General features: G+C 36.0%; 104 protein-coding genes, 2 pseudogenes and 1 riboswitch (1 of these 107 cut by a window edge). Of the genes and pseudogenes, 11 read left to right on the top strand and 95 right to left on the bottom strand.

Annotated features, from left to right (window positions below; all coding sequences use genetic code 11):
* The 3 genes from GKE48_RS05320 to GKE48_RS05315 form a co-directional block, all read right to left on the bottom strand.
* On the bottom strand, positions 1–424 hold the start of the coding sequence (locus tag GKE48_RS05320) for an L-lactate dehydrogenase (protein ID WP_154300585.1). 533 nt of this gene lie to the left of the window's left edge; the window shows 424 of its 957 coding nt (coding positions 1–424); it begins with the start codon at positions 422–424; its stop codon lies beyond the left edge, outside the window.
* A gap of 25 nt (positions 425–449) precedes the next feature.
* Entirely contained in the window at positions 450–593 is a 144-nt protein-coding gene (locus tag GKE48_RS14520; RefSeq protein WP_173016889.1) for a hypothetical protein, read from the bottom strand.
* 107 nt (positions 594–700) lie between these two features.
* Entirely contained in the window at positions 701–1126 is a 426-nt protein-coding gene (locus GKE48_RS05315) for a bacteriohemerythrin (protein ID WP_022098130.1), read from the bottom strand.
* A 70-nt stretch (positions 1127–1196) separates the two neighbouring features.
* Between GKE48_RS05315 and GKE48_RS05310 the strand changes: the two genes are divergently transcribed.
* Positions 1197–1865, top strand: coding sequence for a Crp/Fnr family transcriptional regulator (locus tag GKE48_RS05310; protein ID WP_022098131.1), 669 nt, complete (start codon positions 1197–1199; stop codon positions 1863–1865).
* A 10-nt stretch (positions 1866–1875) separates the two neighbouring features.
* Here GKE48_RS05310 and rd read toward each other — a convergent pair whose 3' ends face one another.
* The 12 genes from rd to GKE48_RS05250 form a co-directional block, all read right to left on the bottom strand.
* Positions 1876–2040, bottom strand: a complete 165-nt coding sequence (gene rd / locus GKE48_RS05305) for a rubredoxin (RefSeq protein WP_154300584.1) — start codon at positions 2038–2040, stop codon at positions 1876–1878.
* Positions 2041–2561: 521 nt separating this feature from the next.
* The gene (locus GKE48_RS05300; protein ID WP_022098133.1) at positions 2562–2750 is read right to left on the bottom strand and encodes a DeoR family transcriptional regulator; all 189 of its coding nucleotides are present in this window, start codon (positions 2748–2750) and stop codon (positions 2562–2564) included.
* A 149-nt stretch (positions 2751–2899) separates the two neighbouring features.
* Positions 2900–3193, bottom strand: a complete 294-nt coding sequence (locus GKE48_RS05295) for a hypothetical protein (protein WP_022098134.1) — start codon at positions 3191–3193, stop codon at positions 2900–2902.
* A 95-nt stretch (positions 3194–3288) separates the two neighbouring features.
* Positions 3289–4641, bottom strand: coding sequence for a GGDEF domain-containing phosphodiesterase (locus GKE48_RS05290; RefSeq protein WP_022098135.1), 1353 nt, complete (start codon positions 4639–4641; stop codon positions 3289–3291).
* Positions 4638–5339, bottom strand: coding sequence for a GGDEF domain-containing protein (locus GKE48_RS05285; protein WP_154300583.1), 702 nt, complete (start codon positions 5337–5339; stop codon positions 4638–4640). Before GKE48_RS05285 ends, GKE48_RS05290 begins: the two co-directional genes overlap by 4 nt.
* A 16-nt stretch (positions 5340–5355) precedes the next feature.
* Positions 5356–5568, bottom strand: coding sequence for a FeoA family protein (locus tag GKE48_RS05280; RefSeq protein WP_055287616.1), 213 nt, complete (start codon positions 5566–5568; stop codon positions 5356–5358).
* Positions 5569–5874: 306 nt separating this feature from the next.
* On the bottom strand, positions 5875–9093 hold the full coding sequence (gene carB / locus GKE48_RS05275) for a carbamoyl-phosphate synthase large subunit (protein ID WP_055287618.1): 3219 nt from the start codon (positions 9091–9093) through the stop codon (positions 5875–5877).
* Between the two features lie 4 nt (positions 9094–9097).
* Positions 9098–10171, bottom strand: coding sequence for a carbamoyl phosphate synthase small subunit (locus GKE48_RS05270; protein WP_154300582.1), 1074 nt, complete (start codon positions 10169–10171; stop codon positions 9098–9100).
* Between the two features lie 236 nt (positions 10172–10407).
* Entirely contained in the window at positions 10408–12129 is a 1722-nt protein-coding gene (locus tag GKE48_RS05265) for an InlB B-repeat-containing protein (RefSeq protein WP_022098140.1), read from the bottom strand.
* Positions 12130–12287: 158 nt separating this feature from the next.
* Positions 12288–13760, bottom strand: coding sequence for a WD40/YVTN/BNR-like repeat-containing protein (locus GKE48_RS05260; protein WP_022098141.1), 1473 nt, complete (start codon positions 13758–13760; stop codon positions 12288–12290).
* A gap of 19 nt (positions 13761–13779) precedes the next feature.
* Positions 13780–14595, bottom strand: coding sequence for a hypothetical protein (locus GKE48_RS05255; RefSeq protein WP_022098142.1), 816 nt, complete (start codon positions 14593–14595; stop codon positions 13780–13782).
* Complete coding sequence (locus tag GKE48_RS05250; RefSeq protein WP_055287620.1) at positions 14582–15256, bottom strand: ATP-binding cassette domain-containing protein; 675 nt, start codon at positions 15254–15256, stop codon at positions 14582–14584. Before GKE48_RS05250 ends, GKE48_RS05255 begins: the two co-directional genes overlap by 14 nt.
* A gap of 158 nt (positions 15257–15414) precedes the next feature.
* On the opposite strand from GKE48_RS05250, the gene GKE48_RS05245 reads away from it, so the two are divergent.
* Positions 15415–16062: a phosphatase PAP2 family protein gene (locus GKE48_RS05245; RefSeq protein WP_055287622.1), complete on the top strand. Its 648-nt coding sequence runs from the start codon at positions 15415–15417 to the stop codon at positions 16060–16062.
* Here the strand turns inward: GKE48_RS05245 and GKE48_RS05240 are convergent.
* The 9 genes from GKE48_RS05240 to GKE48_RS05200 form a co-directional block, all read right to left on the bottom strand.
* Entirely contained in the window at positions 16059–17600 is a 1542-nt protein-coding gene (locus GKE48_RS05240; protein ID WP_055287624.1) for a PhnE/PtxC family ABC transporter permease, read from the bottom strand. The two genes, GKE48_RS05245 and GKE48_RS05240, sit on opposite strands and share 4 nt — an antisense overlap.
* Entirely contained in the window at positions 17584–18336 is a 753-nt protein-coding gene (gene phnC, locus GKE48_RS05235; protein ID WP_022098146.1) for a phosphonate ABC transporter ATP-binding protein, read from the bottom strand. The genes GKE48_RS05240 and phnC overlap by 17 nt, the downstream gene beginning before the upstream one ends.
* A 33-nt stretch (positions 18337–18369) precedes the next feature.
* Positions 18370–19419 (bottom strand): phosphate/phosphite/phosphonate ABC transporter substrate-binding protein, encoded by a 1050-nt coding sequence (locus GKE48_RS05230; protein WP_022098147.1) that lies wholly within the window; start codon positions 19417–19419, stop codon positions 18370–18372.
* The gene (gene bioB / locus GKE48_RS05225) at positions 19419–20381 is read right to left on the bottom strand and encodes a biotin synthase BioB (RefSeq protein ID WP_055214251.1); all 963 of its coding nucleotides are present in this window, start codon (positions 20379–20381) and stop codon (positions 19419–19421) included. The genes GKE48_RS05230 and bioB overlap by 1 nt, the downstream gene beginning before the upstream one ends.
* A 116-nt stretch (positions 20382–20497) precedes the next feature.
* Entirely contained in the window at positions 20498–21283 is a 786-nt protein-coding gene (locus GKE48_RS14925; RefSeq protein WP_022098149.1) for a PocR ligand-binding domain-containing protein, read from the bottom strand.
* A gap of 118 nt (positions 21284–21401) precedes the next feature.
* On the bottom strand, positions 21402–22577 hold the full coding sequence (locus GKE48_RS05215) for a phosphoribosylaminoimidazolecarboxamide formyltransferase (protein ID WP_055287626.1): 1176 nt from the start codon (positions 22575–22577) through the stop codon (positions 21402–21404).
* A 15-nt stretch (positions 22578–22592) separates the two neighbouring features.
* Entirely contained in the window at positions 22593–23312 is a 720-nt protein-coding gene (locus tag GKE48_RS05210; protein WP_022098151.1) for an IMP cyclohydrolase, read from the bottom strand.
* Between the two features lie 221 nt (positions 23313–23533).
* Positions 23534–23635: riboswitch (ZMP/ZTP riboswitch) on the bottom strand.
* A 23-nt stretch (positions 23636–23658) separates the two neighbouring features.
* Positions 23659–24885, bottom strand: a complete 1227-nt coding sequence (locus GKE48_RS05205) for a UTP--glucose-1-phosphate uridylyltransferase (protein WP_330583093.1) — start codon at positions 24883–24885, stop codon at positions 23659–23661.
* 61 nt (positions 24886–24946) lie between these two features.
* Positions 24947–26089 (bottom strand): bifunctional chorismate mutase/prephenate dehydratase, encoded by a 1143-nt coding sequence (locus GKE48_RS05200; protein ID WP_154300581.1) that lies wholly within the window; start codon positions 26087–26089, stop codon positions 24947–24949.
* A 131-nt stretch (positions 26090–26220) separates the two neighbouring features.
* On the opposite strand from GKE48_RS05200, the gene GKE48_RS05195 reads away from it, so the two are divergent.
* Positions 26221–27243 (top strand): DUF5050 domain-containing protein, encoded by a 1023-nt coding sequence (locus GKE48_RS05195; protein ID WP_154300580.1) that lies wholly within the window; start codon positions 26221–26223, stop codon positions 27241–27243.
* A 68-nt stretch (positions 27244–27311) separates the two neighbouring features.
* Here the strand turns inward: GKE48_RS05195 and aspS are convergent, their stop codons facing one another.
* From aspS to GKE48_RS05140, 11 genes are all read right to left on the bottom strand, one after another.
* On the bottom strand, positions 27312–29108 hold the full coding sequence (gene aspS / locus GKE48_RS05190; protein WP_055214259.1) for an aspartate--tRNA ligase: 1797 nt from the start codon (positions 29106–29108) through the stop codon (positions 27312–27314).
* 30 nt (positions 29109–29138) lie between these two features.
* Entirely contained in the window at positions 29139–29780 is a 642-nt protein-coding gene (locus GKE48_RS05185; RefSeq protein ID WP_154300579.1) for an HD-GYP domain-containing protein, read from the bottom strand.
* Complete coding sequence (locus tag GKE48_RS05180) at positions 29770–31065, bottom strand: EAL domain-containing protein (protein ID WP_243138444.1); 1296 nt, start codon at positions 31063–31065, stop codon at positions 29770–29772. Before GKE48_RS05180 ends, GKE48_RS05185 begins: the two co-directional genes overlap by 11 nt.
* Before the next feature lie 111 nt (positions 31066–31176).
* Positions 31177–32634, bottom strand: a complete 1458-nt coding sequence (locus tag GKE48_RS05175; RefSeq protein ID WP_154300577.1) for a polysaccharide deacetylase family protein — start codon at positions 32632–32634, stop codon at positions 31177–31179.
* Positions 32635–32724: 90 nt separating this feature from the next.
* The gene (locus GKE48_RS05170) at positions 32725–34371 is read right to left on the bottom strand and encodes an ABC transporter ATP-binding protein (protein ID WP_154300576.1); all 1647 of its coding nucleotides are present in this window, start codon (positions 34369–34371) and stop codon (positions 32725–32727) included.
* On the bottom strand, positions 34361–36106 hold the full coding sequence (locus GKE48_RS05165; RefSeq protein WP_243138443.1) for an ABC transporter ATP-binding protein: 1746 nt from the start codon (positions 36104–36106) through the stop codon (positions 34361–34363). Before GKE48_RS05165 ends, GKE48_RS05170 begins: the two co-directional genes overlap by 11 nt.
* A gap of 59 nt (positions 36107–36165) precedes the next feature.
* Positions 36166–36597, bottom strand: a complete 432-nt coding sequence (locus GKE48_RS05160; RefSeq protein ID WP_022098161.1) for a hypothetical protein — start codon at positions 36595–36597, stop codon at positions 36166–36168.
* Positions 36594–37343, bottom strand: a complete 750-nt coding sequence (locus GKE48_RS05155) for a zinc ribbon domain-containing protein (RefSeq protein WP_022098162.1) — start codon at positions 37341–37343, stop codon at positions 36594–36596. Before GKE48_RS05155 ends, GKE48_RS05160 begins: the two co-directional genes overlap by 4 nt.
* Positions 37343–38146, bottom strand: a complete 804-nt coding sequence (locus GKE48_RS05150; RefSeq protein WP_022098163.1) for a zinc ribbon domain-containing protein — start codon at positions 38144–38146, stop codon at positions 37343–37345. Before GKE48_RS05150 ends, GKE48_RS05155 begins: the two co-directional genes overlap by 1 nt.
* A gap of 56 nt (positions 38147–38202) precedes the next feature.
* Positions 38203–40407 carry a hybrid sensor histidine kinase/response regulator gene (locus GKE48_RS05145; RefSeq protein WP_022098164.1) on the bottom strand — a complete coding sequence of 735 codons (2205 nt, stop codon included), beginning with the start codon at positions 40405–40407 and terminating at the stop codon, positions 38203–38205.
* A complete protein-coding gene (locus tag GKE48_RS05140) occupies positions 40397–41188 on the bottom strand; it encodes a substrate-binding periplasmic protein (RefSeq protein WP_154300614.1) in 792 nt (263 codons plus the stop codon). The genes GKE48_RS05145 and GKE48_RS05140 overlap by 11 nt, the downstream gene beginning before the upstream one ends.
* A 299-nt stretch (positions 41189–41487) precedes the next feature.
* On the opposite strand from GKE48_RS05140, the gene pdxS reads away from it, so the two are divergent.
* The 3 genes from pdxS to GKE48_RS05125 all read left to right on the top strand — a co-directional run bounded on the left by pdxS (position 41488) and on the right by GKE48_RS05125 (position 44069).
* A complete protein-coding gene (gene pdxS, locus GKE48_RS05135; protein WP_012740712.1) occupies positions 41488–42366 on the top strand; it encodes a pyridoxal 5'-phosphate synthase lyase subunit PdxS in 879 nt (292 codons plus the stop codon).
* Between the two features lies 1 nt (position 42367).
* Positions 42368–42931: a pyridoxal 5'-phosphate synthase glutaminase subunit PdxT gene (gene pdxT / locus GKE48_RS05130; RefSeq protein WP_154300575.1), complete on the top strand. Its 564-nt coding sequence runs from the start codon at positions 42368–42370 to the stop codon at positions 42929–42931.
* A gap of 220 nt (positions 42932–43151) precedes the next feature.
* Entirely contained in the window at positions 43152–44069 is a 918-nt protein-coding gene (locus tag GKE48_RS05125; protein ID WP_055214278.1) for a calcium/sodium antiporter, read from the top strand.
* A 74-nt stretch (positions 44070–44143) separates the two neighbouring features.
* On the opposite strand, the gene GKE48_RS14515 is transcribed toward GKE48_RS05125, so the two are convergent.
* From GKE48_RS14515 to GKE48_RS05060, 14 genes are all read right to left on the bottom strand, one after another.
* On the bottom strand, positions 44144–44305 hold the full coding sequence (locus GKE48_RS14515) for a hypothetical protein (protein WP_173016888.1): 162 nt from the start codon (positions 44303–44305) through the stop codon (positions 44144–44146).
* Positions 44302–44625 carry a type II toxin-antitoxin system Phd/YefM family antitoxin gene (locus GKE48_RS05120; RefSeq protein WP_041688947.1) on the bottom strand — a complete coding sequence of 108 codons (324 nt, stop codon included), beginning with the start codon at positions 44623–44625 and terminating at the stop codon, positions 44302–44304. The genes GKE48_RS14515 and GKE48_RS05120 overlap by 4 nt, the downstream gene beginning before the upstream one ends.
* Before the next feature lie 73 nt (positions 44626–44698).
* A complete protein-coding gene (locus GKE48_RS05115; RefSeq protein ID WP_243138442.1) occupies positions 44699–47134 on the bottom strand; it encodes a 6-pyruvoyl-tetrahydropterin synthase-related protein in 2436 nt (811 codons plus the stop codon).
* A gap of 27 nt (positions 47135–47161) precedes the next feature.
* Positions 47162–47626: a 6-carboxytetrahydropterin synthase gene (locus GKE48_RS05110; protein ID WP_055287661.1), complete on the bottom strand. Its 465-nt coding sequence runs from the start codon at positions 47624–47626 to the stop codon at positions 47162–47164.
* A gap of 31 nt (positions 47627–47657) precedes the next feature.
* Positions 47658–48740 carry a hypothetical protein gene (locus tag GKE48_RS05105; protein ID WP_154300573.1) on the bottom strand — a complete coding sequence of 361 codons (1083 nt, stop codon included), beginning with the start codon at positions 48738–48740 and terminating at the stop codon, positions 47658–47660.
* Positions 48724–50139, bottom strand: coding sequence for a TIGR03111 family XrtG-associated glycosyltransferase (locus tag GKE48_RS05100; RefSeq protein WP_154300572.1), 1416 nt, complete (start codon positions 50137–50139; stop codon positions 48724–48726). Before GKE48_RS05100 ends, GKE48_RS05105 begins: the two co-directional genes overlap by 17 nt.
* Positions 50120–50719 carry an exosortase family protein XrtG gene (gene xrtG, locus GKE48_RS05095; RefSeq protein ID WP_118390566.1) on the bottom strand — a complete coding sequence of 200 codons (600 nt, stop codon included), beginning with the start codon at positions 50717–50719 and terminating at the stop codon, positions 50120–50122. Before xrtG ends, GKE48_RS05100 begins: the two co-directional genes overlap by 20 nt.
* 5 nt (positions 50720–50724) lie before the next feature.
* Positions 50725–52470: a Firmicu-CTERM sorting domain-containing protein gene (locus GKE48_RS05090; protein ID WP_154300571.1), complete on the bottom strand. Its 1746-nt coding sequence runs from the start codon at positions 52468–52470 to the stop codon at positions 50725–50727.
* Positions 52471–52970: 500 nt separating this feature from the next.
* Positions 52971–53264 (bottom strand): hypothetical protein, encoded by a 294-nt coding sequence (locus GKE48_RS05085; RefSeq protein ID WP_022098168.1) that lies wholly within the window; start codon positions 53262–53264, stop codon positions 52971–52973.
* Positions 53265–53363: 99 nt separating this feature from the next.
* Positions 53364–54275, bottom strand: a complete 912-nt coding sequence (locus GKE48_RS05080; RefSeq protein WP_055287671.1) for an alpha/beta hydrolase — start codon at positions 54273–54275, stop codon at positions 53364–53366.
* Positions 54272–54850, bottom strand: coding sequence for an NUDIX hydrolase (locus GKE48_RS05075; RefSeq protein ID WP_330375543.1), 579 nt, complete (start codon positions 54848–54850; stop codon positions 54272–54274). Before GKE48_RS05075 ends, GKE48_RS05080 begins: the two co-directional genes overlap by 4 nt.
* Positions 54851–55009: 159 nt before the next feature.
* Complete coding sequence (locus GKE48_RS05070) at positions 55010–55687, bottom strand: zinc ribbon domain-containing protein (protein WP_194173941.1); 678 nt, start codon at positions 55685–55687, stop codon at positions 55010–55012.
* 82 nt (positions 55688–55769) lie between these two features.
* Positions 55770–56348, bottom strand: coding sequence for a helix-turn-helix transcriptional regulator (locus tag GKE48_RS05065; protein ID WP_055214294.1), 579 nt, complete (start codon positions 56346–56348; stop codon positions 55770–55772).
* Positions 56349–56512: 164 nt separating this feature from the next.
* Entirely contained in the window at positions 56513–56806 is a 294-nt protein-coding gene (locus tag GKE48_RS05060) for a hypothetical protein (protein WP_055214296.1), read from the bottom strand.
* A gap of 213 nt (positions 56807–57019) precedes the next feature.
* On the opposite strand from GKE48_RS05060, the gene GKE48_RS05055 reads away from it, so the two are divergent.
* Complete coding sequence (locus GKE48_RS05055) at positions 57020–57340, top strand: helix-turn-helix domain-containing protein (RefSeq protein WP_055287675.1); 321 nt, start codon at positions 57020–57022, stop codon at positions 57338–57340.
* Here the strand turns inward: GKE48_RS05055 and GKE48_RS05050 are convergent.
* The 4 genes from GKE48_RS05050 to GKE48_RS05035 all read right to left on the bottom strand — a co-directional run bounded on the left by GKE48_RS05050 (position 57314) and on the right by GKE48_RS05035 (position 61448).
* On the bottom strand, positions 57314–57562 hold the full coding sequence (locus GKE48_RS05050; protein WP_154300570.1) for a hypothetical protein: 249 nt from the start codon (positions 57560–57562) through the stop codon (positions 57314–57316). The genes GKE48_RS05055 and GKE48_RS05050 overlap by 27 nt on opposite strands.
* A 167-nt stretch (positions 57563–57729) precedes the next feature.
* Positions 57730–58176 carry a hypothetical protein gene (locus GKE48_RS05045; protein ID WP_055287680.1) on the bottom strand — a complete coding sequence of 149 codons (447 nt, stop codon included), beginning with the start codon at positions 58174–58176 and terminating at the stop codon, positions 57730–57732.
* A 683-nt stretch (positions 58177–58859) separates the two neighbouring features.
* On the bottom strand, positions 58860–60035 hold the full coding sequence (locus GKE48_RS05040; protein ID WP_082413978.1) for a M20 family metallopeptidase: 1176 nt from the start codon (positions 60033–60035) through the stop codon (positions 58860–58862).
* 21 nt (positions 60036–60056) lie between these two features.
* Entirely contained in the window at positions 60057–61448 is a 1392-nt protein-coding gene (locus GKE48_RS05035; protein WP_173016887.1) for a YfcC family protein, read from the bottom strand.
* A gap of 186 nt (positions 61449–61634) precedes the next feature.
* Between GKE48_RS05035 and GKE48_RS05030 the strand changes: the two genes are divergently transcribed.
* The gene (locus GKE48_RS05030) at positions 61635–62555 is read left to right on the top strand and encodes a LysR family transcriptional regulator (RefSeq protein ID WP_243138441.1); all 921 of its coding nucleotides are present in this window, start codon (positions 61635–61637) and stop codon (positions 62553–62555) included.
* 56 nt (positions 62556–62611) lie between these two features.
* On the opposite strand, the gene GKE48_RS05025 is transcribed toward GKE48_RS05030, so the two are convergent.
* The 15 genes from GKE48_RS05025 to GKE48_RS04955 all read right to left on the bottom strand — a co-directional run bounded on the left by GKE48_RS05025 (position 62612) and on the right by GKE48_RS04955 (position 81485).
* A complete protein-coding gene (locus GKE48_RS05025) occupies positions 62612–63526 on the bottom strand; it encodes an FKBP-type peptidyl-prolyl cis-trans isomerase (protein WP_154300567.1) in 915 nt (304 codons plus the stop codon).
* Between the two features lie 68 nt (positions 63527–63594).
* Positions 63595–63798, bottom strand: a complete 204-nt coding sequence (locus GKE48_RS05020) for a hypothetical protein (protein ID WP_022098176.1) — start codon at positions 63796–63798, stop codon at positions 63595–63597.
* A gap of 23 nt (positions 63799–63821) precedes the next feature.
* A complete protein-coding gene (locus GKE48_RS05015; protein ID WP_022098177.1) occupies positions 63822–64043 on the bottom strand; it encodes a Lar family restriction alleviation protein in 222 nt (73 codons plus the stop codon).
* Between the two features lie 106 nt (positions 64044–64149).
* Positions 64150–66027 carry a fructose-1,6-bisphosphatase gene (locus GKE48_RS05010; protein ID WP_055287684.1) on the bottom strand — a complete coding sequence of 626 codons (1878 nt, stop codon included), beginning with the start codon at positions 66025–66027 and terminating at the stop codon, positions 64150–64152.
* Positions 66028–66053: 26 nt separating this feature from the next.
* Positions 66054–66572, bottom strand: coding sequence for a hypothetical protein (locus GKE48_RS05005; RefSeq protein ID WP_118264843.1), 519 nt, complete (start codon positions 66570–66572; stop codon positions 66054–66056).
* A gap of 9 nt (positions 66573–66581) precedes the next feature.
* Positions 66582–67736, bottom strand: coding sequence for an AAA family ATPase (locus GKE48_RS05000; RefSeq protein ID WP_055287687.1), 1155 nt, complete (start codon positions 67734–67736; stop codon positions 66582–66584).
* 262 nt (positions 67737–67998) lie between these two features.
* Positions 67999–68340: a hypothetical protein gene (locus GKE48_RS04995; RefSeq protein WP_147359795.1), complete on the bottom strand. Its 342-nt coding sequence runs from the start codon at positions 68338–68340 to the stop codon at positions 67999–68001.
* A 964-nt stretch (positions 68341–69304) separates the two neighbouring features.
* Positions 69305–71899, bottom strand: a complete 2595-nt coding sequence (locus tag GKE48_RS04990) for a DEAD/DEAH box helicase family protein (protein ID WP_055287690.1) — start codon at positions 71897–71899, stop codon at positions 69305–69307.
* Positions 71900–72368: 469 nt separating this feature from the next.
* Entirely contained in the window at positions 72369–72779 is a 411-nt protein-coding gene (locus GKE48_RS04985; RefSeq protein WP_055214335.1) for a hypothetical protein, read from the bottom strand.
* Positions 72780–73216: 437 nt separating this feature from the next.
* The gene (locus tag GKE48_RS04980) at positions 73217–74782 is read right to left on the bottom strand and encodes a BCCT family transporter (protein WP_154300566.1); all 1566 of its coding nucleotides are present in this window, start codon (positions 74780–74782) and stop codon (positions 73217–73219) included.
* Positions 74783–75502, bottom strand: coding sequence for an NTP transferase domain-containing protein (locus tag GKE48_RS04975; RefSeq protein ID WP_055214339.1), 720 nt, complete (start codon positions 75500–75502; stop codon positions 74783–74785).
* Entirely contained in the window at positions 75503–77272 is a 1770-nt protein-coding gene (locus tag GKE48_RS04970; protein WP_154300565.1) for an NTP transferase domain-containing protein, read from the bottom strand. It abuts the gene before it with no gap.
* A 439-nt stretch (positions 77273–77711) separates the two neighbouring features.
* The gene (locus GKE48_RS04965) at positions 77712–79193 is read right to left on the bottom strand and encodes a UDP-glucose--hexose-1-phosphate uridylyltransferase (protein WP_154300564.1); all 1482 of its coding nucleotides are present in this window, start codon (positions 79191–79193) and stop codon (positions 77712–77714) included.
* 10 nt (positions 79194–79203) lie between these two features.
* On the bottom strand, positions 79204–80187 hold the full coding sequence (galE, locus tag GKE48_RS04960) for a UDP-glucose 4-epimerase GalE (protein ID WP_118264850.1): 984 nt from the start codon (positions 80185–80187) through the stop codon (positions 79204–79206).
* A gap of 20 nt (positions 80188–80207) precedes the next feature.
* A complete protein-coding gene (locus GKE48_RS04955; protein WP_154300563.1) occupies positions 80208–81485 on the bottom strand; it encodes a galactokinase in 1278 nt (425 codons plus the stop codon).
* A 465-nt stretch (positions 81486–81950) separates the two neighbouring features.
* Between GKE48_RS04955 and GKE48_RS04950 the strand changes: the two genes are divergently transcribed.
* Positions 81951–82805, top strand: a complete 855-nt coding sequence (locus GKE48_RS04950; RefSeq protein WP_118264852.1) for an AraC family transcriptional regulator — start codon at positions 81951–81953, stop codon at positions 82803–82805.
* 85 nt (positions 82806–82890) lie between these two features.
* Here the strand turns inward: GKE48_RS04950 and GKE48_RS04945 are convergent, their stop codons facing one another.
* From GKE48_RS04945 to GKE48_RS04835, 23 genes and pseudogenes are all read right to left on the bottom strand, one after another.
* Positions 82891–83685, bottom strand: coding sequence for an AraC family transcriptional regulator (locus GKE48_RS04945; protein ID WP_330583090.1), 795 nt, complete (start codon positions 83683–83685; stop codon positions 82891–82893).
* 176 nt (positions 83686–83861) lie between these two features.
* Positions 83862–84809, bottom strand: a complete 948-nt coding sequence (locus tag GKE48_RS04940) for a beta-galactosidase small subunit (protein WP_055175255.1) — start codon at positions 84807–84809, stop codon at positions 83862–83864.
* Positions 84793–86694, bottom strand: coding sequence for a glycoside hydrolase family 2 TIM barrel-domain containing protein (locus GKE48_RS04935; protein ID WP_154300562.1), 1902 nt, complete (start codon positions 86692–86694; stop codon positions 84793–84795). The genes GKE48_RS04940 and GKE48_RS04935 overlap by 17 nt, the downstream gene beginning before the upstream one ends.
* Before the next feature lie 11 nt (positions 86695–86705).
* Positions 86706–86915: pseudogene (locus tag GKE48_RS15070) on the bottom strand (alpha-L-fucosidase); the annotation flags it as partial.
* 13 nt (positions 86916–86928) lie between these two features.
* Positions 86929–88290, bottom strand: a complete 1362-nt coding sequence (locus tag GKE48_RS04925; protein ID WP_154300561.1) for an MFS transporter — start codon at positions 88288–88290, stop codon at positions 86929–86931.
* A 1095-nt stretch (positions 88291–89385) separates the two neighbouring features.
* Positions 89386–89757, bottom strand: coding sequence for a hypothetical protein (locus tag GKE48_RS04920; protein ID WP_055214355.1), 372 nt, complete (start codon positions 89755–89757; stop codon positions 89386–89388).
* 711 nt (positions 89758–90468) lie between these two features.
* Complete coding sequence (locus GKE48_RS04915) at positions 90469–91266, bottom strand: tyrosine-type recombinase/integrase (protein ID WP_055214357.1); 798 nt, start codon at positions 91264–91266, stop codon at positions 90469–90471.
* Complete coding sequence (locus GKE48_RS04910) at positions 91253–92335, bottom strand: hypothetical protein (RefSeq protein ID WP_154300560.1); 1083 nt, start codon at positions 92333–92335, stop codon at positions 91253–91255. The genes GKE48_RS04915 and GKE48_RS04910 overlap by 14 nt, the downstream gene beginning before the upstream one ends.
* A 23-nt stretch (positions 92336–92358) precedes the next feature.
* The gene (locus GKE48_RS04905; RefSeq protein ID WP_055214361.1) at positions 92359–93501 is read right to left on the bottom strand and encodes an abortive infection system toxin AbiGii family protein; all 1143 of its coding nucleotides are present in this window, start codon (positions 93499–93501) and stop codon (positions 92359–92361) included.
* Positions 93498–94307 (bottom strand): abortive infection system antitoxin AbiGi family protein, encoded by an 810-nt coding sequence (locus GKE48_RS04900; protein ID WP_055214363.1) that lies wholly within the window; start codon positions 94305–94307, stop codon positions 93498–93500. The genes GKE48_RS04905 and GKE48_RS04900 overlap by 4 nt, the downstream gene beginning before the upstream one ends.
* A gap of 42 nt (positions 94308–94349) precedes the next feature.
* The gene (locus tag GKE48_RS04895) at positions 94350–96266 is read right to left on the bottom strand and encodes a P-loop NTPase fold protein (protein ID WP_055214365.1); all 1917 of its coding nucleotides are present in this window, start codon (positions 96264–96266) and stop codon (positions 94350–94352) included.
* 28 nt (positions 96267–96294) lie between these two features.
* Positions 96295–96960 carry a hypothetical protein gene (locus GKE48_RS04890; RefSeq protein WP_055214367.1) on the bottom strand — a complete coding sequence of 222 codons (666 nt, stop codon included), beginning with the start codon at positions 96958–96960 and terminating at the stop codon, positions 96295–96297.
* Between the two features lie 78 nt (positions 96961–97038).
* The gene (locus tag GKE48_RS04885) at positions 97039–97206 is read right to left on the bottom strand and encodes a hypothetical protein (RefSeq protein WP_154300559.1); all 168 of its coding nucleotides are present in this window, start codon (positions 97204–97206) and stop codon (positions 97039–97041) included.
* Positions 97207–97679: 473 nt separating this feature from the next.
* Positions 97680–99932 (bottom strand): type I phosphomannose isomerase catalytic subunit, encoded by a 2253-nt coding sequence (locus GKE48_RS04880; protein ID WP_022097941.1) that lies wholly within the window; start codon positions 99930–99932, stop codon positions 97680–97682.
* Positions 99862–100203: a Rossmann-fold NAD(P)-binding domain-containing protein gene (locus tag GKE48_RS04875; protein ID WP_330419175.1), complete on the bottom strand. Its 342-nt coding sequence runs from the start codon at positions 100201–100203 to the stop codon at positions 99862–99864. Before GKE48_RS04875 ends, GKE48_RS04880 begins: the two co-directional genes overlap by 71 nt.
* Before the next feature lie 36 nt (positions 100204–100239).
* Positions 100240–100764: pseudogene (loaP, locus tag GKE48_RS04870) on the bottom strand (antiterminator LoaP); the annotation flags it as partial.
* Positions 100765–101249: 485 nt separating this feature from the next.
* On the bottom strand, positions 101250–101990 hold the full coding sequence (locus GKE48_RS04865) for a hypothetical protein (protein WP_022097939.1): 741 nt from the start codon (positions 101988–101990) through the stop codon (positions 101250–101252).
* A 30-nt stretch (positions 101991–102020) separates the two neighbouring features.
* Positions 102021–103196, bottom strand: coding sequence for an AAA family ATPase (locus GKE48_RS04860; RefSeq protein WP_022097938.1), 1176 nt, complete (start codon positions 103194–103196; stop codon positions 102021–102023).
* Positions 103197–103225: 29 nt separating this feature from the next.
* On the bottom strand, positions 103226–104641 hold the full coding sequence (gene hemZ / locus GKE48_RS04855; protein WP_154300558.1) for a coproporphyrinogen dehydrogenase HemZ: 1416 nt from the start codon (positions 104639–104641) through the stop codon (positions 103226–103228).
* A 158-nt stretch (positions 104642–104799) separates the two neighbouring features.
* Positions 104800–105423, bottom strand: a complete 624-nt coding sequence (locus GKE48_RS04850; RefSeq protein WP_022097936.1) for an MBL fold metallo-hydrolase — start codon at positions 105421–105423, stop codon at positions 104800–104802.
* A gap of 16 nt (positions 105424–105439) precedes the next feature.
* Complete coding sequence (locus GKE48_RS04845) at positions 105440–107740, bottom strand: RelA/SpoT family protein (protein ID WP_243138440.1); 2301 nt, start codon at positions 107738–107740, stop codon at positions 105440–105442.
* Positions 107741–107796: 56 nt separating this feature from the next.
* Complete coding sequence (locus GKE48_RS04840; RefSeq protein WP_012740761.1) at positions 107797–108657, bottom strand: sugar phosphate isomerase/epimerase family protein; 861 nt, start codon at positions 108655–108657, stop codon at positions 107797–107799.
* 210 nt (positions 108658–108867) lie between these two features.
* Positions 108868–111237, bottom strand: a complete 2370-nt coding sequence (locus GKE48_RS04835; protein ID WP_022097934.1) for a beta-L-arabinofuranosidase domain-containing protein — start codon at positions 111235–111237, stop codon at positions 108868–108870.
* A 174-nt stretch (positions 111238–111411) separates the two neighbouring features.
* Between GKE48_RS04835 and nrdG the strand changes: the two genes are divergently transcribed.
* Both nrdG and dut read left to right on the top strand, forming a co-directional pair.
* Entirely contained in the window at positions 111412–111933 is a 522-nt protein-coding gene (nrdG, locus tag GKE48_RS04830) for an anaerobic ribonucleoside-triphosphate reductase activating protein (protein WP_012740765.1), read from the top strand.
* A gap of 21 nt (positions 111934–111954) precedes the next feature.
* Complete coding sequence (gene dut / locus GKE48_RS04825) at positions 111955–112398, top strand: dUTP diphosphatase (RefSeq protein ID WP_022097933.1); 444 nt, start codon at positions 111955–111957, stop codon at positions 112396–112398.
* A gap of 467 nt (positions 112399–112865) precedes the next feature.
* Here the strand turns inward: dut and GKE48_RS04820 are convergent, their stop codons facing one another.
* From GKE48_RS04820 to infC, 4 genes are all read right to left on the bottom strand, one after another.
* Complete coding sequence (locus GKE48_RS04820; protein WP_022097932.1) at positions 112866–113918, bottom strand: FKBP-type peptidyl-prolyl cis-trans isomerase; 1053 nt, start codon at positions 113916–113918, stop codon at positions 112866–112868.
* A gap of 182 nt (positions 113919–114100) precedes the next feature.
* Positions 114101–114457 carry a 50S ribosomal protein L20 gene (gene rplT / locus GKE48_RS04815; RefSeq protein ID WP_012740768.1) on the bottom strand — a complete coding sequence of 119 codons (357 nt, stop codon included), beginning with the start codon at positions 114455–114457 and terminating at the stop codon, positions 114101–114103.
* Positions 114458–114513: 56 nt separating this feature from the next.
* The gene (gene rpmI / locus GKE48_RS04810) at positions 114514–114711 is read right to left on the bottom strand and encodes a 50S ribosomal protein L35 (RefSeq protein WP_022097931.1); all 198 of its coding nucleotides are present in this window, start codon (positions 114709–114711) and stop codon (positions 114514–114516) included.
* A gap of 39 nt (positions 114712–114750) precedes the next feature.
* Positions 114751–115245 (bottom strand): translation initiation factor IF-3, encoded by a 495-nt coding sequence (gene infC / locus GKE48_RS04805; protein WP_022097930.1) that lies wholly within the window; start codon positions 115243–115245, stop codon positions 114751–114753.
* Positions 115246–115343 lie beyond the last annotated feature (98 nt).

Raw genomic sequence — 115343 nt, 5'->3', positions numbered from 1 at the left:
CCGGAAGTCCTGACAGTTTGATTGCAACCTGTGTCAGAATATCCACAGGATTTGCTACAACCAGAAGGATTCCTCCAAATTCTCTTTTGGTAATTTCCGGAATAATGGACTTAAATATTGCCACATTCTTATTTACCAAATCAAGTCTTGTTTCTCCTGGCTTTTGCCCTGCACCTGCTGATATAATTACAATTGCAGCATCTGCCACATCATCATAATCACCAGCATATATTTTCATAGGGCTGGCAAATGGTATTCCATGACTGATATCCATAGCCTCTCCCTCTGCCTTATTCTTATCCGCATCTATCAAGGCAATTTCAGTGAATAATCCACTCTGCATAAGCGCAAATACAGATGCTGAGCCTACGAATCCGCAGCCTATCATAACTGCCTTTTTTGAATTTGATTTTTTCTTATTCATTCAATCATCCCTTCCTTTTGTTATTCTACAATTCTTTCAAATATGTATTCATTACCTGACGAAATTTCGTCTCTGAATACATAACCAAAACAGTAGGTGTAAGTAGTTTATACAGATTCATAGAATTAATTCTCGCTATGTTCTGTGCTGGTGATACTATAATCTTCATCAATAATGAAATATCTTTTTTAAGTTAAAGATTATTGATTGCCCCAGCCAGTTATTTTGTCTGACTGGGGCATACTTTATTAAAATATAATTGCGTAACAAACAGTTCTATAATCTTTCAGGATTATCATATATATTTATATATTCAGCTACAGATCTGTCAAATGTCTTGATATGACCAAACAGCCAGTCAATAACATTGATTTTTACCTGCTCCATAAACTTTTCATCTGGTCCCTCATTTTCATCCAGATAATCATAGAGTTCCTTAACAGTATGCCTGAACTCCTCATGCTTCTTTATATGTTCCTCCAAGCCTGGGTAATCAACGTCTTTCTGCAGTTTTTCTTCTTCTTTGAAATGAAATTCTGTATATTCATCAAGATAATCAAGCATTTTAATTGCCTTTACTCTTGCATCTTCTGATTCACATGCACTCACAAACTGCTGAATACGATCAATAAGCTCCTTATGCTGCTCGTCTATTGTCTTATTGCCTGTTATTAAATTATCATCAAATGTAATTACTGTCATAAAAACCTCCTTACAATCCACCTCATATATGTTAAAATAAATGTTACTATAATAGAAAGCTGGTACTTATATGCAAATCAAAGACCTGTCTATTTTCCATAATCTGGATGACGCTGAATTTAAGAAAAGTCTCGTTTGTACTCAGTCCGTCATTCATGAATATAAGAAAAACGATTATATATTCTTTCAGGGTGATGTTCCCAATAAGCTCTACCTCATTCTCAATGGTGAAGTAGAACTTGGCTCCATCAATGTTAATGGTAAAGTTCTTCGTATTACCAACATTTCCGAAGGGGAAGATTTTGGCGAAGTTGAACTTTTTCTTAATAAAGACCGCTATAGCGGATATGCAAAAGCAAAAACTGATGTAAAGCTTCTTGAGATTGCAAAGGACTTCTTTGGTGGCAGGTGTGAAAAAAACTGCTCTCATCACAGCAAAGTAGTTTTTAATATGCTGGAACTCTTTGCCAAAAGAACTGATGAAAATAACCAACAGCTTGAAGTCCTTACCAGCGGTAATCTCAAACAGCGTATTGCCACATACCTATTAGAGCATGCAGATAACAACAATCTTGTATCATTATCCATGAATAGAGAAGAACTGGCTCTGTATCTGAATACAACCAGACCTTCCCTTTCAAGGACGCTTTTATCACTTCAGGAGGACGGATTTATTCATCTGTCTTCAAGGAAATCAATCAAAATTCTTGATGCTGAGGCTTTACTCTATATCGAATAAACTAGTCTTCTTATTCGCTTAGTTCTTCAAAAACATCTTTACCCAATCCACAGATTGGACATACCCAATCATCTGGAATATCTTCAAATGGTGTTCCAGGTGCAATTCCTCCATCTGGATTTCCTACCTCTGGATCGTACACATAACCACATGGTCCACATACATATTTCTTCATAATAAAAATCTCCTTTCAGATTCTGTTTTATTTATCTTATGTATGTATTATAGTATTTAGGCAAACCATATTCCGTAACATATGTTACCAAATTGCATAAATATTCTAATTTTTTTCTACTTCTTCACTTTTCTTAACTGCACCTTTGACCGAAATATACATGCTAATGCACCCACTGCCCAATATTTATGAGTTTTCACGATTTCACCTTCAAATTCATTCTTATCTCTTATATCTGTGACGCATGATATACTTCGTGCTGTCCTTGGCAAACTCAGTATTTAATTGGTCTTGTATGTTTTGTAAATCCATATATATGCTCCTAATCCAATTTGTGCAGACGGTCTGCATAAATTCATTTTATTTAATCTAGTGATTACGAATGTCCGATAGGTGGTCACTAATCGGACACTTATCGGATACTATTGGTCATTTACTGGTCACTACTGGTCACTTATCATATATTAGTGACCACCTACTGGTCACTTTTAAATAAAAATGACCAGCACTGACCACTATCTCTATTCCAATATTGTATAAATGGTATTTGTATTCTCTCCAACTTTTTCAATCTTGCCGGATTTTATTAATTTCTCTAATAAATTTCTTGCACCTGTTCTAGACTTGTAATTGCACAAATCCATAACCTTCTGCGTTGAAATATTTCCATTCTGTCTGATATACTCTAATATTCTTTCTTCTTTCGACATTGACTTTAGTTCCGCTTGGTCTGTATTTTCATTTCTAATATCTGCCGCACCCGGAATATAAACAACCTATCCAACTTCCAGTTTTAATGTCACTCTATCTGAACGCTCTGAAAAATCAAACTCCGGTTCTTTCCAGTTACCTGCCATACTTACCAGTCCTCATCAAGCTCTTCCATCGCATCATCTACACCATCAGCATAGTCCTTATCTTTCTGATATCTGTCCCAGTCATAATCTCCATCATCATAGATAGAATCATATCCGCTATCATAAGAAGCATATGGATTGCTCTTATTGCTAGAAGAATGACTCTTTGTCGAATAACTGCTGCCAGATGCTTGTTTGTTGTCACATTCTGCTTTAATACACTTTGGTTCACTTGCTTCACCGATTGCACCAATGATGTAAAGCGACAAAAAAGGACGCAGGATTTTCTCCCACATCCTCACATCTATCTGGCTTTATCTGTCTTTCTCTTTATGTTATGACTTTACTTTATCTGTGTAATTCCAGAATAATATATGTTTTATAATTATATTCACCCAGCTTTTTTCCTATATAGATATCTCTTTTCAAACTCGTTAACATCAATAGCTTTAGAAAAATAATACCCCTGAAATACATCACATCCCAGCTTTGTCAGATTATCAACCTGCTCTTCTGTTTCAACCCCCTCTGTAATAATCAAAAGATTAAGCTCCTTTGCCATTTTTATCACAGAAGCAAGTATTATGCGGCTTTTCTTAACATTCTTAGTCTCTTTTATAAAGCCCATATCAACCTTTAATACATCAACATTAATATCCTTTAATGTATTAAGCGATGAATAACCGCTTCCAAAATCATCCATTTCAAGTGTGAATCCTGCTTTTCTTAGTTCTTCCAGCTCTCCCATCAGATTAGGTACATCTGACATAATCGTAGTTTCTGTGATTTCAATTTTTAGATTAGATGGTTCTATATCATATTTCTTTATAAGACCTGCAAATGTGTTAAATATATCAATATAATAAAAATCCTTAGGAGATATATTTACCGATATGCTCATATTGATACCAGCTTTCTTCCACTCTCCTAACTTAGCCGCTGCCTGCTCCCAGATATATCTGTCAAGTCTGCTTATGAGCCCAGACTTCTCATATACAGGTATAAAGTCTATTGGTGAAATAATCGTTCCATCTGGCTTTATTCTTCTTACTAAAGCTTCTGCACCTGTAAGCCTCCTTGTTTTTGCAGAAATCTGTGGCTGAAGATACATCTTGAACTCACCGGCTTTTATAGCATCATCAAATTCATCAACTATTGTCTTATATTTAATAGCAGCTTCAAGCATTGTGTCATCATAATAAGCAATAAAGCTATGTGTATCATCCTTAATCGAGGCTACTGCAAATGAAGCCTTGTCACACATAAATGATAATGATTCATTCATATTATCAGTCCTGTATATCCCAAAACAGACTCTGACATTATATACTGAATCAGAAAGCACATTCTGTAATGTCTCCCTGCATTCATAAAGATATTCTTCATTAAATGTAGCTTCATCTGCAATCACTACGAAATGATCTTCACCAACTCTTCCGTATAAATATCCATCTACCGCATGTTTTTTTATTATATCTGCCTGCTTAAGCAATATTTCATTACCTTTTTCTATTCCAAATATTTCATTAATAAGCTTGAATTCTGCTATATCTGAATAAATGATAAGTCTGTTCTTTTTCTTATCTGGCAGTTCTTTCATTTTCTGCATAAGATGCTCGGGATTGCATAATCCAGTAAGCTTATCATGTCCGGCCTCATGTCTTTTATCCTTGTCTATTTTTATAATCATATACTGAAACACTATTACTGCTAATAATAATGCTACTACAATTCCTGTTATCATACGTTTAACCTTCTGCCATCCAATCTTTTTCCCTTCATTAACCGCTTGTTTTCGTACATGCGGCTGTCTGCACGCTTAGTAAGCTCTTCCATAAGATAATAATGCTCTCTTGTGCTTATTTCACATCCCTTGGCATATGAAATCTTAATATTGTTTTTTTCATTGTAAACATTTATTTTTCTTTCAAGACTATCCAGAATCTGGTGTATCTCTACTGCATTTGTCTTCTCCAGAATAACGCAGAATTCATCACCACCTATACGGTACGCACTAATACGTTCATTCTGCATGCCTGCAAGTATAGCTGAAAAGCTCTCAATATATCTGTCCCCCATCTCGTGTCCAAGAGTATCATTAACTCTTTTCAGATTATTAAGATCAAGCATTATAACTCCCACTAAAAAAGTATCATCTGCATTATTAAGTCTGTTTATATGATTCTGGTATGCCAGCTTGTTATTAATCCCTGTTACATCTGTATAAGCCATACTGTCAACATCTGCGTTTATCCTTGAACTGACAAAGAATACAGCAAGTATGATTATATCAAGAATCAGTGCTGTACACGAAAGAATCCTCGGAAGCATTTCGTTATGTTTTAGCACATAAACAGTAATATATATCTGTATAGCTATCAATATAGTCATCATGACACTCATTCCAAGGAGTAAGCTTTTAATATATTTCCTATTAGACATAATTCTCTCCTTTACATCAGGCAACTATAATACGCTTAACATACTCCTTAGCAAGCCCTATTTTAATATCCTTAATAACTACTACATAATTTCCATTGATTTCAGATAGTACACTTATCTTACTACCCACAACAAATCCAAGACTTTGAAGCCTGTGTACCATATCTTTATTTCCAACAATTCTCTGAATTATATATATTTTGTTTTTATCTGCAAGATTTAGTGGCATAATCAAAAATCTCCTGTTTAATGTGTCAATAGGTTAGCATCTGCTAACTTAGCAGATAGAATTATATCATCCTCTTTTTATCTGTCAATAAAAACACCATACCTTTTTCCTATGTTTTTATTAAAATACACCCGTTTGATTCACTTATCCTGTTGATGAAATATCTTTGTAAAGTAAGAGCGTGATAACAGATAACTCTGCAACTAATGCAAATAACATGCTATATTATTAGTTTAAAAAAAGAGATATCATATCAAAATGATATGATACCCCTTATTTTCATTACATTATTTAATTATTATCAGATTAGTTATTACCACGATTATCAATCTTGGCAATATCAACTATAGATAATTCCTGATTATTGAATGCATGCTCAAGGCTTGATATAAGTGCATGGGCTGTATCAAGACTTGTAAGGCAGTGAACTCCTGTCTCGATAGCATATCTTCTGATAAGGAATCCATCCTTGGCTCTCTCAATTCCATTCTCTGGTGTATCAATTACAAGGTCAATCTTATGCTCTAAGATAAGGTCAAGAAGTGTAGGTGCTTCCTGTCCAATCTTATTAACCTGAATTGCATGTACTCCATTTTCCTTGAGAACCTTTGCAGTTCCTCTTGAAGCATATATCTTATAACCTAATGCTTCGAATCTTTGTGCAATATCAATACCATCCTGCTTATCCTTATCTGCAAGAGTCATGATAATCTGCTTATGCTTTGGAAGTCTGATTCCAGCTCCCTCGAACGCCTTATAAAGTGCCTCATCAAAGCTCTTAGATATACCAAGACACTCACCTGTAGACTTCATCTCTGGTCCGAGGCTGATGTCAGCTCCTCTGATCTTCTCAAATGAGAATACAGGCATCTTAATTGCATAGTAATCTGCTGCCTTCTGAAGTCCCGGCTCATATCCTAATTCCTTAATTGTCTTACCGATAATAACCTGTGTTGCAAGCTTAACAATAGGAATACCTGTAACCTTACTGATATATGGTACTGTACGGCTTGAACGAGGGTTAACCTCAATTACATATACCTGGTCATTATATACGATAAACTGAATGTTAATCATACCCTTTACATGAAGTGCTCTTGCAAGTCTTCCTGTATAATCTTCAATCATATCTACAATCTTAGGTGATATAGACTTAGCTGGATATACTGAAATACTGTCTCCTGAATGGATACCGGCTCTCTCAATATGCTCCATGATACCAGGAATAAGAATATCCTGACCATCGCATACAGCATCAACTTCGATTTCCTTACCCATAAGGTACTTATCAACAAGGATTGGGTGATCCTGCTTAATTCTGTTGATGATATTCATGAATTCAACTACATCTTCATCAGATACAGCAATCTGCATACCCTGTCCACCAAGTACATATGAAGGTCTTACAAGTACAGGATATCCAAGCTCATTGGCTGCCTTAAGAGCTTCATCAACTGTGAATACAGTCTGTCCCTTAGCTCTTGGAATCTGTGTCTGCTCAAGAATCTCATCGAAAAGTTCTCTATCCTCAGCAGCATCAACATCTTCTGCCTTAGTTCCAAGAATAGGAACCCCCATCTTCATAAGTGCTTCTGTAAGCTTGATAGCTGTCTGTCCACCAAACTGTACAACTGCACCATCCGGTTTCTCAAAATCTACGATTGATTCAACATCTTCTGCTGTAAGTGGCTCAAAGTAAAGCTTATCAGCAATATCAAAGTCAGTAGAAACTGTCTCTGGGTTATTATTTATAATAACTGTCTCGAAACCTTCTTTTTTGAATGCCCATGTACAATGAACTGAACAGAAGTCGAACTCGATACCCTGTCCGATTCTGATTGGACCAGAACCAAGTACAAGAACCTTCTTCTTATCCTTAGTCTCTACAGCTTCGTTCTCACTGCCATATACTGAATAATAGTATGGTGTTGTAGCTGCGAACTCTGCAGCACATGTATCAACCATCTTAAATGCTGCATGTATATTATACTTGTCTCTTAATTCCTTGATTTCTCTTTCTGTGTGACCTGTTAAATCGCCGATAACATTGTCAGGGAATTCAATTCTCTTAGCTTCTCTTAAAAGGCTCTCTGTAAGAGGTCCTCTCTTAAGAGCATTCTCCATATCAACAATAATCTGGAGCTTATCAATAAACCATAAGTCTATCTTAGTAATATCATGCATCTTGGCTGCAGAAATGTGTCTTCTTAAACCTTCAGCTATCTTCCAGATTCTTCTATCATCTACAATTGCAAGCTCTTCAAGAAGCTCTTCATCTGTAAGTCCTGTAAAGTCATATGACATAAGGCTGTCAACATGCTGTTCAAGAGAACGTATAGCCTTCATAAGACCACCCTCGAAGTTATCAGAAATACTCATAACCTCACCTGTAGCCTTCATCTGTGTTGTAAGTGTTCTCTTAGCTGAGATAAACTTATCAAATGGAAGTCTAGGAATCTTAACTACGCAGTAATCTAGTGCTGGCTCGAAACTTGCATATGTCTTTCCTGTAACTGCATTCTTAATCTCATCAAGTGTATAACCAAGTGCAATCTTAGCTGCAACCTTAGCAATAGGATAACCTGTAGCCTTAGAAGCTAATGCTGATGAACGGCTTACACGAGGGTTAACCTCAATTACGCAGTACTCAAAGCTGTCTGGATGAAGTGCATACTGTACATTACATCCACCTGTAATGCCTAATTCATCAATAATTCTTAATGCAGATGTTCTTAACATCTGGTATTCCTTATCAGAAAGTGTCTGTGAAGGAGCTACTACAATACTGTCACCTGTATGAACACCAACTGGGTCGATATTCTCCATGTTACAGATAGTAATACATGTTCCGTTGCTGTCACGCATTACTTCGTATTCAATTTCTTTCCAACCGGCGATACAACGCTCAACTAAAACTTCGCCAACTCTTGAAAGTCTTAATCCATTCTCAAGAATTTCTCTTAATTCCTGCACATTGTTAGCGATACCACCGCCGCTTCCACCAAGTGTGTAAGCTGGACGCAGAACTACCGGATAACCAATCTTAGCGGCAAATGCTTCGCCATCCTCAACGTTGTTAACAACAAGTGATGGTGCACATGGCTCACCAATCTTTTCCATAGTTTCCTTGAACATAAGGCGGTCTTCTGCCTTCTTGATTGTAAGTGCAGTTGTACCGATAAGCTTTACATTATGCTCCTCAAGGAAGCCTGTCTCTGCGATTTCCATTGCAAGGTTAAGTCCAGCCTGTCCACCAAGTGTAGGTAAGATGCTGTCTGGCTTTTCCTTTAAGATAATCTGCTTTAATGCTTCAACTGTAAGAGGCTCAATATATACCTCATCAGCAATATCTTTATCTGTCATGATAGTAGCAGGGTTCGAGTTAACCAGTACTACCTCAATTCCTTCCTCTTTAAGAGAACGGCATGCCTGTGTTCCGGCATAGTCAAATTCTGCTGCCTGACCAATAACGATTGGACCAGAACCTATAACTAATACTTTCTTAATACTCTCAATCTTTGGCATGTTCTTAGTCCTCCTTCTTCATCATATCCATAAATCTGTCAAACAGGTACGCTGTATCCTGTGGACCTGCGCAGGCTTCTGGATGGAACTGTACTGTGAATATATTCTTACCAACATATTCAAGTCCCTCATTAGTCTTATCATTAACATTCTCAAATGCAGGTACTGCAACCTTACTGTCTAATGTGCTTTCATCTACAACATAACCATGGTTCTGTGATGATATATAACATTTGCCAGTCTTTAAATCCTTAACAGGATGGTTAGCACCCCTGTGTCCGTACTTAAGTCTGTGAGTATCAGCTCCTGTAGCAAGTGCCATAAGCTGATGTCCAAGACAGATTGCAAATATTGGTACATTGCTGTTATACAGCTTCTTAATCTCTTCAATTATCTCTACACATTCCTTAGGATCTCCAGGACCGTTAGATAACATAATTCCATCAGGATTAGATTCAAGAATCTCTTCTGCCTTAGTATATGCAGGATATACTGTAACTTCACAGCCTCTGTTATTAAGTGATCTTGCAATATTCTTCTTTGCACCAAAGTCCATAAGAGCAACCTTAGGTCCTTTTCCTGAAAGAACATACTTTTCTGAACATGTAACCTTTCTTACAACGCCCTTAACACTGTACTCCTTAATCTTAGGAAGTACCTCATCAAGATTATAATTCTCATTAGTTGTAATCATACCGTTCATAGTACCCTTTTCTCTTAATATCTTAGTAAGGGCTCTTGTGTCAATCCCACAAATACCTGGGATATCATTATCAAGAAGGAATTTCTGGATAGGATCTTCATTTCTGAAGTTGCTTGCCATTCTGGAAAGCTCACGTACAATATATCCATCTGGCCATGCTTTCTGGGATTCCATATCCTTATAGCACACTCCGTAATTACCGATAAGAGGATATGTCATTGTTACTGCCTGTCCTGCGTATGAAGGATCAGTCAGCACCTCCAGATATCCTGTCATAGATGTGTTAAAGACAATCTCACTAATAACTTCACGGGTCGAACCTATGCTGGTTCCTTCAAAGACCGTTCCATCTTCAAGTATCAAAAATGCTTTCATGAATGCCACCTTAATTCCTTTCGTTTATTTAATTTAATCATATGCCAAGAGGCGCTAAAATGACTTTTGCGCAAAAAAAAAGACACAAAAATGCCTTTTTTCTCTCAAACTTTACAATATGTTACCATAATTAAATGTAATTTTCAAGCAAATATTTATCTATATATTGCATAAAAATACATACCTTAAAAACAGCCCCCAAAACAGGAGGCTGTCATCTATAATCTTCTGTTATATCATCTCGTTCTTGAGATTCCTTCTCTGCTTACTGACCACACCTGAATACACTCTTTATCAGACTTATTCATCATATTTTCCACCAATGTATTATTATTCTTTCCAAACCAGTTCTTTGCAAGAGCTTCTGCTGCGGGATTAATCAATGATTTAAGATATGAATTAGAAGAAACTTTAAGACACAACTTTTTCTTCTTCTTCCATTGAGCATATATTGTCATATTACCGCCATCATCTTCAACAAGCTTCGAAACTACATCCTTATTTTCGTACTTTGTACCTTTTCCATCTTCTTCAGTGTTCCATGAATCAAAATCATATCCAGGTCTTAGTGGCGGATCCGGAAGTTCATTCTCTTTCTCATATCCTGTGATAATTGTAGAACCGGCATCATATCCACCATTAGAATCAATATTAATATTGTATATATTCTCTTTCCACACAGCTGACATATCAACAACTGCCCCAAGCTTATCAGCCAGATTAAGCTTTCCAGGCACGCCGCCTTCAACATATGTGCCGTCTTCTGTTTCCCAGCCTAAACCTGTCCAACCGGTAAGACTATATAGCTGCGATACACACGGAAGCTCATCTTCTTCATCATATGTATAGAATCTGCTGTAATAACCTTCATCCTCATACCAGTCCCAGTCTGAATTATCAATAATCTTCATCATCTCACTTGATTCTTCCGGCTTATTGCAATACAGATGTACTTCATAAAAAATCGGCTGCCATATCGCATACAGAACAGCCTTTCCGCTATCATCAGGCGTCAGGTCAACAACAGACATAGTTGAATAAAACTTTCCTGTATCATCACTTTTCGTATTCCAGCCAGACAAATAATACCCTTTTCTTGACAGACTGCTTCCTTTAAGTCTGATTCTGCTGCCAAGCTTTGATGTAATATTCTCCATATAACCGGTAACCTCTGCGTCTGTGTTATTATCAAATGTAATTATATAATCCCATATAGCATAGACAGTCACATCTTTGTTATAATCACTCAGATCTTCCGGTTCTAATATGCCAGAGTCACCATATCTGTCAAAGGACCATCCGGTAAATATAAGTCCATTATCAGCAGATGCACCCTCAGTAAAACCTGTCAGTTCATCCCCTCTTCCATAATAAGCATCCTCATCATCCGGAAGATAAGCTTTAATGCCTCTGTCAGCTGCAACTCCTGCGCTATAATGAACTGTAAATGTCTGTCTTTCCCATATTGCTTTGATAACAATATCTTCTTCCGTATAAGCCCCTATTTCAACCCGAATGCCATTCTTTCCATAATCAGTATGCCATCCTTTGTCTCCTGAAACTTCCCAGCCTTTCAGAATATATCCATCCCTGCTTACCGCACCAATTCTTACATATGGTGTAACTCCTACACAGTCATAATAATTAGATGTTACCGCATCTGCTTTGGGCACAGATGCCTTATAATCAATAATAGTATGGTATTCTCCATAACGGTCAGCAAGATATTCCCCAATTCTCAGATCATCATTCCATTGTCCCGCATTATCTCCATTATCAATCTGTGACTGATAATATATCTTATCACATGTTCCTCCACCAAGATCAATAGTAATATTATGATGAACCTTATACTCGTCTTCCGCTGCATATGATATCACCGCCCAGCCAATAACCAGTATACCTAATAGTACAGCTGCTGCTGTCAGGCGCTTTTTCTTTCCATGTCTGCTTTTCATATTACAATCTCCTTATGAATAATCCTCATTCACGTCCAGCGTCCATAAGAAAATGCATATATCAAAAAAACATGCGTGGTATTATAATTCCTTTTGCTATAATTATAATACCATGCATGTTTATATTATTCAAATACTTTTTACACTTTAATAAGCATTTAATCTTTTATCTCAACCTGACCAATATATTTCCACGTACTTCCTTTATCAGATGACTGATATTTTGCCGCTGTTTTTCCATCATTGTAAACAGCATTTTTGCCCTGAGTAAGATATATTGTTATAATTCCGGTAGAATCAACAACCGGTGTAAGAGCTTCCTTATATACATCGCCCCATCTTAACTGTTCTGAAGAATCTGCACCGTTTTTTCCGGAATCAGTTTTAGTTTCAGTCTCCTGCCCCTGTGGATTTGCAGCTGAACTGTCAAGTTCCTGCTCCTCAAGCATTACCTTTGCAAATGTTTTACCACCATCATCTGTCTTATAAAGATTACTATCCATACCTTCAACATAATCATAACAGAAAAAGCCGACATCAGATGACACATAAACAACACCCTTAATTATATTAGTAGCAGGTCCGCTTCCAACTATGTCCCAGCTTTCCCCACCATTACTTGTGCTGTATATCCTTGATGATTCATTAGTATCATTACTCTTTGCATATCCGCAAACAATCACCCCATTGTCAGAATCAAAGAATTTTACATAATAATAATCAGCCGTATATATCTTATCAAGTTCACATGTTGTCCAGTTTTCGCCTTTATCATCCGAATAAACAACAGTAACCGGAATTTTAGTGTTATTAGCTGTCTTTCCTCCATACACAAAAGCAGTTTTTTCAGTAGTTATCATATAACTGCCTTCTTTAAGTGTTGTTGAACTGTTAGGCTCATACAACAGATAAGAATAAGATACAGGAACCGAAATATATTTTTCTCTATCATAAGTGACAAGAAGTGAATTATCCTTTATTGAATAATTAGCAAGCTGATCCTTGTTAGAATTACTTGTAATCTCTGTATCTCCGCCTGAATCAATTCCCTGCTGTGCATAATACTGTTTCAGTCCATAGTCTTCTGAACTCATGACTGAAGTAACATAAAGCTTCGCAGTATTATCATAGTTGTTATCAAGATAAAATGAAACCACCCACTCACATTTTATTCTTCCGTCATCCTGAATACCTTCCCATGAAGAAAAATAATCCGAATTAAGATTCTGCGGAATAACCCAGAAGGACAGCAGAACAGTATTGCTTGAAAGGTCAAGCACGCTTACTGAATCAATACCTGATTTTACAATATACTTTGAATATGGAACATATTTCTGTCTGTACTGTGAGATATATTTTTCGAGCCATTTAGTTCCAAGCCCCACCATATCCGGATTAGTAAAATTAGACACATTATCATTATCATAATCAGATACATAATCATCAGATACAACATTCCACTGATCATCAATTCTTATTGAAAATGTATAACGTGATTTAATATCCAGCTTATTTTCCTGATATTTAGATACATAGCTGTATACAAACACCCCTATGACAAGAAGACTGAATATAACCAGAACTGCATATGTAATTATTTTTGTCTGAAATCTTCTGCTTTTCTGATACATAATCGTCCTCCTGCTTTAATTAAAATTCTCTTTTATTATGCATTGCCTCTCTTATTATCACACGATAATACTTATACCACCACAGAAAATACATTGCGCCTGCTCCAACAAGAAACATAACACAGACAACAAACGGATGTATTGCATATATCCAGCTTGCTGCAATTCTGCCATTAAGCACAGGCAGTCCATATGCAAGTATTACACATATAGCCATTATTGTGCCATTAAGGACACTTCTGTTTTCGTACACACCTCTGAAATGGTCAAATGTTATAATTGCCATCATCTCACCCACAGGTCTTGCACATGCTGTAACAATGCACAACATAAGTGCATTAAATACCGGTTCTCCAAGTATTATAAGTATAATAAAATAGAATACAAATTCTGTTACTATCTTATATATAAATTTCCCCAGAAAATTCATATACGGACTAACAAGCATTACACGAATCATAAGATAATCCCTGTCACCCATTGCAAATATTGTTGTATTAGCAAGACTTCCACATATAGTTGAAAGCATTATAAACAGATATATTATAGAAATATCCTGATGAATCCTTATTAGTGGGAAGAAATATGCAAGTATTGTATAGGGAACATATATAAGAAGAATTACATACATGAACTTTCTTATAAATTCCCATGCAAGCATAAATATCTGTGCCATAGTTCCAACGATAGCCCTGCTTTTTGATTTTTCACCAAAAGCATCATCCTTCACCAGTTTCCTTATTACAGGAAAACTCTTTATCATCTTAATTCCTGCCTCTGTTCCCTCATAATATCGTAATATTTTCTCAGCAAACAGCTTTCTAAATAATTTCATTGTCTGCCTCCCCAAGTATGTCTAATACAGCTTCTTTTATCTCTGGAATCTGCATAGTTTCATGTGATATAGGATTGAGTTCACCATTGTTAAGAACCAGCACATCCTTTGATATTCTATGTGCAATATCCAACAAACCTGTTGATATAAGAATTATATGGTCATTCTTATATTCATTAAGAACTGAAAGCATATCATCAATATATTCATCAGTACAATAATCAAGTGCCTCATCAAACATCATTACATATGGTTTCTGAATAAGAAAAGCTGCTAACTGAAGCCTCTTCTTCTCCTCAAAACTGTAATCTGCAATATGTCTGTCTCTTATCAGCCCTGTAAGCTTCACTTTATCAAGATAATATTCAGGCTTTTCGCTGTTCTTATTCATATCACAGAGCATACTGATAAACTGATATCCTGTAATAAGCATAGGCAGAACACTCTGCTTTGCAGCAAAGAAAAGCGTGCACCTCTCCTTAGTCTCAACAGTGCCTGAGTCTACAGGAATATCTCCTGCGATACACTCAAACAGAGTTGTTCTTCCTGCTCCTGCACCGCCAAGAACCGGATATATATTTCCTTCTTCAAATGTATATTCAATATCAGTAAGAATTTCGTTCTTACCAAAACTTTTCTTCAAATGATTCAAATGTAACATTTATAAATCTCCTGCATCCAATGTGTCATATCATTATATTACATATTTATTTGGTTTGTAAACCTTCAAAACCTTATTATATTGCATTTATTCAGCAACAATGATATAATCTTGAAATATTTTGCTAATAATATAAAAAAATGTAGAGGTGTACAGTATTGAAAGATTTTTTTAAAAGAAAAGGCTGGAGAATATGCTTTGCAGTATATATATTTATATACCTTCCATGGTTTTCAACTCTTGAAAAAGTAATTAACAGTGATTATCCCGGGCTTCATATCATCAATATTCCTTTTGATAATATGATACCTTTCTGTGAATACTTTATAATTCCATATGTATTATGGTTTTTATATGTGGTTGCAGCTTGCATATATATGTATTTTAAGGCAGATAATAAAGAATTCATACAGTTTGCGTTATCACTCATAATCGGTATGTCACTCTCTCTTACTATATGCATGATATATCCTAATGGTCTTACATTAAGACCTGATTATATCCCTGATAACTTCTGTGGAAAGATAATCAATGCACTATATACAATAGATACTTCAACAAATGTATTCCCAAGTATACATGTATACAACTCACTGGCAGTTAATTTTGCATTACTGCGTTGCAAAGCTTTAAAAGGACATATAATAACAAAGACATTATCTTCCATTCTTTGCATCCTTATATGCCTTGCAACCGTATTTTTAAAGCAGCATTCTGTAGTCGATGTAATCGGAGCAATAATTCTTTATATCGTTCTTTACATTTTCATATATGTTATTGACTACAGCTGTTTAAAGAAAGCTTAGTGGATTCTCTTTAAACATTTTGAAAGAAGTTCTATAAGAAGAACTACAACAAACAATACAATAAGAATTGAGCCAACGGCGTCCCATCTGTAATTGTTCATGTAGACAATCAGTGGGGCGCCGATTCCGCCTGCTCCAACAAGTCCTAATGTACTTGCCGACCGCACATTCACATCCAGCCTGTACATCACAGCATCCTTAAACTGAATCTTAAGCTCAGGTACTGCCACATACCGTAATCTTGCTATAAATCCCGTTCCTGCACATTTGCACGCATTCCACGCCGCCATGTTCCAGTTGTCAACTGCAACTGTGAATCTCTTTGTCAGAAGTCCAATACTGCACATCATCATTGTAAGCACTCCGGCAAAGCTGCCAGGTCCCGTAACCCTTATGAATATAAGTCCATACACATACACAGGTACAGTTCTTATTGCCATAACAACAAGCCTGCCAATAAAAGCCATAGGTGCTGGAACGAATTTTCTCGAATTAATCAATGTAAGTATTACTGCAAACACTGCTCCGGCACATGTTCCCGCAACTGCGATTGCAATAGTTTCAAGCATAAGATACATAACGCCACTCTTTCCGGTCATAAACATGTATTCCCAGTCCGGATGTGTAATTCCGTGCATAATCGCACCAACAACCTTAATACCAAGCTTTGATGTTGATACATCTTTAACTGCACTGAGACTGTATACAAAAAATACCATGATACATACACTTATAATCACATTTGCAGTTGTATTTCTCTTAATACGTCCATCAAGATATGCTTTCAGGAATGTACTTATTCCCTCAATCACAAGCACTGCGACAAAAAGCATAACAAGAATCATTCCAACCCTGCTGTATTCACGCCAGCTTATCTTTTCATTAAGCAGTAGTCCTATTCCACCTGCACCTACATAGCCAAGTATTGCCGCATGTCTTATATTAGCTTCCAGTACATAAAGCGAATTACTAAGATATCCCGGCAGCAGTTCAATAATAACTGTCCGTGAAAATGCTTTAAATTTTCCTGCTCCTATAGCTGTAACTGCTTCGTATGGCTTCAGTGTCAGACCTTCAATATCCTCACCACCAATTCTTGCCATTACAGCCCATGTCGATACAGCTATTGCAATAGTTCCTGCTGCCGCACCAAGCCCCCATATAAATGTTGCTACAAGTGCAAGTATAAGCACAGGTATTGTTCTTACACACTGTACAATAACTCTCACCACAATCCTTACATATGATTTCTTAATAAGATTGCCTGCATATAAAAATGCAGTAAAAAGTCCAAACACAGCACCTATAAATGTACCCGCAATTGACATCTGCACAGTCTTAATAAGTGGTTCAATAATCTTACCACAATATCCTGTATCCGGTGGGAACATTCTTTTTATGAATAATACAGCCTGACTGCCTCTCTTTATAATTACATTCATATCAAAGCCTGTTACAGCAAAACAGAATATTATTATAAAAAGCATTACCAGTGCCGTAATTCTTCTGATAACCTTCATTCTATTCATGCTTTTCATACGCACCACCATATATGAATTCAATATTCTCATCTGTTACCTCTGACGACTTTTTATCAAGTACAAGTCTGCCGTCAGCAATTCCTATAATTCTGTCCGATTTCTTCAATGCGAGCTCTACCGAATGACTGTTCATAATAACCGTTATATTGTACTGCCTGTTAAGCTGTACAAGAATATCCGTAATCTGTTCTGCACTATATGGGTCTAGAGAAGCAACCGGTTCATCCGCAAGAATAATATCAGGCTTCTGCATTAGTGCCCTTGCAATTGCAACTCTCTGTTTCTGTCCTCCCGAAAGTTTTCCCGCATATGAATACATTTTTTCAGATAATCCCACTGCTTCAAGCTGCTTTCTTGCATATTCCTTCTGTTCCTTAGTGAATATACCAAAAAGTGCCTGAAAAGCATTTCTATCTGCCAATGCCCCATTAAGCACATTGTCTAAGCAGGTAATTGTATCAACAAGGCAGAAATCCTGATATATAGTGCCTATTGTTTTCTGAATATCTCTTTTCTTTCTTCCCTTAAGCTTTGTAAAATCCTGGTTATTAATAATAATACGGCCTGCAGTTGGCTTAATCATTCCATTAAGCAAGCGAAAAAGAGTGGTCTTTCCAGCACCACTCTTTCCAATTACTGATATGAATTCGCCCTGTTCTACTGAAAAACTAATGTTATCAAGGGCTTTATCTCCACCTTTATATAATTTACTCACACTGTCTATCTGTAACATGTATATTGTCCTCCCAGACAGCTTAAAGGTGAATTATTTCTTTAACATATTCTGCGCCGCACGCTCTGCATCATAATCAGAGCTTTGGGCATACTGATATCCAATATGGCTTAATACATTCAAAACTTTAAGTCCGTCTTCACTTTTTCCTATATTAATACAAGCATCTGCAAATGCTTTCTTAAAGCCTTCTGACATAATATCTGAATTCTTACTAACACATATTGTATCATCCATTATCTGATCTGTCACTGCCAAAACTGCAGTCTGTTTATAACAATCATCTGTACCACCGAATTTGCTCATCCAGTTAGCTGCATATTTTGCTCTCATATGTGCAAATCCGACAATAACATCAACCTGTCCTGCTGCAAGTCTTGACATAGATGTTGTATATGAATCAGACTGTACGACATTGGCAAGGTCACTTATCTGCTTCCCATAATTATTGTAAAGCCACAAACTTGGGTATATATAACCTGATGCTGATGAAGCACCCATTACAGCCCATGTTGCACCATTCAAATCATCCCATGTAAGCTTCTGTCCTGCATTAACCTTGGCAGCAAGCTCCTGTCCCTTAGTACTTGGTCCTGCAAGAATTATTGAACGGTAATATGTTGTAAGATTATCTGTAAACGCTTCCTCCGTTCCGTCATTCCAGTCCTTGGCATTAAGAGAATCCTTGTTAATAGCTTTTCTCTGTGCAGTAAGCAGAACATCACAGTCATCATCATATGTAACATAAGTTCCGCCAGAAATAAATCCTGCATCTGCTGTTCCGGCACTTAAAGCTTCTCCTACTGCACTGTAAGAAGTTCCTACTGTAATCTCAACATTGCCTACATTATACCCCTGTGTAGCAAGTTCATCTTTAATCATGCCGCCAAGAGGCTCAAGTCCTGTAAGCAGCGTATCAGCATCCTGATACGGTGCAATCATTATTCTGAATGTATCAATATCCTTAGAATCTTCTTTAGTTGTATCTTTTCCACAGCCTGTCAGCCCTGCTGATAATCCCATGCAAAATGTCGCTGTAAGTAACACAGCCATTCCTTTTTTCAAATATTTTGTTAATTTCATTATTTTGTCTCTCTTCCAATTTCCTTTAACATATTCTTATCGCTTCTAATTGTAGCACATGCAACAGTAGTAAGCATATTACCTGTAATAGTAGCAGACGCACCAGACTGAAATGCCTTGATTCCGTCTCCTGTAAGAAGTGCTCTTCCTGCACCAAGTCTTATATCAGCCTCCGGGTTAATATATCTAAAGAATGCTATTGTTCTTAATATCTCAGGCTCAGTAAGTCTTCTCTCATTCTCAAGAGGTGTACCCTTAATTGGCATAAGTGCATTAAGAGGAATAGAGTCAACTCCGACTTCCGCAAGACTTATTGCCATATCAAGTCTGTCTTCCCAGTCTTCGCCCATTCCTATTATACCACCTGAACATGCCCACATACCTTCTGCTTTTACAAGCTTTAAAGTTTCAATCTTCATATCGTATGTATGTGTAGTGCATATATTAGGGAAATTTCTTCTTGAAGTCTCAATATTATGGTGATAACTTGTAACACCTGCTTCATGAAGTCTGTGAAGCTGCTCAGCATTAAGAAATCCCATAGATGCACACAGCTCAATATCACATTCTTTATTCATAGTCTCATAAGCATGAACAGCCTTTTCAAATTCCTCACCGGTAAGAGCTTTTCCAGCTGTAACAATCGAAAAACGGTCAACACCTTCTGACTCATTCAGCTTACACGCCTTTACAATATCCTCTTCTGGAAGAAAATCATATACCTCACAGTCAGTGTGATTGTGTGCAGACTGTGCACAGTACTTACAATCCTCTGGACATTTGCCGCTTCTTCCATTAATTATAGAACATAAGTCAACCTTATCTCCAACAAAATGTTTTCTTATCCTGTCTGCCCCTTCACAAAGTTCATCCAAATCGCAATTCAGAAAAAATGTCAAATCATCCTGTCTTTTAATTCTTCTTCCGTTAATAATCTCTTCTGCCAGTTCTAATGGTGTCATATATACATACCTCTTTTGAAAAATATTTATTAGATTATAGAACTGAAAAAGGCGAATGTCAACAAATTGTGCCTTGCAGTTGACATTCGCCATATGTAATTACCCGCTGGTATTCTTTATCTCTTACCTATATCTGCCATATCATGTATAACATCAGATATATTCTCTACAGTTGAGGTTATTCTGTTATTAAGATCTGTACAGCTCTTAGCAAGCTTTCCTACCTCTAATGCTACAACTGAAAAGCCTTTTCCCGCCTCACCGGCTCTTGCAGCCTCAATAGATGCATTAAGTGCAAGAATATTCTGCTTTCTCTGTATGCCATCAAGCTGCTTGGTATTCTCCTTGATATCTCTCACATACTCTTCACAGCTCTTAACACCACCTGTAAGCTTTGTAATCAATTGTCCATTGTACTTAGAATTATATTCTGAATTAATAAAATTATTAAGTACTGCTCCTAGCAGGTTAGCTGCCGCATTAATCTCTGCCTCTGTTCTTACTGTAACTTTTCCTAACGCCTCAATATACTCATCCTCATTAATACCCAGTTCTCTTGCAACACCTCTGAATTTCTCTTCATCCGGATGCTCAGGTAAAACCTGACCTCCGATTACAGAGCCAAGCACTGTACCATCGCTTAACTTAAGCGGAATACCAAAATCCACAAGTCCAGCATGACAATGATATACACCTTGTCCCTCAGCGTCACATTTCTCACATCTTCTGCATCCTTCCTTACTTCCTCTGGTAAGCTTTATACAGAAATCTGTAAAGTTGTAACATTCGGAAATATACTTTCCATCAGCTCCAACTGCAACCGTGGCTAATCCTGTTGCCACAGCCCAGTCAGACATAATTGATTCAAATTTCTCCATATCAGCAAAATCTTGAATCTTCATGCTTAAACCACCTCTTTTTCAATTGTCACATGTATTGATTGAGTAAATTTTAACAAATAAGACCTCTAAAGTCAATGAATATGAGTAATTATCAACATTTTTATGTACTGGCTCTGTATTAATGATGGAACAATCTCATTCCTGTAAAGCACATAGCCATTCCTCGCTTATTGGCTGTTTCTATAACCTGATTATCTCTTACAGAACCACCAGGCTGTGCTACATACTTAACACCAGACTTATAAGCTCTTTCTATATTATCTCCGAATGGGAAGAATGCATCTGAACCGATTGTTACATCAGTATTGCCTGCAAGCCATTCCTTCTTTTCCTCTGTTGTAAATACAGATGGTTTCTCTGTGAATACTCTCTCCCAGTCATTGAGAATATCTTCATACTCATCACCAATATAAAGGTCAATTGCATTGTCTCTGTCAGCACGGCCTACGCCTTCCTTAAATGGAAGATTAAGGACCTTTGGATTCTGGCGGAGATACCAGTTATCAGCCTTCTGACCTGCAAGTCTTGTACAATGGATTCTTGACTGCTGTCCTGCTCCGATACCGATTGCCTGTCCATTCTTTACATAGCATACAGAATTAGACTGTGTATACTTAAGTGTTATAAGTGCAATAATCATATCAATCTTAGCAGACTCTGGAATATCCTTATTCTCTGTTACAACATTTGATAAAAGTTCCTTATCAATAACAAACTCATTTCTTCCCTGTTCAAATGTTACACCAAACACCTGCTTTCTCTCGATTGGTTCAGGCTTATACTCAGGGTCAATCTTAATGATATTGTAGTTACCCTTCTTCTTAGCCTTTAATATCTCAAATGCCTCCGGCTCATAGCCAGGTGCAACAATACCATCTGAAACCTCATGCTGGATAAGCTTTGCTGTAGCAACATCACATACATCTGATAATGATATGAAATCACCGAAAGATGACATTCTGTCTGCACCTCTTGCTCTTGCATATGCACATGCGATTGGGCTTAATTCTCCGATTGCTTCGTCAACCCAGTAAATCTTCTTCTCAACATCTGTAAGAGGAAGTCCTACTGCAGCACCTGCTGGAGATACATGCTTGAAAGATGTAGCTGCTGGAAGTCCTGTAGCTTTCTTTAACTCCTTAACAAGCTGGTATCCGTTAAATGCATCAAGAAAATTAATATATCCTGGTCTGCCGTTAAGAATCTCTACAGGAAGGTCACTTCCGTCTTCCATAAATATTCTTGAAGGCTTCTGATTAGGGTTGCATCCGTATTTTAACTGAAATTCGTTCATATTCTTTCTCCTTAATTATTTTACATTCTTGTTAATAATTCTTGTTTCGTATTCACCTGTAGCAATATCAATATATCTTACAAAAAGTGAAACCTTATTATCTGCATTAAGATTATCCCAGATCATCTGTGTGAATTCTTCAATATCGCCAGATATCTTAACCCAAGTAGGTTCTCCCTCATAGCTTGGAAGTGGATTGCCATCACCCATATATGTATGGATATAATGCCCCTCTCCTGCAAATGCTGCATCATATGTATATGTGTGTCTTTCACATATGTCAGGATTACCATTATGGCTCTTTAATATAGACATTGCATATGAATATTCATTATTCTCAATATGAAGCACACTTGAAATTCTTGGTGTATAGTTAGGTGCATCATGCTCATATTTTCTTACTCTTAAAGATTCTTCAAATGTTTTTCCTTCTGAAAGACCATCATAAACCGTATCAGTCTGATCTCCATTAGTAACTATAGTATTATTGCCAAGTACTCTTACAGGGGCATAGATAATAAGCTCTGGTGCAACTAAAAGTGTTGATGGGTCAAAAGCTTCTGTTCTGATACCCTCTCCGTCCTGTACAAATACACGGTTACGGCTGCTCTCGCTTCTTCCCATAATAAAGTAAGCTGAAACTGCCTTCTTACCATCCTCTGACATACCGGCAACAATTCCTCTGCCCGGATAAGCACATCCTGATAATTCCTCTGAAAGGTTCTTAATTGTCATAACTGACCTCCTGTTAAATGTGATGACTGCGTTCGCTATTCTTTTTCATGAGCAGTGCTCGTAACTCAAATGCCAGAATTTCATTCTGGCATTGTCGCGGTGCTCCTCGAGAATCCATATAAGTTTCGCATTATGTGCAAGCACAACTGTGAAACTTCCATGTCTTCTCTCATCGTTACTCGCACAAAAAAGCCGACCATCTGGGAACGCAGCTTATAGCTTAACGTTGCCCAGGCGGTCGGCTTTTCTTAATATAAACTGTACTCCCTGTGGGTTATCCCACAATGCCTATAAGGCATCTTCCGCCAGTTGTACAGCGCTTATTAATAACATACAACAAAATATGTTAAATTGCAACACCATTCTTCTTAAGAAGTTCTCTTGCTGATTCAACCGAATCAATACCTGTTGCATTCTTAATTGGTGCAAATTCCTTTTCTCTTACTACCTCGAATGGCAGACAGCTGTCAAGCTCATGAATCATATCAAGAACAAGACCCTCAAATTTATATCCGTTAGGCTTTTCAGGCTTAACAAGATTACCATTCGCATCAATATATGGAATCTTCTTCTCAACAATATGCAATGGAAGATTCTTTCCAACAATTCTTTCAAGATCAGAAACCCTGAACAGATAGTTAAGAATAACACCGAAATTATATGCTGGATCGTCCTTTGCATTCTTAGCATCCATCATCTCTTTAGTAAGTTCATAATACTCAACAATGGAAGGCTTTCCATCTTCAAGACACATAACGCCAACCTTCTCATCAGGAGCTGCCTTTCTTACAACCTTAGAACCAACTGCACAGTGCTTTTCAATTGTAGCACCGATAAATACAGGGTCTGCAATTCTCTGAAGAACATTGTCAACAGCAAATACATTAAGCCACTCAATTCCGTTATTCTCAAGAACCTCTGTTAATCCAGCCTTCTTTAAAGAGATATACCAGCCACCATTACCATTAGGTGATGTAGCCATTCTTCCCTTATCTTCAAGATATATCTTACCATCATAATCAGTGGCTGCTGCCATCTCCTGCTTGAAGAAATGTACATATTCACTCTTATATCCGAAGAAGTCCTTCTCTTCAAAGAAAGAAACTGTAGCATCATTATTCTTCTCACTAGTCATAACGAATAAATGTATATATGTTCCTGTCTCTTTAACAACATCCATAAGATTATTAATAAGGCACTCGAATATATAAAGTTCCCTGTTAACTCCCACGTTATACATTCCCTTAGGATTATCAGAACCAAGTCTTGTTCCCATTCCGCCTGCAAGAAGAATTGCTCCAACCTTGCCAGCCTTAATTGCCTCTACACCTGTATTCTTAAATGTATCATAGTCAGCTTCTATCTCATCAAGTTCCATTGCACCAAGAGGTGTAATTTCACCTTTCTTAACAAGCTCAGACTTATGTTCAATTGCCGATAAAACTTCCATATCAGTCTTATCAATCTGCTTAAGAAGTGCTGCCTTCTCATCATCTGATAATTCATCATAATATCTTAATATCTGTTCCTGACCGTACTTTGAAAGCTTAAGCTTTGCTTCTTCTAAATTCACTCTAATTCCCTCACTTATATAATAGCTTATTGTCTGACGACATCTTTATAATTCTAACACATTAATAGTTTCCAAGCAACTTAATAGATTCAGCTTCTTCTTCAATACCTCTTAATGCGTTCATAACTTTTGGATCATCAATGTTACCAGCAAAATCAACAAAGAACCGGAAATTCCATCTCTTTCCTTCAACATTCCCTTCAATAGGTCTTGATTCAATCTTATTCATATTAAGTCCATTATATATAATATGACTTAAAAGATTATATAGAGTGCCTGCTTCATTAGCTGTTTCAAACACAATACTCATCTTCTGTGCATTCTTAACAAACTTTCTTGTATTAGTAACAATAACAAATCTTGTTGTATTGCCTTCCTGGTCTGTAATTCCAGACTTTAAGATATCAAGGCCATAAAGCTCTGCTGCTTCCTTACTTGCAATAGCAACATGAGTCTTATTATGCTCCTGAAAAATCATCTTTGCCGCAAGTGCTGTATTAGCCTGACTGATTCTCTGCCAGTCCTTATGAGTATCTAAGAATCTGTCACACTGCATAAGTCCCTGTGGATGTGAATATACAGCAGTTACGTTTTCAAGTTCAGTTCCTGGAAGTCCTAGTAACAAATGTTCAATCTTAACATAAGTTTCTGCTATTATGTAATTATTATATTCCTGTAACAGATCATACACATCAGCAACAATTCCAGCATTGGAATTTTCTATAGGAAGTACAGCATAATCAGCCTTCCCCTGCTTAACTGCCTCCATGCACTCTCTCCATGTAGGAACATTGAAATTATCAACATCCTTGCCAAAGAAATTAATCATGGCAGCATATGAATATGCACCCGGTACACCCTGATATACAACCTTACAGTTCTTTTTATTAATCTCATCAATAGCCTCATATGGTTCTCTCAAAGTCTGCCCCATCTTTTCAAGCAACATATACTGATTCTTTCTCGAGTTAGCCATAATCTGTGCAAACAGGTCATCAATAGCATGCACATTATCAGGATTCTTGACAAGCTTCTTTACAGATTCTAACTTAGCTTTCTCTCTTGCTGGATCAAGAACTTTCTTTCCTGTCTCAATCTTATATTCTGCAACCTCAGTTGTCAGTTTCATTCTCTCTTCAAACAGTTCTACAAGCTGACTGTCGATTTTATCAATATTATTTCGTATTTCATTAAGATCTAACATATACTTCTCCTCTTTAAAGCGATGTATTGTTCTTATTGTATCACATTTTTAATGATATGCAATAAAGGTACTTTATGTTATACTTAAGAAAATGTTCTTAAATAATGTTCATAAGGGAGTAGTGATAACATATGAAAAAAGCCATCACAATAAGTGTAATAACTATAATAGGATTATTACTCGCAGTATTAATATTTTTATCTATACGAAGCAGCCGAATCGTATACAACAACGATAATGCTATTGGCAATTCGGCAGGCAACCTCAATAACGGAGGTTTGTTCTGCGAATACAATAACAAAATATATTTTGCCAATCCATACGATTATAACAAATTATATGTAATGAATTCAGACTGCACTAATGCCATGAAATTAAATGATGACAGTGTTGCATCCATCAATGTCTGTGGCAGTTACATATATTATGTCAAGAATAATTTCAAGCAGGAAACAATTGGAACAATATTCAGGGGACAGCTATTCGGTGTTTACCGCTGTAACTTAAACGGCGAGTCATTGAAAGCATTATACGACAGTCTTTCCGGAACAATAGCCTTATCTGGTAACTCGTTATATTACCAGCATTATAGTGATACAACGCCTCTGGCTTTCCATAAAGTAGACATTGCAGGAAAGAAGGATACCAAAATTTCCGACACACCTTACTCACCTGCGTGCGTCCATAACGGAACAATATATTTTTCTGATCCTGTCGGAAAACACAACATATTAAGTTACGATACCAAAACTGATAAAACCTCTGTATTATATGATTGCAATTCATATCTTGCAGATGTTGAGAACGGCTATGCATATTATATTGACTTAAGTAAGAACTATTCACTTGTAAGACTTAATACATCTAACAAAACTCTTGAATTATTGTATGGAGAAAAAGGAAACAAAGTCGTTAATTATAATGTGTATGGAAACAAAATATTTTTCCAGGTGGAAAGCACAGATGGAATGACAGGCCTTTACAGGATGAATATTGATGGAACGCAGATTGAAACTATTGCTATAGGCAATATTACCAACATTCACTGCACATCAAAATACACATTTTTCCAGTATTATGAAGATCAGGGAGTCCTTTACAGAGTAAGCACAAGTGGTGCTGATACATCTGTTGAACAGATTACTATCAAATAACATTTTTATAAATATCATATAAAATAATGCCCCGCACTTTCAAATCAGTGCAGGGCATTTATTATATCTTACTCTTCAGTTTTCTCTTCTTCAATCTTAATTGAAAGCTCATCAAGCTGCTTAGCATCTACAACATCAGGTGCATTAGTAAGGAGACAAGATGCATCCTTTACCTTAGGGAAGGCAATAACATCTCTGATTGAATCTCTCTTAGCCATAAGCATTACAAGTCTGTCAAGACCATAAGCAAGTCCTGCATGTGGAGGAACACCATACTTGAATGCATCAAGCAGGAATCCGAACTTTTCATTAGCAACTTCATCTGTAAGTCCAAGTGCCTTGAACATTCTGCTCTGAACATCAGCCTGATGGATTCTTACTGAACCGCCACCGATTTCTGTTCCGTTAAGAACAATATCATAAGCCTTTGCACGAACTGCACCAGGATTAGTCTCAAGCATATCAAGATCCTCATCCATAGGCATTGTGAATGGGTGATGCATTGCAACATATCTTTCTTCTTCATCTGACCATTCAAACTGTGGAAACTCTGTTACCCATAAAAACTTATAATCAGACTTATCAAGAAGTCCCATCTGATCAGCAAGTTCTACTCTTAAAGCACCTAGTACATTCCATACAATCTTATTTCTGTCAGCAGCGAATAAAAGAAGATCCCCTGCTTCACCATCCATAGCCTTAACAAGGGCATTCATCTGATCCTCTGTCATAAACTTTGCAAATGATGACTTATATGAACCATCTTCGTGAATTGCAATATAAGCAAGACCTTTTGCACCATATCCCTTAGCAAAATCAACAAGTGCATCAATCTTCTTACGAGGCATGCTTCCCTGTCCCTTTGCGTTGATTCCTCTTACAGAACCGCCATTCTCAAGTGCTCCCGTAAATACTCCAAATCCACAATCCTTAACAATATCTGATACATTCTGTAATTCCATACCAAATCTTAAATCAGGCTTATCAGAACCAAATCTGTCCATAGCTTCCTGCCATGTCATTCTCTGGATTGGAAGCTTTACATCAACATCAAGAACTTCCTTAAAAAGGTATGCAAGAAGTCTTTCATTAACATCGATTACATCATCAACATCAACGAATGATAATTCCATATCAATCTGTGTAAATTCAGGCTGTCTGTCTGCTCTTAAATCCTCATCTCTGAAGCATCTTGCAATCTGCATATATCTGTCATAGCCAGAACACATAAGCATCTGCTTAAAGAGCTGTGGTGACTGTGGAAGCGCATAAAACTTACCTGGATGAATACGGCTTGGTACAAGATAATCTCTTGCTCCCTCTGGTGTAGACTTGGTAAGCATAGGTGTTTCAATCTCTAAAAAGCCTTCATTTGCAAGAAATGCTCTTGTAAGAGTTGCAACCTTGCTTCTCATAATAATATTAGACTGTATATCAGGTCTTCTAAGATCAAGACATCTGTACTTAAGTCTGATATCTTCCTTAGTCTGGATATTTTCCTCTATTGGGAATGGAGGTGTCTCTGACTCTGAAAGAATTCTTAAAGTCTTTGCAGCAATCTCAATGTCACCTGTCTTTAAATTCTCATTAACAGCACCACTTCTCTTAATAACTTCACCCTCAACAGCGATTACAAATTCATTACGAAGTGTATATGCCTTGTCGAAGCCTTCCTTACCAATTATATTTTCATCAAAAAGAATCTGAAGAATTCCACTTCTGTCTCTTAAATCAACAAAAATAAGTGAACCAAGATTTCTTCTCTTGGCAACCCAACCCATTACAGTAACCTTCTTACCAATATCAGCCGATGAAACCTCTGTACATCTGTGCGATCTCTTTAAGCCAACCATTGACTCTGCCATCTTACTTTACCTCTTTCCTGTAATTAAATACTAATCTGCGAAGGATAGAATATCTTTAAGACTAAGATTTTCTAAGTCTACCTTACTATTTCTTATTATCTCAAATGTTTCTTCCTCGTGAATCATTCGCTGAAACTCAATAAATACTCTCATATCAAGATTCTTAATCTCTTCAATAAGAATATTCACAGCCGTATCAATGTCAAATGCTTTCCTATACGGCCGGTCAGATATCAGCGCAGCAAATTCATCTGTCACCTTAAGAATTCTTGCACCCAATGGAATATCTGTTCCCTTAAGATTATCGGGATAACCACTTCCATCGTAACACTCATGGTGATAGAGAACAACTTTCATTATATTATCTGAATAATCATAATTTTTCAATACATCAAAGCTGATTTTAGAGTGCATTCTCATATATTTCATCTCTTCGACTGATAATTCACCCGAATTTCTGCCATATAAGTATTCTGATAATTTAAGTTTTCCAATATCATGCATCATTCCAGCAATCTTGAGTTCATAACATTCCCGTTCATCAAGCTTAAGTCTCTTAGCAAGCTCATATGTAAGGTTAGCAACAAGAATCCCATGTTCTATACCACTCTTATAATCATTAAAAATATATTGCAAATGTTCATTCTCATTAATGTCCATATTATGTCCCATCAGTAATCTCCCTGCTGCCAGTATAATATTTATTAACAAATTCATTAGCAGGAAGTGGTCTGTCAAAATAAAATCCCTGTATAACATCACAACCATAAGAAACAACTGTATCGAGATCCTCTTTAGTCTCAACTCCCTCAAATACAAGTTCATATTCTACCATCTTAAGCATCTCAATCAGGGACTTTATAACCAGCCTTCCTTTATCGCTCTTTAATGACCTGCTTGCAAATACTCTGTCAAACTTAATAATATCAGCAGGAATATTGGCAATCTGGTTAAGTGATGAATATCCTGAACCAAAATCATCAACATTAATCTTAAATCCCTTTGCCCTTAATGCATTAATAACATCAATCATAGCATCCAGTGCATCAATAAATGTTGTTTCAAGTATCTCAAGTTCAATAAGCGATGAATCAATCTGATACTTATCCTGTAACTGAAGCATATATTTTAACAAATCTTCACTTGTAAATCTCTGCCTTGATATATTAACCGAGACAGGAACAGGCTTAATTCCCTTATCAATGCATTGTCTCTGGAAAGCAAAGGTTTTATCAAGCATAATATCATCAAGCTTTCCAATCATTCCTGTATGTTCAAGCACCGGAACAAATCTGGCTGGTGAAACAAGCTCACCTGCTCTTGTCTTCATTCTTACAAGTGCCTCTGCACCTGCAACACAATTATGCGATACTGATATCTTAGGCTGAAGGAAAATTTCTATTCTTTCTTCCTCACACGCTCTCACAAATTCATTAGACATATCCATATGTTCAAGATATTCATTGCAATTATCCGCTGAATATACACAACATGGAATATCAAATCTTCCTTTTGTTGATTTCTTTGCAAGATTAGCACGGTCAACTGCCATACGTACATCAAGTGACGAATCGTCATAAAAATACAATCCAACATAAACATGCTGATACACAAGCGGATATCTTTCTGACAATTCTTTCTCAAAGATGCGATTCTTTCTTGCAATATATCCCACCACATCTTCATTCGTCATATTATCAACTTTATAAGCACCCCTGAACTGGTCAAACCCGATTCCGTGTGAAGCAAGGCACAATGGTTCATTAACAAAATAAAAGTCTGCAATATCCTGCATAACCTTATCACCTTCATCCATGCCGTAAAAATCATTAATATACTTAAAATTACTTATATCCAGAGCTAATAGAACAACTCTGTGTTCATTAGTGTTCACAATCTCACGCACTTTATTGTTAAACACATCATGCCCTGCCATTCCAAGATAACAGCCTCCCATAACGATTCCACTCCTCATATACATCCGTACTTTCAATATAATAGAATTATATCACAATACCAATAGCAAATCCACCTGTTATTAATATATATAATTCAAGTCACTTTAAAATCAATTATTAACGCCATGATGTGACATTGGTGTGGTTGATGTCATAGGTAAAAATGTATACCCTTCCGATAACCCCCACTGTATTATCTGCTCAACTGCATCAACACTAAAATTCTTTATATCATGCTGTAAAACTACTGATACATTATTACTTTTAATTCCTTCTATAACATTAGCCACAACCTGTGATGTGCTTGTTGTTCCACCTGCATCTCCACTAGAAACATTCCAGTCACAATATCTAAATCCACGTTCTTCAACAGCACATACAAGCTGGCTCATTATGCCATAGCAGTACGTTTTACTTATTGTGTTACTAGAACCACCTGGAAATCTTACAAGATCTGCTGCTTTTCCAGTCTGTGCAGTTATAATACTGTTCATCTCATCAAAATCTGCAAAATATGCGTCTACACTCTGATATATCTTTGCATAATCATGTGATGCTGAATGTATTGCAACAGTATGCCCCCGCTGTGCTTCCTGGGCAATAAGATTCTGATAGTCCGGTTTTCCATTAGTAACAAAAAATGTTGCCTTAACATTATATCTGTCAAGAATATCAAGCAGCTTTTCTGTATATGGTCCGGGGCCATCATCAAAAGTCAGATAAACAACTTTATCACCCGGATTAACTGCATCATCTGACATTGGTGCAACTACCTTCACAGTTCTTTGCACTTCAGATTCGTTACCACAATTATCAGATACATTGTATGTTACTGTATATTTTCCTGCATTAGCTGTATCAACATTCCCAGATACTGATACCTTGTCAGTTACATCTCCATCACACATATCCACAGCTATATACCCTGGTTCACTATATGTATCTCCCATCCTGATATAATACACCTCACCACCAGTAAGTGATATCTGTGGTGCTGTAGTATCTTCTACATGTATAACACGTTCTGTAAATGCTTCATTACCAGAAGAATCTTTAACTGAATATACAATTGTAGTATCCCCTGTTGTATATGTGTCAACCTCCGCAGAAGTCTCCACTTTATCTGTAATATCACCATCATAATTATCAACTGCAGAAAATCCTGCTTCTTCATAATTACTTCCAGCTTCTAAGGTAATCTCTGTATCTCCTGAAAGACTGATAACAGGTGCCTGGGTATCCACAACTTTTACTGCTACTTTTCTAGAAATATGTTTCTTCTTTCTTGACGCAACAATCTTAATGTCATACTTTCCAAGCTTTGTGACATCAACATTTCCCTCAATCTCTATATTTGTCTTATTATCTTTCTTTCTAAGTACATTCTTCTTAATAGTTTCATTAATATCCGCTTCATCATCGGTACTTCCATACTCAACAACTAAAGTATCAGGGCATGACACCGCCAGACTGTTCTCCTTAACAGATCTGATGATAAATATTATCACCAGCACCATAAGAACTGTAACAGAACCTGCCATTAAATATTTAACCCATCTATTATTCATAAAACATACCAACTTTCTCATTTGAACATAATATTGTATGGGTATTATACTTCTTTAATGCATAATAAGCCAGTAGAAACATTAATAAAATTAAACTATTTCTATAATTCTTCCCGTTTTTGCATTAGTTCTGTGAGATATTGATATAACAGTCCTGTTCTTGCTTACCCTGTTTAATGCATCAAGCACATTTTTCTCAGTATCAGCATCAAGATTAGCTGTTATCTCATCTAGCAGAAGCAGTTCAGGCTTTGCTGCTGCAGCCCTTGCAATTGACAATAACTGCCACTGTCCCTGTGAGAAATCTTCTGGCTTGCATATAGTATCATATCCATTGTCAAGTTCCATAATTGCATCATGAATACCTGCTGCCTTAGCTGCTTCAATTACATCTTCATCAGTAATTGATACATCATACAGTGTTATCTGGTCTTTGACAGTTCCTGAAACCATATGAAAAGTCTGCTCAACATATCCATATATTCTCCTCTTTTCACTATCCGGAATAGCCGTAGCCTTCTGACCTGCAATTGATACGCTTCCTTTATCCGGCTCGTAAAGCCCAAGAAGGAGCTTGAATATTGTACTCTTTCCTGTACCTGTTCTTCCCGACAGAGTAACCTGCTCGCCCTCCTTAACAGAAAAACTTAAGTTCTCCACAACATTTTTATCATCATATGCAAATGTTACATTATTGAAATCGACAATCACATCACTGTCAGCTTCCATGGCTGTATTGTCTGCAATGTATGAATCCTTCTTAACTGATAATTCATCCATCTCGAAAAATTCATTTATTCTATGTACTCCGGCTATTGCTGACTGTATAGTCTGAATCTCCATACCAAGGCTCTCAACAGGAGCAAATATCTGTGAAATATAATTAATTACCGCAACTGCTGTACCTGCTGACATACCAAAAAATGCAAGCACTGTCTGGTTACCTGATGCTGAAAAAAGCATTACCACAGCAACAACAATTGCATTGAGAGTAAGAATTACAGGTGAATATACTGCATCATAGAAATTAGTTTTCTCAACTGCTGCGTAACTTTCACATATATATTCATCGTATCTTTCTGCCATATAATTTTCCTTGCCAAGTGTATGTATTGTTCTTATGTTGTGAAGAGTTTCCGGCACATGTCCTGATGCTCTTCCTACAGCTCTTCTGTTCTCAATCTGTGCTGCCAGCATATTCTTCTGAATAATTCTTGTGAATACGAACAGGAATGGAAGAATAACAAGAAGCACAATGGCAAGTCCCTTATTCTTAAACCATATAACAGCAACTATACTTATTATCTTACAGGCATCAGCAAACATACTGATAATTCCTGATGTAAACAAATTCTCAACTGTATCAGCATCACCAACGAATCTTGAAACAACAGTTCCCGGCTCCTGACTTGTAAGACCGCTTGTTGTAAGACAGCTGTACTTATACATCAACGCACTCCTTAATGAATGTGTAATCTTCTGTCCGAATACTGTAAGAAAAGTTTCTCTTGCACTCTCCATAAAACCGGTTACAAGAAGAAATCCGAAATACATAAGAACCATATAAAATGTGGGCATTGTACCTGATGCAACTGTATCAATAATCTTTGCAAGAATAAGTGGTGGAAACAGTGCCATTACAATTGCGCCAACAACAGTAATTGCAATTCCTGCTGTAAGCATCCACTTTTCTTTTATTGTGTTCAATATAACTCTGCCAACACTTTTATTCTTCATCAGATGCGCCTCCCTTCTGTTCATTATAAAGAACCGCATACTGTGGGCATTTATTCATAATCTCATCATGTGTACCGGCTATGGTTTTTCCGTTCTCCATCCATATAACCTTATCCATCTGTGGGAACAGATATAATCTGTGTGAAATAAGAATCACAATACAATCCTTGGTGTATTCTTTAATATTAGCAAATACCTCTCTTTCAGTGTCCTTATCAAGTGCTGAAAATGGATCATCTAATATAATTAACGGCTTCTTATGGCAGAGTGTTCTGGCAAGTGCAAGTCTCTGTGCCTGTCCTCCTGACAGTCTCACACCTGTATTCCCAACATAAGTGTCCTGTCCGTTTTCCATATCATTTACTTCTTTGTCAAAGCACACTGCCTTAAGAAGCTTAGCCACATCCTCATCATCACCCATAAGAATATTGTTTCTAATTGTATCATTAAACAATTCCGGATCATGTCCCAGATATGCTGCAAGTCCTGCCTTTTTCGCATCATCAAGTTCTGAAAGTTCATTGCCTGCAATCTTAATGCTCCCCTTATATGGATATTCACATAAAAACACCTTTCCAAGAGTTGACTTGCCACATGCAACAGAACCCGTTACTCCGATTATGTCACCTTTTTCTGCTTCAAATGTTACATTTTCGAATATATCATGGCCTCCCGGATAAGCAAATGTAAGTCCTTTTACTTCAAGTGAGTCACACTTTACACTGTTATCCGCATCTTCATAATTTTCATGCTTCATAAGCGGTTTAATTCTCTTCCATGACACCTGTGCCTTATGTACTGCATTAAACAGCTTTGCTGCATGTGAGGACTTCTTAGAAAGCTTTGCAAAGCATGATACATATGTAGCCAAAATAGCAATATCCCATTCTTTCCAGCCTGTTCCCAGAACATTTCTGCTTCCAAAATATAATATAAATATAACTCCGGCAAGTGCTATAACCTTGTATATCGGAGGAAATGCTGTTCCCCATATATTAGCCCTTACTGCCGACTTTTCATAGGCTGTAAGATTATCTTCATACGCCTGTTTTCTTTCCTGCTCACAGCCATATACACGATATGTAACCGCATTTTCTGCTCTTTCAAGCGTTGCCGCACTAAGTCTTCCTGACTGTACCTTATATTCTGCACCTGTCTTTTGTACAACAGCCTTCATCTTCTCTGCAATGATATAAGATATTGGCGGGAATATCATACATATAAGCCCAAGTCTCCAGTCATAGAAAAGAAGCATTCCTGCATATGCTGCAAGTGCAACACCCGTATCAAATATCTCAGTCGTGAACTTTCTCATCCCTTCAGCACAATCATCAACATCCAGGATAGCCTTGGTAAGAATATCTCCCGCTCCTTCTTCCTGTAACTGTGGTCTGCTCTTATGTACAAGGCTGTTATACAAAACCTCTTTCATGTTCTTATTAACATTATTAGCGAATCTTCTTACATAGAATCTTTTTATATACCTTGATATCTGCACTACTGCAATTGCAATCACATAACATATTACAAGAATAAGCATATCTGTAAATGTTGATTTTCCACCAAGTATATTAACAAGACAGCCTGTCATTCTTCCTTCAAACCACGGACCTGCAAGAAGTCCGAGATTGTATATAAGACCAGATATCGTTATTATCAGAAGTATATTCCACTGGGATTTAAAATAATATGACACCCTGTCGGTCATGATATTATTCCTTCCTGTGTTACTCATCTTCATCATCCTCTGTTTATCTTCGTTATCTTTCTTTTAAAGTCAATTACATTAACACATTATTGTGACAGTCCGTTACTAATATATATATTTTTTACATTTTCAAGTGCTTCCTTAAACAGCACATTATTAAACTGTGCATTATCTATATCTTTAACCACCTGTTCTGCTTTCTCATTTTCTCCATTATTCACATACACCCTGTAATCAACAGCTTTTTTATATGCAATGGCAAATGTATAGTAGTCCTGCGTATCTTTATCAATATCTTTGCCTATGCCTGTGTTATATTCTGTCTTTTCAAGAAGCCCTTCATAATTATTCTCTATAAAATCATTATAAAGACTGTCTTCTTCATAGCCCGACATTCTTCCTTTACTCCTGAATACATCACCTGATATATCTGAAACACATGGGATTATAATAATAATCATAATTGCACACAGTACATAAGCCAGAAGTGATATATTAAATTTCATCTTTTTTCTCATTCAAAGCTCCTCCTTGTAATGAGTGTAAGTATATCTGCCTGTGACATATCAGGAAGTCCGGCTATGTCCTCATCTGTCAGATTGCAGTATGCCTTTAACAGTTCATGTGATTTTTCATATATATCATTTATATACTTAATACTTTCTTTCGATACACTATGATATGATAAATTTAAACGTCTGCTGACAATATCTTCCATGTCCGCAACAGCCCTTGAAATCGTATTCATATATTCGTCGCCATAATATGATGAATTATTCCTTTCCATCATACTTATTATACCTTTTCTTATATACACATAATCACCTGCGACATTGTAAAAATCATTCCATGCGTATTTATCATCATTATCCTTTATTGAACAATCTCCCACATAATCCATACTGTACAGAGTTGCATAGTCTCCTGCTTCTAACAGAAGCTTTAGTTTTGTCTGGATTTCATCACTATGGGATGAATAATATTTCTGCTGATTTTTTCTTGCTATATCGTATCCAATCATTGAATTTTTACCAATAATAGCCAGTGTAAGTGCAGTCATTGTTATAACAAGAGCTGTTATTGGTGCAATATAATTCACAAACCATTTGCTGTTACCAATTACTTTGGAACGCGTGCTGTTAAACTTTTTATTATATTGTTCCATATCATCAATATGCTTCTTAAATTCCACATTTGGCGAGCCGCAATTAGGACAGAACTTCTGATTCATCTGTATAGGTGCGCCGCAATTATTACATTTCATCAGTTGTTCCCTCCCTCATTATATTTTTTATAAAATGACTCTTCGTAGCTCTTTCCAAGCTTGTAATCATAATAGCCATTCTGATACAATTCATTAAGCATATCATTAATTTCTTTGTCCGTCGCCTTTGCAACATTCTTAAGATAATTCTGTGCTTCTGCAACCCAGCCGTCCACAGTTTCTTTTTCTTCTGCCGTACAGCCCTCATACCTACGGTAATTATATCCGTTTTTATTATTAATGAAATATATCATGTCAAGTGACTCTTCAAAGCCTGTTCCAAACTGATAATCACTCAGTTTTTCGCCTTTATGAACCATAATGTAGATATCTGCCACCCTTTTATAATAATAATCATAAATATTAATAAAATTGTAATGACTCCACTTTTCCAAAACACTTGAACTGCCCTTATAACTATCTGTCAGTTCTGAAATGCCTGCATAGTCCCGCTTTTCATATAATGAATTAAGTTCACCTATATTATTATTGTACCAATCTAATGACTGGTGTATCTCTTTCCTGTTGTGTGAAGAATTATACATGCTCTTATATGAACCATATCCAAACATACTTCCGGCAAGAACTGCTGCCGCTATTGCCGCACATACTATACCTACACTTTTCATTGTACTTTTTATGATGTATTTTCTGGTATTCTTATCCAGCTTCTCCATTCCTTCATTCAGATTGTACAGGTCTTTCATGTACTTCTGTTCAGAATTCTCATACTGCATAGCACCACAATATGGGCATGCAGTCTCGTTATCTCCTATATCTGCTCCACAATTACTACATATCATAGCTATCCCCTTTTATCAGTTATTGTATTATGCAGAGACTCCTTTATCCTGCATAATCATCTTTTATAATACTGTGCAATTGTACCAACTACAACATCCATCTGTAAAGGTTTTGACAGATGAGCATTCATTCCGGCTTCAACACATTTTCTGGCATCCTCCTCAAATGCATTGGCTGTCATTGCAATTATCGGAATCTCCACAGCATCAGGTCTTTCCATATCTCTTATAGCTTTTGTTGCGGCAATTCCGTCAAGCTTTGGCATCATAATATCCATAAGAATCACATCATATGTATGTGGTGCACACCTTGTAAATTCCCTGACAGCCTGCTCACCATCACTGACAACAGTAACATTAGCGCCTTCATCCACCAGAAGAGTCTGTGCAATCTCAGCATTAAGTTCATTATCCTCTGCTAGCAGAATCTTAATTCCCGAAATATCATTACTGCTCTTTTCCTTATCGACCTTCGTTTCTTCAACTTTGCTTGCAATCTCGAAAGGAATTCTGATTACAAATGTTGAGCCTTCCCCTTCCTTGCTTGTGACACTAATTGTTCCATTCATTTTGTCAACCAGACTCTTAACAATAGCCATACCAAGTCCTGTTCCCTGATAAACACTTCTGGCATCTGTCTTTTCCTGTACAAATGGTTCAAATATATGTTCAAGAAATTCTTCACTCATGCCAATTCCCGTATCAGTAACAGTCCATTCATATGTAACAATTCCATCCTGTGTTCCAATACATTTAAAATATGTTGAAACCATTCCTCCTGCTTTATTATATTTGATGCAGTTAGCGTATATATTTAGAAATAACTGGCGTAAATGCAGAGGACTTCCGTATACATATGGATACATAACTTTTCCTGCCACCTTGTCATACTTAAGATTGACACCTGAATCTGAGGCACGCTGTTCAACTATAGTAATAATATCCTTTGCAAGCTTGTTAAGATCCACAATCTCTCTTGAAAGCTCAATCTGGCCATCCTCTAACTTACTCATCTGGAGAATGTCATTAATAAGTGATAAAAGATGATTAGCAGCTATTGACATTTTCTTTCTGTTAGTATTAATCATATCTGTATCTTCTTTATGGCTCTCATCAATTCTTAACAATCCGATTATGCCATTAAGCGGCGTCCTTATATCATGTGTCATTCTTGATAAGAAATCAGTCTTGGCAGCATTAGCCTTTTCCTCTCGGCGTACTGCCTCCTGTAGCTGTTCATTTTTTTCCTGCAGTGTCTTTGCATACTGCTGCTGCATTTCATACTGTTCACGCTCATATCCCTGAACCGTTTTCCAGCGCATCATATTAAGTACAAGTACAGCAAACATATAGGCAACAAATGTATACTGCATATTTCTTGGTGTTGTCTTAAAAACATTTCTTTCCGGCATATAAACATACACATAATAATCTCTCCCACGTTCCATAAGACCATAATTATGTGAACCCCACCTTCTGTTACTATCAGCATGTACTATTTTGCCACTTGCACCAGTCTCCTTTATCTTCTTAATAACATTATATTTATCAATATCTTCACCAACCATACTGTCATCATTAGACGCTATTATCTGATTTCCCTTTGTAACAACAATCTTTCCATCTTCCCTGTCATCATAACCTGATAATATATGTGTAAATGAAAGATTGTAATTATTAACATACTCTGCCGGTGTGTGGTAATAAACAACAACTATCCCACTTGAATCCGCCATACCACATGCTGCAAGGTCAACATATGAACCATCTTCACAGTCAATTCTTATTGCGTATGTTTTTTCAGTATTATCAACAACATCAATAAGTGAAGTACTGTCAAGATATTCGTTAAGCTCATCTGCACCATATTCATCTGTATATTCCTGTGCTATAAGATTACCTTTTGAATCCATGATTATAACTGCCGTCAGATAACATTCCTGCATATTCTTTTTGATAAATTCTTCTGTAAATATATCTTTATCTGAAAGGCTGCGCTCATATGTGATATTATGTTTTATCTGCTGCGCACTTTCAATTACCCTGAGCAGGCTCTTGGTTTCTGACGCAAGATTAAGTCTTGTAAAGCTGTTGCACTGTTCATTAATATAATGCGCAGTATCTGAAAGTGTTTCCTGTGTAGTTTTTATATCAACATTTACAGCAATAAAAAACACAATCATCATTATAAACAGGCCTGCTATAATCTCAATCGGCCATATTCTTTTTCTTTTCTTTCTGGTAATGGTATTATTTTCCATAACTGTCCACCTCCAGATATTTATCAGCATCAGGAATATATCTGCTGATTATCTTCTTCTCTGTACCATCATTTCTCATCTGGTTAAGAATTTCTGTAAGCTGCTTCTCTATCCCACGGTCATCATTTTTGTCAAATGCTACTCCCAGTCCTACTGTCTCTAATGGTTCGTCAAGAATCCTGAACTTAATATTATAATCTTCCATGTACTGGCGTATTGCAGTTTCATGAGCTGCCAGAGCATCTGCATAGCCTTTGCTTAAAAAAGGATATATAAGTTCTCTCTTCTGCAAAGCTATTAATGACCTTATAGCCGGGATACGCTCATCAGTCTTGCTAAGAAATATCTTCTCAGGTCTTGTTGTAGTCTGTACTGCAATCGTCTTTCCTTCCAGATCCTCAAGAGAATATATATCACTTTCCATATTCACAGCAACAACCTGACGGCTGGTCATATAAGGTCCTGCCCATCTGTATTCATTCTCCCTGCCGTTCATGCTAAAGCTTCCCCATGCACAATCAATTGTTCTGTCAGCAAGAAGATTCTTCTTATCTTCCCAGTCAATATATATGAATCTGGCCTTGTAACCCATTCTTTTAAATGCTTCCGTAGCAAGCTCAACATCAATTCCAGTAGCATTGCCATCTGTATCAACATAATTATATGGCGGATAGTTGTCACTTCCTATGACTATTTCCGGCAATCCAGCCTCATTATTGTGACTGTCTGACCATTCTTTTTTCCCACAGCCATAAAAAGAAGCTGCATATATGCTTAGCATACATATTATAATCAAAAAGCTTTTAATCCTACGCACTTACTTTCCATCTCCTACATATTTATAAAATATGTTCTATTATAATACAAAAAGCTGCTGATTACTAATCAGACTGACAGTTTTCGTTCGACATAATTCGACAATTTTTTTATAGTCAGTTTTCATCTGACCATATTCCTGATTTATTCTGACCTTATTCTGGCATGTGACATTTTTATTAAATTGGATATTTCTTTATGACCAGTTGTGCAATATTATATGTAAAAATCAATTCATAAAATTCATTTTCAAGGAGGTCAGTTATGACAACAAATTCACAATATGAATTAAACAAAGGACTTGCACAGATGTTAAAGGGTGGCGTAATCATGGATGTTACTACTCCTGAGCAGGCTAAGATTGCAGAGGCTGCTGGTGCATGTGCTGTTATGGCACTTGAGAGAATCCCTGCCGATATCAGGGCTGCAGGTGGTGTTTCGCGTATGAGCGACCCTAAGATGATTAAAGGTATTCAGGATGCTGTAAGTATTCCTGTTATGGCAAAATGCCGTATTGGTCATTTCGTTGAAGCACAGATTTTACAGGCAGTTGAGATCGACTATATTGATGAATCTGAAGTATTATCTCCTGCTGATGATATATATCATATTGATAAAACCCAGTTCAAAGTACCTTTCGTATGTGGTGCAAGAGATTTAGGAGAAGCATTAAGAAGAATCAATGAGGGTGCATCCATGATAAGAACAAAGGGTGAACCTGGTACGGGAGATGTTGTTCAGGCTGTACGACACATGAGAAAGATGAATTCTGAAATCAGAAAAATAACATCTATGCAAAAGGACGAGCTTTTCGAGGAAGCTAAACAGTTACAGGTTCCATATGACCTTGTCCTCTATGTACATGATAACGGAAAGCTTCCTGTAGTAAACTTTGCTGCCGGAGGTGTTGCTACTCCTGCAGATGCCGCACTTATGATGCAGTTAGGTGCTGAGGGTGTATTTGTAGGTTCCGGTATATTCAAGTCTGGAAATCCTGCTAAGAGAGCTTCCGCTATCGTTCAGGCTGTTACTAACTACACAGATGCTGCACTTATTGCTAAATTATCAGAAGATTTAGGTGAAGCCATGGTTGGTATTAATCCTAGTGAAATCCAGATAATCATGGAAGAAAGAGGCAGATAATATGAAAATAGGCGTACTTGCTGTGCAGGGTGCATTCATTGAGCATGAACATATCATTGAAAAAATCGGACATGAAGTAGTTGAAATACGTCAAAGAAAAGACCTTGATGGCATTGACGGAATTATCCTTCCGGGCGGTGAAAGCACTGTTCAGGGACAGCTTATAAGAAAGCTGGATATGCTTGCTACAATTAAGTCTTTAATAACAGATGGTCTTCCAACACTTGCAACCTGTGCCGGTCTGATTCTTTTAGCCGGACACATTGACAATGACGACAGTATACATATTGGGACTCTGCCTGTCACTGTAAAAAGAAATGCATATGGAAGACAGTTAGGCAGCTTTGTAAGAACTGCTCCTATGAAAGGCTTTGATAAATTTCCAATGACATTTATCCGTGCGCCATACATTTCATCAATCAAGGATAATGTTGATGTTCTTGCAGCTGTTGATGACAGAACCGTTGCTGTTCAATATAATAACCAGATTGGTCTTGCATTTCACCCTGAGCTTTCAGGTGACACAAGAATTCATGAGTATTTTATATCACTCTGTGAAAAATAATCTGAATTATAATATTTAATTGACACATTTACACATATATATTAGTATAATGTTAATAAGAGGGAGTAGTTAGCATCGTATCCGGTGCAATAGTAATCGTCATCACGCTGAACAGCCGGTTATTATTACAATTAACGAGACTTTTATCAATTCATTTTTGATGCGATAAAGGTCTCTTTTTATATTATTCCATTCCTTTATCGCAAGAAAGGAGCTTATTATGGAATATTTGTTACTACTCATCGGTTTCGTGCTATTAATAAAAGGCGCGGATTTCTTCGTGGAGGGAAGTTCTTCCCTTGCCAAAATCCTTAAAGTACCAAGCGTTATCATAGGACTTACCATTGTTGCAATGGGAACCAGTGCCCCTGAGGCATCTGTTAGTATTAACGCTGCCCTTTCTGGCAGTAATGACATTGCAATCAGCAATGTTGTTGGTTCTAACATATTTAATGGTCTTGTCGTTGTAGGTATCTGTGCATTTATCGCAGGATTTTCTACTAACCGTGACATTCTCAAGCGTGATATGCCTGTTAATATCATAATAACTGCTATTCTTTGCTTTATGTTTATTGATGGCAGACTTTCAAGAATTGAAGGCATTATTCTCCTTGCCGGAATGGCAGCTTACATCACATGCATGATAATATCAGCACTTAAAAACAGGGAAGAAGCTGAGGATTGTAAAATAATGCCTCTGCCTAAGAGTCTTCTTTATATTGCCGGTGGTCTTATAGCAGTAATATTCGGTGGTAATCTTGTTGTAGATAAAGCCTGTATCATAGCTGCCAACTTTGGTGTAAGCCAGAATTTCATAGGTCTTACAATAGTCGCAATCGGAACATCCCTGCCTGAGCTTGTAACTTCTATAGTTGCCACAAGGAAAGGTGACAGCGGACTCGCACTTGGCAATGCAATCGGCTCTAACATATTTAATATATTATTTATCTTAGGAATGTCTGCTGCGATACAGCCTCTTCACGTTCTTTCTGAATCACTTATTGACTGTATCATACTTCTTGCCAGTGGAATTGTATTATTTCTCTTCGCATTTACCAAGAAGACAATGAGCAGATGGGAAGGTGCTGCATGTATTCTTATGTATGTGGGATATACGGCATATCTTTTTGTACGCTAAAGGTATTTTAAATTAATTATGCATAAATAAATGCACCGTAAGTATATCTCTAACATACTTACGGTGCATTTGTGTTAAATATTATGTTCTTTTCTTCTTTTTGACTCTTCTTTATAAACCTGCTCATCAGTACGCGCTGAAATAACAATTATTTTCATAACCTGAATCTGAACGGAATGGTCGAGCCTTTTCATATCCTTCTCTGCTTCCTGTAAAAACTCAATCCCCCATATCATTCGATATCAATATCCTCCGCATTTTCAAGCTCTTTTTCATCTATCCCAAGATTTCTCATAACATAATCCATAGAAACCGTTTCTTTATTGCCATTATCTTCAATACGCTTAGTAGCTTCAATCAGAAGATAATAATCCTCTTCAATCTCCGTTAGTCTTGTATATTCCTCTGGTGACAGAATAACTGCTGATGGCTGATTATTCTTCAAAACAATCAGCTCCTTTTCATCATGAAGTCTGTCAAATATCTTTGAAGCCTGACCTTTATTAAATTGAGAAATTGGAATCAGACATTGTAAAATATTAGTTGCTATTGCCACATTTACCACCTCCATATATTTTCTATATATAGAGTATTCTTTTTGTAAATATGTCAACAAATTTGTTGTAAAATTAATTGTTATTTCTTCTTTTAACAATCAGCCACACAACCATTAACACAACTCCTGCAGCACTAACTAAAGCCCCCTGCCACAGATACGGGTATCTCATCTTAATAACAGTTGTTCCCTTATTCACATACATAAGATTATTCCTATGTGTTATATCCGATGAAGAGCTGAATATATCGTGATATGCAAGTGTTATATTAACATTATCATTATTAGATGTAATTGTAATCTCATTGTTTCCGTATTCCACCTTTAAAGGAACTATCTTTCTGTCTGGAAGTTCCTCTGATGATATACCACTCATATTACTAAGCAACTGTCCAACAGATACGTCATCAGTCAGACTATAGAAATATGTAAGATTAAGGCCAGTCATTATAATATTATCGTTATTAACAGTCCCATAAAAATCGAGATTCAATCCATTATCATAAAAAGTTCCCCACACAGTATCAAGTCCATCAATATACACTGTATTCCATGTAGTATGTCCCTGAGGAAACATATCTGGATATATCGTTCCAATTCTTGTATCCATATCCGGATATCCATTGTGAAATGTTATCAAACTGCATGTTACGCCAAGGAAATTCTGACTATGTGTACGCTTATCCTTTGGTATGCCATCGGCATATATAATCACCTTAACTCCTGCTCTGCTTAGACGCAGTACAAGGTCTTCTGCTGTTTCTTTATCATCATATGTAAAACCATTCAGGAACACCTCTTTATATCCCGACAGTTCTTCATATGTGTAATCATTAAGATTAGCAGAATCTGCTGTTTCAACCGCAGGGAACTGCATTGATATTGCTACTGCCCCAGAGCCTATCGCAACTGCCCTGTAACTGCTGATAACTCCCCAGTTGTCAGGTGTTTCAATATGATAAAGAATATAATCATTGTTTTGTTCCACTTTCTTATATCCAACAGTATTCGCAGCTGCTTCAAGATCATCTAAAGAATTATTATATTGTTCAAGCAATGATTTTTTCACAAGTACAGAATCATCCCCCAGTTCTAAGCATCTGTCGAAGACATACAGGAAATCTCCCTGTGCAAATGCTTTGTTAAGATTAACTATATTAGCAGATGTATTAGCAGCTTCTCTTCCTGCACCAAATGTAGCATCAACCGGATTGCCATAATCAGAAACCAGCCATGAACCGGTTGCCCCCAGTATGCTCTCGTCCATCAGGGCAAGTCTCTGCTTTGTGACTGCCTGAGCACTTGAAATAAGAGTACTGTCCTGTCTTGCTACCATTCTTTCCTGAACAGATATATCATTATGTTCACCAACAATAAGGCTTAAAGATGGTATAGTATCTACCACCAGTAAAACACAAAGCATCAAGACCAGAGTCTTCTTTAGCCTATCCCACATAAGAAAGCTCATAAGAATCATACATAATGCAATGGATATGAATCTTAACATCCATAAATACTGGCTTCCTGGCAAGTGCTTCAAAACGGCATATGCTGATTTAGTTGTCATAAGCAGTATAATGAATCCTGTTACAAAGCCTGTTCTCGATTTCTTATATCCAAATAAAATGCCAAATACAATAACAACCAAAGTTGCAAATCCGAAATAAAAATATTCAAAACCTCTTGTTAATCTTTCAAAAGGATTAATTGTTATCCATAAATTCTGGAAGAAATTAGCCATATTTTCAGAATTATCAAGTGAAGTTATTCCACCTCTTAAGGACGCAACCAGCCATATTCCAAGCAGCATAAATCCAAAAATCATTGATATTACAACATCAAGTACTGCCTTCTTTCTGCCCTTCTGTATAATATAAACAATTCCATATATAATCACAGCTATAGCCACCATTCCAGCATATCCAAGATGACACAATTCCATAAGTAAAAATGTAAATACCATAAGCGGTATGTATCTTAATTTATGATTGTATAAATATTTATATACAGAATATATGAATACCGGCAAAAATATCATACTGAGACTTCTGGCAAGATTTCCTTCTATAAATATTGCACACAGATTATTAGGCATAAAGAACCAGAGGAGTCCGATAAATGCTCCCAGATAAGGTCTGTTAAAGCCTCTTCCGATAAATGGCCATACACATGCGCCTAAAAAACACACTCCTCCTATATAAAAAAGATATGCACCAAACTGGCTTCCACCCGCAAGATACTGACAAAACGCCATAACATAAGCAGGAAATGGAGACCAATACCTTAAAATCTCCACGCCGTTATACCATGCAGGATCATATAAAGGATACCAGTTGCCCGATTTAATCGCATTATATACATAATCTCCTCTGTAGACATGATACATAGTATCTGAACCTGAAGGATATATTCCACTTGTCTTTACCAGCCAGACAACAAAACATGCTGTTGCAAAATACACGAATGGCATAAGAAACAGCAGGTAAATTGCTTTATTTTTCTTTTTCAACTTCTTCTCCAATCCGTCTTAACAACATCACTGCTTAACAATATCGTCCAGCACTGCGTCCATAACCTCTGATATTATCTTTTCATCAGCTTTCTTATTCAATATTGAATTACGTTCCTGCTCCGCTATATTTACAATGTAGCTTCTTGTAGGAGTTTCACTAGCCTCAACTCTTGTGAGCATGCCACCTGTCTTATATATAATCTTAAAAAATTCTTCTGCAAAATAATCAGTAACATTCTCAAGTGTAGGCATCATTGAATCAAACGGCTCTGCTTCATTAAGAATCTTATTCTGATACTGTTCAAGGAACTGCGAAATTCCATGTTCAAATATATTGAATTCAACAAATAAATTTCTTGAAAACTTAATATCCAGTGCAAACTCCCATGTATGTGGGTGAGTTTCACCTTTAACCTCATTAATGATAATATAATGTCTCATATTAAGGTAAAATTTCAGTCTGTATTCCCTGTACATATTAACTGCCATAATTCCGCCTCCCTTATATTACCTGTCTATTCTATCTGACTTCATACTTAACTCTCAACTTATCTACATCCGCTTTGCTCTTAATAGTAATTGCATACATTATCTGCATTGAATTTTCCATTAAAAGCTGAAGGCTCTGCTTAGAATGCTTTCTGTTCATTCCAACAAATATAAGAACAATATCATTATCTTCATATGTAAATCTCAAAACATTTTTATCAAGAATATAATTAGCTCTTGCTATAAACTTTGCCCGTTCTTTATTATCAGCACATGCAATATGCATAAATGTTACGGGATAAATGTCTCTTGCCACTAATTTATCAAGAAAAGGCATGATTGCCGTATTATCCCAGACATTATTGCGCGTATCATGCAAATCCTTCTCTAAAAGTTTCTTATTCATCTTAGAAACCATACTGTTAAGCTCCGCAACCGTCTTGTCAGATTCACTAATCGACTTCTGCATCCGTCTTAGCTTATGTGCAAGCAGCATAGCTGTTATTATAAGCACAAAAAGCAGAATCACCACATAAGTCTCCATCTGAATCTTAATCTGCATATAACTGTTATTATCCATAATTGCATTCCTGCCTGTAAGCAGGCACAGCTTATATGACTGGTTCTTATATTCAAATGTAACACCTGATGCTACATAATTATTCCCATCAATTTCTATGAAATCATGAGTAACTCTGTTATTCTGAAGATTATTAAGAAATTTCGTGGCACTCTCTGACTCATAATATGTAGCTGTGGTAACACCTTTATACCTGTTAGTTTCAAGAACATCTTTTACAAAAAGAATTGACTGATTCTTAGAAAATGTCCAGTATTTATTAGAAGATGAATTCATCGTACCAAGAATATCATTAATAATCTGTTCATCATCACGATTGCTTTTAAGATTAATCTGGTCTAAAACAAGCTGCACATAAGCGTCCTGCTGTGTTGCACACACCTCAAGGACTCCTTCTTCGTACTTATTAATCCTTGTATATGCAAATACTCCGGCAATAACCGAGAAACATATTACATAAATAGTTGTGATAACAAGCACATTTTTTGGCTTTTTATTCTTCTTAACACGCTTCTTATTAAGCTTCTTTTCCATGTTCTTCCCTCTGATTATTGTTATTATTATCTTCTACAACATCATAATTAAGTGCATTTCTTACTTTCTTTATTGCATTAACAGGCTTACTGAAATCACTTTTAACCACATCTGCAAATGCCCTGCATTCCTCTGACAGATTCATTGTTTTCCATGAACTGTCAGTTTCAATACTGTTAATAATTCCTGCAAGTCTTATAAAGAAGACAGCAAAATTAAAAAATGGCAGAAACAGTATGCACCACCAGTGCCTCATGTAATATCTTCTTATATCCCTATTAATTCTTAGGAAATATGCTACAACAATAAAATACAGATATCCGATAAGCGTATATAAACCAAATATTATTGCTGTAGATAGAATAACCGTTTTCCCAGAATAACCCACAACAATCAGGCATATAAGTGCCAGATACCATATAAGTCTTGGAAATGCAAATGTATGGTCATACAAAAGAGTTTTGACACTTATATTAGTAAAAAGGTTCTTTACCTTGAAAGACTTGTCCATAAACATCTTGGATACTTCAAGGCTTCCTCTCTGCCATCTCTGTCTCTGTGTATATAGTTTATTAACATTTTCAATCGGATCAACAAAAAACAGTGCATCCTCACACACTTCAACCCGTTCTTTCTGAAGATACCTCATCTGAAATGTAATATGTGTATCCTCACAGATAGTATCTGTGTTATACATCCATGACTTCAGAACTGCTGATTTTCTGAAAGCTGAAAATGCACCTGACAATGTATACACGGAGTTAAGCTCTGATGCATAACTTCTTCCCGCAAGGAAAGCCTGTGCATATTCCATAAACTCAAGTTCACGGAGCAGTCTTGATGGTCCTGCTTTGTATTTTTTAATCTGTTCAGGCACTGTAAGAATAGAGCCTGTCATACAGTTAATAGCCGTATCATTCTCAAATCTTGTAATCATATTGACAAGTGCATTCTTCTCAAGCATTCCATCACTATCCAGATTGATAATGTACTTTCCATCACTGTTATAAAGTGCCAGATTAAGTGCTCTTGACTTTCCCTGTTCAGAATTCATCCACTGCATCAGAAGTTCTGGAAATTCCTGCTGACACTGTGCATATATATCAAAACTGTTATCTTTTCCTTTATTATTAACCAGAAAAATTCTTATCCTGTCATTCGGATAAGTACTGTCATTAATCGATCTGATACATCCATATAGTGTATCTGCCGAATTATATACTGGTATTATAAGCGTAATCTCTGGATAAACCTCAAGTTCCTTTTTATGGATTTTATGTCTCAGATTCCTTCTTATAAGAAGAAAAACGCTTCCTATCGCAGGAACAATTTCCATAATGAAAGGAATAATTATCCATCCGCCCCAGAAAAGAAATGAATTAAGAATTATTTTTGCCATATGAGAAATTTCCTACTTTCATCTTAACAATCTGTGGTTTCGTAAATACATAAAAATACAGATACACACTGAGTACATAGAAGAATATTCTTCCTATAAATGTATGAAATACATAATATGCATTCATGCCTAAAAAATGTACTGCAAGACATATCATTACTATTCTTAAAACATTACATAACATAATGTAACAGAAGCCACCAATTCCTATCATCAGCTTCTCACTCCAGTTATACACATTAAAGAATATTAGTAATGACAGAAATGCCATGATTTCAATGATTCCCGAACACTCAAAATCAATAAGCAGTGTCATTGACGATGCACCCGTATGTATAAATATAATTCCGTATTTAAAGTATGCTGTAAATGCACCTGTTACATCCCCCACAATACCTGCCATTGCTGCAACACATCTTGCAAGAGGCATTGTAAGCAACGGCTGTACCGTCATCATCATAATTACAAACAGTCCAAGACTTCCCCACATGAAGCTCCATGCATGAAGCTTTGCTCTCTTCGTTACAGAAAGTATATAAAGCCATATTATTATAATTGCAATTACTATAATAGGATTCATTCTGCTTATACCTGTATGCTGCCTTTCTTTTTCTTATATACAACTACTCCACATGTTCCAGCTATACATATGAAAAGTCCAAGCCATGCTCCAGATGATGCACCTGCTGTATTAATCCATTCCTGTCCCAGTCTACCAAACTGTGCACTAATCTGCTTGAAATCACTTACATCACAGCCAAGTTTCTGAGCAACCTTGTCAAGATCAAAATAAAACTCACATTCATCCCTGTTGCTTCCAACTGTAACTATCATCTTTCCATAACATATATCCGCATCATTAAGTTCATTAATATTCTTAGATGTTCCCCATGCACTTGTGTCAAACATATAGAATTCATATGTACCATCACTAAGTCCGTCACGTTTAGGGTTCCAGTTAATATTCCCCTGTTCGTCAACTGTTACAAATCTTGGATATAGTACCTGATTATAGCTGTCATTAAACTTAAATGTTACTGCCTGTGTAAACTCTCCTCCAGCTTCATTAAGATGCTCCGGCATAGTTGTATACACATGTCCAAGAACAGTACTTCCATTACTGAATAATGCTCCCGCAGAATCCACCATATTATGATGTGTTCCGGCTGTAGAATACTGAATAGTTGTGTGTGGATAATATTCCCAGTCACCATACAATCCATCATACTTGATATCGTATATTATCTTATCATCCGAAGATCCATCATCTTTAATATTAGCAGTTCCTGATATAAAAGGCTCGGACCTGTATAATCCAAATGATATTGTCTTGTTATAAGCCGGCAGGGCACTCTTAGGAACTGCTATCTCCCACTGATTACCAACATGCCTGCAGTCAACACCGTCCACACCATTAACATATCCTTTGCTGTCAAGCTGAAAAACAAGTTCGTAACCCAGATCAGTAGTTATCGAATACCTGCCATTACTATGAGTTCCGGCTCCTGAAGCATCACCGCCAGTTCCATCCTTCACATACACATATACATAATCACCGTCAAACATCATAGCTGTCTTAGATATACATTCATTATGTGCATCATTAGGACATACTGCATCATACTTCTTAACAGCATCCCAGTCAGCAAACTCACCATCTATAACAATGCCATTATACACAGCTTCTGTATCATCTTTTTCAACCTTCTGTCCGTCTAATACTTCAATATCCTTAATATCTACAGTTGTTCCTGCAAATGTAATCTTAAAATCCGAATTGGCAAAAAAATCAAAAGGAATAGCTGTCTCAACCACATAAGGTCCGGCTGTATTACCATGTGCATTATTAACAGTTACAGTCTCCGAATTCTCTATATCCCCATACCATGAATTCTTTGCCTGTGCACTGTCTTTCCATCCAGTAAACTGAATCTTATCTGATATTCCCGTTGTTCCGTCAGCATAAGTAATACTCACAGGATTACTTCCCATATAGCTGTAGTCCCATTCGGTCTGAACAGTTCCTTCATACATAAAATAAAGCTTTGAATAATCTGATGAAACCGCTGCTTTCCACAGCTTAACACCAGCAGCATCTGCTGTTCTTGATGTAATATCATCCCAGTCATCTGTATCAGAATCGACCACAATATTACTTCCCTTAACAACTGGATTTCCCTTCAAAGCAGATACATCAACACTCCCCAAAACATTTGATAGATTAGCAGTATATGTGTTCCTTATCTGTCCTGCATATACTGATACCGGCATTGAAACAAGCAACGCTGTCATACCAGCTAATGCAGTAATTCTCTTATAATTGTGTTTCATGGCAACTTCCTCCCGTCTTTAGCAATTATAATAAATAGCCGCATCCATTTAATCATTATCGTTCAAATGTATTCAAAATTATCCATATCATTAGTATATTAAATCTTCTTATGTACATTTTAATTCATCGGCATATCTGTGTCAATTATTTAACAGATTTTTCACAAATGTATTGAATGTCTGGGGTCGGCTGGCTCAATGGCCTGTCGTTCCTATAAATTTTATTTTTTGCTTCTTTTATAGGCATATTTCCTAAAAAAATCACCTAAACTAATAAAAGCAACTCAAAAATACCCATAAAACAACATTTACATGCTATCTTATGGGTATTTCATAATAAAATCCACTTATAATATCAAAAATCGCTGAAATTCAACCTATAAATCTATCATCAATTCGACTACCTATAGGTATCACGTCAAATCCTGCCTTATACAAACAGTTTATTGATGACCATCGGTTTATCTCCGGCAGGCAGTTTATCGATGACAGGCGGCTTATCAGCCATGAAGTCCAGCTGACTGACGAATCATATCCTCAACAACAATATCGTATATCTCCCCGATAGTACTGCAATACTCAAGTACCTTCCAAGGCTCATTAGTATGGAAATGAATCTTGATAAGATCCTCATCACCTGCTGCAATCAGGCAGTTTCCTTCAAAATGCTCTGTAATATAATCTGCAATAACGTCCTCATCTAAATCTTCATCTCTTCTGTCAATAAGAAGCTGTGTATCATAACGATATGCAAACTGATCATCTTCAACATCTACACTATGTATATCTGACATAAAACATTCCTCCATAATCTGTCTTTATGTGTGGCAGCCAATTTGTTTCACCTGACTAACCCGGCACATTATCTCACATATCAGCAATAACTTCAAGTATCAGAATATTCTTCTGATAAAATTGTATAATCCATTATTCCATACACTGACCTCATGCGCTCCCGGTCTTATATAGAAAATGTGGTTAATTCCATGACTTGACATATAATCTGAATAGTTAATAGCAGATTCCTTGCAGTAAGGATCACTGTCGCCAGTTACAATAAGAGTAACCAAAGGCTGCTGCCCTCCATCCTTAACAAGTTCAGGCAGAAGAAATCCTCTGTTTCCATAAACTCTTTCTCCACTTCCTGTATCAACCACTCCTCCTACCGGGGCAAATGCACCTACATATCCAAACACATCAGGATGTGCAAAACACAGGAAAAGCGATTCTCTTCCGCCAAGTGAATATCCTGCTATTGCAGTATTCTCTCTTCCCGTTCTGGTAGAATAATGCTCGTTAATATATGGAATCAATGCATTAATAACATCATACTCACACGCATCATATTTTGCTGTAAGTTCAGAGAAATCATAGTCTGACTCCTGACCACCATCAGCATCTGTGAATACAGTAAAGCTCACCATAATCACAGGATTCCTGTTATAATCATCAACTGCATTCTGTGCAACATACAAAGCCCCAATTCTGTTATATTCAGAATAACTTCCGCTCATTCCATGCAAAAGATACACAACCGGATAACGCTGTGACTCATCATAATCTCTCGGAAGATATACACAAGCCTTGCGTTCACTTCCGGTTGTCGGTGAATAATAGCTTATCTCATCAACATTTCCATATGTTACCCCTGGTCGTTCATCATTATAATCATCTGGTGTGTCATAATCTGCCGTCACTTCATTAGGCACCGTTCTGCTCTTACAGCCCGACAATCCTGTCACTGTAAATGCTGCTACCAGTGCCATTAACACAGAAACCGCCTTGTATATATTTCTTGAAATCATAATCCGGTACCTCTTACAAACCTTCTTACAATCTCTAATCCACCAACCGGTGCACAGAATTTCTGATTATGCTTTCTGCACTCTTCATAGACATATTCTAGGTTGAACCACTCAACGCCGTCCAATTCTTCCTTCTGCAATGTAAGTTCATCTATATTGACTGGCTTTGTGTATACATAGACAAATGCAATCTCACTGTCCTTAAACATCTTGCCATAAAATTCTTTTTCATATTGGATTACAAATGTATCAACAAACTGTAAATCATCAACAGAAGCCTTAATTCCAAGTTCCTCATGCAGTTCTCTTATAGCAGATTCCTCCGGTTCGTCACCGGCCTGAATATGTCCCGCCGAAGAAGTATCATATCTTCCAGGAAATGAGTCCTTATTCATAGCCCTTTTCTGCAGCAGTACCTCTGCTCCCTCATCAGACTTTCTTACAATCCACACATGCGCCGTTCTATGCCTGATTCCCTCACTATGTGCAGTCTTACGCTCAACAGTCTCGCCTGTTGGTTTTCCATTCTCATCAACGATATCAAGTAATTCCATGTCAAATCCGTACTCCATCATAATAAAAAAGCCACCAGCTATCGCGAGTTCTACGGGAAAAATAAAGTGATTGGACCTAGACTCCGATAGTACCGCTTTCGCAGCACCCCTCCCAGGACTGGTGGCTTACATATTATATTACTATGTGATGGAAAATTCCATAGGGTATAATATCACATTTTAAAAAACCGCACTAAGCAGGAAGAACAATACATATATTGCAAATGTTTCTCCAACTGTATATAATGCGGTCTTTACCCATACATTAGGCTTCTCCACATGCTGTACAGTTCCAGCATTTGCAGTAATCTTTTTCTGATATTCCTTAATAATCATGATTCCCACAACCGCACCTATAACGCAAGCAATTATGTACAAATAATATGAAAACATCGGTTTTGCCTGAACATAGCCACCATATTCGTCGTTCATTGTATTAGTAATAACAAAATATAGACTTATCAACGCAAGTGCAGATGAGCCAAATGCAGCAACTGCCTCCTTACCCCAGCCTTTTCCTTCATTCTTGACCATACATATGCAAAATGCTGAAATAGGCGCAAGCAGGAATACAATCATTCCTACAGTGCCATTTTCTTCTTCATCTGAGTCATAATAATCATAATAGCTGTCCTGAGTTGTATCTTCCGTTTCAAATGTTAAATCAGCCATACTTACACTTCCAACATTAACCCCTGCACATGACACTGTAAACATAGGAAAAAAGAAGCATGCTGCAGCCACTATTGCAGCAATCTTCATTATAAGTCTGCCCTTAATCTTATGTCCTGCAATATTAATTGATACATCTTCTTCTACAGGCTGTCCGGCTGCTGCCTGAACCGGCTGCTGTGGCATAACGTATTCATAATTATATTTCTGTCCACCTGCATTAACATAACTGTTATCTGGTTTATTATTGCCAACCGCCTCATTAAAATCAACAATACTCTGAAAACATTATTGCGACTGGTTTTACTTTTCTTTTTACAATCTCACCGTCTTTGGTACGTTTGTAATCCATCTCAAGATAACGGCTCTCATGTATTGCCTGTCCGATGTCCCACATTTTATCAAGAAATTCTGACTTATGCGTAAGTTCAACATAATGGAATTCTTCATTACTTATCAGGTCTTCTACAAGTTCCTGACTGTCCTTTGGTACACAACAATCAATCATCCGGTCAAGTATGCTTGTCATCTCTTTCTTGGTAAACGCCCTGCTGTCCAGTAATATCTTGCATATAGCAAGTATCTCGCTGTTTGTCAGCTTCGTTTTATGTATCTGACTTAGATAATGTCCGCCTTTCTTCTTATCGTATTCAATTGTGTTGATTACTCCGCTTTTCTCCGCTTCTTTTTCAAAGAAATTATTAATTGCACTTATATCTCTCTGGATTGACCTCGCAGACACGCTATATTTTGCAGCCTCAGCTTCTTTATCTATTACTTCCCCCTCCATAAGACGCTGATAAAGGCTTAGTACTCGGCTTACTTTATCATTGTAGTCATTTTCCATATGTAGTTCTCCTCGTTTCTTCTAATAAGATAATACATTGCAATATTTCACGATTTAATCTATTAACATTTTAGCACTTTATTGTAATAAATGCTAATACAAAATAAAATTTTTGTGTATTTTTATGCAATATTTTTACGAATTAATATTTTAATTATTGTGCATTATACAAATAATGAAAATATATTAAATCCCGAAAACACATAAATAATATAAAGCACCATTACAAGCATGCAAAACATATATATACCTGCCAGTATCGGATATCCTATGCTTCTCAACTTTATAAGCCGGCATTCCTCATAATATTCTTCATAATTAACATACGGAGCTTTTTCCTCATCTGGCAGCTTGTTCCACACCTGTCTTGAATTGTACCTGATATTAAATAAATATGGTCTTTTCAGATATACATAATCACTCTCGTTATCATTTTCAACATTATTATTGTCGCTCATCTTATGCCTCCTCATTTTGCTTCTCTTTTATGTATTAATGATAACAAACAGGTTGGACATTATATGTCTTAGTGTCATATTTTGTCTTTTTATTTTTAAAAACTTTTAATTGTCTGTGGCTAATTTTATTTTAGTTGTAGATAATTATATCATCAGCCAATCAATATTACAATTATATGTATTGTATTTATCATCTTTATAGTGAGGGATTTCATGAAGGATATTGATTTTGAAAGTATTGGAAAGAAGTTAAAAGAAATACGCTTATCTAAAGGGTTGCCACAAGACGCTGTTGCCAGTGCCGCTGAGGTCAACACTTCTCATATAAGCAATATTGAAAATAACCGCGTGAAAGTCTCCCTGCCTACACTTATCTATATATGTAATGCACTAGGTGTAACTGTAGATTATGTGTTATCTGGTGAATATACTGGCGATTATTCTTCAATCGACAGGGAAATCATGAAAGAGATTCAATCTCTTTCTGATGAAGAAAAGGAACGTGTTTTAAGGGTTGTGCGTGCCCTCAAGTAATCTCACAGCATAGTTAAATCCTGCCATGAAGCTTTCTTTTTTCGCAACTTCAGCAACTGCCATATATTTATCACGCTCACATTCATAATCGATCCATGTTGCCAGTTCTTTGAACTGCATCAGCTCATGTTCAATCTGTTTTTCTACTAATTCATCCACATTTTTCATTATATCTGTCTGACTTACAAGCATGTTATATAATCCTTCTAATTCATTCTGCATAATTATTCCATCCTGTATATAATTTATGGTGTTCAAGCTGCCTACATAATTACTCCCAGCCTATTTCCTTTAAATAATACCAGTTATGTCAGACACTTATTGTCATATTATTTTATTTTATAAAAAATCAGGCTTTGGATTTCTCCTCCGCCTGATGCATCATCCATTTATTTAATCTTCACTACATATTGAGCATCCATATATTCAGCAATTGCATTTGATAATAACTCTGCAAATCTTTTCTGTACATATTTTACATTCGTATTATGCTCTTGTTCGTTATCATCAGGATTTCTAAAAGATAAATTCAAAATATTATCTTCCACATTTTCTACCCTGAGTGGTTTAATCCATGTACTCATCTGTATATCCTGAATATTATATTCTGTCTGAAGAACTAATAATATTGATTTCCAGTTATTTTGGATATTAGCAACAGGACTATCTTCTATGCTGTCCGTATCATATTCCTCCTGCACCTCATTATAATCTTCTTCCTCGTCTTCATCTTCATCATAGTCGTCGCTCCTCAGCTTTTCCTCATAGTAATGCATTTTTGCATTTGCAACTGCTCCTTCAATATTAGCTTTCACATTAGCCCAGAAAAATCCCATAATAAATGTCTCCTTTCATCTGTACATAAATCGACTGTAAATACAGGTTGTTTGTATATTAAGAATAGCATTCAAGTCAGACATATTGTGTCTATACAATTTTTTATGCTTGCAAATTATAAAAAATCAGGCTTTGGATTTCTCCGCAGCCTGATTTCGATTCTATTAATTCAATTCAATATTATCGCTAGACCCACTAATCAGCCTTATTATCTGATTTTCGTAGGTTTATTTTATTTCCCAAATCACATTTAATTGTGCGAAAACCCACTAATCAGCAAATCCGTATTGCTTGAGTAGGTCTTTTTCAGCTCTTAAATTGATAAGTATTATGTTTTGCATCTATTTTGCTGCTAATTCACCTACTATTCTTAGTATTATAGCAAAATTAGTGGGTTTATTATGAATTTTCATCTTTAAGGCGACTGCAATTCACCTACTATTCTACCCATATCTAACTATTTCGTAGGTCTTGACAAATTTATCATGCATTCCTGATGACATATCTTTCTTTCGTAGTTCATTTATCATGCATTCCTGATTACTTATCTTGCAATCATATCTCACTTATCATTCTTTCCCAACCAGCTTTTCCTGCTAATGCTTTCCGGTCGCAGCATTTCTAACTCAAAACAGTTTTTTAACACAGCCAGCTCTATACAATCAATTCTTACGCTTACTAATCAGCCTTTTTCTCTTGCCACCTCAAACTCCTGCTTTATCTGTGCAAGAAGCTCAGGATTAACAAGAACATCGCATATTGAATCAGCCATTATCTTTGCTGCGTATACTATAGCATTATGCGCGGCATCACTCTTTCCAGCTTTAAGGTAGGCTTCTGAATGTGGCTGTGCATCCTTGTCTGTGAATGCAATTCTTATACATGAGCCTGGAACTTCATATAACACATTGCCGAAATCTGTTGAACCAGTCCTTTCGCGTGGTGGCGCAATCGATGGGGCATTCTCATATGCTGCATTTGCCATAAGCAGATCATTGACCTTATGGCACACAACCTTGCTTTTGAATGGAAGGTCTCTCTGAACCTCATATGTTGTTCCAGTCATAAGCGCAGCACCTTTTAAAATGTTGTAGAATCTCTCTACAACTTCATCAAGGTATTTCGTGCTGTATGAACGGAGTGTATATTCTGCAACAGTAAGGTCCGGAACTACATTTGGAGGACCACCTGCATTACGGATTGTGTAATGCATTCTTGTGTCATCTTTAACATGCTCTCTTAACATCTCAATTGCATGGAATGATAATAACGCTGCATCAAGTGCACTTCGTCCTTCTTCAGGACTTATTGCAGCATGGCTTTTTACTCCGTGGAATGTTACCACGAAATTCTCGAGTGCCATACATTTTTCATCTACTGATGTATTAGGCGAGCCATGCGACATAAATGCAAGGTCAAGCTCTTTCATATAACCTTTATCAAGCATAATTATCTTGCCGCCAAGAGTTTCTTCTGCCGGAGTTCCATACACAACAAGTCTGCATGGATAATCCTGAAGGCAGTTCTTAACTGCAATAGCTGCACCTATTCCGGCAGGTCCCTGAAGATGATGTCCACACGCATGTCCGATTTTTTCAAGAGCGTCATATTCAACAAGAATTCCAATCACCGGGCCGTCACTTCCATTATCCCATGTTGCCCTGAATGCTGTTTCAAGTCCTGTTCCACGCTCTACCACAAATCCTTCTTTTTCAAGATAACTGCACAATATATCAGATGTCTTGTACTCTTCCCCGCTTATCTCCGCAAGGTCGAATATCTCATCTGCCATCTGGCATAAATCTTCTTTATAGCTGTCAATAACCGCTCCAAGCTGCTTCTTAATATCGTCTGACATAATATCTGCTCCTAATCAATTCTAATATCCAATCATTAATGCGCCCAGCATAAACAGGCATCCAAGTGCTGTCCATATAAGGAACAGTGGCATCATGAACTTAAGCCATTTGCTATAAGGAATCTTTGATACAGCAAGATATCCCATAAGTGATGATGACATTGGAAGTACTGAGTTAGAGAATCCGTCTCCTAACTGGAACGCAAGTACTGATGTCTGTCTTGATATTCCTACAAGGTCTGAAACCGGTACCATAAGTGGCATTGTTACTGCTGCCTGACCTGTTCCTGACACGATTACGCAGTTAATAAGTGACTGACATAAGAACATGCCGACAGCCTTAATTGAATCTGGCATAACATTTACAATATTAACAATTCCGTACACGATAGTATCAAGAATATTGGCATCACTTAAGATTACCTCAACTGTACGGGCAATTCCTATTATAAGACATCCTACGATAATGCCCTTTGCACCTTCTCCGAATTCCCTTGCAATTCTGCTAGGACCGTAACCGCTGATAAATCCGCATATTACACCCATAAATATGAACAGACCTGACATTTCTTCAAAGTACCAGCCCTTCTTTGAAAGGCCATATATAAGTATTCCAAAGCCAAGTGCCATAACAATAAGAACTGCAATCTGTCTTACCGTAATTGTGTCTGTTGCATTGTCAAATGTGTACTCCTGGTCTTCAGGAATTCCATATATTACGCTTTTTTCAGGATGTGCTGCAACCTTTCTTGCATAGCAGATTATGTATGCACTTGTAGCAGCAAGAAGCACAACAAGAATGAATACTCTGTAAGCCATTCCTGAGAACAACTGCAATTCTGCTATATCCTGCGCAACTCCTACATTGAACGGATTAAGTAATCCGGCTGTAAATCCAACCGCTGCACCGAGTGCAATCATCGCTGTTCCTGTAACCTTATCAAGGCCTAAGAATAACGCAAGTGTTATTCCGATAGGAACGAATATCATAACCTCTGATGACATTCCCATTGTGAATCCGAATATAGAAAATAATATCAAAAATACAGGAATTACAACATATTTGTGCTTAGAAAATGTCTTAGATAACTTCTTGCATAACGCTGTAAGTGCACCTGTTGATGTAATTACCTGAAAAGCTCCACCGATTATCAGCATAAATGTAATTGTTGACGCTGATTTCACAATTCCGGTATAGATTGCTGAAGGAATCTTTAACGGATTAAGCGGACTTGATGCTATTCTGTGATAACTTCCAGCTTCAACTAAAGTCTTGCCTGTTGCTGCATCTTTAAATCTTGTAAACTCGCCTGCCGGCACAATATATGTTGCCGCTGCAGCAATAAGAATAATTACCACAAGTATTACAAATGTATGTGGCGTTTTCCATTTTTTCTTTGCTTTTGTTTCCATGAAATTTTCTCCCATAACAAATTTATATTTTTATACATTTTAATATAAATCATACTAAAAATAAAATTGTATGTTTTTATCGAAAGTATAAATCTAATTTATAGTTTCGATTGATTGATACATTTTAATTATGTATAATTATTACATTATTATTGAAACATGCACTATTTTAGAAAGGGAATTCATATGATTACTGAAAAAGACATGCAATATGTTCTTACAATTGCTAATTACGGAAATCTTACCAAGGCCGCCAATGCTCTGTTCTTGTCGCAGCCGGCTTTGAGCATACATCTTAAGCAGCTTGAAACTTCACTTGGCATACAGCTTTTTGAAAGAAAAGGCCGCCGCATGATTCTTACATATGCAGGCGAAGAATTCGTGAAATCTGCCAGAGATATTACTATGAAATGCTTTGAACTTGAGGACCGCATGATTGATATTGGCAAAAATGTGGCTGTTAAACTCCGCATTGGTTACATGGTACGTCAGGTTGAGTCTCTCTTTCCTTCTGTTATGACTGCATTTAACAGACTGTATCCACAGTCAGTTGTATATGCCATTGACGGACATCTCTCAGACCATGAAGAGCAGCTTCTTGCCGGTGACCTTGATATGTTCTTTGGATATAACAGCGTGAGCAACACCAGACTTTCCTATGAAACCATATATGAAGACTGTCTTGTTGCCATTCTTCCCAAAAGCCACCCTGCTGTATCTTTCGCAGAGTCTAAAGAATCATGCATCTATCCATGGCTTGATCTTGCGCATGTAAGAAAAGAAAGATTCATCCTGCAGCACAGCAACCAGAGTATAAGACAGCTTGAAGAAGACGCCCTTTTCTATGCTGATGTCCTGCCAGAGCTTACCTATAAGATAAGCAGTATTGACGCAGGAATCCGACTTGCTGAACAGGGATATGGAATTGCATTTACACTAAACAGTTATCTTACTTCAATGAAGCTTTCACCTGATTCAGTTGTATTACAGGTTGGCGACCCAGACATGCGTATACCATTCTCCGCCGCCTTCCGCAAGGAAGATGAAAACCGGAAAGAACTGAAAGAATGGATACGGCTGACTAAAGAGCTTGTTTCCGGACAATAAAATAACCGGCTGATACTGCATTTAGCTGTACCAGCCGGTATCTTAATATTATTCAATTATAATACTTCTACAAGCTCAATCCTGAAATTCAGTTCTTTTCCTGCCATCTCATGATTAGCATCAAATGTAATCTCAGTATCAGTTAAAGCAGCAACCCTAGCTGGGAATGGCTGTCCATACATATTCTGAAGATATACTTTATCATCAACTTTAAGTTCTTCTGCACCAGGAAGCTCACTTATAGGCAGTGTTATGAAAGCTCTTGGATCGGCTTCTCCATACGCCTCCTCTGGCATAAGATGAACATCAATAACGTCTCCGACATTCATTGTTGCAACAGCCTTGTCAAAGCCCTGAATCATCATTCCTGCTCCACAAGTAAATTCAAGCGGTTCACCTCTGTCGTAAGAAGAATCAAACTGTGTTCCATCATTAAGAGTTCCTTTATAATGAACCTTTACCTTCTTTCCCACATTAGGTCCTTCAAATGATGGTGTAAATGTACCACAGCCACCGCCGCAGCCGCCACAACCACTACCACAGTCTGATTCACCTTCATCACTTCCACAATGTCCGCAGCCTGACTCTTCATCTTCATGGCTTCCACAGTGTCCGCAGCCATGACCTTCTTCATGATCGTGATGATGGTCGCAATTAACACCTACTGATGTTAAATCGCCATTAAGATATGCCTCAACTGCTGCATCTGCTTCTCCATCTGCTCCTGAATATACATCAATTCCAGCTTCTGAAAGTGCTGTGACTGCACCGTTACCAATTCCACCACATATAAGAACATCTACACCTTTATCCTTAAGAACAGCTGCCAATGCGCTATGACCAGCTCCATCAGTGCCAATTACCTCTGCACGGACAATATTCTTTCCTTCTGCCTCATAAATCTTAAAGCTCTCAGAATGTCCGAAATGCTGAAAAATCTGACCATTCTCGTATGTTACTGCTATTTTCATTAATAATCCTCCTGATTAATATTTATTCTCATACAACGTATGAAAAATCATTTCAAAATCTTAAACAACTAAAACTCAATATTCACCGAACCATTTGCATATTTCATATAATCAAAAAGCTTAGACGCCGTAAGAAGTTCAAGCGGATCTCTTTCTATATCATCTTCCTCAAATATCTTTGCCACTTCCTGTATTTCCGGATTAGAAAGAGAATTCATATATTCTCTCAGTTCAACTATCGGCATATTAAAAAGTTCTTCTTTGCTCTTCATAAATTAAAATCTCCCTCCAATATCTATTCCGAACGGCCTGTGAATATTACCTTGCCGCTATTCCACAATTCTGCTGTTCTTTTAGCTGCATCAAGCCTGTCTTCATCATTTTCGAAACTAAATGATGCTGACTGGCAGCCGCAATCCATACACATCACATAATAAGAGTGATTTTCCTCTTCTAATATAGAAGGTCCAAAACATCTTGGACAATCCTGCAGATCAATCATTTCATAAATTTCCATGCTGCAACTCCTTGTAATAATAATCTGATTATCATTTAATTTTACATTCTATTAGGGATAGAAATCAAGTGGAAATCATTATATATCTTACATATTTACACATATTTTATGAATTATACACCTTCAGCAGATTCATTAAATCATTAATCTCCTCCGCAATCTGCTTTCCGTTATCAGTATCCTTTACAAACACCCGCTGCTTTTCCACATAAACAACCTGTGATTCAGACTCAATGTCCCTATTACTATTAATTGCCATATTAATACTCATAAACGGATGATGTTCTTTAATCTTCATTCCATGCGAATTATAAATAAGTGTATAACCAGCTATTCCTGTGGCAGCATGATATCCTTCGCAGAAACCGCCATCTATAACAATAAGTTTTCCACCAGCCCTTACAGGGTGCTGCCCCTCTTTTGTCCTGACAGGAGTATGTCCATTAATAATGTGTGCATTCTCATTATAAAGATTAAACTCCCTTAAAATCATTTTACAGATTCTTTCATTTTCATACTGAACATAGTATGGATTCTTATCCTCTTCGATTGCCTTCTTATAGTCAGCATTTCTATCCTTGTCGAGGAACGTTCGTTCAAATGTTTTGATACACCTTCCAGTCACTGGTGATAATATATTACTCCACAGAAACCACATAAAATCAACTGCATCTGAATCACCGGTTCTTGCCTGCCTTACCATTGACTCGCAATAATCAAGATACTCACGACCTGAATACGACTTGCAATCCACAACAATTCCATCAAACACCCCTTGTTCATCAAGTGGCACACAACCATGAAATAGAAGATTTCCATTATGAATCTTATAAATGCTGCCTTTGTCATATAGAAAATTGATATGCCTCTCAAGCGCCATACTGTTAATGAAATCTGCCCTGAATCTCCCCATCAGAAACATTTCTTCCATAGTAAGCTCATATGGATTATTCATGTCAACAGTTGGAAATTCATTAGTATTAAGAAAATAATCCTTATCCCCTATTCTTACTGTTCCTTTATCCAGATTCATCTTATCCAACAGAAGTCTTCCTTCCATTCTGTATTCCGGGTGTCTCTTAATAAGCTGCCCTTCAAGCTTGAATAAAATCACAGAAATAGCTTTATAGACTGCGTCATCAACATTTTTATCTGAATATGTATTAACTGCGAACTGTAGAAGAAATCTTAGGCTTATTCCATAACCATTCTCAAGAATTGACATAGTTTTGTACTTAATATTATTCCTGACCACAAGTGCCATACACACCGGATTGCCACAAAAAGCTCCCATCCACAATATGTCATGATTTCCCCACTGGATATCAACGCTGTGATGTTCCATCAGAAGATCTAATATCTTATCTGCATGTGCTCCTCTGTCATATATGTCCCCAAGTATATGAAGATGGTCCACAGCCAGTCTTTTAATCAGATCAGTAAGAGCAACAAGAAATTCATCGCCATTATGAAGGCTCAGAATTGTTTCCATAATCTGTCTGTGGTACACACTCCTGTTGTCATCTTCATCCTTCTGCGCATGAATAAGTTCATCAATGATATATGCAAAATCCACAGGCATTGCTTTTCGCACCTTGGATCTTGTGTACTTAGAAGACAGAAGCTTTGCAATCTGAATCAGCTGGTTAAGTACATTTCTGTACCATTCATCATTCACCTTATTCTCATCCATAAGTATAGAAAGCTTCTCTCTCGGATAATATATCAGAGTGCACAGCTCCTGCTGCTCATATACAGTAAGTTCATCTCCATACAGCATCGCTACCTTCTCCCTAATTACTCCCGAACAATTATTAATTATATGGTAAAATGCATCATATTCCCCATGAAGGTCACTCATAAAATGTTCTGTTCCCTTTGGCAGATTCATAATTGCATTCAGGTTAATAAGTTCGCGGTAAACTGACTGTTTTGTGGGATATTTCTCCTTTAATAACTTTAGATATTTATCGTATTCCTTCATGGGTTCTCCTTTTTATCCACATACACCTATCTTAACAAGTCCAATAATGTGTATTCTCCCCTAGGTACTCTCGACATTTCATGATACTTTCTTATAGCAGTTACAAGAACCATTGGATCTCTGAAGTAATTCTTCACAAAATCATATGACTTTACTTCTGCCATCTTTAAATCTTCTTTGCAAAAACTGCTGGGTTTTTTCGCAGATTTCTTGAATTCTTTATATTTGTCCTCATTAAAAATAATCAACATCTCTATTTCTGGAGCAGTTACTACATTAATAACATCCACTTTGTCAGCATATGCCTTGCTAAGTTTAAAATTTTCGTGTCTTGAATCAAGAATTCTAATTACAGAAATTTTATCCTTGAAACCTTTTCTCAAATATTTTTGTTCAAACTTCTTGCCCTCGCGACAACGAAGTACTTCTTCTTCAATCATCTCTTCTCTTTTGAAAATCATAAGATCATAATCCAGAAGTATATCAATAATAGCATTTTCGGCTGAACCCTCACAAATACATGCCTTATAATTTGCTAATTCCATCAGCACCTCCTACCCAAGTGTTGAGGCAATACTCTTCTTTAACTGCATATAAGCCTCATATGTCGGAGTTGTTCCCTCAAGAAATCCACTCTGGTATGCATCACTCTTCTTGATATCATTTCTTTTCAGTATGTTTGAAAGATTCTCTACTGTAATGCCATTTCTATTTCTGGTAATAAATATACCATCATTGCGCTCGTATTCATCCAATAATTCAGGATAATGTGTAGAGAAAATAAGAGTTCCACCATTTCTATTCAGCTTGCTATCCATAAAAAAACGCAGCAATGTTGTTACAATTTCTTTATTAAAATGATTTTCTACTTCATCCACTACAATATAACCACCGCTCTGTAGTACTTCTTTTGCCAATGTAAAAATAATCATTCCTTTCACAGTGCCTGATGAAAGATAATCGTTAAGCTCTGCCGGATTATTTAAAAGAATTTCCTCTTTGCCTCTGAATTGCAAATGAATTAATATCTTATTGTCATTTTCATCAAAGTGTAATTTTTCAATTGTCGGATCCAAAAAAGTGATAACTTCAACTGGAATATCTTCAGAAATCCGCAAAACGTTTTCATTTGTGTATTTCAGAAGATTAACAATACGCATATTATCCTTAGTCTTTTTATTCCTCGCAATCATAATACTTACATCATCTGATAAAAAATCCTCCTGGCTGCTTCTAACCATTATAGGCTCTCTTCCTTCAAAATTAAGCATTGCCTTACGGGTAATAACCTCATCCGCAGATTTTGTCCACAATGACTCTGAACCGATGCTATACCTTATTCCTTCTGATTTATTCTTCTGAGCAATAATTATTGTTTCCAATCGGCATACTTCTTTTGTATTACTTGAATAAAAAAACATATTTAATTTAATCTGGCTTGAGTTTCCCAATATATCTCGAGATTCAATATGATTAATTGGCTCATTATTGAGTATTTCCAATGCAAGTAAAATAACCTTTAAGACAGAGGTCTTTCCAGACGCATTAATGCCAATAAAGCCTGTTGCAGAATTTACATAAATATTTGAAAATAATGGATATAGAATATTCTTTTGCTCTTCAGACACTCTCTGCTGTGCGTAAAATGATAAGTCCAGTTTTTCTTTAAATAACGGCAATCCTTCCGCTGTAATACGAAGAAGTTTCATGTCTACCTCCAAATTTATAAACACATTACTCGTTTTTATTTCTCATACAAATATAATATATCATTGTTTTTTTTATTTATCAACGTATTTTGTGTTTTTATTTTCAATATAAAAATTCATCATTTTCCTAATTACATGTACTCAAAATAATAATTTATTTAAAATAGAACCTCTCTAACAAAACAATATCATCAGTATTTATATATTCAGCATCTTCATAATAAATTCTTGACAAATTGTAAATACAGATTAACTTGTTTATCTATACTAATTCCTTTACAAGTTGTAAAATCACAACTATTAATGAAATGAATTCAGTTACAGCTACAACAATCTTCATAATTTCTATTTTAACATTATTACTCTTTCTTCTTTGAAGCTTTAATGAATAGAGAATTTCTAATATTCCTCTAATCATTCCATACGAACCTAGTAACAGTACTATAAATAAACCAATATTTAATGCTACATTTCGAAACTTTAAAATAACAACAACAGAAACAACTGTTAATAATAACCCTACAATTAAATCATCCAGCCCTTTCATATCTGCCTTCTTTATCCGCCCTATTTCAGTTAAAGTTCCAGCTATTCCCAATCCCAAAAGAATAACTGCTATAAATTTTTCTGCTATATTGTAGTATTAAATATCTTAAAATAAACAACAAATATAGATAGCATAACAAATGCTGTTCCCAATGCAATACCATTAATGCTGCTATCTATTTCTTCCGAAAAAACTATCTTTTTATCTTTTTGTTTAGACGTATATGACTCCTTTGTGTTTACTTTGCAATATATATTTCATCAAAATATTTTCAAGTTCATTATCTTGTATTTTAAATATTTTTGATGTCTCCTGTTTTTCTTTTTGATTCATAACTTTATAAAAATTGCTGATTGTTCCTAATGTTAATATAATATTAAGCCCCATAATGGAATATATTCATGTGCCTTTAAATAATGAGATATGCATGAATCTGAAACCCGACTTCTTATCTGACATTGAATATCAAATATTAAATTAGTTATTAATTTATTAGAGTTTCATAGATTTTTAATATTAGTTTCAATTCAAAAGTGCTATTTGTTCATCATAAATCTTCAATACCTTAGCCATAAAATCTCCCAAAGAACAATCAGAACCAACGGCTTAACCGGTGGTTTGTTCTAGCCCTATAAGGACTCATTACCGGCTCTGGAATCTAAAGACTCATCGAAATGGTTCGCCAGCCACAAGATCATACACTAGTCGACAAAAAGTCCGGGATATGTCTCGGACTTTTTATAATAATCTATTGGTGGGGTTCAGAGGTTAAAACTCTAGGTGTATTTTCGTTTATTTACGTTTTATTATTCTCTCGTCTGTTTGATTTCATATAAGCATCTGGCTACGAACCCCACATACACCCGTAGGACATTCCATCTGAACCCACATATAAGTTACAATCAGACTGTTCATCACAGCGCCTCCATCAAGCTCAATGTTTTTAACAAATCCTTTGGTTTCAAATTTTAACTTTATGCAACTCAGCCAAGTTCCAAATAAAACAATAAGCGACAAATATTTATATGTCTTTAAGCTTCTTATTACATACAAAATTCAAATAATCTTTAGGAGTTATTCCTGCTATTATAAATTCTTTGTGAACCGCTTCTCTCCATTCGCTCTCCCCTTCACCTGAAAACGTGTTCCATACGCTTCGAATGACTGTAAGTGCTTTAACTGCCCAGTCAACATATTCTTTTCTATTCACATAATATATATCATCAGCATATATACGAGCCTCATCATCAATCCCATCCGAGTTAGTAATTAGAATTGTATATACATTAGCGCCTTTCGTTATTCTTTTCTCGTGTTCAACAATCCATGCTTTATGTCTTCCAGCCTCGCTAACATCAGATATCGGTACTTTTTTTACCTGTTCTTTTTCCTCATAAATTTTATCTTCTGAAACGACTAAATTATTTTCATTAATTATCCAATATGGATCAGGGGCACCTGTACTATTAGGATTTTCTGAGATAAATCCCAACAATTCTCCTAATCCTTTATGACCTCTTTCAAATTCATTTCCATTGGACGAATTTAAATCCCTTAAAATACTTTCAATTTTTTTCTCTGTTTTTTGCAATGTTGGCAATAATGTAAAAATACTTTCTATCTTTTCAATGCAATCAACGAAAAAATCTGTATCTTTAACATCTTCACTTTTAGCAAAAAACAATTTTTCCGATAAGCCAGGCAACCATCTTATTCCCATATTTTCTTTTACTGCATCCGATAAACACTGTATGCCTGATGTCTTATACTCTGCTTGTCCATCTTTAAATAAGTAATACGCCATACATCCCGTCATATAATTCCAAAAACATTTATATCCATTTAGCGCAGGTGCATTTAAATTTTGAACAATATTATTAGCATATTCATATGCTGATTTATAATCTTTTTTCCATAACGAATATTGAAATTTCAATTCAAGAATTGCCGATTGATGTAGCTTTTGATTTATCTGCTCTTCTGCATTATTTTCTTCGTTCCAATATTCATTTCTTAATTGTACTATATCCTCTTCCGCTCTTTGCCACACTGCAGTTCTATTCAAAAAATCTTCAGCTTGTTCCAACACATCATTCACATTTGAATAATCCATAGAATTTTCCAAACCAAATTGAATTTCTGCTCTCAGTTCTGGCGCAAATTGCTTAATTTTTTCCTTTTTAGTTAAATCATTCTGAATTGTATCCCCTATTACACAAACAATAGAATAATCACTAGGATTTCTTGAGCATCTACCCACAGCCTGAATTATCCTCGTTCGTATTCTTTCTGCATATAGTTTTGAAGCTCCCATTCTAGTAATTAAAAACTTTTCCTGTAAATTAGTCGTTTTAGGTAAATTCCAAATAAATAGCAATCTACTCTCATCATCAGAAAAATCTATACCATCAAAACGATTTGCTAAAATAACTGTTGCAGCAGGGCTATCTACAAATGATTGTTTAGATTCTTCTATATCCTTTGCATCAAAAACTTTTGTGTCGTTTAAATTATCTTCATAAAATTGTTTAATAGCATCTACCGATTGAGAATCGGGAACCAGAAAGACACTTTTTTTACACAAATTTTGAAGTGCTGCAATTATATTCCACTGTTCATCTTTTCCCAATGATAAATCCGGAAAAACAAAAAATTTTCTTCCCAATCCTTTTTTGTCCCAATCATTTACTATTGGCAAACGAAAGATTTTTTCAATACCTGTAATTCTTTCTAATTCACCACTTCTTCCTAGTGTTGCAGACATCAATATTCTTTGTTTTGCATCTACAAATGGTTTAAAGGACATAGTTGGTGCTATCCAAGGACGTATAAGAATTTTTCTATTTGCAATATATATATTACACTCTTTCAAGTTTTCAGACATTCTCAAATATGCATAATAATTTGAAGAACCACCTTCTATGCCTTGTTGCAAAATTGATTGAAGTTCATCTAGTTTATTTAATATTAAAGGCATAGGCAACATATTACACCATGATGCAACTTCTGGAATATATTCATCCTCTAATAAATACTTATAATCTGTTTCGCTAATAAATGGTTTTAATAATTCAGCTATTTCAATAAAAGTTGTACCTTGACCATCAATCTGAATAGTCCAATTTGACATAATATAATCTTCACAAGAATGCACATCATCCATTATTATGACATCTACATCCTCAAAAAAAGAATGTAATGCAAAAAACGAACTATATGTTGTAACCCCAATAGCTTCTGCCATTAGAAAACTACTCTTATCTTTTGGCGAATATTCCTTTTGTTTTCCACAGAAAGCAATTGCTTTTAATCCATATTTTAAATTTGATTGTTCAACCACTTGATTAACTAATTGATTGGTAGGACATAAAAACACCACCTTTTCTTTATTTTTACGTCTTCTGTATTCGCCTATTAATAATCCCACTAAAGTTTTACCACTTCCCGTCGGTAATTCTAATGCCAACGTCTTTTCATCATAATTTTCTATATACTTATCCAGCATTACTGCTTGATAATCTAATGGTCCCATTATTTTTTTTAGTTTATTATCTTGATACATCTCTTGAGGTGATGAATATGAAAACTCTTCTTTTTTTCGTGTCTTAAAAGCCATAAATTCTCCTTTTTATATAATCATATTTAATATATAATTTTTTTACTCTTTCAATAATTTTATATTTAATAATAGCAACACTTCAAGAGAGGCCTCATCAACCTCTCTCCATCATATATCCCAGTCCCCAAGGGGACTTCGTTTTACAACCTGAATTAACCCAACCTTACCCATAGTACCTTACTCCTTACCCTATGTATCCTTGAATTAATCCAAACAATTATTTTCACAATCCGACTTGTCTAAATATTAACATATTATAATCAGTTTATCAATCAATATTGCAATTCTCTACCTGAATTTTCTGCTCCAATCACAAACCACATTCCAGAATAACAAAAAAACTCCGCCAGCAAAGCAAATGCTTCACCAACGGAGGTCAATTTCACATATATTAAATTAAAAATTTATGCATTATTTTGTGTCCATAACAAAACTAGAACTAGACAAATACATACCTGCATCTCAATCAGACCTTTGTAACAATAGCAACCCCGTTTCCCTCTATTTCCACGGTTTTATTACCTGCAGTTATATAGAAACTATCACCCGCTTTATATGCCTTAACATCTTCTCCTACTCTGATAGTTCCACATCCTTCCGTGAATATCACAGAACGGAAAGAAGCTGTATCAACATTAATTGATACTGAATCGGATATATCATATTTATAACATTCAAAATACTTGCAGCTTACTAATAACTGACCTCCTGATGAGTCCTCTTCAATAGTTGCTGCGGCTTCATTCGTAGCTTCATCATATGCATTAATGCTGCTTTCATATGGCACATATCTTTTAGTATCCACAACATCAAGAGCCTTATCTACATGCAGCTCGCGCTTATTTCCGAACTTGTCCCTGCGGTCATAATCATACATTCTGTAAGTACAATTTGAATTCTGCTGGATTTAGCATATTAGGATGCCAGCTCCGATAGCATGAATCGTACCGGCTTTTACCATGACGCAATTGCCTTTGCTGACTTCAATCTTATTATAAATTTATGTTATAATTTTCATCCCATTCATTATCATTAATCCACCCATTCCCAATCCTATCCGTACACCCAGCAATCATCTCATCATCCGAAATATAATTTACAATATTACACATAGGAATATTCATGGTTACAAGTATATCTTGCAAAGGCAGTTTATTTTCTAAAAACATAAACCCGAATAGACATTTTCAGAAATTAGCGGGAGAAAAATTATTATAAAACCTGACCCTTTTATATCCAACTGCAAAGATTCTGATTATTATCAACACATTTTTATATTGTACTTTTAAAATTCAACATGCTATCCTGTCAAATTTATTTTTCGTTGTCAACATTGTCAACCTCTTGCTGACCGTTTTCTTCCACATTTTCCATATATTTTTTGGCATCCTTCATAAAGCTAACCGCAATCATCACAATTACCGCTCCAATCGGGAATGCCGCCACAATACTCACCGACTGAAGATTGTTCATAGAACTTTCTGCAAACAACAATGCAATCGGAAGCAAAATCAGCAAAATACACCACATCAACTGAATGCCCTTATTCGGTTGCTCACCATCTCTCAATGTGTGATAGCTGTAGCAGGATGCTGTCAATGCAATTGAGTCAAAAGACGTCGCATAAAAAGCAATCATTGTCAACAAAACAACTACCATAATAACAGGCGCACCCGGCATCGTCTTAATGATAGATACGATCATCCCATACAGGTCACCGCTCTCCAGATACTGTGCAATAAAGTCAGCTTTTCCGGTCACCTGCATTCCCATAGAGTAGTTACCCAGTACAATAAAGCTCGTCAATGTGGAACCAACACCAAATATATAGCCACCAAGAATTGTCTGACGCACTGTTCTGCCACGAGAAATGCTTCCGATAAAGAACGGAGCAGCCACACACCAAACCATCCAATAAGCCCAATAGTAAATCGTCCAATTCTGCGGAAAGTTCGATGTACGGAGCGGGTCAGTAAATGTAGACAGATCAACAAAGTTCTGTATCATTCGACCAAGTGAAGAAAAACCAGTTTCAATAATGTACCGTGTTTCTCCACCAAACAGAAGCACAAAGGCAATCAGACCAAAGAACATATAAATACAAATGTTTGCCAACTTGCTGATTCCCTTAAATCCATGCAGTAAGGAATATGTATATACAGCGCAGGTAATCAGAAGAATAATAATGTTGATTACAGTACGACTAACGGCAACATGGAATAGTTCGCCAATAATAGTTGCCATCAGCGGTGTTGCCACGCTAAATGTGGTAGCACTACCAGCAAGGAGTGCGAACACAGCTAACATATCAATAATGCGACCTGCCCAGCCATCAGTATGCTTTCCAAGAATCGGGCGGCAAGCCTCTGAATATTTCTGACGATTCCTTTTTCTTACATGGAGCATAAAGCCAAAGGCAACAGCCAGTACCAGATAGAATCCCCACGGAATGAAGCTCCAATGGAACAGTGGATATACGCCTGCCCAATCCTGAATACTTCCCATCTCTGTCAGATGCGGATCAGTTGCATACAACACCCATTCAGAAAACGAATAGAACAGAATATCTGCTGCAAGACCACAGGTGAACATCATTGAACCCCACACAAAAAAAGAATACTTCGGCTTCTCATTTTGCTCGCCAAAAACTATGTTACCGTACTTAGAACCAGCAATATACAGAGAAAGAATGAAAATTCCCAATCCAATTACTAAGTAATATGTTCCAAAAGTATCATCTAAAAAAAAACGAATCTGACTCAGTACTGCATTCGATTGTTCTGGTGCCAAAAAGAATAGAACACATAATGCAATTACGATTGCCAATGGCACCAGTGTTATCATCCAGTCTATTTTTGCATGTTCTTTTTTAGTATTCATTTACTTTTCCTCCACATATTTTTTATAGCTGGCATCTAGAGCAATTAGCTCACTCAGATTATCCACCTCTATAATATCATCTCTATTCATAGGACGGATACCCAATTGATACTCCTTTGGGTAGCAGAACATCGCCACATCATCCCAGTAGATTTGTTGATTCTTCTTTTGTTCAAACTCAATTTCGAGATGACGTTTTAGTTTTTTCCCATCCTCTGCAGTCCAGCGGGAAATACTGTACAGCTGCCATCCGCCTTTTCCACCTGTCCGACTGCATGCCGTAACAATGCCATTCTCAACAGTCTGAAGCCACTCATCCGTTTCACCATCTGTCCAAACACTGTTATAACCAGAGCGTTCAAATTCTGGTGCAAGAATTTCAGGATTATAAATAATCTGATCACCATCCAGAATAATCGCATTTTCAATATGCTCTCGTGCTACATAAAGGGAAGATATATTGTTGCAAGTATCATAGTATGGATTTTCAATCAACCTGACACCAGAATACTCCTTTTCAAGTGTCACAAACTGTTCTTTAAGATAACCGACAACAACATAAATTTCATAAATTTCATTTTCATGCAGACCATCAATGACTGTGTCGATCATCCGCACCCCATTCACTTTAACCATCGGTTTCGGTGTTGACAGTGTCACTGGGTGCATTCGATTTCCTAAACCAGCTGCCATAATAATAGCTCTTTCTACTTTTGGCATTTACTCTTCCTCCCCTTGCTTTTTCAATTCTTCTTGAACGATTCGATAGTAATCCTTTGCATATCGGTACTGTCGAAGCGAATACTCACCAAACTCCACACCGAGATTTCTCTTATACTCACACCAGTTGCTCCATAAAAGTCCGCAAGCTGCAATATAACAATAAATCTTGATTCTAATCTCATCACTACAGCCTTCAGTAAAGTAGGCTGCAATTAATTGATCAACCTGACGTTTATTATAAAGAGAATAAATACAGAACATTGCAACGTCCACATGAGGATCCTGCATTCCTGCATACTCCCAGTCAATCAGTCTGATTTCTTCTTTTCCATCCTTCTCCACAAAAAGGAAATTATCCGGTACTGCATCAATATGAGTCAGAACTTTTTCTCCCACATGTGCATCAATATAAGGCTTTAGTGACAAAACATTTGCTTTTGTTTTCTCATAATCCTTATAAATAGAAGGCATTCCATCCCACAGTGTTTCGTAGAACTCCGTCTGCCAAAAAATATCAAACTCATGATTTACTTTTAATTTCAAGTCATGGAACGCATGTAGCCGCATCATACATTTCTTAACGTCTTCGTAGTTCAATGGATTACATACTCTTGCGCCTTCCAAGAATTCCGTGATTTTATAGCCATTTTGTGGGTTGATATACGCAATATCATCGCAGATGTGCTTTCCTTCAATAACTTGATAAACTGCTGCCTCCTGACGACGATTGATAAGCTTGTCAGTTCCCTCACCCGGAATACGCATGATATATTTTTTCCCTTTGCAAGTAAACAGAAAAGACCGATTTGTCATACCTTTTTTCAAAACAGTAATATCCGTAACCGCTTCCGGCTTTGCTTTTAGAGCATTGCAAATCGCCTGAATTGCATCTGTTTTCAACTGATTAGAATTGCTGTCGATTTCCCGTAGTTGCTCATAAGTATTGATTTCCACTACATCTGCTGAATGAACCACGCGAGCTAGTACTATCATCCGATCCTTGTTATAAAGAGCTTCCTCCCAGAATGCTCCATCATACCGCTGATTTTTACATAACTCTTCAATACATTTCGCAACTGTATCGGCATCCTCTTTTACCAGATAGCAGATACCAATCATTGCATTGCCACCAGAACTTTCTGGCACAGTTACCAGTTCCATTTTACGATTAACGCGAACATTGCTTTCATTGACCACCATGTCACTAACCATATACCAGGAATACAATTCATGGCGATGAAACGGATTTCGATCACACCAAATATCACAAGGAATAATATAAGCATTCTCCAAATGTTCTTTTACAAGTTTGATCGAATGTAAATTGTTCTTTGCCGCATAATCAGCATTAACTACGAGTTCTACACAATATTCATCAATCAAGTACTCATATTTTTCTTTCATGAAACCTACAACCACATAGATTTCTTTAATCCCCACTTCATGAAGCTGCTTGATAATACGTTCAATTAATGGCTCACCATTGACTTTCAAAAGACCTTTTGGCATTTCCGTATTAATGGGAACCATCCGCATACCGAATCCCGCTGCCAGGATAACTGCACGCTGTGGAGTTTTCTGTTTGAATTCTGTAATTGCTTTCACTGTTGGACGTATAGATTCATCTAAATAATCAGCTTTGATAAGTTCCTTTAGTGAACGGTTTACTACTCCTAATGAATGACCTGATACTTCTGCCAGAATCCTTTGATTGATAAATGGTTCCAATAAAAGCGTATTCAAGATATCGCTTTCTTGTTTGTTCATTATTTTCTATTTCCTTTCTTTCATGATTTTTCTTATCTTTCTTTTCGTGAACACCTTGTTAAACATAAGCCTCCATTTCTGGAGGTTGTGTTCATTTCTGTTTATATTTGTACTAAATTTCTCTATAATATTTTTTATAAAATCAGGTGTGGCAGTATTGGTGATTTCAAATGTAACTCCATTGGTTTTTATTACAGCAGCTATCGTATTATCTTTAAAATAACTGTCATCATTTTTATTTTTACATACAGTATGTGTAACAGTTAATTCTGTTGATGCCGGAACTTCTTTAGTTACAATAAATGTTTATATCCATAGTACCTAAATAAAATCTGAATACAGTTTTACAACTTTCCTCAGCTTTCTGTCTGCTTACTTTTACGAATTTCTTACACTGTAAAGTTTATGATGTGATCTATTAAAACCACTGTGAAGATTTTTATAGTACTGACAAAAACCGTTTAAATGCAGCAAATCCCTTTTCTGTGCGTTTATATACACCTGCACATTCCAGAACTTGCACAAAACAATCTGCAATTTCCTTCTGAATAATACTCTCTATATTTTCTGTTGTAATATCATAAGAGTCCAGCCATTCATCTACCCAGTCAGCATGAATTTTTATTTCCTCTATATCATGAATATTTTTCCCTTCAATAATAGCTTTTGCAAGTATATCCATTTCTTTTTTCAGCCTGGAAGGAAGTACTGCAAGCCCCATCACTTCTATCAATCCAATATTTTCTTTTTTAATGTGATGCAGTTTTTCCTCTGGATGATACATACCCCATGGCCTGTCCTCTGTCGTAATATTATTTCTGAGAACCAAATCCATTTCATATAAATTCCCATTCATACGTGCAATTGGCGTAATTGTATTATGTGGTACTCCATCTGTTTCGCTAAAAATAAATGCCTCTTCATCCGTATACCCACGCCACTTTTGCAAAATATAGTCAGACACTTTTGCAAGTCTTCCAATGCTGCTTCCCTGCAATCTTATGACTGACAGTGGCCACTTAACACACCCCGCTGTCACATCTTCAAATCCTGCAATCTCAAACATATACTCATATGGAGCTTCTGCCATAGCAAAAGTATATGCTCCACCCTGAAAATGATCATGGCTAAGAATTGAACCTCCTACTATCGGCAAATCCGCATTTGAGCCTAGTGTATAATGTGGAAACTGTCTTACAAAATCCAATAACTTTACAAAAACAGCTTCATCAATCTTCATCGGTGTATGTTTTGCATTAAACACAATACAGTGCTCGTTATAATACACATAAGGCGAATACTGCATATAATAATCTTGTCCATCTAGCTTTAGTGGAATAATTCTATGATTTTGCCTTGCCGGATGTGAGAGTGTTCCTGCATATCCCTCATTTTCTGCACATAACAAACATTTAGGATAATCATTCTTTGCTTGAGTTGCTGCTCTCGCTATGTCCCGTGGATCTTTTTCTGGTTTAGAAAGATTAATTGTAATATCTATCTTGCCATACTGTGTGTCTGCTTTCCATTTTTTATCTCTTGCAACTCTGTCCTTACGTATATAATTTGTATCCTGACTGAACTGATAATAGAAATCGGTTGCTTTTTTTGGATTTTTGACATACAAATCTGTAAATTTTGCTCTGACCACAGAGGGTGCAGGTGTTAAAATCCCCATAATTTTAGTATCAAATAAATCCCTGTATACATTTGTATTTTCAGGTATCAATCCATGCTCCGCTGCATAATCAGTCATATCAGATAGAATTTCTGATAACTGTCTGATTGCTTTATCCGTCTGAGTATAACTGTCAAGTCTAAACAACTCTAAAAGTCTGTTAATCACATAAATTTTATCGTCTTCCTCAACCAATCCTTTTTCAATACCGTAACCTACTAATTCTGAAATAAGTTCATTCATGTTATACCTCCTAGTATCCGTCCGGATGATTTACATGCCATTTCCATGCTGTTGAAATAATCGTCTCTAGATCTGCATACTGCGGTTTCCACCCAAGCACTTTCCTTGCCTTTTCACTGGATGCTATCAACACTGAAGGATCACCAGTTCTTCTTTCTTCTTCTCTTATAGGAATTGTATGATTTGTTACCTTTCTTGCTGTCTCAATAACTTCTTTTACTGTAAAACCTACCCCATTACCAAGATTAAAAATATTGCTTTCTCCGCCTTTTGAGAGGTATTCCATTGCAAGGATATGTGCCTGAGCTAAATCATTTACATGGATATAATCTCTTACACAGGTTCCATCCTTTGTGTCATAATCATTTCCAAATACAGATATGTATTCTCTCTTTCCGTTCGGAACCTGCAAAACAAGCGGTATCAAATGTGTTTCTGGATTATGTGCCTCTCCGATTTTTCCATTCGGGTGTGCTCCACAAGCGTTAAAATACCGAAGTGAAACATATCGTAAGTTATACGCCTTAGATGTCCATTTAAACATTTTTTCCATTGACAACTTTGTTTCACCATAACAGTTTGTTGGAAGTGTACGATCCGTTTCCAAAATAGGTATACTTTCTGGCTCTCCATATGTAGCTGCGGTTGATGAAAATACAATCTTATCAATGCCATGCTCAACCATACTTTCAAGCAACACTTCTGTTCCACATAAATTATTATTATAGTATTTCAGTGGATTTTTCATACTCTCTCCAACTTGTGAGCTGGCAGCGAAATGAATAACACCATCTATCTTTTCTTTTGATAAAATATTATCAAGGAATATCTTGTCCCTTATGTCTCCTTCATAAAACTTTGCCTGAGGATGTACTGCCTCTTTAAACCCTGTAAGCAAATTATCAACTACAATTACTTCATAACCTGCATCAACCAGCTCATATACTGTGTGTGAACCAATATAACCAGCCCCGCCTAAAACCAAGATTCTCATAATAATACCTTCTTTCTAATTCATAACACTTTTATGCCACCATATTTTCTTATTCTCAAATCTTTACAAGAATCTTTACCAAATATTTTATCCATTTCGTATTTGTAATTCTCCACATATCCATTCTTCACAAACGCCTGTATGGTTCCAGCAAAACCTCCTCCATGTACCCTGCATACACCATTTTGTCCCAAAAACATTTCGCTTACAAATAATGCCAAAGATACATTCTGATTTTTTATATCCTGATTTGAGTAAACATTCTGCAGATATTTAAAAGAAGAATTGCCTGACGCTTTCACATCATCTAGAAATGCTCCTATATTTCCTGCTTTCAATGCACTTACTTCTTTTTGTACTCTTTTATTTTCATAGATAAAGTGCAATGCCCTAAGGACACATCTGTCTCCAAATTTTTTTCTTAAATCAGTAATATTATCCAATACATCATTTATAGATATGTCGCGCAACACTTCTTTTCCAAAATATTTTGCAACCAGTTTCATTTCCTTTGGAATTGCTGCATATTCGTCTGTTAAATCAGCATGTGAACCTTTTGTATCTGTAATACATAACCTATAACCATACTTTTCCATATCAAAATCAATTTTTTCTACATATGGGTATTCTGGGTTGGCAAAATCAATATGTACAAGATTACCAATTGAACTTGCCATCTGATCCATCAGACCACAAGGCTTTCCGAAATAAACATTTTCAGCATACTGTCCAATAATGGCTATCTCTGTTGCTGAAACTGTTCCACAATTATAAAGTCCTGATAAAATTGTCCCAATCAAAGTTTCAAATGCTGCCGAAGATGAAAGTCCCGCACCAATCAGCACATCACTTGTTATATATGCCTGAAAACCTCCAACTGCATATTTTCTCTCAAGAAATCCAGAAACCACACCTTTTATCAAAGCCTTTGTTGTTTCCTTTTCTTTTTCCTTTACAGATATATCATCAAGCCGGATAATGATTTCATCATAGTTATCAGAAACCAATCTGATTACATTATCATACGTCTTTTTAACGATCCCAATAGTATCAAGATTAACTGAGGCTGCCAAAACCTCTCCGTTCTGATGATCTGTATGGTTACCACAAATCTCAGTTCTTCCCGGAGCACTGAATATTTCCACATCTCCCGGCTTATAGCACTGCTCGAATTTCTTTATTGCATTGATATAGCGTTCTCTTTGATAATAAATTTTCGTCTTATCAGCATACACATCAAAAAGTCTCTCATCATACACGCCATCTAGGAAACTTTGTATCAATATATCTGTCTGCATCTCAATCACCCCACTTAAATCAACATTTATCGGATAATATATAATAACGAATAATTTTTATCAGCCGATCATATCTAATTATACTTACTAATAGAAATTAATCCTATTGTTATTCTTTATTATCCGTAAAATCACCTTGCATTCTTGTTATACATAATATACAAAAAATAGCCCAAAAAATCCATATCATAAATTGTACAGATTATGCACAAAACAATATTATTAGTCATCCCAGTTAAGCATAATTTTTATTTTCCTAATCCATTATGATTTTTCATTCAAAGCCTATAATTCAAATAATTTATAACATTACATTAGTTTGTTTCATTTATGACTTGTTTTATTAAAGTAAATAGACATTATATGCATAAAATGATAAAATAACATTGTGTATTTAATGATTTCCTATATTTACAACAGTATATATGCATATTATTTTTTAATTACACGTAAAGGGGGCTTTATATGTATACCAATAACGCATACTTGAACAATTCCACTATTGACAGGAAAGATAAATCAAAGGAACTAATTATAACCATGTGTGGTACCTATAAGCTATATACTAAACCAAAACTCCCTACATGGCGCCCGCGTGGCAGACTGGATTTCCAATTACTTTTTATCGCATCTGGAAAAGCCCACTTCCATTTTAATAATGATTCAGATGAAACCATCGTTCATGCTGGTCATATGGTATTATACAGACCTAAAGAACCTCAAAAATATGAATATTATGCAAAAGATAATGTAGAAGTTTACTGGGTACATTTCACTGGGAATAATGTTACCAATCTTCTTCGTTCCTATGGATTAACTGATGACAAAAGAGTTTTCTACTGTGGTTCTGGATCTGAATATCAGATTCTGTTTCGTGAAATGATCAAAGAACTGCAGATGTGTCAGAATGGATATCCTGAAATGCTAGAAATGTATCTACGACAAATTTTTATAAGACTACATCGGAATTTTTTATCTTCTGTATCTCATGATAATACACATAAAGCTGATGAAATAGACAATGCTGTTTCATACTTTAGTGAACATTATAATGAACCAATTAATATTGATAGCTATGCAGAGCAAAATAATATAAGTACAAGCTGGTTCATTCGTAATTTCCGCTTATATACTGGTATTACACCTAAACAATTTATTATGCGTAAAAGAATATACAATGCAGAAGCACTTCTGCAGAATCCTCAATATAACATTAACGAAATTGCCAGGATTGTGGGCTATGAAAACCCTCTGTATTTCAGCCGAATATTTCAAAAGTTAAAAGGTTTATCACCATCTGAATACAGAAAAAACATATAACTAAAAGCAGAGAATATAGGTTCTCTGCTTTTTCTAATAATATGCATATTATTTGTGGGGAATTTGGCCATCAACATATAAAATATTATTTATCATGTTCCATCCTTTTTCTATATTCTCTAGGTGTAATTTTATATCTATCCTTAAATACACGGTTAAAAGTTCTTTGACTTTCAAATCCGCAATCAAGACATATGTTTGTTATAGAATCCATCGTGTTTTCAAGTTCTGCAACTGCATAATTTAACCGGACTCCATTCACATATTTACTAAAATTACAATGAAATGTCTTCGCAAACATTCTTGATAATACATATTTGCTTACACACAATTCATATGCCATTTTTTCAAGGCTGATGTTTTCTCTAAAATTTTTGGCTACATATTCCACCGCATTGTAAATAAGATCGTCTCTTCCTACTGCACTTTTATTAATCAATGGCATTGTTGTGAAAACATGTGCTAAAATCATCTGTGCATATGCCTTTATCAGCATTGGATTGCCATCTGTTATTTCTGCCAAATATTTTATAGCATTTACTACATCCGGATGCACTTTTCTTTTTTTCACAACTGGATTTTCAGGACTGTAATTCTGAAGTTCTTTATAGTATGAGGGAAATAGTTTTGGATCAAGATATAAATATATTACCTTATTCTTCTTTTGCCCAAAAACTTGATAATGATGTATTACGTTAGGGAATATTATTGCAAAATCCCCTTCATCCATATGGAACAATGCAGGCCCCACTCCAAGTTCTACTTCTCCATCCGTTACATACACAACTTCTATTGCTTCATGCAGATGCGGCGGCACATGTACTGGTTCTTTCCACTCGGATGATAATCCCGTATTTTTATTTTCATATACCAATAACACTTACAAGCAACTCCTTTTATTTATAATCCCTGTTTCTTCACTACCCTTCTTGTTTTAATTATTCGACCAACCAAATCCACTGTAGGTCCCAATGTAACCACCATTAATATAGTTATCACAAAAAAATTCTTTACCCAGTCTTTGGTAATCTTAAACTTCATATTCTCATCCCGCGATTAACATATGCTAAAGGAATAATCCTTATCATCTTCTGCACTGATATGATATTCTTCTTCTACATCAGTTCCCCAGCTGTCAATGCCTCCAACACCTCTTACTGCACCATATACACATAAAACAGTTCTTCTTGCTGGTGGCAGTTCTTCATGATGGAGGGCATTTTCAATCTCCGATGCCGTATAAGGCAGACAAGAAAACGCAAAATTTTTGTCATTTTTTTCAATTCGTAAAATTTGAGATAAGCTGTCCGTCCTGCTGTTATCAAGCGTTGTATGTCTTGTAACTTCAAGCCACTCTGTATCCATTCTCATACCACATTCCTGTGGAACAAGATATTGTGTAAGACTCAGGTCATTAATCTCATAGATTCCTTCTTTGGCTCCTGCCTTTCTATCAGGATATGTTTCCCCAGACAGTCCCTTATATAAATATTTGTCTGCCAGGGTTGGCATAATAAACCTCATTCCAAATACAGGAAATTCTGGAAGTCCCTGTACCCCATTATAATGTACATCCACACGGATCTTTCCAGATACGTCAACCGTATAGCTTACAAGTACAGTTGTCGCTGGAGTTGTTATGGTCTCATATGTATATTTTACGACAATTTCATCAGCATAAACATCACAACCATAGCTATTATTATCTGGTGCATAAGGTTTTTGTTCCTTACCATCCATGATAACCTGAACTTCTTTACAGTCAATAAACATATCTGCTGAAAGCCAGCTACCGCTTTTAATGTGGAACCTGCTTCCTCTGTCATTATCTGTCAATGCTCTCCAGAAAGTAGGTTTAGGACAGCGATACAGCCACTCGTAGCCATTTTTAACGATAGATTCCAATCCACCTTGTGCATAAGAAAAAATATAATCATATCCTTCTCCATGTACACCAAGTGTATAGTCACCATAGACAACTCTTAATTTATCTGTATAAGCCATAGTAGTACCTCACTTCCTGCATCGCTGGTTTTTCTTTCCTGTCAGCAAATACAATTCCATTTGCTGAGAATTCATAGTCTGCTGGTTTATCGTCAAAATCTCCGCCATATCGTAAAACATCTTTTCCTGTCACTGGATCCTTTACCATAATTGCCTGGTCAATATAGTCCCATATAAATCCACCATGATACATATCATATTTGTCAATCAGTTTCATATACGAGCCAAGTCCTCCCATGGAATTTCCCATATCATGCATGAATTCACATAAAATATATGGTTTCTTCGGACTGTTGTTCAAATATTTCTCTACATCCTCTGGCTTCGCATACATTCTGGTCTCTAAATCAGAAATTGTATCCTCGTATGCCCTATTATAATAAGCACTCTCATAATGAACTAATCTTCCATCCTGCTTTTCAGCAAAATAAACATTCATTGCCTCTATGTCGTCACCTGCATATGATTCATTTCCTAATGACCAGAAAAGGATGGATGTATGATTTTTAAAAGTTTCAAAATTATTTTTTGCCCGATCAATTACGGCACCCTTCCACTGTGGAAAAGATCCTGGTACATTACATGATGGTTCAATTGCACCTAACTTCTGGAACGAACCATGGCTTTCCAAATTTGTTTCTGCCATCACATAAATACCTGCATTGTCACACATATAGTACCATGGTATCTGATCAGGATAGTGGCAGGTACGCACAGAATTAATATTATTCCTTAACAAACAGGATATATCTGCTTTCATATCTTCTATACCAATGCATCTTCCTGTTTTTGCATTCCACTCATGACGGTTTACACCTGTAATAATAAGGCGTTTTCCATTTAAATAAATTATTTTATCTATAATCTCTATTCGTCTAAAACCGATATCATAAGGGATTACCTCTGCCAAGGAACCATCCTCAGCTTTAAGTTCAACATAAGCATGATACAAATATGGGTTATGATTATCCCACAGTTTAACATTTTCTAAATCAACACATATCGTACCTTCTAAATAGTCATTATCTTTATTTAGCTGTATGGATTTCTCTACTAATACATTTTCTTCCCTGTCTTTTAAAATAAAGCCTGCAGTTACATTCTGACCATCAAGGGCGGACACTTTCATGTTTACAGTTATACTTCCGCTTACATTATCACGGTTTAATACTGGTTTGAACCAAACATCCTCCAAATGAAAATCTGGTATTGCCTTCAAAGTAACATTTCTGAAAATTCCAAAGAATCTGAAAAAGTCTTGATCCTCTAAAAATGCTGCAGTACTCATCTTATGTACCTGTACTGCCAGTACATTTCCCTTTTCCCTAATATATGGTGTCAAATCAAACTCAGAAGGTGTGAAGCTGTCCTCGGCATAACCTATAAACTGACCATTAAGCCAAAGATACATAGCTTCTTCTACACCTTCAAAGCAGATATGGATTCTCTTTCCACACATGCTTTTTTGCAAATCAAAGTATTTTATATAAGAACCCACCGGATTGTACTTTGCCTCTGAAAACATTCCTTTTTCTGCTCCAGTTGCCTCCATACTATAGGCTCCTCTGTGGTACTCTTTTCCTTCCCATGGATACATAGTGTTGATATAACGGATTTTATCATATCCAGCCAGTTCAATATGTCCTGGAACCATAATTTTATCAAATCCTGATGTATCAAATGTATCTTTATAAAAATCAACAGGTCTTTCCATCACATTTTTGCTGTAAGCAAACTCCCATTGACCATTTAATGACTGTAATAATGGATTTTTTTCTTTTTTCATGTCTGAATAATCCAGATAATAACAATGATCACTATGTGGTTCCAATTGATTTACTTTAAACACTTCTGGATTGTCCAGCCATTTCATATCAGCATTCATATTTTTCCTCACTTTCCATATAGCCCATAATTTCTGTCCCATGGTGAGAGATAGACACCAAACTTCAGACCATATTCCTTACACGCCTCTGCTGTTTCACGCACAATATCACCTTTCCCATTCTTATAAGGTGAGTTTTTAATGCTGTGCTCTGTATACTTGCTTGGTCAGAGGCAAAAGCCGTCGTGATGCTTACAGGTAAGTATCAATCCTTTCATTCCTTTATATTCCATATCAACATTCCTCCAACTGTTTTTTTAGTTTTTCGTTTGCATCTTCAACATTCATTCTTGACATGATGAATGTAATTATTAATGATAATACCATAGGAATCCATAAATACATAATATGAAGCATATTTAAGCAAGAGGCCGGCTGCACCGCTGCTTCCTTAACAAATCCGCTTGCATCAAGCAACCATCCACATAATGCAACTCCGATTCCTCCTCCGATTTTCGTACCAAAAGATGTGCATGAATACATAGTTCCATCAATGTGTTTATGCTTTGTAAGATAAGTATATTCTGAACAGCTTGCAACAACTGCTCCCATATCACCCTGCCACGGTGCCATTCCAAGTGCTGCAATCGCTGTAAATGCAAGCATAAGTGGAACGCTTCCCATATAACCTGCAAAGATGACTCCGACACGTCCCACTGTTCCAAGAACATAGCCTGCAAAGTTCATTCGATATAAACCTTTCATTTTTTCCACCAGCATAGGAGTGATGCACATTGCGATAATAACAGGGATATTAATTGCCCATGAAAATACGGAATACAGATTTTCATTTTTCAAAATATAAATCATATAATAAATGCCCATATTTAACATAGCTGAATAAATCTGCTGACAAATATAAGTTGCACAAATCATAAGATAATATTTATTAGAAAATAAAAGTTTTGCAGCCTCTATTAGTCCATACTTTTCTTCTGTGTGATTCTTCCCCGCTTTTAATTCTTCTTCTGGAAGCTCCTTAATTGAAAAAACTGAAATTGTATTTACAATCAATCCAATAATGGCATATACAACGGCAACCATTCTCCATGCTGCTGCCCCACCGCCTGCTGCTCTTACAAACTGTACTGTAACAGACTGAATAAGTAAGTTTGTTGAAAATGCAAAGATAAATCTCCATGATCCCATCTCTACACGTTCCCTGCTGTTTTTTGTACAAAAAGTAACTAATGATGCATATGCTATATTGTTTGCAGTGAAAAATACTGCATTTAACAATGTATATGCTATAAAGAACCATACATACTGTGCAGTTGTCCCAAGACTGTCTGGAATCGCGAAATTTGCAACAAGTGTTACGGCACAACCTATATACGCATATAACATCCATGGTCTAGCTTTTCCAAGTCTACTTTTTGTTTTATCAATCATGGTTCCAAAAAACATATCGCTGATTCCATCAAACAACTTTGATACCATAATCAGCGTTCCGATAATACCCGGATTTAAACCTACCGTATTTGTCAGATACAGCATTACAAATGATGAGAGAAATGCATACACAACATTTCCTGCAAAATCTCCTGATCCATAGCCTACCTTGTTATACCATTTCAGGTACCTCTTTGCTTCCATGTGAAACTTCTCCTTTCAAAATATCAATTATTTTATTCCCACAATTTTGTTATATCAAAGATATAACAAATATATGTAAAAGACAATTTCATAAATTATACAAAGTATGCACAAAATGATACGACTGTAATAATTCACATATACAAGTAATCTGAAATTTTTACATTTCAATTAAAAAAGTAGAAAAAATCTCATGTGCATTGCACACAGAGCTTTTTTCTACTTTTATCACAACGTAACTATTCTCATATTTGCTACTGATTATTTTCCTAGAATAATCTAATGTATTTCTGTTAAAATATTTATTTTCTTAGTTTTTATATAAAAAATCTTTAAGCAACTTTTGACTACTTATTTCTTCATTTTGGCAAGTATTTTTGCTTTTTATATTCTATAACAAAACATAATCAGAAAGGAGATGAAATTCTATGAAAATCAAATTACATAATTTTATTAATAAGTTACTTAGCTTTTATGCAATCTTCTTTACTCATCGTTTTTATCCGATGTAATATGCATAGTCTACCAAATAGTTTTAATTTATAATAATAATTTTATATCCTTTTATAGACTATTGGTTCATCATATCCAAATGTACTTTTTCCATTTATCTCCATAGTTGCAGATACTTCTAGGCTTGTATCAGAGAACTTATTGTTCTATAATATCCAATTATATAGTTGCTCATAGGAAGTTCCACAAATGAAGCTGCCTACTTTTTAAGATTGTGCTGTGTTTCCAGCTCTTTAGCGTTCAATAATTATAACCTCCTGAAAAATTTGTGATAGTTGTACAAATTGTACAATTCGTTAAAATCGTACAACTTGTACAACTGGATTATTATGATTATATCAATTTTTTCAAGGTATTTGTAGGTACATGGGTTGGAGCGTTTTCTTTGATATAATGTTTATTTTTCTTTTAAATTTTTGATTTATCAATATTATCCTGCCTATATGGGCTAATGTTATTATTTTATTATCGGTTTTGATAACAATCGCTCCGTAACTGTGTATAATGGCAATATGTTCGGATTCAGATTATATGCCATTTTATTTAGTAATACGATAAAAATTTTCGTTCTTCCTTCACAAACTATTTTCCCAAACTAATCCAAATTTTTGGCGTTAAATTCAGAGCCACCACCGCCTTTTTAAAATCATTCAATGCATCCAATAGATGAAATGGTTTAAAGTCTGAAAGTTTGATTAAATTCTTTCGATTAACCAACATCCATAAGCATACACTACGTCCATTAAACACATTTTCTCCTATTTCTCCCGCATTAGCTAATCTCAAAGATGTTGTAGCCTGTTTTACCAAATAAACTAAATCTGCCTGTTGATGCTGATCCTTTATCATAACTACGCTCTCATCGTCTATAAGATCTGCCTTCTCTATGCAATATTCCCCATCAATATACACATTGTCTTTATGTAATTGTGTATATTTATCACTTGCTACCAACGCATCAATTTCCTTTAATAATTGAGATAATTTGCCATATACCTGATAATATATCTTTTCTATTTCTGTATCTTCTTTCTTTATAAAATCATAGTACTCTGGCTTAACTCTTGAAATGTCATGCGTTTTTCTATTATTGAAAACTTTTTGAAACTCAGTGCAATGAAGAACTGGATTATTCTGTTCTATAAAATCATTATCCCATACTAAAGATTTTATTTCATCTAATTTCTGCTCTAACCTTGGTATACCATCTTTTTTATAGCAATTCCAGCAATAGCAAATGTCTTTGAAGCTTTAAATTCACTTTCATCCAAATATAGAATATACTCATCTTTCATCTTATAGCACCCTATAACTTTCATTTAATTTGATTTTAATATTCGTGAAAATTTTTCTATGTATTCTCTGTATATTTTCTTTTCATTCAATCCATTAGTTATTTATTTAAATACATTCTAAACCGTAAATACATCAATTTACCACTAATATTTATGATGTAACAATTTATTAAGCAATTACAATTTAATTTTTTATCACTGCTACTTTCTACTTACTATTCTCATACTCCTCCAACACCCTCCAACACCAATCCTCAAGGATATAACCATCCCCATTCCCAATCCTATCCGTACACCCAGCAATCATCTCATCATCCGAAATATAATTTACAATATTACATATAGGAATATTCATAGTTACAAGTATATCTTATAAAGGCAGTTTATTTTCTAAAAACATAAACCTGAATAACCATTTTCTGAAATTAGCGGGAGAAAAATTATTATAAAACCTGTCCTCTCTGTCAATATTCTTAATGCTTTCCAAAATGCCATTAATTCCACCTTCTGGCAACGGCTTTAACCACTGTGTTCTGGAATTACCAAAAATGTATTCAGCATTATTAGTTTTCATCGCCAGTAATTCTCTTATGCTATTGCGCAAAATTGCCGGCATAACCATAAATCTGCTGTTATTACCGTTTCCTATCTTAATAGTCTGACAATTATCGCCAATGTCACTCCATCTTAATTCGCAGATTCTCCTTCTCTCCATTCCAAAGCATAGCAAAATCAAGAAAACAGCTTTATTTCTGACTCCATTTCTCTGCCTCTCAATATGCTTAATAATCCTTACAATCTTCTTAATATCAGCTGTTTTCATAGCTCTGTCGCGTTCAATTAATATATCCTCACACCGCTTCAAAATCACGCCGCTGCCAATATCAAAATTCTTATTATGTGCCCGGCTAAGAATAAATGACTTAATATAAAAGAATTGATTCTTTGCTGTATTCGCAGTTTTAATATTACTGCTTTTTCTTATGTATTCCTCATATGCATTAAGCGTAATATTTTCGTAGCATGACTTAGCATCATCACTGTAACTACCTTTATATTGTAATGTATAATATGCAAAAAATCTCTTATTACAGCTCCAGTAAACATCCCAGCTATTGCATTTAGCAGATGGGAAAAATGTATTCTTAAATAATCTAAATTTCTCCATATCTAACGGATTTATCTTTTAAATAGGAAACATATTTCTCTATTTCATCATTTGAAGTATCATATGGAATTATATTTAACATTCCTTCTCTTTTCATAACTTTATATAATTTTGCACAACTCTGTGCCTCCTCATACACATCAGTTGGTACCTTATCTCCTAATAAAATATAATTATCCAACCGCATCATTTTCATTATATCTTGATTAATTTTAGATTCATTTCTTAACATTGTTACAACATATCCCATATCATATATATTTTGCAAATATATATCGTTCTTTGCATCTAGAACGAACAAAACTAATGCATCTAAATTCCCCCAATCCATTGTTTTATATATTCCTTTTTTCTTATTAAACATATATGTATAAAACTCCTCAAAAGATGTTGAGAAATGTATGCAAACAAATCCAATATTAAGCATTTTAATTTCAGCATTAACTTTCCCGTCAAATTTTTCTGCTATCTTCTTAATATTTCTATTTAAAGCAGAATAATAGGTACTATGCTCTAATTCGATTGCCTCAGGATGTTCTTTTTTCAATAAATTATAATCAATATCATCATTAATTAATTGTTTTATTAAGACAGTACCATCCTTTACTGTGTGAATATCCAGATTATCTTCCTTCTCAAAAGGATCACATCTCATAGTTTTAACTTCTATATTCACCAGATATTCAATAGGATATCGAAACAATAATGAATATTCCAGCATCTTACCATTATGCATGATTTCTTTGGGTTCATATATTACAGCTGATATATTTTTATAATTTTTAATCAGAATATAATATAATATTAGAATCTCATCTATACCTTCTAAATATTTAGGCATAGAAAATTTATTATTTTCTACTCCATTACACTTATGCAATAAACTTATAGGAACATCACTGTTCTCTCCCAATATCATTTTTAAGATTATAATAATATCAATTATTCTTGAGTTAGGTGTATTAGGATAATTCAAAAAAGGATGCCCTTTTGGCAACATCATTTTATTAATTTCTCTTAATATACCATTCTTTATTTCATTGTATTTGTATGCCACAAAATCCTGCACAATATACCCCCTGTTAGTAAGTATCATACATAATATTTTCTAGATAATTTCCATTTTCCATCAACTGGATCTGATATATATATTTCAGCTGCTTCTTTTTTATCATCATCCCATTGGATATTGGTTATGATAAAATCGTACATCTTAGTATGACTATATATGTCAAATACCGCTCCCAATAATTCTGCATGAATTGGACCTTCTTTAAACTCAGTACTTATTTTTTCCTTGCCTATTACTTTTTCAAGTTCACCTTTTTTATCTTTAAATCCACCAACATGAAAATGATCAAATGGATGTTCCCAGATGATTTCTTTATCATTAAGAATACTCTGATTCAGATAAGCAAAAAACCTTGCATCCTCCTCTGTAAATTCTGCACCAGGATTAAATGTAACCCCCAATTTCTGTTCCAGCTTTCGTGCAGTTTCCCAGAATTTTATACTATCATTCCATTGTTCTATATTCAAATTTTTAACATCTACCGCTGGCTGAGATATCATTTTGCCATTAATTTTAACGGTTCCGTTGCATAATCCTTGAAATACATGTATTGCGGCTATAGCATCAGATACACACTCTGCCTTGGTAGGTGTAATCGTATAATCAACCCTTGAATTAGCATCTTTTTCTGAAACATAGAATTTAATCTGTAATGCTGGGAAATTGATATTAGTAAAGAAAGATTCCTCAAAACTTGGGTATGGCTTTCTTTCAACACTTAGCGCAACTATATCTCCCTCTATAGTTTCGAAAATAATATCTTTAGCTGGTGGAAATGGTTCCGGATACATATATGTCTCGCACAACTTAGGTGGGTCTTCTAATGGATTTCCAACAGTATTTTCCAATGGAATTTTTTTTTCTTTGTTACCTATTGACGCACTCTTTACCGGAATCTTCAACTGCATTCTATATATATATTCCAGCCATTTATCTCTTGGTATATCTTTCAACTGGCTATCTATAAACTCTTTATCAATAATAGTACTAAGAGACATTGTCTCATGTAAGCACTCCCGTCTTGGTCCTACAAAATATGTACCATCATCCCTCTTATAATATGTGAAATTAGATGGTAATTTTTCTGAAAGCACTTCTAATACTTCCTGTGGAATATCATCATCCGTTTCTTTATTAAATGTATCATAGAAATCTGCAATCATACCAAATCCTCCGTAAACCTGTTACTTATCTGTATTTTAGATATTAATAAATACTTCTTGGCATTATCAAGCGGTAATTCCATAATTGCATCTATTATTGTCTGCAATGCCACTTCATCTGGAACAACAATATATATCAAATCATTCCAGTCAAACTTCACCCATGTTTCAGGATGCTTTTCCAGCACATCTGAATATGTATTCTTTCTCTTTTCTGTGATCTTATTATCATTTATTATCAAAGGAATACTTGAAATAGATTTGCAATCAGGGATATATCTCCACTCACATTCATCCTGAAATATATACATTTTATATTTTCCGTTTTTTTCAACCAAATTCGATATAGGTTTCATATATAACAATGTGCTAAGCAGATAATTCAACAAAACCTCATCTTCTTTATGTGCTTTCTTACCTACATTGTAATTAGCATTAAAAGCCTCTTTAAAATCTGCGACAAGTGGAGAAGCTGGATTCATATAGTGAATTGGTTGAATTCTATTATTTCTTATAACCTTATTCTTGTCCAATGCTATTCCATATCCACCATAACTAGTCATATGATTTCCTACTTTGGAAAAAGGTATATCACAGAAACAAGTCATAGGAAACGCTATTCTTTTAAGTCCGTCAACCTTAAGGTAATCTAATGGCTCAGTAACATATCTTGGAATAATAGCCTGGTTTTTCAATATTTTAATAAGATATTCTGGTTCTCTCATATAATTACATAACACATTAGAACTATTATGCCAATGTAAATTCTGTTCTAACTCTGGCGTTTCTTTAAAATCAATCTCCATAAATGCGCCTTTCTAAATTAATCTCATTATTTGTATGTCTTATTATTCAATCTCTTGCTCTTTATTATCAATTAATTCTTCAATTACTTTTATAAACGAACTTGTATGAATTTCGACTATATATAAGGATTTCTCCTGACACTCCTTGAGAAATTGTTTCATTAATTCTTGCAAGGTCTTAAATCCATATGTTGATAATTCTTTCTTATAGTCTGATGTCTGCATATTAACCATCCACATAGACTTAAAATATTCAATAAAGTCATTTCGTTCTAAATTGGATATCTTTTTAAATCCTTCTGCTGTTACATTTGCCATCTTATTATCAAATGAATATAATTGCATATTCTGTGATTGAATCAATGCCTTTAGTGGATTTATTTCCATCTGCCTAATATAAATATTTTTATTTTTTTCAAATATTATTTTGTCAGATTTTACAAATTCATCAATTATTTTATATGCATTCATTTCCTCTGCTGAAAATGAATTATTATCATAATCAGACACGATAGCTTTAAGATGTGGTTTATCTTCTCCTGATTGAATCACTTTATCTATTTGTATATTAATTCCTTTGCATATTTTCCCCCAATTGATATCTGGAAGTTTTATATTATATTCTCTAGCTAAAACACTGTTTAATATTAATCCTAAATAATCCCTTAATTCCAATACTCCCTCATAAGCTTCATTTATAAGTATCGGGAATCCTTCCTGTATATCAGATTCTTCTATATCAAGTAAACTATTTACACGCACTTTATCTGTAGGTGATTTGGCTTTATCTCTCATTACAGAATAATCAATCTGAGCATTGATCACATCTTCTTCCCACTTACCTGCCCTTATCCAAGATATTATTCCACCTGTAATGTATTTTTCATTATAAAATCCCTTATATACAATTGATATTTTCTCATCAGAAAACAATGTTCCATATCTTTGTCCATCTGTCGCCATTCCTGCTCTATAGCATAATACATATGATAAATATGAGAACAACCACTTCTCTTTATTATCAACTTTCTTTTCATTAAGTATTGAATATATTCTTCTAAAATCTTCAATAGCAAACTTAAGGCTTCGTATATTATGTGATCTGTACTTTAGTACTTCCTGCTCTTTATTATTTTCACTATCCTGTTCTTGTCCTGAACACATCTGACTCCTTTGTGAAGTCATATGTTCATTTGATACTTTCTCTGATGAATACCCTGAGAAAATTGCATTTATACTATTTTCATTTTCTTTAAGGAAAGCCTTATATTTTTTAAAACCTTCTTCATCCTTTCCATCAGGTATTATTATACCATCTATAACACTTGCGACTATATTAGAGTAATTCGGTATATAGCGTATTGTCCTCTGAATTATTTTTTCTTTTATTTCATCATATGTAATCTCCTTTGTATTGGCAGATTGCTTTATCTTCTCCTCATTCGCTACAACAATTGTATTAATATGCATATTCTCACAATACTCATTAATACATCCTAATAAATCTATTACTGAAAGATTAGCACGCTCTAAATCATCAAATATTAATATTACCTTTTTATCGCCAATTTGGGATTTAATACTTACAAAATCTATAATATTTATAGAAAGTACTCCCTTAGTGATTTTACCAATTGTTTCAGGTAAATAATCTGTAATACTTTCTGTAGCATTCTTAAGTCCTTTACCAACATTTTTCATATTATCTGATATTTTTAAACTATGCTTTGAATCAGCCATAGCATACATCCATTTTTTCTTTACCTCTTTATGAATATCCTCTATTGATTCTATCCCAAATAGACTCAAATGTATAAATATATGTGTATCCTTCATAATTTCAGTTAATTCATTTTTCAATAAATATGTTTTCCCACAGCCCCACTCACCGGTAAGCATTATTGCTCCTACCGGTTGTGGTTCATTACAATAATATTTTAACTCTTCTATAATATCCATTTAAAATCTGTCTCCTAATATATTATTCTCAGTCATTCCTATTATTCATCACAACATCACATAACCTACGCCCAACTTTTGTTAAATAAAACTTATCCACTTGCGATTCACCCGGATAAAGAGTTATACCTCCCGTTAATAATCCTAACGCCTGCAATCTAAAACACCTTGCATAATCGTATTCATGATTCTTCCCCTGTTCAAATATATCTATCAATTCCTTCACATCTTCAATTAACATCATATCAACAACCTGCAGATACTCCACGAAATCCTTATACTCTATATCTTTATTTACAAGAGAAATATAAAGATAAGCCTGTATCTGTGACTTATTAACATCATTACTTCTTGATATGAACAGACATAATTGCTCTATTTCTCTATATACCCACTTCTCCTTATTCTGATATGCAATTCTACGCTTATTTAATTCTTTTTGATTAACACTACATTTAGATAATTCCCTTAGAAATCGTAATTGTCTCTTTACTTCCATACACTTTATTATATCACTAGATAATGAATACAATGAAACCACATATTTAAATACTGGTATATCTCTTAAAATATCCGGTACAGTAAAACCTATCCCATCAAGTATCTTATCAAATGTTTCATCAGTCATATTCTGTATAATTTCATTATTAAAAATAGATTTTGCCATTGAATCTGATATATTAGAATCCATCATAATACTTCTCCCCTTTTCTATCCACTAATTCTCAATTCATTCGTAAGCGCTACATAACCCACCGTATAAACATCCTTCTCATCTGATCCATAAAAAATCTGAATACAAAAAAACATTTACTATTTTATAAATTATAGTAGATTTATATATATTTTCTGAATACGGATTAACATTAATTAAATATCCTTTTGAATTTCTAATTCTGGTATCTCCTATGTACCATCTTAAATAATCTAATTTTTCCATAACTCATTCCTCTGGGACTTCTTTATACATTTAACCTAATATATTACACATAAAGTCACTGCTTTTATTTTATAGTCAACCAGACAAATTTCATGCAACACTTTAAGAGAGGCTTCATCAACCTCTCTAACAATTCAACTATATATTACAATATATCGAATTAATCCAATAATCCTCATAGCAATGCTACTCCTGAAACCTGTCTAATTGTATTAATCCGACAAATATTTTCACAACCCAACTTATTTAAATGATAACATATTATAATCAGTTTATCAATCAATATTGCTATTCTCCTCCCGAATTCTCGGTCCCAATCACAAACCACATTTCAGAATATCAAAAAACCTCCGTCAGTAAAGCAAATGCTTCACCAACGGAGGTCATCTTCACATATATCAAATTAAAAAATCATGCATTATTTTGTGTCCTCTATAATACTAAAACCCTGCAAATGCATACCTACATCTCAATCAGACCTTCGTAACAATAGCACCCCCGTTTCCCTCTATTTCCACAGTTTTATTACCTGCAGTTATATAGAAACTATCACCCGCTTTATATGCCTTAACATCTTCTCCTACGCGGATAGTTCCACATCCTTCTGTGAATATCACAGAGCGGAAAGAAGCTGTATCGACATTAATTGATACTGAATCGGATATATCATATTTATAACATTCAAAATATTTGCAGCTTACTAATAACTGACCTTCTGATGAGTCCGCTTCAATAGTTGCTGCGGCTTCATTCAAAGCTTCATCATATGCATTACTGCTGCTTTCATATGGCACATATCTTTTAGTATCAACAACATCAAGAGCCTTATCGACATGCAGCTCTCGTTTATTTCCGAACTTGTCACTACAGTCATAATCATACATTCTGTAAGTACAATTTGAATTCTGCTGGATTTCACATATAAGGATTCCAGCTCCGATAGCATGAATCGTACCGGCTTTTACCATGACACAATCGCCTTTGCTAACTTCAATCTTATTAAGAATTTCTGTTATGGTGTTATTTTCAATGCGTTTTCTTATCTCTTCTTTGCTGGCATCTCTTGATAATCCGCAATAAAGATACGCTCCCGGTTCACAGTCAACTACATACCACATCTCATTCTTGCCGAATTCGTTCTCATTCTCCAATGCATACTCATCATCAGGATGAATCTGAATTGACAGTGGTTTCATTGCATCTATGAATTTTATAAGAACCGGAAAACGATCAAGAGAACCACTTTTCCAGCCAACAGTAGCTGCACCTGCTTTTTCAATAAATTCGCCAAAATACATGTCTTTATATGGACCATCTGCAATAACTGACTGTCCATCTGGGTGTGCTGATAATTCCCAGCTTTCAGCTATAATATCATAATCACATTTTTTGCCAAATACAGTTCTTAACTTGGTTCCACCCCACAGGTTATCCTTAAATGCCGGCTCAAGTCTTATAATATCCGGAATATTGTCAGATTCCGAAACAGTTTCAATTCTCAGGAAATCGGTTTCCGACATAATCTCACCAATGCCAGTCTCTATAATAACAACATCTTCACTTCCATGATTAGAAACCTTGTGTGGAACTCCGACAGGAACACTTACTGTTGCACCCTTACAATATTCTTTAATAACATCTCCTATCTGAATAGATGCTATTCCATCAACCACAGTCCAGCTCTCAGAGCGGTGTTCGTGACAATGCATTTTCATACTCATGCCAGGATATATAGTAACCTTCTTAACCTTATAATTCTTGGTCATTGCCAGCACCTGATGCATTCCCCATTCTCGAAAAGATACCTTAGAATGTTCAAAATAAGGCTTATACTCTTCTGTATTGGCTATGACAATATCTTTAATTGAACAAATGTGTTCTCTGTCTGATATATATGTAGCATCCTCAGTGTTAACAATAGAAATATTGTTAATGTGATTGGCAACAATAAGATGTTTATCAGCAGTATTAATCATGACAACATCTTCACATTCATTGTTAATGATATTCTTATGTCCATAATCATTCTGATTATCTTCATCATTAATATCTGCAATACTGTCAATGTCCCTGTATTCAAAATCAGCATTTATTTCAATTATGTCATCAATCCTGGTAAATAAATCCGCCTGCATACGCAGCTTAGGAAATCTTTCCATGATATTCTCAGGTACATTTATAATATGGCTTACTGTCTTTAACTTTCTCCTTATTACTTTCCGTGTCTGTGCAATATCAGGGTATATTCCACGCAAAGCTTTATTGAACACACCAACCATACATACATATATTCCCGCGTGTTCTCCATTCCTTGAAGATACAATATTAGCTATAGTTCCTGTCTTGGCAACTTCTTTAGCTTTGATAACAGAATCTTTATAACTTCCTGATTCTATAACAAGATCCGATACTGTAACCATCATAAGATCAGACGGATTCATAAATACACTTGCTAAAGAAACTGCGGCAAATGTACCGCAGCTTCTGCTTTCATATATTATCCTGTATCTGACATCCTGAAATGCCTTAAGCTGAGTTTCCATAATATCTGCATAATTCTCATTAGTAACTATGATAAACTCATCTACAAACGGCATATTTCTTACAATTGTATCCTGTAAAAGTGAGCGTCCTTCACATATATTAAGGAACTGCTTAGGATAGTTTTTTCTTGAAAGCGACCATAAAGTATTTCCAAAACCGCCTGCCAGTATTACACATTTCATAATAATTATCTCTCTGCTCCATTAGATTATTGAGAAAATCCTCATATGATAATCTTATTCCTTCTTCTAATTCTGTCTTATATTTCCAGCCAAGCTTCTCTGCCTTAGATACGTCAAGAAGCTTTCTTGGTGTACCATTAGGCTTTGTTGTATCCCAGAGAATCTTACCATCATATCCAATAACCTTAGCAACAAGTTCTGTAAGTTCTTTAATAGTAAGCTCTTTACCTGTACCAGCGTTAACAGTCTCATCACCACTATAATTGTTCATAAGGAACACACACAGATTGCACAGAATTTATATGATTCATAATAAATTTCTGTTGAAAATTATATTGTATCTTATCTTCTTCTGAAAATTTTCTATTATCGTAATAGTCCAATTCTCCACAACCTCCAGTCCCACAGTCACCCCAGCCTTATCCCCAAACATCTCCACATTCAGGGTTGCTGTTCTTTTGTGCCTGTTTATCTTGCAGATCATGGCTTCTTTACCTGCCAATGGTCCATCTGTGATAGTTACCTTGTCGCCCTCAATCAGTCCGCAGGACATAGCTATTTCGTAATTGTCATTGACCATTTCCCTGAATAGCTCTTCCTTGCTTCTTTCAATTGGTACGAAGCTGTCCTTGTCTCTTCCGAGCAGGCTTGTGAATGCCGGCACATTTTTCAGAGCCTCATATACCTGTTCCGGTGTATCAGTGTCTATGAATATGTATCCTGGAAACACTACCTTGCTCTCCTGATGCCACTTTCCATAGAATTTCTTAACCTTATTGAATCTGAGTACAAATATATCGTTATATGTTGTCTTATCGACTAATTTAGAACAGTAGTTTTTATGGCACTCTCTTTTCCAGTCTCTACCTTAACTGCATACCACATAATAACTTTCCTTTCCGGATTCATTAATCCAAAAAATTGGTAAGCTTCGCCATTTTGTCAGCAATGCTGGCAGATTAACTATCTACATATGACCACTATAAGAATAAACGTGACAAAGCAACGATTTATCCTGGTAAGCTTTTTTATCAATTATTCTTATGGCACTTTCCATGCCAGATGTTTTGTACCCATAACTATATATTAGCCTAGGGCAAAATACACCGTTCAATATTCTATCACTTTTGACTATATTCGCCAATGTTTTACATATTAATACTTTTCAATAATATTTTTCCACACCGAGAATCATATGTACGCCATGATTGATGAGATGTGTGAAATAAGGTTTTTAGATTTTAATATTCTTCCTTCAAGATAATTAATCACCCCACCAGAACAATCATTAATGTTCCAGCGAGGTAATCTAACATTTTATTTAATTATTTTATGGTTATCATATTCTAATAATGTTTCATAATCTTCTTTTAATTTTTTAAAACTTATTTTACAATTATGTTCCACTTCCTGAAGATTCTGTATCTGAGCTATATTAACATATATTTCTCTGTTGCTTTTCCCTTTTATTGATTTTTTAACAGATGCATTATGTAATCTTTCTATAATACACTTGGGATAATTACTTTGCGGATTTCTTTTATCTCCCCATAAGTTCTCAACTTTGTTCACATTATAATCAACATTCGTTTTTCCATATAGTTCTGTAATAGCAGCTTTATCTGCAAGTATCCAATTTTCAATTATACGGCATGATATCATCGGAATATAATGTTTATTAACGCTGTCAAGTCCTTCTTTTACTTCTGAATAGACCTCTTCGTATCTATTTATTATGGCTTTTTCATCGCTATTTTTCATTCCGCTTTCTCTGTCAGCATCACAATAATATACTCCATAGCTATATCCTTTTTCTTTACAGAGTACTTTAAATTTTCTTGCTGGTACAGATTTACCGCTTAATCCTCTTATGCTTCTTCCTTGAAGTCTTACTCGTTCAACATCTCTTCTATCAATAGGATTAATGTTAACATTTATTTTATAATTATCTGCTATTCTTTTTAGATATACCTGAACAGGTCCTTCTTCCCATTTATCTTCTCCAAATACCTGCTGTCCGTAATCCGTAACTCCTTCTCCCGTAACGGCTATATTCATTCTTATCCCGCTTTCTTTGTATATACAAGCCTATTTGCTACCCTTTAAAAGCATTTCAGCTATCTCTCCTTGTGACATATTAAGTATAATCTCACCTGGGTACATATATTCTAGTTTTTCTTTCAATGCCTCATTTTCAAACATATACTGTGCCCTTGTTATTCCATTATCATCTCTACACAAAAATACTATCTGCTCATATCCTACATAATCCAGGAAGACTGTACTATGCGTTGTCACTATTAATTGATGGGAACTATCCTCATACATCTGACTCAATACTTTCATTAAAGGTTCTGCATAATCTACATTTATACCATTTTCAATCTCATCCATCAAAAAAACAGAATCAGACGCATCTATTTCTGTAATTGCCACAAACGCAAGAACTCTTAATATACCATCACTTATTTCTTTAGATGAAAACTCTATATCCTTGCATTTATAATGTTCTTTTACATTTATCTGAGTCCAACCTGGTTTACCCTGAATTGACGCTGAAACATCATCTATTCTTTCTCCAAGAATCTTTTTCACTTTAGTCATAAAATGTTCTTTTTGAATATTATTCATTTGTTTTATAAATGAAGGCAGATTTCTTCCTGACTCACCTATAGTTTTAACTTCTCCTCTGCTTGAAAGTCTCATATCTTTTGGTGATAAAAGTTCAAACGAAGCTGAATTTTCGAAAAAATCAGCTATTTTTTTTAATCTGTACCCAACATTTTTGATTCCTTTTATAATTTTCATACATGAGCTTGATACGATAAAATTAGCAGGAATATCTATAAGTTCACCATCATCATTTATAAAACCACCGGCAGTATTCCTATATTCTAACAGCACCTCATCTTTCAATATATCAATTATACTTTCTGAGATAAGATGGATTGTATTCTTTTTTACATTTGTCTGTAATACCATCTTCCAACGTAATTCATCATCTCCAAGCTGAACCGTTGTTTCAAATGTAATTCTTGAATTATTTGAATTTCCTACCCTTGATTTTATATTATTAACAGACCAGTTTCGACGTTCTAATATTATTCTAAAATCATCTACTGTACAGTTAGCCAAAAATGATACTGCCTGCAGTATAGAACTCTTTCCCATTGCATTATTACCTACAATAACTGTCAGAGGTTTTAATTCTATTGTAAAATCATTCAATGATTTAAAATTATCTATAAATATTTTTTTAATCATACTGCCCTCATTTCCAAACAATTATTCTATCAAAACTCATTCTCCCCAAAGAACTTCCGCTTTCTCTCAATCATCTCATCAATTCTCTCAACATAGCTTCTGACATCTTTGACATTCTCGATTCGCTCAATACGCACAGAATGGTTTTCATCACCTTCATTATGGAACACAACCTTAGTTGAAGCACCTGCGCCGCACGCAATTATCGTCTGCTTTTCTTCCATAATAAGAATATTATATATGCATTCAAGTCCAGCAACTGCATAACCTACATTCTCAAAATTACCAGCCATATTCTTCTGACGGTACATATAATAAGGCTGCATGTTAAGATCTCTTGCTGTCTGCTCAGTCATCGCGATAATACTGTCTGTGTTCTTAATTGAAAGCTCTGTGTACTGCTGACGCAATATGTTAAGTCTTGAAGCTCTCTTAATTGCAAGTGAATGAACAGTAAGACTCTCCGGTCTCATCGCCTTAATTTCATTAAGTGTATGGTAAACCTCGTCTACACCCTCTCCCGGAAGCCCAAGAATCATATCCATGTTGATATTATCAAGTCCTGCTTCTCTTGCCATTGCATAAGCATTCTTAATATCTTCAACCGTATGCTTTCTTCCGATTAAATCAAGTGTTTTCTGATTCATTGTCTGCGGATTAATAGATATTCTTCCCACATTATGAGCTTTAAGAACCTTGAATTTATCTGGTGTCACGCTGTCCGGTCTGCCGGCTTCTACAGTAAGTTCACGGCATCTGCTCAAGTCAAATGCTTCTTCAACCACTGTCAGTACTTTATCTAACTGTTCTGCACTCAAAGTTGTAGGTGTTCCGCCACCCATGTACACTGTATCAAGTCTTCTGCCTTTCATGGATTCAGCGACGAATCTTATCTCCTTAATAAGTGCATCCACATAATTATCCACATAATCTTTGTATGCACCAAGTGCATATGATGAAAAGGAACAGTACAGGCAGATACTTGGGCAGAACGGAATTCCAATATACAGGCTGTAACCTGTCTTATAATCCATATCTGTAAGTATATCCAGTTCTTTCCTTGCTACTGTGAGCGCAAGTTCAGCCTTTTCTTCACTTGCATAATGCTTGTCCATAAAATGTTTCTTAATCTGTTCCTTGGTTGCCCCCTCTTCAAGCATTGTATACGCAATCTTACTTGGTCTTACTCCTGTAAGATATCCCCACGGCAGCTTCTTGCCTGTCTTTTCTGAAAGCTTCTTATATAAGCTGTCCTTAAACACTTCGTGGGCATTCTTCTTATCAAGCCCTGTGACATCAGGAACTTCTATTGAAAGAATCTCATCTTTCTCTTCCGGTTTGGAATCTGCCTTTAGTGCCATAACCTCAGTTCTTGGATAAAATGAACGGACAAGCACAACCGCATCATCATAAAATACATCATTATCAATCTTAATATATATCATCGTTGCTTCCTTTTCGCGTCAGTTTCTTTTCGCCTGCTGATTCCATACTCGCAAACCCGCACTATCGTGCTTCTCCGCCTGCTTCGCAGGCTGTTTGCTCGTTGATGCCCGCGAAAAGTAAATAACGCTTCGCGTTGCTTCCTTTTCTCTTGCGGGCATCACATAAACGGATTGTTCTGCTTTTCATATCCAATCGTTGTGAACTCCCCATGTCCGGGATATACATCTGTATCATCAGGGAGCTTGCAGAGCTTGTCATGAAGCGACTCCATCATTGCAGCAGAGCTTGCTGTAGGGTAATCTGTTCTTCCGACTGAACCGGCAAAAAGTGTATCACCTGACATAAGTGTCTTGTCTGATTCGATATAATAGCATGTTCCACCTGCTGTATGTCCCGGTGTATGGATTGCTTTTATCTTAAGTCCTGCAAGTTCAAGAATATCTCCATCATTATGAAGTACATCTGCTATAACCCTAAGACTCATGCCGTATGCATTCGACAGGTTTCTTGCAGGTGAAGCAAGAAGCTTTTCCTCGTCACATGATGCATATATCTTAATTCCATAATGCTCACGCACCTCATTAGCCGCACCTATATGGTCAAAATGTCCATGTGTAAGAAGTATTGCCTGTGGCCTGCTTGCTGAACGCACAACCATATCATATATAGACTCTGGTGAATCTGCCGGGTCAACAATAATGCTCTCGTTGTTATCTAAGTTAATTATAAGATAGCAGTTAGTAGCTACCGGTCCCAATACTCTTGATTCTATCTTAATCATAATCTGCAAACCTTTCTTAGCCGGCAGTTCTTGTTATATCAGTAACTCCGTCTATCTTTCTCAATTTATCTATAATTCTGTTAAGCTCTTCCTTGCCATGAATATCAAAACCGACACTTATGGTAGCAAATTCTTTCTTATTAAGACGGCAGTTCATAGACTTTACATCAATCTCTGCTTCTGTGAACATCCTTGATATATCAACAATAAGTCCGGTTCTGTTGTTGGCAAATATGTTGATTTCAACCTCATAGGTATCGCCTGCTGTCTGTCCCTGCTCCCATTCAGCCTCTATAAGACGAGCACGTTCATTAGCCGGGAAGTTGATTATATTAACACAGTCTGTTCTGTGAATTGATATACCTCTTCCTCTTGTAACGAATCCGACAATCTCATCACCAGGTACCGGATTACAGCACTTTGAAAATCTGACAGCAACATCATGGATTCCCTTAACGACAATTCCACCCTTGCCTTCCTTCTTCTTTGCCTTTTCCTTAGACTCAGCGGCAACGATTTCCTCAAGCACATCTTTGTCTGTAACTTCTGCCTTCTTGGTCTTTAAATGCTCCTCATTAAGCCTGTTTACTATCTGACTCTCTTTAAGTGCACCATGTCCAACGGCTGCAAGAATAGAATCCCAGTCTTTAAAGCCATATTTGTTAAGACATTTTTCAACATATTCAGGCTTGGTAATATCAGAAAGAACAATTCCTTTAGTCTTACAGTAGTTAGCAACCATTTCCTTGCCCTTAATGATATTATCTTCCTTTAACTCCTGCTTAAACCACTGGTTAATCTTATTCTTTGCCTGTGTGCTCTTTACAATTGAAAGCCAGTCACGGCTTGGTCCTTTTGAATTCTGCGATGTTATAATCTCGATTCTGTCACCATTCTTAATAACATAATCAATAGTAACAAGCTTTCCATTAACTCTCGCTCCTACCATCTTATTACCTACAGCACTGTGAATGCTGTACGCAAAATCTATAGGGCATGAGCCTGCCGGAAGGTTCTTGACATCACCCGTAGGTGTAAAGCAGTATACGCTGTCTGAGAAAAGGTTAAGGTCATTCTTGATTGATGATAAGAATTCCTTGTTATCAGACATTTCCTTCTGCCATTCAAGAATCTGTCTTAACCAGCTAAGCTTTGCTTCCTCACTCTGATTGTCCTTCTCGCCAGTTTTTCCCTCTTTATATTTCCAGTGGGCTGCAATACCATACTCAGCAATCTTATGCATTTCGTAAGTTCTTATCTGTATCTCAAACGGCTGTCCGTTAGATGCAATAAGTGTTGTATGGAGCGACTGGTAATTATTAGGCTTAGGCATGGCGATATAATCCTTGAAACGTCCTGGAATAGGCTTATACATTTCGTGTATTACACCAAGTGCCGCATAACAGTCTTTTACTGTGTCAACCTTGATTCTTACTGCAAATATGTCATATATCTGGTCAAGCGTCTTATTCTGGTTGACCATTTTTCTGTAGATTGAGAAGAAATGCTTAACTCTTCCGTCTATCTCAGCCTCAATACCGGCATTGCTTATATGCATGCCGACTTCTTTAATTATGCTCTTTATAAATGCTTCCCTGCCTGGTCTGTTTAAGTTGACCTGTTCAACAAGATCATTATATACATCAGGCATAAGATATTTCATTGATAAATCATCAAGCTCTACCTTAATCTTGGAAATACCTAACCTGTGGGCTATTGGAGCATATATTTCCATTGTCTCTCTTGATTTCTCAATCTGCTTTGCCGGCGACTGATACTGCATTGTACGCATATTATGCAGTCTGTCGGCAAGCTTTATAAGGATAACTCTTATATCCTTTGCCATTGCAAGGAACATTTTTCTAAGGTTTTCTGCCTGGACCTCAATCTTATCATGCTGGTAATTGAGCTGTGTCAGCTTTGTTACACCATCTACTAACAGTGCTACCTCATCACCAAATTCTTTTGCAACATCTTCAGTTGTCATAACTGTATCTTCAACAACATCATGAAGAAGACCTGCAATAATTGACTCCTTATCAAGCTCTAATTCAGCCAGAATAATAGCAACACATAAAGGGTGGATTATATATGGCTCACCCGATTTTCTGAACTGTCCCTCATGTGCCTTTCTTGCGGTCTCGTATGCCTTCTCGATATCAGACAGATCTGTAGATGGGTGGTATTTCTTTATAGCCGCAATAAGATCCTTATATAATTCCTCAGGACTTGTAAAATCTGCTGGTGTATCCACCGCTCTTTCAACCTGATTAGTTTTGTTATGGCTTGCGCCTGGTAACTCTATATTCTCTGGCATACGTGCCTCCATTCTCTGGTAATTGTCCAGCGTTATAGTTTTCTTAAGCCCATTATTTATACACTGGCATATGTTCTTTCCATAAATTCTCTTGTAGCCACTGCATTCTCAGGAACAGTATTTTCCAGTGTGCAGTGTACATATGGCTTATGCTCCTTAATCTTCTTTAACAGAAGTGGATAATTAAGACCTCCTCCGGTCACCGGATTACCCTTTCCTGTACCTGCTGCCACTGACTTAAGCTCACTGCCTTCAACAATATAATCCTTGCAGTGAACAACAGCAATATCCTTTAATAACAGGTCAAATGCTTTCTCAATAATCTCATCCTGCTGTGCAAGATTATCAACACATAACAGGTTAACCGGGTCGAATATAATCTGAAGGTTAGGTGAATCAATAGCGTCAAGCACCTTTCTTGCACGTTCGACAGTGTATACAATGTGCTTCCATACAGGCTCAATTGCTACAATGACACCAAACTGTTCAGCATATTTAACTATTGGCCTTAAATTATCAATAAAGCACTGAAGTGCCTCCTCACTGTGATTAGCCGGCTCATACTTATACTCCTCATTAACCGCACCAGTCTCAGTACCAACAACTCCACAGCCAAGAATACTTGCAAATCTTATATGTGCCTTATACTTCTCAACAATCTCCTTATGCTTCTCAGGATTAGGATTGCAAAGGTTAAGATAACAGCCAAGTACTGCAACATCAACCTTATTCTCTGTACATAATTCCTTAATATACATAGCGAGTCCCGGAGTCATAGTCTCCACGCCCGGCTTAAACTCCTTAATAGACTTACTGAGTGCAATATGCATACAGTGAAAACCCTGTGCATGTATATTAGGTATAAGCTCCTCTAATGGAGCGTATGCAACATCATGTGCTCTTATTCCGATTCTCATAAAAAACCACCTTTCCGTCAATTACAAACACTTTTGAAAGATTATACTATATATTACATAAAAAAACCAGTAAATATCTGCGACTTTTCCAAGCTGTGAGGGCGTTAATGCTGCTATATACAAAAGAACGGTGAGAGAAAGCCCGCCCAAGCGAAACGCGTTTGCTTTCTCTCACCGTATTAAACTCTGTATGCACCTTTATCTCAATTATCAATACAGCTTTACATTATTAATTAATCCTGTATCTCCAAGTGCCTTATAATATGTAACAAGTGGTATAAAACTCTGTGCAAATCCTTTCGTACTGTCACCAGAAACAATAACAGCATCATCTATAACCTTTTTAGAACCAACTCCTGCCCTGCCTGTGTTATTAATATTAGTTTCAAATGTTTTGAAACCATACTCAAGATATTTCTTATCACCTGTAAGTTCATAGGCAATTGCCAGTGATTCCAGAAGAAGTGTGTTATTTCCATTCCTTGAAAGTGAAGGAAGCTCCTTATAATAGAACAAACCATTGTCAAGAGTACAATTCTCTACAATATCATCAATTGCTCTTATAAGCATCTGCTTAATATCTTCTCTTGGGAATACCCTGTAATATCTCATTACGCTTCCTGCAGCTACTGATATCATAAATCCTACTCTTATAAGAGTATTGTCCGTATATGGAGCAAGCCAGTTGCCATACTCCTCTTCCCATATCTTAAAGCTGTCAATAATCCACTCACATTTTGCAAGCCATTTTTCATCTCTTGTCTCCACATATAATGCAACAAGTGCTCGTAAAGCCCAGCCAGTTTCTCTCGCATTGGCTTCTCCCGGTTTTGCATACATTGGTGTATCCAGAAGTCTTAATATGTTATCACCTATACTTATAGCTGTCTCAAGACCTCTCTCATCACCCGTAAAATGATAGTAATCAATCACTCCTTCAACCCATTCATGTGAGCATACCATTATTCCATTCTTACAATGACCTGCTGTATGTTCCCACTGTCCACCTATTCTTAATGGATTCTTGCTGTAATGGCATACATCAACATCCATCTGATGCTTTGCTGAAACTATTAAATAGTCAAGGAATCTTCTGATTCCAGTTCTTGCATACATAAGAGCACATGAATGCGGATAATCATATTCATTATTACTCCATACAGGTTTTCCGCCGCCTCTTCCCTGTAAAGTATATCCCATATCAATAGAATCGCCCCAATTCAGCATGCCGTAGCATCTTGAATGATTATCAGCCCTTGCAATAAGTGCGATTTCAACTTCATTCACAAGATGTTCAGGGAATACATCCATACACACTTCTGCCTTCTTGAATTCCTCTGGTGCTATGCATGGTCTGTCAGGCATCTGGTATATTGTACTTCTGTTATCAAGCTCCCACATCTGCATATCCGGTTCATGGAAATGCATCAGGAATCTCTGTTCCTTTGCCATACCAGACTGCATAACAACATTTCCAATATCCTCTGGAACAAGCATAACAGCTACTCCGCCGTCATATGCCTTAACTGCCTTCGGATAATTCTGTTGTGCCTGATATACAGTTATACACAATCCATCATTTCCATCAGTATAATCTGCAAGAAATGTACCATAGAATACCTCTGCAAAATGTTCATTCGCTTCCTTTACAAGATATGCATCATCGATAATCTTATTAACCTGCACTCCATCTCTTCCAATATAGAAATCAGTCTTATAATTAGAGCTTCCAACAAGTGTTCTTACATTGGAAACAGGTGCTTTCCCAGATATCATCTCTAATTCCCCGGTTCCTCTTGTGTGATACACAGGTCCATTCTCTTTAGAATTATCCGTAAGTACATCTCCACATCCGGTAGAATCATTACCCATATTAATGTGCATATCAAACAAATCATCACTTGCAGTGACTGTCTCATCAGGCTTTGCATAAAATACCAGTGATTTGATATGAAGTTCATCATAAGTCGTATTAATAATTCTGTATGATACATCAATCCATGACTTAGCTGCATATGATGTAAGTGTTATCTCAAAATCAACTTTTTTATTATTAAGAATGTTACTTCCTTTAGCTCTGATTACACATTTTACAGGACCTGCATCTATAATCTTCCACTCACCAATATTAATGTCGTATAATCCCATATCATCTTTCAGATATGGTCCTTCAAAATTCTGAGCGGTATAATGTTTTCTTCCATCATCAAGTGTTTCAAATATATTCTGGGAATTATTCTTTACTGTAAATGTAACACAGCCTGTGTCAACACACAGCCCCTGTCCAGTCTGAGTAACAGATACTCCCTTTTCTTCGCAGCTTCCATCAGACTCTTTTTCAAACTCAAGCACTGCGCCCTTATTAGCCGGAATATCAGCAAGAAAATCCACATACAGGTATCTTATGCTTCCATCTGCATGCTTCGATGTAACCTTCGGCTGAACCATGCATTTTCTGCCATTCTGTGTAATAGCTATCCTGTCAGCAGTCTTTAACTCTCCTTCCTTAAAAGGAAGTGCTATGCCTGCCGGTTCCTGTAATCTGTCATACCTGTAAAGCTTGTCAAAATAAATTTTCATTATATGTACCCTCCATTGTTTGTCACGAGCAAATCTGCTATAATTGTACAACAGATTTAAATCATTTGCTATAGTCTTAATATAGCATTCATAATTCTGTAATTCATGTGATAAGATGTCATTATTTGCTAATAATACAGATTTATTGCAACTTTTAGAAAGAAGGTTTATATTATGCATTATGCCGAGATAAAAACCTGTGATATTGCTAACGGACCAGGGGTGCGTACATCTCTTTTTGTAAGTGGATGCACACACCGATGCAAAGGTTGTTTTAACGAAATTGCATGGGACTTTAATTATGGCAGGGACTTCACAGACGATACAATCAAAGAAATCATTGATTCTCTTGCCCCAGACTATGTTACAGGGCTCACACTTCTGGGAGGTGAACCATTTGAACACAGCAACCAGCAGGGACTCCTTCCATTGCTGAGGGAAGTACGCAGAATATATCCTGACCTGAGTATATGGTGCTTTACAGGATATCTGTTTGACAAGGATATTGTTGGAAGGATGTGCAATGAATGGAAAGAAACTAAAGAAATGCTTCAATACATTGACGTCATAGTTGACGGCAAATATGAAGAAGACAAGAAGGATATGATGCTTCAGTTCAAGGGTTCATCTAATCAGAGGACAATCCTTGTAAAAGAATCTCTCGAATCAGGTAATATCGTACTTCTGTACGATTAATAATAAAAAGGAGTTTACACAATGTCACAGAAAGTTAATATTAAGAAATTAAATCCTAACGCCTGTATCCCAACATACGGAACAGAATTCTCAGCCGGAGCAGACCTCTACTCAGGAATGTCCGAAGCCGTAACAGTTATGCCAGGCACAACTGAATTCATCAAAACAGGAATAGCAATGGAGATACCAACAGGACTCGTAGGCCTCATCTATGCAAGAAGCGGAATGGCATGCAAAAAAGGTCTCGCCCCAGCCAACAAAGTAGGTGTAATAGATTCTGACTACAGAGGTGAAATCATAGTAGCCCTCCACAACCATTCAGATAAACCTGTAACCATAGAACCAAAAGACAGAATCGCTCAGATAGTCTTAGCACCATACATCACAGCATCATTCAACGAAGTAGAAGAGCTTGACGACACAGAAAGAGGCGAAGGCGGCTTCGGCTCAACAGGCACAAAGTAAAAAAATTCATCTTGCAACATACAAAAGGCATAAGCAAGATGGATTTTTTATCCCACCACATTTCATAGCCACCCCGGTCACACATCAACAATCCGCCTTGCAACATGCCGAAGGCATAAGCAAGGTGGATTTTTTTATCCCACCACATTTCATAGCCACCCCGGTCACACATCAACAGCCCGCCTTGCAACATGCCGAAGGCATAAGCAAGGCAAGAAAGAATTAACGTAGATTGGAACTGGCAGCATATTATTGTGCGAGTCCGATTTAAGGCGCGAACCGTGTGGGAGTTATGCCGCTCTATACAAAAGAGCGGTGAGAGAAAACTCGTTCAAGCGAAGCGCGTTTGTTTTCTCTCACCGTAATAAACTCTGTATAGAGCGGCATTTACTCCCACTAGGTGCAGCCGCCATGAGGACTCGCACAATAATATGCTGCCGGTTCCCACACACTACCTGAATTCCTTCTTACTTATACGCAATATTGGCATGCTCAATAACATAATCCTGTGCCTTCTGCACAAGCATAGCCTTAACTACACTATCTTTTCCGAATTTCTCAACAAATGCATTCTCATCAGAATATCCATTGTCTCCTGCGAATTCATCAAGATCTCCCTTGTAATCATATTCTCTCATAGAGAACTTCTGATCTTTCACGATTGCTTCCATAATAAGCTGCTGTGCCGCTGATTTCTTGATGAAATCATCATATGACATTCCATATAACTGCTGGCAATACTCTTCCTTTGACTGGTTAGTAAAATCAGCATAGAATCCGACAGACTGGTCATATCTGTCTCGTAATGTACTGAGCAGTGTATCTGGATAACCACTTACCTTACATGTATCCTGAAGTGTTGAAAGAACCTGTTTCTGAATCTCATCATCAACCTTAGAATCAATTGTAGATGCTAATGAATCTTTAACAGAAGCTCTATATTCTTCGATTGTATCATATCCAAATGTTTCCTTAACATATGCATTAGTAAGCATTGGCACATTAGGCTGTGAAACCGTCTGCACTGTAAGCTCAAACACTACTTTAGTTCCTGCATATACGGTATTGCTATATGTTTCCGGCAAGTCGATTACCATAACCTTAGTCTCTCCAGCCTTCATTCCATAGAGTGCTTCATCAAGCTCTTCTATATCAAGTCCAAGTTTATCTTTGCCAAGTATCATTGTAACACCATCTGTATTAGACAGCCCTGTTGACTGTGAACCCGAACTTGTAGCAACATAAGTAACCAGTATCTGATCTCCATCAACAGCACCTCTGCTGACTTCTGAATAAGTAGTATTATTCTCTATATCTTCAGCAATCTTATCATCAACAAGCTGATTCTCTATAGATGTTTTATCAACAGTTACAGCTATATCCTCATATTTCCCAAGCTGTACATAATCATTAACATTATAATCGTATTTTACTTCAATCTCTTTATTACATGCAGTTGCCATAAGCATTGTTGCTGATAATAAAACTATTGATGCTTTTCTTAAAAAACTTTTTCTCACAATAAACCTCCGCTCTTACTTCTTTATACAGAAGTAAAAAATTGACTTTCATACTATATCACATAAAAGAGATTTTATCCATATCTGTTCATATTAGTTCACAGAAATATCATACATTTTAAAAAGAAAAGACTGCCGCTTTCACGACAGCCTATTATCTCTGATATATAATATATAATCAATTATGCAAGCTTAGACTTAGCAACCTCTGCGAGCTTAGCAAATCCTTCTGCATCGTTAACAGCCATCTCAGATAATACCTTTCTGTTAAGATCGATATTAGCTAACTTAAGACCATACATGAACTTGCTGTATGAAAGTCCGTTAATTCTTGCAGCAGCATTGATTCTGGCAATCCATAACTGTCTGAACTGTCTCTTCTTCTGCTTTCTGCCCTTATAACTCTCTGTAAGAGCTCTCATAACTGACTGCTTAGCAACTCTGTACTGCTTAGATCTTGCTCCTCTATAACCCTTAGCGAGCTTTAATACTCTGTTATGCTTCTTCTTTGCGTTTAATCCGCCTTTAATTCTTGCCATTTTATAAATTCCTCCTTAAACTATATCTCTAAATAAATGTTGTTATACCATTAATCTTAGAGATAAGGCATAATCTTCTTCATTGTCTTAACATTAGTTGCGTCAGTCATAGCTGCCTGTCTAAGATTTCTCTTTCTCTTAGCTGACTTCTTTGTAAGAATATGGCTCTTGTATGCCTTCATTCTCTTTAACTTACCTGTTCCAGTTACTTTAAAACGCTTTGCAGCTGCTCTTTTTGTCTTTACCTTTGGCATAATAATCCTCCTAAAAATGTCTGTTAGTTGTTATTTATTTTAACGTTTTTCAGTTAAAAACATCATCATGCTCCTGCCTTCCATCTTAGGAGCCTTCTCAATTACAGCTATATCGCTAAGCTTTTCTGCAAAATCCTCTAATATATGCTTAGTAGAGTCGATATGAGCCATTTCTCTTCCTCTGAATCTTAATGATACTTTAACCTTGTTACCTTTCTCAATGAACTTTCTTGCTGAGTTACACTTAGTATTAAGGTCATTGACATCGATGTTAGGTGATAAACGAACTTCCTTAACTTCTACTGTCTTCTGTTTCTTCTTAGCTTCCTTTTCCCTGCGGAGCTGTTCGTACTTGAACTTGCCATAATCTACAATTCTGCATACAGGTGGATTAGCTGATGGCGAAACCATTACCAAATCTACTCCTGCATCCTTAGCCATGTTTAAAGCATCTCTTAATGCCATAACTCCAAGCTGCTGTCCTTCTTCTCCAATAACACGAACCTCTTTGCATCTGATCTGTTCGTTAATCATTAACTCGTTAATAGCGGTACACCCCCATATAAAAAATTAAAGTGAATAGCTCAGCTATCCACTTTCTTTAATCAAAACACAATCCTATATTATGTGTA

The organism is Lachnospira eligens, from assembly GCF_009680455.1.
Classification (GTDB): Bacteria; Bacillota; Clostridia; order Lachnospirales; family Lachnospiraceae; genus Lachnospira; species Lachnospira eligens_A.
Note: the sequence above shows the minus strand (reverse complement) of the source record. Positions and strands in the feature narration are given on the sequence as shown.

Excerpts from the sequence above, each read along its gene's own strand:
- GKE48_RS14520 (WP_173016889.1), bottom strand. The coding sequence starts at position 593 with ATGAAGATTATAGTATCACCAGCACAGAACATAGCGAGAATTAATTCT.
- GKE48_RS05315 (WP_022098130.1), bottom strand. The coding sequence starts at position 1,126 with ATGACAGTAATTACATTTGATGATAATTTAATAACAGGCAATAAGACA.
- GKE48_RS05310 (WP_022098131.1), top strand. The coding sequence starts at position 1,197 with ATGCAAATCAAAGACCTGTCTATTTTCCATAATCTGGATGACGCTGAA.
- rd (WP_154300584.1), bottom strand. The coding sequence starts at position 2,040 with ATGAAGAAATATGTATGTGGACCATGTGGTTATGTGTACGATCCAGAG.
- GKE48_RS05300 (WP_022098133.1), bottom strand. The coding sequence starts at position 2,750 with ATGTCGAAAGAAGAAAGAATATTAGAGTATATCAGACAGAATGGAAAT.
- GKE48_RS05295 (WP_022098134.1), bottom strand. The coding sequence starts at position 3,193 with ATGTGGGAGAAAATCCTGCGTCCTTTTTTGTCGCTTTACATCATTGGT.
- GKE48_RS05290 (WP_022098135.1), bottom strand. The coding sequence starts at position 4,641 with ATGATAACAGGAATTGTAGTAGCATTATTATTAGCAGTAATAGTGTTT.
- GKE48_RS05285 (WP_154300583.1), bottom strand. The coding sequence starts at position 5,339 with ATGTCTAATAGGAAATATATTAAAAGCTTACTCCTTGGAATGAGTGTC.
- GKE48_RS05280 (WP_055287616.1), bottom strand. The coding sequence starts at position 5,568 with ATGCCACTAAATCTTGCAGATAAAAACAAAATATATATAATTCAGAGA.
- carB (WP_055287618.1), bottom strand. The coding sequence starts at position 9,093 with ATGCCAAAGATTGAGAGTATTAAGAAAGTATTAGTTATAGGTTCTGGT.
- GKE48_RS05270 (WP_154300582.1), bottom strand. The coding sequence starts at position 10,171 with ATGAAAGCATTTTTGATACTTGAAGATGGAACGGTCTTTGAAGGAACC.
- GKE48_RS05265 (WP_022098140.1), bottom strand. The coding sequence starts at position 12,129 with ATGAAAAGCAGACATGGAAAGAAAAAGCGCCTGACAGCAGCAGCTGTA.
- GKE48_RS05260 (WP_022098141.1), bottom strand. The coding sequence starts at position 13,760 with ATGTATCAGAAAAGCAGAAGATTTCAGACAAAAATAATTACATATGCA.
- GKE48_RS05255 (WP_022098142.1), bottom strand. The coding sequence starts at position 14,595 with ATGAAATTATTTAGAAAGCTGTTTGCTGAGAAAATATTACGATATTAT.
- GKE48_RS05250 (WP_055287620.1), bottom strand. The coding sequence starts at position 15,256 with ATGTTACATTTGAATCATTTGAAGAAAAGTTTTGGTAAGAACGAAATT.
- GKE48_RS05240 (WP_055287624.1), bottom strand. The coding sequence starts at position 17,600 with ATGAAAAGCATGAATAGAATGAAGGTTATCAGAAGAATTACGGCACTG.
- phnC (WP_022098146.1), bottom strand. The coding sequence starts at position 18,336 with ATGTTACAGATAGACAGTGTGAGTAAATTATATAAAGGTGGAGATAAA.
- GKE48_RS05230 (WP_022098147.1), bottom strand. The coding sequence starts at position 19,419 with ATGAAATTAACAAAATATTTGAAAAAAGGAATGGCTGTGTTACTTACA.
- bioB (WP_055214251.1), bottom strand. The coding sequence starts at position 20,381 with ATGACACCATTAGAACTGGCAGAAGAGATTATTAACGGAAGAAGAATT.
- GKE48_RS14925 (WP_022098149.1), bottom strand. The coding sequence starts at position 21,283 with ATGAAGATTCAAGATTTTGCTGATATGGAGAAATTTGAATCAATTATG.
- GKE48_RS05215 (WP_055287626.1), bottom strand. The coding sequence starts at position 22,577 with ATGAACGAATTTCAGTTAAAATACGGATGCAACCCTAATCAGAAGCCT.
- GKE48_RS05210 (WP_022098151.1), bottom strand. The coding sequence starts at position 23,312 with ATGACAATTAAGAACCTTTCAGAGGAATTATCAGGATGTGCTTATCCG.
- GKE48_RS05200 (WP_154300581.1), bottom strand. The coding sequence starts at position 26,089 with ATGTTAGATCTTAATGAAATACGAAATAATATTGATAAAATCGACAGT.
- GKE48_RS05195 (WP_154300580.1), top strand. The coding sequence starts at position 26,221 with ATGAAAAAAGCCATCACAATAAGTGTAATAACTATAATAGGATTATTA.
- aspS (WP_055214259.1), bottom strand. The coding sequence starts at position 29,108 with ATGGCAGAGTCAATGGTTGGCTTAAAGAGATCGCACAGATGTACAGAG.
- GKE48_RS05185 (WP_154300579.1), bottom strand. The coding sequence starts at position 29,780 with ATGGGACATAATATGGACATTAATGAGAATGAACATTTGCAATATATT.
- GKE48_RS05180 (WP_243138444.1), bottom strand. The coding sequence starts at position 31,065 with ATGGGAGGCTGTTATCTTGGAATGGCAGGGCATGATGTGTTTAACAAT.
- GKE48_RS05175 (WP_154300577.1), bottom strand. The coding sequence starts at position 32,634 with ATGAATAATAGATGGGTTAAATATTTAATGGCAGGTTCTGTTACAGTT.
- GKE48_RS05170 (WP_154300576.1), bottom strand. The coding sequence starts at position 34,371 with ATGAAGAATAAAAGTGTTGGCAGAGTTATATTGAACACAATAAAAGAA.
- GKE48_RS05165 (WP_243138443.1), bottom strand. The coding sequence starts at position 36,106 with ATGAGTAACACAGGAAGGAATAATATCATGACCGACAGGGTGTCATAT.
- GKE48_RS05160 (WP_022098161.1), bottom strand. The coding sequence starts at position 36,597 with ATGAGAAAAAAGATGAAATTTAATATATCACTTCTGGCTTATGTACTG.
- GKE48_RS05155 (WP_022098162.1), bottom strand. The coding sequence starts at position 37,343 with ATGAAATGTAATAATTGCGGCGCACCTATACAGATGAATCAGAAGTTC.
- GKE48_RS05150 (WP_022098163.1), bottom strand. The coding sequence starts at position 38,146 with ATGATATGTAGTAATTGTGGAGCAGATATAGGAGATAACGAGACTGCA.
- GKE48_RS05145 (WP_022098164.1), bottom strand. The coding sequence starts at position 40,407 with ATGGAAAATAATACCATTACCAGAAAGAAAAGAAAAAGAATATGGCCG.
- GKE48_RS05140 (WP_154300614.1), bottom strand. The coding sequence starts at position 41,188 with ATGCTAAGCATATATGCAGCTTCTTTTTATGGCTGTGGGAAAAAAGAA.
- pdxS (WP_012740712.1), top strand. The coding sequence starts at position 41,488 with ATGACAACAAATTCACAATATGAATTAAACAAAGGACTTGCACAGATG.
- pdxT (WP_154300575.1), top strand. The coding sequence starts at position 42,368 with ATGAAAATAGGCGTACTTGCTGTGCAGGGTGCATTCATTGAGCATGAA.
- GKE48_RS05125 (WP_055214278.1), top strand. The coding sequence starts at position 43,152 with ATGGAATATTTGTTACTACTCATCGGTTTCGTGCTATTAATAAAAGGC.
- GKE48_RS14515 (WP_173016888.1), bottom strand. The coding sequence starts at position 44,305 with ATGATATGGGGGATTGAGTTTTTACAGGAAGCAGAGAAGGATATGAAA.
- GKE48_RS05110 (WP_055287661.1), bottom strand. The coding sequence starts at position 47,626 with ATGGCAGTTAATATGTACAGGGAATACAGACTGAAATTTTACCTTAAT.
- GKE48_RS05105 (WP_154300573.1), bottom strand. The coding sequence starts at position 48,740 with ATGGAAAAGAAGCTTAATAAGAAGCGTGTTAAGAAGAATAAAAAGCCA.
- GKE48_RS05100 (WP_154300572.1), bottom strand. The coding sequence starts at position 50,139 with ATGGCAAAAATAATTCTTAATTCATTTCTTTTCTGGGGCGGATGGATA.
- xrtG (WP_118390566.1), bottom strand. The coding sequence starts at position 50,719 with ATGAATCCTATTATAGTAATTGCAATTATAATAATATGGCTTTATATA.
- GKE48_RS05090 (WP_154300571.1), bottom strand. The coding sequence starts at position 52,470 with ATGAAACACAATTATAAGAGAATTACTGCATTAGCTGGTATGACAGCG.
- GKE48_RS05085 (WP_022098168.1), bottom strand. The coding sequence starts at position 53,264 with ATGTCAGATATACATAGTGTAGATGTTGAAGATGATCAGTTTGCATAT.
- GKE48_RS05080 (WP_055287671.1), bottom strand. The coding sequence starts at position 54,275 with ATGATTTCAAGAAATATATACAAGGCGGTTTCTGTGTTAATGGCACTG.
- GKE48_RS05075 (WP_330375543.1), bottom strand. The coding sequence starts at position 54,850 with ATGATGGAGTACGGATTTGACATGGAATTACTTGATATCGTTGATGAG.
- GKE48_RS05070 (WP_194173941.1), bottom strand. The coding sequence starts at position 55,687 with ATGCCACAGCAGCCGGTTCAGGCAGCAGCCGGACAGCCTGTAGAAGAA.
- GKE48_RS05065 (WP_055214294.1), bottom strand. The coding sequence starts at position 56,348 with ATGGAAAATGACTACAATGATAAAGTAAGCCGAGTACTAAGCCTTTAT.
- GKE48_RS05060 (WP_055214296.1), bottom strand. The coding sequence starts at position 56,806 with ATGAGCGACAATAATAATGTTGAAAATGATAACGAGAGTGATTATGTA.
- GKE48_RS05055 (WP_055287675.1), top strand. The coding sequence starts at position 57,020 with ATGAAGGATATTGATTTTGAAAGTATTGGAAAGAAGTTAAAAGAAATA.
- GKE48_RS05050 (WP_154300570.1), bottom strand. The coding sequence starts at position 57,562 with ATGCAGAATGAATTAGAAGGATTATATAACATGCTTGTAAGTCAGACA.
- GKE48_RS05045 (WP_055287680.1), bottom strand. The coding sequence starts at position 58,176 with ATGGGATTTTTCTGGGCTAATGTGAAAGCTAATATTGAAGGAGCAGTT.
- GKE48_RS05040 (WP_082413978.1), bottom strand. The coding sequence starts at position 60,035 with ATGTCAGACGATATTAAGAAGCAGCTTGGAGCGGTTATTGACAGCTAT.
- GKE48_RS05035 (WP_173016887.1), bottom strand. The coding sequence starts at position 61,448 with ATGGAAACAAAAGCAAAGAAAAAATGGAAAACGCCACATACATTTGTA.
- GKE48_RS05030 (WP_243138441.1), top strand. The coding sequence starts at position 61,635 with ATGATTACTGAAAAAGACATGCAATATGTTCTTACAATTGCTAATTAC.
- GKE48_RS05025 (WP_154300567.1), bottom strand. The coding sequence starts at position 63,526 with ATGAAAATAGCAGTAACATACGAGAATGGTCAGATTTTTCAGCATTTC.
- GKE48_RS05020 (WP_022098176.1), bottom strand. The coding sequence starts at position 63,798 with ATGAAGAGCAAAGAAGAACTTTTTAATATGCCGATAGTTGAACTGAGA.
- GKE48_RS05015 (WP_022098177.1), bottom strand. The coding sequence starts at position 64,043 with ATGGAAATTTATGAAATGATTGATCTGCAGGATTGTCCAAGATGTTTT.
- GKE48_RS05010 (WP_055287684.1), bottom strand. The coding sequence starts at position 66,027 with ATGAAGGAATACGATAAATATCTAAAGTTATTAAAGGAGAAATATCCC.
- GKE48_RS05005 (WP_118264843.1), bottom strand. The coding sequence starts at position 66,572 with ATGGAATTAGCAAATTATAAGGCATGTATTTGTGAGGGTTCAGCCGAA.
- GKE48_RS05000 (WP_055287687.1), bottom strand. The coding sequence starts at position 67,736 with ATGAAACTTCTTCGTATTACAGCGGAAGGATTGCCGTTATTTAAAGAA.
- GKE48_RS04990 (WP_055287690.1), bottom strand. The coding sequence starts at position 71,899 with ATGGCTTTTAAGACACGAAAAAAAGAAGAGTTTTCATATTCATCACCT.
- GKE48_RS04985 (WP_055214335.1), bottom strand. The coding sequence starts at position 72,779 with ATGTATGATTATGACCGCAGGGACAAGTTCGGAAATAAGCGCGAGCTG.
- GKE48_RS04980 (WP_154300566.1), bottom strand. The coding sequence starts at position 74,782 with ATGAATACTAAAAAAGAACATGCAAAAATAGACTGGATGATAACACTG.
- GKE48_RS04975 (WP_055214339.1), bottom strand. The coding sequence starts at position 75,502 with ATGCCAAAAGTAGAAAGAGCTATTATTATGGCAGCTGGTTTAGGAAAT.
- GKE48_RS04970 (WP_154300565.1), bottom strand. The coding sequence starts at position 77,272 with ATGAACAAACAAGAAAGCGATATCTTGAATACGCTTTTATTGGAACCA.
- GKE48_RS04965 (WP_154300564.1), bottom strand. The coding sequence starts at position 79,193 with ATGAATGAACTTATTTCAGAATTAGTAGGTTACGGTATTGAAAAAGGA.
- galE (WP_118264850.1), bottom strand. The coding sequence starts at position 80,187 with ATGAGAATCTTGGTTTTAGGCGGGGCTGGTTATATTGGTTCACACACA.
- GKE48_RS04955 (WP_154300563.1), bottom strand. The coding sequence starts at position 81,485 with ATGCAGACAGATATATTGATACAAAGTTTCCTAGATGGCGTGTATGAT.
- GKE48_RS04950 (WP_118264852.1), top strand. The coding sequence starts at position 81,951 with ATGTATACCAATAACGCATACTTGAACAATTCCACTATTGACAGGAAA.
- GKE48_RS04940 (WP_055175255.1), bottom strand. The coding sequence starts at position 84,809 with ATGGCTTATACAGATAAATTAAGAGTTGTCTATGGTGACTATACACTT.
- GKE48_RS04935 (WP_154300562.1), bottom strand. The coding sequence starts at position 86,694 with ATGAATGCTGATATGAAATGGCTGGACAATCCAGAAGTGTTTAAAGTA.
- GKE48_RS04925 (WP_154300561.1), bottom strand. The coding sequence starts at position 88,290 with ATGGAAGCAAAGAGGTACCTGAAATGGTATAACAAGGTAGGCTATGGA.
- GKE48_RS04915 (WP_055214357.1), bottom strand. The coding sequence starts at position 91,266 with ATGGAGAAATTTAGATTATTTAAGAATACATTTTTCCCATCTGCTAAA.
- GKE48_RS04905 (WP_055214361.1), bottom strand. The coding sequence starts at position 93,501 with ATGATTGCAGATTTCTATGATACATTTAATAAAGAAACGGATGATGAT.
- GKE48_RS04900 (WP_055214363.1), bottom strand. The coding sequence starts at position 94,307 with ATGGAGATTGATTTTAAAGAAACGCCAGAGTTAGAACAGAATTTACAT.
- GKE48_RS04895 (WP_055214365.1), bottom strand. The coding sequence starts at position 96,266 with ATGGATATTATAGAAGAGTTAAAATATTATTGTAATGAACCACAACCG.
- GKE48_RS04890 (WP_055214367.1), bottom strand. The coding sequence starts at position 96,960 with ATGATGGATTCTAATATATCAGATTCAATGGCAAAATCTATTTTTAAT.
- GKE48_RS04885 (WP_154300559.1), bottom strand. The coding sequence starts at position 97,206 with ATGGAAAAATTAGATTATTTAAGATGGTACATAGGAGATACCAGAATT.
- GKE48_RS04880 (WP_022097941.1), bottom strand. The coding sequence starts at position 99,932 with ATGAAATGTGTAATACTGGCAGGCGGTTTTGGAAATACTTTATGGTCG.
- GKE48_RS04875 (WP_330419175.1), bottom strand. The coding sequence starts at position 100,203 with ATGAACAATTATAGTGGTGATGAGACTGTTAACGCTGGTACAGGTAAA.
- GKE48_RS04865 (WP_022097939.1), bottom strand. The coding sequence starts at position 101,990 with ATGAATATAGCCGTTACGGGAGAAGGAGTTACGGATTACGGACAGCAG.
- GKE48_RS04860 (WP_022097938.1), bottom strand. The coding sequence starts at position 103,196 with ATGATTAAAAAAATATTTATAGATAATTTTAAATCATTGAATGATTTT.
- hemZ (WP_154300558.1), bottom strand. The coding sequence starts at position 104,641 with ATGATATATATTAAGATTGATAATGATGTATTTTATGATGATGCGGTT.
- GKE48_RS04850 (WP_022097936.1), bottom strand. The coding sequence starts at position 105,423 with ATGATTAAGATAGAATCAAGAGTATTGGGACCGGTAGCTACTAACTGC.
- GKE48_RS04845 (WP_243138440.1), bottom strand. The coding sequence starts at position 107,740 with ATGCCAGAGAATATAGAGTTACCAGGCGCAAGCCATAACAAAACTAAT.
- GKE48_RS04840 (WP_012740761.1), bottom strand. The coding sequence starts at position 108,657 with ATGAGAATCGGAATAAGAGCACATGATGTTGCATACGCTCCATTAGAG.
- GKE48_RS04835 (WP_022097934.1), bottom strand. The coding sequence starts at position 111,237 with ATGAAAATTTATTTTGACAAGCTTTACAGGTATGACAGATTACAGGAA.
- nrdG (WP_012740765.1), top strand. The coding sequence starts at position 111,412 with ATGCATTATGCCGAGATAAAAACCTGTGATATTGCTAACGGACCAGGG.
- dut (WP_022097933.1), top strand. The coding sequence starts at position 111,955 with ATGTCACAGAAAGTTAATATTAAGAAATTAAATCCTAACGCCTGTATC.
- rplT (WP_012740768.1), bottom strand. The coding sequence starts at position 114,457 with ATGGCAAGAATTAAAGGCGGATTAAACGCAAAGAAGAAGCATAACAGA.
- rpmI (WP_022097931.1), bottom strand. The coding sequence starts at position 114,711 with ATGCCAAAGGTAAAGACAAAAAGAGCAGCTGCAAAGCGTTTTAAAGTA.
- infC (WP_022097930.1), bottom strand. The coding sequence starts at position 115,245 with ATGATTAACGAACAGATCAGATGCAAAGAGGTTCGTGTTATTGGAGAA.